The organism is Bradyrhizobium sp. USDA 3315 (assembly GCF_054056795.1).
This window is the reverse complement of sequence record NZ_JBSRYP010000001.1, coordinates 5,284,211-5,393,299: the sequence shown is the minus strand read 5'-3', so window position 1 is coordinate 5,393,299 and position 109,089 is coordinate 5,284,211. Positions and strand designations below refer to the sequence as shown.

Sequence of the window (109,089 nt, the reverse complement as noted above, 5' to 3'; positions counted from 1 at the left end):
GTCGTAGCCGAGCGTCTTGCTCAACACGTCCTTGGTATGCTGACCGAGCAGCGGGGCAGCAACAGGATCAACGGACGGCGTCAGGCTCATATTGACCGGCGACTCGATGTTCGGAACCAAGCCGGCGGTTGGATGCGCAATCCTGCTCAGGCGATGCCGGTCGCGCACCTCGGGCGCGTTGAACCCCTCCTCGACCGTCCGCAGATAGCCAACCGGAATGTTGGCCTTCTTCATCTTCGCCATCCAGTTCTCGAGCGTGTCGCCCGCAAACACGCTGGCAATGATCGCGCGCAGCTTCTCCTTGTTAGCCGTGCGCGCCTTGCGGTGAGCAAACTCGGGATCGGTGATGAGATCCGGGCGATCCAGCACGTCGGTGACGAGCCGGCGATACAGCCGGTCATTGGCGCAGGCCATGTAGAGCGGACCATCGGAGGCCCGGTAGACGCCGACGGTCGGCGAACCGTTCGGAGAGTTGCCGAAACGGCCGGGATTGTTGCCATTGATGAGATAGGCCATGCCGTAGAAGCCGGTCATAGACACCGCGGTGTCGATCAATGCGACCTCGACCTGCTGACCACGACCGAGCCGATCGCGCGCAATCAGCGCCAGCAAAATGGCGTTGCAGGCCGACATGCCCGTCGCCATGTCGACGATCGGCGGCCCGGTGCGCACCGGCTCGCCATCCGGAAAGCCGTTGAGCGACATGAAGCCGCTTTCGGCCTGCGTGATCGGGTCGAAGCCCGGGCGCAGCGCGAAATCGCCTTTGCGGCCGTAGGCGGAGATCGAGCAATAAATCAGCCGCGGGTTGGTCGGCGCCACCGACGCATAATCGAGACCGAATTTCTTCATCACGCCGCCGGAGAAATTCTCGACCACGACGTCGGCCTTGGCGATCAACGCGCGCGCGACCTCGAGCGCCGCCGGATTGTTGAAATCGAGCGCAATGCCGCGCTTGTTGCGGTTGAGGCTCAGATACGCCGCGCTCTCCCCGCCGATTTCGGCGTGCTCATAGGCGCGCGTGTCATCACCGCCGTCCGGATTCTCGATCTTGATGACTTCGGCCCCGAAGTCGGCCAGCGTTTGCGTGCAGGCCGGACCGGCCACGACGCGGGTGAAGTCGACGACCAGCAGGCCGTCGAGCGCCGTCGGAACTCCCTCCCCGCGCGGCGTGCGCCCCGGCAATTCTGGTCTGGTCATGATCTGACGCTTCCTCTTATTTTATCAGGCGAAATACGCCGGTCCGTGCCAAGACCGACACTGCTCGCCTTTTAGCGGAAGCTCTTCAGCAAAACCAAACCCGGATTTTGCAGGGCGGGACCTTCGTCAGGCATGGCTGTCGATGACCCAAAGACGACCCGGCGGCCGCCGACGTGGTCGGACGCCTCGGATGCGAAGCAAGCCTGCCGGATGCCGATTTGTGGGGCGCGGAGCCCATACGCAGGCGGGTGGCGGCACGCCGCCGCCACCCGCTTTCGTGATGGGAGCCTTCGAGCTATTCGGCGATCATTTCGCCGGAGCCGCCGAACTCAGCCGGAAAATCCTTCAACTTCGGCAGGCCGTCGCGTATCTGCAGCACTGCCTCGGAATAGTTGACGTGAACGCCTGGGCTGAATTTCAGCGTCGGGATCGTTGCGGTGAACACGTCGACGAGCCCGAGCGTCGGGTGGTTGGTCATCAGGTGACCGCCGCACTTTGTGCAATATTTGCGCTGGCTCATCGCGGTCTTCTCGAACGTCGCGATGTGGTCGGCGCCCTTGGTGACCTCGACCGCCTCGGGCTTCCAGAGGCTGAACGCATTCACCGGACCACCGGACCAGGAGCGGCATGAACGGCAGTGGCAATAGCCCATTGCCTCAGGCTCTCCGCTCACCTTGAGTTCGACGGCGCCACAAAAGCAGTTTCCAGTGTGATTCATCGGTCGGTTCTCCCTTGGGTTATTTTGATTGGGCTCAGCGTCGGCATCGATCCACGTTGCTCGTGGTGTTCGTGATGCAGAGAAGATGTAGACAGTGCGTAGCCGCGGCGAACTCCCTTGCGTGGACGTACCAGACCCTTCCCCGCGCGAGGCCTCGAATGCAGGCAGGTCGTCGACGCGACGGAAGTTACATGAGAGTCCGCGCCGCTGTCGACCATCTTCACAGCCTTGGCCGGGCCAATCCCGACCGCACACAAGGAAGGAGTTCAGTGTGAGGCAAGGCACAGTCATGCGATGAGGGCTACCGCGCCGGATTCCTGCGCGGCAAACCGGCACGTCAGCAATCACGTCAGATCAGCGTTGATGGTCCTTCAGCGGAACCCTGCTTGCCGTCGCAAGCCCGTACATCAGCGCCAGCCGATCCAAGCATTCCTTGAGACGCCGCGCAAAATAGTCCTGCCAGCGCTGCGTACACAGTCGGCGCCGCTGTCCAACCTGCTCCATGGTCATGCCGAGAATCAGGACATCGTGCAGTGGCGCCGAACCGTCGGCGCCGAGTTCATGCTCGGCGCGATTGAGGCGCAGCGTCGTCTGGCGCCGCCCCTCGGTGATCGGCTTGCATCGCAGGCCGCGATCGACGAATTCGCGCGTCGTATCCACCGCGCGCGGCCCGCGCTCGGCCTTTTGCCAGTCGTTTTGGAACGCCCGGCCACTCCGATATTGCGTATCGTCGATCTGGCGGTGCGCGTGCAACCGGCCGAGCGGATCGTTGCGGATCGAGCGAAAAGCAACGATCTTCTCGCCTGGCTCGAGCGCAAGGGGATCGTCGACGTCGACGGTCGCCACCTCGGCATTAACCGGCAGATCCTGGGCACGTCGATCGTGCGCTCCGGCGGGATCGTACGGCTTCCGGCGCTTGGCTCGCGGCATTGGTAACCTCCAAAATGTCTGATGATGGGCGCGCGGAGGCTTCCGCGCGATCGCAGTTGCGGACCAATGTCCGTCGGTCAGGTGATGAATTGCCTCAACCGGCCCCGATGGCTTGAAGCTAGTCGGCGCTCAATACCGGCCTCGTGGCCTCAGGATCGCGACTCAGGTGAAAATGCGGTGTGCAGTAGCTCAAGCCCGACCGGCACGGATGACCGCAGAAGGTAATGGTCTCGCCGTCGCTATCCCGCCATAGGGATAGCGGCAGTCTCCGGGCTTGAGGTCGAGCAGCGAAAGATGCCGCGGCACGACCGCCGCGCAACGAAGCTGCGGCATCTCCACCGTTTCAGTGAAGATCTTTGGCTCGCGAAGCAGATCCGGCGTCAGTTCGGCGCGCCCTTCACGCAGCCGCCTGATCCTTCGGAGCCCGGCAGGGACGGCTCGGGCCTTTCGAGGCCCGCCAACCCCATGCGCTGCGCTCGGCTGAGCGCCGCGTTGCGCGTATAGGCCGTATTGAAGGTAGCGTTGATCGTGTCAGCGATTTCCGAATAGGACAAGCCGCGGGCGCGGAGATCCTGCAGGGCTGCCGAATGCTCCGGCAGCCAGTTCATCATTTCCATTCCAAATTCCCATTTCTGTCATTCCGCCGGCGCCTCGCACACCTTCCGATATTCAGAAGAAAAAAAGTCAAGCTTGTTTCTGATAATCGTAACGGATATAGTGCCTTCGGGTTTGGGAAAGGATGAAACATGCTGGACGCGGCACTGATCGAACGAGCACTGGAAAAGACTGGGAAGAGCAAAGGCGGGCTTGCCCGCGCGATGGGGGTTCGGGCCGGGGCGGTCTCCGAAATCCTGTCGGGAATAAGGTTGATCAAGGCATCCGAGATTGCCCCGATCATGGAGTATTTGGAGCTGAATTCGGTGCCGATCGTGGGCCGGGTCGGCGCCGGCGCCTCGATCCAGCCGGAGCTGGAGCAGGTCCCGCCGGAGGGTCTCGGCGAAATCGAGCTTCCGTTCCCGATGACGGAGGAGACCGTCGCTTTCGAGGTCTCGGGCGATTCGATGCTGCCGAAATACGAGAACGGCGACGTCATCGTGGTGTATCGCGAGCAGCGCTATCCGCTGTCGAGCTTCTACGGAGAGGAAGCTGCGGTCCGGCTGAAGAGCGGCGAGCGATATCTGAAGACGATCGAACGCGGCAGTTCGTCGGGCACCGTCAACCTCAAGAGCTTTAATGCCAAGCCGATCAACGGCGTAAAGCTCGAATGGATCGGCGAAATCTGCGTCACCCTGCCTCGCGGCCAGATCGAAAGGCTGCGCGGCAAGTCGGGGGCGAAGAGTCGCAAATCTGCCCGGACGCAGGGCGGGCGATCGTCCGAGAAGTAACCGCGCCGCTTCAGGGACCGGCCGAACCGATTCGGACGCCTTCGGACCGAATCGGTCCGGCCATGCATGCCTGAATTTCGGTTTTCAACAATTCACCCTTGACATACTTCCGATTATCGGAAATAATGCGCAATAACAGTCAGAACATCGAACGATCAGGCAATGCAGTATTTCGTCGTGATGATCGACTATGGCCGCCGTGGCCGCGAGGCGATCGTCGATCCCGGAATGACACGACGCGACGTCGTCTCACGAATCGCCTCGGGCGAATATACGAACATCAGCTTCATTCACGAGATTGCCGAGCGTTCGGTCGAGGATGTGACGGACGACCTGCTGGCCGAGGCCGCCCTGCCGGAGCTCCCCGTGACCGGCGCGAACCTGCAAGCCAATACGCTGGATCACACCCGCGACCTGCGCAAACACGAACCGGTCTGACACCGCTCACGAGTTGATTGCGAAAACGTGATCTTTCTTGAGCCAGCCACTTGGCCGGAACCCGAAACGGACTAGATAGGGTTCACGCAAAGTCTATTCGGACCAGGCGCGGGTTCCCTCTAGATTAGCGATTCGTTTCTCGGGCCGGCAAATTTCAGCTTCAGATGACTTCGACAACAAACGCCGAGATCGCGAAAGCCGATGGCGATCTCAGGATCGCGCTGCTGCTTGGCATCGCAAACTGGTTTCTGTTTCTGGACCATATTCCGCACAACGTCGTCGGCGCGCTGACCATGCGCAACTTCGGCTTCAGCGGCGCAACCGACCTTTTTGTATTCGTCGGCGGCTACGCAGTGACGCTCATATACGCCAGGATGACGCTGGAACGCGGATTCCTGGTGGCCGCGACCCGCATCTTCAAGCGCGTATGGCAGCTCTATGCTGCCTATATCGTTCTATTCGTGATCTATGTCGAGTTCATCAGCTATGTCGCTACCCGGACCGCGGCGCCGGAGATCATCAGCGAGTTCAACATCACCGGCTTCATCGATCACCCGATCCGGACGTTGATCTACGGCCTGTTCCTGCAGGCCAAGCCGCTCAATCTCGACGTGCTGCAACTCACCATTGCCTTGATGGCGTTCCAGCCCATCATCGTGTTCGGGCTGTTGTACGTGCCGAACGCGACGGTCGTCGCATCCGTGACCCTCTATGCGGCCGGCCGGCTGCTCAACTGGAACCTGTCGTCATATCCGTATGGAGACTGGTACCTCAATCCGTTCTGCTGGCAATTGCTGTTCGTGATGGGCGGCTGGCTCGCGCTGATCGGCGCGCGATATGCGCCCGCGATCCGCGCGATGCAGGCTGCTCCCGCGCTGCGCGCCATGGCGTTGCTGTATCTGCTGTTCGCCCTGACGATCATCTCGAGCAGCGATATCCCGGCGCTCGCGCAAATGATGCCGAGCGGGCTGAGCGATATGCTGCTGCCAAACGACCGGGAGGAGATCGCGCCTCATCGCATCCTGCACTTCCTGGTCCTGACGTTCCTGTTCACGTGGCTGGTGCCGCGCGATTGGGAATACCTGCGATCTCCCGCCTTGCAGCCGATCATCAAGTGCGGCGAGGAATGGCTCGCCGTGTTCTGTGCAGGCGTCTTCCTCTCCTTCGCTGCGCACCTGATCCTGATTACGGGCCCATACTCACTGGCAAGGCAGGTCGCGGTCAGCATCGCCGGTATCGCGGCGATGACGGCCGTCGCCTACTACGTCTCGTGGTCAAAGCAGCAGGACGGCAAGTCGGCCGTCGCTCATTCCTGATTCCTGCGGTTAGTCGATCGCCAGCGACCGCCGCAGCCGCGCCTCACTATCGCGCAACATGGCGGTATCGGCCCGCCTCCCCGACTATTTCTTGCGCGACGCCAGGATCTTCTCGGCGGCGCGCAGATGCGGCTTGTCCAGCATCTTGCCATCCATCTTGGCGACCCCCGACGGGTTATTGGCGAACGCGGCGATCACCCGCTCCGACCATGCAATCTCCTCATCCGTCGGCATGAAGGCCGCGTTGACGACGTCGACATGCTTGGGATGGATCACGGCTTTGGCGAGGAAGCCATCCTGGCGTGCGGCGACCGCCTCGGCCTTCAAGGCATCGAGATCGTTGATGTCGGTCGCGATGGTGTCGATCGCGACGACGCCGGCGGCGGCCGCGCCGATCAGGCAGAGATCGCGCGCCAGGATGAAGGGCGAGTGATAGCGGCCATCGCTGCGATTGCGCGTTGCCCCGAGCGAGGCTGCGAGATCCTCCGCGCCCCACATCATGCCCCATAGCCGCGGGCTCATGTTCTCGAAATCGAGGATTTTCAGCACCGCCCGCGCCGTCTCGGTCGCGACCGTCACGATCCGGGTGGTGCCCTGCGCGATATCAGAGGCCGCCTCGAATGCGTCAAGATAGAGTGCGAGCCGGTTGACGTCGGCGGCACCGGCGCATTTCGGCAGCACGATTCCATCGGGTTTGCCGGGCATCACGGCGGCGAGATCGCCGAGCGTCAGATCGGTGTCGAGCGCGTTGACGCGGATATAAAGCTTCTGCTCCGGATTGCGCGCATCGAGCATCTGGCGCGTGATGCCCCGCGCAACCACCTTCTGGTCCGGCGCGATGGAATCCTCGAGGTCGAGGATCAGCGCATCGGCTGCGGTCTTCTTCGCGCTTTCATATTTCCGGGTGCTGTCGCCGGGAACGAACAGGAACGATCGCATCGCTTACGCCTTCGGCTTGCAGTGCATCAGGCCGGTCCGGCGGCAGCTCGCCACCACCTCGCCGCGCTGGTTGGTCATGGTGTGCTCGAACTCGACGATGCCCTGGGTCGGCCGCGACTTGCTGGCGCGCTTGCCGATGATCCTGGTGTGCGCCTTCAGCGTATCGCCATGGAACACCGGCTTCGGGAATTTGACGTCGGTCATGCCGAGATTGCCGACGGTCGTTCCCAGCGTCGTATCGTACACGCTCATGCCGATCATGATGCCGAGCGTATAGAGGCTGTTGAACAGCCGCTGGCCGAACTCGGTCTTCTCGGAGAAATGCGCGTCGATATGCAATGGCTGCGGGTTCATGGTCAGAAGGCTGAACATGGTGTTGTCCATCTCGGTCACGGTGCGGCTGAACTCGTGATGGAATTCCTGTCCGATCTCGAACTCCTCGAAATACAATCCAGCCATTTACCGTCCCTTGTAGTTGGGCGCCCGCTTCTCGACGAACGCATTGAGCCCTTCCTGGCAATCTTCCGTCGATGCGACCACAACGAAGCTTTCCGCCGTATTTTCCACCGAGCGGCGGAAATCGGCATCGACCGCGCGCATGAAGGCGTCGCGGCCGATCTTCATCACGATTGGCGATTTCGCCGCCAGCTTGCGTGCGATCTCGCGAGCCCGCGCGAGCGCGGTGCCCTTCGGCACCACCTCGCTGAGCAGCCCCATGCGAAAGGCGGTCGCGGCATCGAAGGGCTCGCCAAGGAACAGCGGGCCGAACGCCTGGTGCTTTCCGACCAGCCGCGGCAACTGCACGAAATGGATCGCCGGGATCAGGCCGACATCGATCTCGGGATAGCCGAAGGTCGAGCCGTCGCCCGCGACAATCATGTCGCAGGAGATCGCGATCGTCATGCCGCCGGCGCGCACCGCGCCATCGATCGCCGCAATCGTCGGCTTGCCCATGCGATACTGCGTATCGTTCAACGCAAAGTATAGCCGCTCGAGAAATGTCTTGGTCTCGATCGCGGGCTTGCCCCTGACGATGTCGAGATCGAGGCCGGCGCAAAACACCTTATGGGCGCTGCGGATGACGACGACGCGCACTGCGTCGTCATCGCGCGCTTTCGCCAGCGCCGCCAGCAGCGCATCGATCAGGGGAATGCTGAGTGCGTTGACCGGCGCGCGATCCAGCACGATCTCCGCAATCTGGTCGGTGACCGAGTAACGAACGAGGTCGGTGCTCATGATGTATTGCCTCCCGTTAGCTCTTGGCCTGCCGCACGGCGCCCGACAGCAGCAGGCCGTCGATCTCGGCGGAACCGAAGCCGGCCTCCGTCAGCACGGCGCGGCTATCCTGCCCGACGTCAGGCGCGGGGCAAAGGTGATCCTCGGACAGGCCCGCGATCCCCGGCGTGCGTGGCGTGTAGACCGCGCCGACGCCGGGTGTGTCCTGGCGCACCGACGCCCTGGTCGCCTCGACATGGACGTTGCGCAGCCATTCGCCGGGATCGAGGATCCGCTCGGCGATGATATCGGCCGCATGCAGACGGGTCAGCCAGGCATCCGTCGCCTGGGTCAGGAACACCTCGCGCAATTGCGGGATCAGCGCGTCGGCCGCGTCGGCGCGCCGGGCGAAGTCGGCAAAACGCGGATCGGCGGCGAGATCCTCACGGCCGATCGCACCGCACAGCCGCTTGTATTGCGGCTCGTTCACCAGGGTGACCATCATCCAGCCGTCCTGGGTCTGGTAGGTGCCGGCCGGAACGTTCAGCGCGCGCGGCGCGCCGCCCTCGAGGATGAACTCCGCCACCTTGTGGCCGAGCAGCGCCGACGTCGACTGGCAGAGATTGACGTCGATCCAGCGGCCGGTGCCGACGGTCGCACGCGCGAATAGCGTCGTGGCGATGGCCTGGAACGCATAGACGCCGGTGACGACGTCGGAAATCGTGGTGCCGACCCGATGCGGCACGCCATCGGCGCCGAGATTGACCGAGACCAGCCCCGAGAACGCCTGCGCCACCGAATCCGAGCCGGGCCGCTTGGCGTACGGGCCGCTCTGCCCGAAGCCGCTGACCGACAGATAGACCAGGGCGGGATTGTCGCGCGACAGGCCCTCGTAGCCGAGCCCGAGCCGCTCCGCGACGCCGGGACGAAATCCTTCGATGAGCACGTCGGCCTCGCGCGACAGCCGCTGCGCGATCGCGATCCCATCCTTGTGCTTCATGTCGAGGCACAGGCTGCGCTTGCCGCGGTTGTAGACCGCCGACAGCGTCGTGTGATTGCCGTAGGTCGTGCCGAGATAGCGCGACCAGTCGCCCTCCGGCGGTTCGACCTTGATGACGTCGGCGCCGTAGACCCCAAGCAGCATCGCGCAATAGGGCGAGGCAATCCCCTGCCCGAAATCGAGGACCTTCAGCCCGCGATACGGCGCTTCATGCGTCGGCGACAGCTTGCCCGCCATTTGTCCTCCCATCGCTGTCGAAAGAGCCCTGTCCTTTGGGCATGATCCCCGCGCAACCGCTACGCGCTTGTCGCTTTTTTCCGGATCATGCCCTACAGCGCCAGATAGCGCTGCCGGATGTTGTCGTTGGCCTTCAGCTCTTCGATCGAGGATGTGTAGACGATCTGTCCCTTGTCGATAACCGTCGCGTGGCTCGCAAGGCCAAGGCAAAAATGCATGTTCTGCTCGGCGATCAATACTGTGGCACCGGTGCCGCGGAGCTGCCGCAGCAGCTCGCCGATGCGCTGCACGATGATCGGCGCCAGCCCCTCGCTCGGCTCATCCAGCAGCAGCAGAACCGGATTGCCCATCAGCGTGCGGGCGATCGCCAGCATTTGCTGCTCGCCGCCGGACAGCCTTCCGGCGATCCGGTGCCGCAGCGGCTCGAGCAGCGGGAACACATCATAGACGCGGCGGATCGACCACTCGTCCTCGCCATCGGGCCCCTTCTTCTGGCCGATGACGAGATTGTCCTCGACGGTATGCTCGGGAAAGATCTGGCGGTCTTCCGGCACGAAGCCGAGCCCGGCCCGCGCGATGTGATGCGGCCGCATTCCCGAGACCACCTGGCCGCGCAGGGTCACCCTGCCGCGGTGCGCCGGCGCCAGCCCCATGATGGCCTTCATGGTGGTCGACTTGCCGGCGCCGTTGCGGCCGAGCAGCGCCATGGTCTCGCCCTGCCGCACCGACAGGCCGACGCCGAACAGGATCTGGCTGGTACCGTAATAGACGTCGAGGTCCTCGACCTGCACCACCGGCTGCGCGCTCATGCCACCGCTCCCGCGTGGTCGTCGCTGCCGAGATAGGCCTCGATCACGGCATCGTTCCTGCGGATCGCGTCCGGCGTCCCGGTCGCCAGGATCCGGCCGTAGCACAGCACGACGATTTGGGGCGCGATCTTGAACACGATGTCCATGTCGTGCTCGATGAACACGACGGTGATCTTCTGCTTCTCCCAGAGCTCGCGCACCTTGTCGATCATGCGCCAGCGCTCCTCGGTACCCATGCCCGCGGTCGGCTCGTCGAGCAGCAGCACCTTGGGCTCGAGCACCAGCGCGAGCGCGATATCGAGCAGCTTCTGGTCGCCATGCGACAGCGTCGCCGCGGTCCGGTTGCGCTTCCCGGCGAGGCCGAGCAGCTCCATCGTATGCTCGGCGCGGTCGCGCGTCTCGGCCAGCGGAAACCGGCGATGCATCACGCCGGCGCGGCGCTGATCGGCGCAGACTGCAGCGAGCATCGTCTCCTCCACCGTCAGCGACGGGAATATGCTCGCGACCTGGAAGGCGCGGCCGATGCCATGGCGCACGATCTCCGGCGGGGCCTTGCCCGCCATGTCGACGCCGTTGAGCAAGATCTGCCCGGCATCAGGCTGCAGCGCGCCCGTGATCAGGTTGAAGAATGTGCTCTTGCCGGCGCCGTTGGGGCCGATCACGGCGGTGAGCGAACCATCGGCGAAGTCGAGCGAGACGTTGTCGGTCGCCTTGACGCCGCCAAAGGATTTCGAGAGTCCGCGAATCTCCAGCATGGCTAGCCACTCGCCTCCCGTAGACCGCCGTACGTGCTCCACGATGTGCCGGCAAGCCAGCCGCAATCGACCGGCACGTTGGCGCCGGTCATCGCGGAGGCCGCGTCGGAGGCCAGGAATGCGACGACGCGGCCGATCTCCGAGGGATCGACGAGGCGGCGAAGTGCTGCATTGGCAGCCAGCGCCGAGACATCGCGCTCTCCGCGATCGATGGCATTCTTCAGCGCCGGCGTCAGCGTATAGCCGGGGGACACGGCATTGACGCGGATGCCGGACGGCCCCCATTCGGCCGCGAGGCATTCGGTGATGGCAATCACCGCCGCCTTGGCGGGCGCATAGGCATGCAACGGCATCGAGCGCATGCCGGCAATCGAGGCGATGTTGACGATGCTGCCGCGCTTGCGCGCGATCATCTGCCGCGCAAAGGCAACGCAGGCGACATAGGTGCCGCGCTGGTCGACACGCACGACGTCGTCCCAGGAGGTCATCGGCAGCTCGTGCGGCCGGGCCGGCACCTGGATGATGCCGGCGCTGTTGACCAGCACCGCGACCGGGCCGCAGTCGCGCTCGATCGCGGCCGCACAGGCCTCGACGCTGCGCTCGTCCGCCACGTCGGCCGCAAACGCCTTGCCACCGACTTCCGCCGCAACCGTCTGCGCCTTGGCGATGTCGTGGTCGAGAACGGCGACGAGATCGCCGGCCGCCGCGAGCTCACGCACGCACGCCGCGCCGATGCCGCTGGCGCCGCCGGTTACGACGCTGATCCGCGTCTGTGCACTCATGGCGCGCGCTCCCCGGCTTCTCCGCGACGCTGCGCGAACCATTCGACGACAAAGTCCATCAGGCCCTTTCGCAGGCCGATGGCAAAGAACAGGATCACAATGCCGAGCACGATGCCGTGATACTCGGTAAGGCGGGTAACGGTATCGTTGAGGATCAGCAGCAGCACCGTACCGACCATCGGTCCGAGGAAGGTTGTCACGCCCCCGAGCATGTTGATGAAGATGCCCTCGCCCGAGATCGTCCAATAGGCGAACTCGGGATAGGCGCCGGAGACGAACAGCGCCATGATGATGCCGCCGGTTGCCGCGAACAGCGCGGCGAGCACAAAGATCGTCAGCTTGGCGCGCCAGACATCGATGCCGATGAAGCTCGCCCGCGTGGCGTTGTCGCGGATCATGCGCAGCGTGTAGCCGAACGGCGATTGCGCGATCTGGCGCATGAGCAGCAGGCCGATCACCAGCAGGGCGCAGCTCGTGATGTAGAGATGTAGATGATTCGACAGATCGATGCCGAGAAACGGCGGCCTCGGGATCCCGCCGCGCAAACCCTGGTCGCCGCCGGTCAGCGACTGCCACGACAGGATGGTCGAGTGAATCAGCATCTGGAATGCCAGCGTGACGAAGGCGAAATAGATCTCCTTCAGCCGCACGCAGATCGCGCCGATGACGACGGCAACGACCAGGGTCATCGCCAGCGTGGCGACGAAGGCCACCGGGATCGGCACGCCGGTCTTCTGCATCATCAGCCCGAAACCATAGGCACCGAGGCCGAAGAACATGCCGTGGCCGAACGAGATCAAACCGGTATAGCCGACCAGAAGGTTGAGCGACGTCGCGAACAATCCGTAGGCGGCGCAGCGGATCACGAAGTCGAGCAGCTGCTTGCTGCCGAAGATAAACGGCAGCAGCGCGAGCAGGACAAAGGCCACGAGCGCGATCAGCACATCGCGGTACCGCTGCGGCCTGGCGTCGATCCGGGCAACATCGAGGGGCTGCGTGCCCTGCCCGGCCTGCAATTCGGTCATGCGACCTCCTTGCCGAACAACCCGCTCGGGACGCGAGACCAGCACGACCACCATGAACAGATACATCAAGCCCTCGGTGAACAGCGGGAAGCCGAGCGATCCGAAGGAGCGGATCAGGCCGATCAAAAGCGCGCCGATCAGCGCTCCCAGGATCGAGCCCATACCGCCGATCACGGTGACGATGAAGGACTCGATCAGCACCGAGAACCCCATGCCCGGTGTCAGCGAACGCACCGGCGCGGCAAGCGCTCCCGCCAGTCCCGCCAGCATGCCGCCGAGGGCGAATACGCCGCCATAGATCAGCCCGGTATTGATCCCGAGCGCCGAAACCATTCCGGGATTATGCGCAGCCGCACGGATTACCTTGCCGATCCTGGAGCGCGCCAGCCCCAGGCCGAGAACAACGGCCGCGGCGAGCGCCACCCCGATCAAGAGCAAATAGTATGGCGGCACCACGCCGCCGGCGATGAACAGCGGCGGCACCTGGAATGCAGCCGGCATGCCCATCGACTTGAACTCAGGCCCCCAGATCATGCGGACGACATCGTCGAAGATTAGCACGAAGGCGTAGCACACCAAAAGCTGCATCAGCACGTCGCGGCCGTAAACCCGGCTCATGAACACGCGCTCGAAGATCAGGCCGAGGATCGCGGTGCCGACGGCGCCGCTCAGCATCGCTAGCGCGAAGCTGCCGGTGAGCTGATAGGCCGTCATCGCGAAATAGGCGCCGAACATATAGAAGGCGCCGTGGCTGAAATTGACCACCTTGAGCACGCCGAAGATCAGCGTCAGCCCAACGGCGACAAGGAACAGCAGCATGCCGATGATCAGGCCGCTGGTGGTTTGCGTCACCAGACAGGCAGGGCTGGCGAGGCAACTGGCGAGCGCGTCGAGGTCCACGGAAAATCATCCATCACGGCGGGCCGCAACGTCGGCGCGCGACAAACATCAGATGCGAGGCGGAGGCAGCCGGCGGCAGCCTCCGCCGCACATGCGGATCAGGTGTAGCCCTTGCTCTTCTTCCACTCGGCTTCGAGCTCGAAGATGGTCTTCCAGTCTCCGGCCTTCACGTCAGGCACGTAGGGCTCCTGCGGGATCGTGGTGCCCCAGCCGATGGCGTAGCCGACCAGCGTGTGATCGTCGGCGCGCATGGTCACGGTGCCGTCGGCGCCGAACGGGCACTTGATGGTGAGGCCGGTGAGCGCCTCCGCGACCTTCTTGCCGTCGGTCGAGTTCGCCTTCTTGACGGCCTCGTTGAGGAACATGACCGCCGTGGCGTTCTGCCACGACCAGTTGGTCGGGTACTCGTTGTACTTGGCCTTGTAGGCATCGCCCCAGGCCGCATTTTCCGGCGTCGGCGGGAATGTCTTGATGTAGCGGTCGCCGGAGTGGATGCCCTTGGGCAAGTTCTTCACCACCGTGAGTGCGGTGTAGTCGGCCATGTTGACCGCGAACACCTCCATCTGGGTGAACATCGCGTAGATGTTGGCCTGGTCGATGTAGGAGGTGAGATCGCCACCCCACAGGCACGAATAAAGCGCCTGCGGCTTGGCCTGCAGGATCTTGGTCACCACCTCGGTGTAATCGGGCTGGAACAGCTTTGGCCAGGACTCGCTGATGATCTCGACGTCAGGCGCGAACTTCTTCAGGTAGAGCACGAACTCGCCGGTGGTGTCGCGGCCATAGGCATAGTCGGGCGAACAGGTCGCCCATTTCTTCAGGCCCTTGGCCTTGGCGATCCCTGCAGCGTAGCTGGCGCCGACGATCGAATCATGAATGCCCTGCCGCACACAACGGAAGGCGTTCGGGATGTGCTGCTTGGGATCGGCGGTCAGCGATGACGCTTCCGAGCAGGTGTGGATGCACAGCACGCCGAGATCGCGCGCCACTTCGTGAACCGCGAACGATCCCGAGGACGCTTCGCCGTCAAGCAGCATCTCGCAGCCGTCGGTGTTGACGAGCTCGCGCGCGATGCGCGCCGCTTCCTGCGGCTGTCCCTTGGAGTCGCGGATCACCATCTCGATCTGCCGCCCGGCAAGGCCGCCGGCGGCATTGACCTTCTCGACCTCCAGCAGCACTGCGTTGCGCGAGGACGTTCCGAGCTGCGCGACGCGGCCCGACAGAATGGTCGGCATGCCGATCTTGATCGTCTTGGCCTGTGCGCGCGCCACCCATGGCGCGGCAAAGCTCACCGCACCGGCGCCCATCAGCGCAAGCGTCGAGCGCCGGGTGATGCCCGGTTTCCGGGTCCTCTTCATCATTCCCCTCCCTGTCGGATTCGCGTTCCCAAAATCCCTGCCGGAGATCGTTCCGTCTCCATGACCACGATGTTTTCAGAGCAAGGGGGGTGACGTCAAGCCAAAGATGAATTACGACTCACAATTCATCCAGGGAGAAAACGGCGCCGGAATCGGCCCCGCGGGCGGCAAATGATCAACCTTTCCAGCTTCATCGCATTTCATGCCCGGCGGACTCCGGACCGCTGTGCGCTGAAATATCGCGGTGAGGACGTCTCCTACGCCGACTTTGATCTGCGGATCCGGCAGGTCGGCGGCTGGCTCGCGGCGCGCGGGATCGCGCCCGGCGACATCGTCGCCCTGCTGATGAAGAACAGCACGGCCTTTCTCGAGCTGGCGTTCGCGACCAGCCATATCGGCGCGGTGTTCCTGCCGATCAACTATCGCCTCTCGGCCGATGAGGTCGGCTACATCGTCGGCAATTCCGGCGCGCGCCTCCTCGTCGCCGACGAGGAGTTTGCCGCGATCGCAACCGGCGGCGCGCCGGTCGTGCTGCTCGATGAGGTCGCGCAGTCCAGCGTCACCAACCTCGCGCCCGACATCGCGCCGGCGCCGATCCATGTGCGCGGGCCGCGCGACCTGATGCGGCTGATGTACACCTCGGGCACGACGGATCGTCCCAAGGGGGTGATGCTCAGTTACGAGAACATCTACTGGAAGTCCGCCGACCAGACCTTGGTGCTCGGGCTCAACGCCGACACGCGGCTGCTCGTCGTCGGCCCGCTCTATCACGTCGGCGCGCTCGACCTGCCCGGCATCGCGGTGCTCTGGCATGGCGGCATGCTGTGCATTCACCGCACCTTCGAGCCTGAACCTGCGCTCGCCGCGATCGAGCGGGAGAAGCTGAACGCGGCGTGGTTCGCGCCGGTCATGACCACGGCCCTCCTCACCTGCCCGAACCGCGAGCGCTACGACGTCTCCAGCCTGCAATGGGCGATCGGCGGCGGCGAGAAGACACCGGAAGTCCGCATCCGCGCCTTCTCTGACTATTTCAAGAACGCGCGCTACATCGATGCCTACGGCCTCACCGAAAGCTGCGGCGGCGATACCTTCATGGACGCCGGCCGCGAGATCGAGAAGATCGGCTCGACCGGCCGCGCCATCGCCCATGTCGAGATCGAGATTCGCGACGATGCCGGCAAGCGCCTGCCGGCCGGCCAGAACGGCGAGATCTGCCTGCGCGGCCCGAAGGTCACGCAGGGCTACTGGAAGGATCCGGAGAAGACCGCATCCGCGTTCTTCGGCGACTGGTTCCGCACCGGCGATGTCGGCTATCTCGACGATGACGGCTTCCTGTATCTGACCGACCGCAAGAAGGACATGATCATCTCCGGCGGCGAGAACATCGCCTCCTCCGAGGTCGAGCGCGTCATCTACGAAATGCCCGAAGTGCGCGAGGTCGCGGTGATCGGCCTGCCGGACGCGCGCTGGGGCGAGAAGCCGGTCGCGATCGTGGTGCTGGCCGACGACGCCAAGCTCGACCTGCCCGGTCTCACCGACCACTGCCGGACACGGCTCGCCGGCTTCAAGGTGCCGCGGCAGCTCGTCATCCGCGACAGCCTGCCGCGCAATCCATCCGGCAAAGTGCTCAAACGCGTGCTCCGCGCCGAACTCGAGGCCACCGCATGACGCAAGCGACAACCGCCAAAGTGACAAAGCTCAACCGGGTCGAGCGCAACGCCTGGACCAAGCAGAAGATCTTCGACGCCGCGACCAAGGTCGTCGGCAAATACGGCTATGCCGAAGCCTCGGTCGCGCGCATCACCGAGGCCGCCGGCGTCGCGCAGGGCACCTTCTACAATCATTTCGAGAACCGCCAGGAGCTGCTCGACCAGCTGCTGCCGAAGATCGGCCTCGACATGGTCCGCTTCATCCATGCGCGCACCGGCACCGCAAGCGAAGCCCGGCAGGAGGTCGAGCGCTTCAGCGCCTTCTTCGATTTCATCCGCGAGGTGCCGGAATTCCTGCGCATCCTCAACGAGGCCGAATTCTTCGCGCCGATCGGCTACCAGAAGCATTTTGACAACATCTCGAGCGCCTATGTGCGGATCCTGCAACGCGCGCGGGCTGCCGGTGCGACCAACGCGTTCAGCGACGAGGAATTCGAGGCCATCGTCCAGGTGCTGATGGGCGCGCGCGGTTATCTCAGCCGCCGCTATTCCTATTCCGAGCGCGGCGTCACCGCGGTGCCCGACTATGTGATCACCGCCTATCAAAAACTGGTCACCCGCGGCCTGTTCACCACCAGCGACAAGGGAAGAAAATCATGAGCGCTGAGGGCACCATCCTCGTCACCGGCGGCAGCCGCGGCATTGGTGCGGCGACCGCGACACTGCTCGCCGATCAGGGGCATCGCGTCGTCATCGTCGACATCGCGCCCGAGCCGCTGGTTGGAACTGCCGCCGTCCTGTGGCCGGCGCCGTTCGACGTCGCGAACGAGAGCGCCGTTGTCGCGGGCATTGCCGATATCGAGACCGCGCATGGTCCGATCAGCGGCCTCGTCAACGCCGCCGGCGTGTTCGGTAAGATGCACACGATCGAACGGGTGCGGATGGAGCAATGGGACCGCGAGGTCAATATCGATCTGCGCGGCACCTTCCTGGTCGCGCGCAGCGTCGGCATCGCCATGGCGAAGCGGCGGCATGGCGCGATCGTCAACGTCGCCTCGGTGGCCGGCATGACGTCGGGCCCGATCCACGCCTATACCGCGGCGAAGGCCGGCGTCATCCAGATCACGCAGACGCTCGCCGCCGAATGGGGCCGTTCCGGCGTCCGCGTCAACGCGGTGTCGCCCGGCTTCACCCGCACGGCAGCGCTCGAGGCCGGCATCGCATCGGGCGCCCTGAACAAGGACCTGCTGGCGCGGCCGACCGCGCTGAACCGGCTGGTCGAGCCGATCGAAGTCGCGCAGGCGATCGCATGGCTGCTCTCGCCGCAGAGCAGCGGCATCACCGGCATCAACCTGCCGGTCGATGCCGGCTACATCGCAGGCACCACCTGGGCCGCCTATGGCGGCCTGCCGGAAGCCCCACGCAGCTGAGGACAACGCATGAATATCGAGCTTCCGCGCAAACACCTCGATCTGTCCTCCGCCATCGCCGAGGGTGACATCCGCGTGCTGCTGATGGTGCTGGTGCACATGACCGGCGACGAGAAGTGGCTCGAGCCGCCCTACAAGCCGAAGCGCGACGTCCGCCTGATCCCGGATCCCGACGCCGGTGTGCCTCAGGAGATCCAGGACGAGATTCGCGCGGCGGTCCTGAACCTGTTCGCGAACGGCACCCCGAAGCCCGTCATCACCGATCCCGGCAATGAGCTGATGCTGCGGATGATGCGCGCGACGCTCGGCGACAATGTCGCGCCGGAATATGCGCCGCTGATGCGGGAGGAGATGGGCTTCATCCCACGCGACGCGCGCTGGCGCGAGCGCCCTTCTGGCGAGAAGCTGGCGCAGCAGCATGTGCTGATCGTCGGCGCCGGGGTCTGCGCGATCGCGCTTGGCGTCGCGCTCGGCCGGCTCGGCATCCCCTATACGATTGTCGAGAGGCAGGACGAGATCGGCGGCACCTGGTACGTCAACCGCTATCCCGGCTGCGGCGTCGATACGCCGAACCACTCCTATTCCTTCTCGTTCGGCGCCCGCAATCCGTGGACCCGCTATTTCGCGCAGCGCCAGGAGCTGCTCGATTATCTGCTCAAGGTCGTGCGCGAATACGACATCCGCAAGCATGTCCGCCTCAATACCGAGCTCGTCGCCTCGCGCTGGGACGAAGGCAAGCGACGCTGGATCTCGACGCTGAAGACTGCCCGCGGCGAAGAAACCTTTGAATCCACCGCGCTGGTCAGCGCGATCGGCCAGCTCAATGATCCCCTGCCTGCCCGCTTTGAGGGAGACGAGGCCTTCACAGGCCTGAAGGTCCATTCGGCGCTGTGGTCCGACGACATCAAGCTCGACGACAGGCATGTCGCCGTGATCGGCACCGGCGCAACCGCGATGCAGCTGGTGCCGTCGATCGCCGACCGCGTCGCCTCGGTCACCGTCTACCAGCGCACCGCGCAATGGGCGCGGCCGGTGAAGGGCTATTCCGATCCGATCACCGAAGGTGCGCAGTGGCTGCTCGCGCATCTGCCGTTCTATGTGCAGTGGTATCGCTTCAACATGTTCTGGCGTTACGGCGACGGATTGCTGCCGTTCCTGCGCAAGGATCCGGCCTGGCCGCATCCGGACCGCGCCGTCAACAAGGGCAACGACCGGCATCGCCAGGAGCTCGCCGACTTCATCCTGTCCGAGCTGAAGGATCGCCCCGACCTGATCGAGAAATGCATGCCGACCTATCCGCCCTACGGCAAGCGCATCCTGCTCGACAACAACTGGTTCAAGACGCTGACCAAACCGAATGTCGAGCTGGTCACCGACAAGATCGACCATTTCGATCGGCACGGAATCGTCACGGCCGACGGCACGTCGCGGCAGCACGACGTCGTCGTGATCTCGACCGGCTTCAAGGTCTCCGAGATGGCGGCGCGGCTCAACATCACCGGGCGTGACGGCAAGAACCTCAAGCAGACCTGGCACGACGACAATCCGACCGCCTATCTCGGCCTCACCGTGCCTGATTTCCCCAACCTGTTTCTGATGCTTGGTCCCAACTCGGGGCCCGCGCATGGCGGCAGCGTGATCTTCCAGTCGGAATGCCAGAGCCGCTACATCTCCGCCTGCCTTGTCGAGATGATCGAGAACGACATCGCCGCGATCGACGTGCATCCCGACGCGCATGACGCGTATATCCGCAACGTCGACGCCGAGCATGAGCAACTGATCTGGACGCACCCGGGCATGACGACCTACTACCGCAACAGCGGCGGCCGCGTGTTCTCGGCGATGCCGTGGCGGTTCGTCGACTACTGGAAAATGACGCACGATCCGGACTTCACCCAATATCGAAAGACCAAGGCGCGACAGGACTCCTGACCTGAGTTCCCTCGCTCGTTAACTTGACAGAAGGCCATAACTGCCGCAGCATTTCGCTGACTGCACCTGTTGGGGTGCTGGAGCGCTTGCTCCTCGCGTCGCAGGAATTGACGGACGATTATGGGATCGGCCGCCAGGCAGCAGAAGCGGACAGATGTCCGTTGGACCACCCCTCGGAGAGGAGCATGACGCCACCGGCGAAAGCCAGCGACCTTGCTCAGCGGCAAGGTCACGGTGCACGTTGAGGCGAACAGCAGCTGCTAGCCGCGTGCACTGCCGACAATCTGAAGATATCCGCAGGACGAGAGCGCAAAGGCCACGCGCTTTTAGGTCCCGAAACACCACTGGTCTTTACCAGACATCCTTCGCTAAAACGAAGTAGCAGGGCCCCGCAAGATGCTTGAATGCACCGGGGCCCATTCGTTTGCCTGCCATCTCCCTTCATCAGGCCGCATTGCACCCCCGCGCGGGATCGGAAACAATTGTCCCGACCGGGTGAGGAACGATGATGGAAAAGCCGCGCGTACGCATCTACACCGACTACAAGTCTCCCTATGCCTACGTCGCCAACAAGCGGCTATTCGAACTCGAGGAGATCTACAGCGTCGATTTGGAATGGCTGCCCTACACGCTTCGCATTCCCGAATTCATGGGCACGGTCGAGGAACGCACGCCGCACTTCTGGCGCAAGGTGCGCTACGCCTACATGGATGCGCGGCGGTTCGCCAACGCGCAGGGATTGACCATGAAGGGCCCGCGCCGGATCTACGACGCCTTCTACGCCAGCGCCGGGATGCTGTTCGCGCAGCGTCACGGGCTGTTCCGACCCTATCACGACACGGTGTTCCGGAGATTCTGGAACCATGAGCTCGAGATCGACGAACTGCCCGAGATTGCCGACGTGATCACCGCGGTCGGCGGCTCCGCCGACGCCTTCGAGGCCTATGTTCGCGGTCCTGCCCGCGCCGAACATGATCGCATCATCGACGAGGCCGAAGCCCTCGGCGTGTTCGGCGTGCCCAGCATGGTGTTCAACGGCGAGTTGTTCTGGGGCGGCGACCGCATCGACATGCTGATCGAGCGGATCAAGCAGCCTGAGACGATTGCGATCGCGCTTGGCAGCCGGCACCGGACGTAGGCGCCGACCGTTTCGAATCGGCCTATCGTCGCTGATCGATCAGCCTCCGTTCAGGATCGCCCAGCACCTGGTGCGTTCCAGCACCGGCTTCAACGCCGCGCGCTCGCCGGCATCGAGCGCGGCAAACTTCTCGCGCAGCTGCTGCAGGCATTTGACCTGATATTTGAACGGCGCCAGCGCGTAGGGCAGTCCCCAGACGTTGATCTCGAGCCGTTCGAGGCCCTTCGCGAAGGCATCCGCGTTGGCCGCCAGGAACGGCAGATAAAGTTCGCCGGCGATCCGCAGCAGCGCCTCCGCGAATCCGCCAAGCGCCTGCTCACGAGGATACCAGTCACCCTCGACACCTGACGCATCGTCGAGCCGCCGCACCCAGTGATCGGTGAACGGCGCGCGCTCGCGCATGATCCGCATCGGGGTCGGGTCGGTCGCCATCTCGCTGAGCTGGCCGAACCAGGCAAAATCCGCCAGCGACGGCCGGCTGCCGAACAGATAGCTCCTCATGCCGACCTGAGGCTCGAACGCGGCAAGCGTACGCCGGTAGCTCTCCTCCAGCAGCGGCCTGTTCTCATCCGTTGCGCCGAGAATGACCATGCGCGAAATCTGCCGCTGCCGGAACTCCTCGATCTCCTCGCAGCTGCCGGCCTCGGCCTCCGATGACGACCACTCCTCGCCGGCCCAGCGCGAGACATAGGCCTGGTCTTCCGGATCCCACCAACGATAGAGAAACAACGGCTTCACCGCCCATTCGTCGGCGAGGTCCTCGAGCAGATCGCAGATGAAAGCGATGGCCTTGTCTTCGGGGATCACCGACCGTCCCTGATGCCGCGCTTCCAGATCATAGGCCAGCGTCGTGGTCTCGCCGCGGTAGCTGCCGTCGGGATATTGCAGCACCGGGATCAGCATCGGCTTCAGATGCGCGGTTGCCTCGCGCAAAGCCTTGGTCATGATCACCCAGTCGTGCGGGATCCGACGGTAGCGCATCAGCGCGCGCAACTTGATCGCATAGGGCGAGGCGGTCGAGCCGATCAGGCGATAGCGGTTCTCCGTCATGGCGACGCCTCCGAAAATGCCGGATTGCCGTACGGATAGAACTGCGCGAGATCGACGTTCTTGTACGGCAGCTTGTCGAGACGCGTGGTACCGAGGAACGGCTCGTCGGGTTCGACCAGGAGGATCGTCTTGGCAAATCCATTGTCGTCGAAGCCGCGCCGGAAATGGACCCGCGACTTGATCGCCATCACGTCAAAGGCGCCGATGTCGGGCACCAGCGCCTTCAGCGAAAACGGCTCCATGATCTGCACCAGATAAGTGGACAGGATCAGCACATTGTTGCGGCCGAAGCGCACGCAGACCCAGAATTGGCCGTAGCCCTCGCCCGCCGCCGAAACCGTACCCTGAATCCGAACCGGATCGCCTGCCGACTCGTCGGCGCGGCCGCCGATCTCCATGTCGAAGGTATCGCCGGCCTTGGCGCCGGCGGCCTTCAGGCTTGCGGTCGCCCTGGCGTCGGCGATGGTCGCGATCACGGTGTTGGCGAGGTCCTGCGCGATGATCTCACGCAGCAGCCAGGTCGCCGACCCCGACCGGTCGCTGTGATCGGCCAGCACCACCGGTGTATTGCCAGCGGCGACGGCCTGCTTGGCCAGCGCAACACCCTCGGTGATGCTGTACAGCCTAGTCGATTGCAGCAAGGCTTCGCGCAGCCGCCAGATCGTGCCGGCGAGATCGCGCGCGACCTGCTCGGCGAGCTTTGGATTGTCGTTGGTCAGAACCTGCACGGTCATGCCGAGATCGGGAACGTCGGCGAACGGGAAGCCGAAGAAGATGTTGACATAGACGTCGACCTCGCGCGCCTCCCAGACCAGCGCGCGCTGCACGAGGTCCATCCAAGGCCGCGCCCCGGTCCATTGCAGCACCGTGGGCAAGATCACGGGAACCTTGATCGTCCTGTGCGCCGGCTTGTAATCGCCTCGGATCGCCCGCACCAGCATACGCGCCGCGCGTTCGCCCTGCAGATGCGCGTCATAATGCGGGAAATATTTGACCGCGAATGCCATGTCCGCCTGCTCGAGGAACGCCTCGTCCTCATTGCCGTGAGGATCAAACGTCGCCGCAATGAAGGCGGAGCGGCCGGCCACTTCGCGCACCTGCCGCGCCAGATCGGCTTCGGGACGCGGCACGCCGCGCACGGCCATCGCGCCATGCAGGCACAGATAGACGCCGTCGAACGGTCCCTCCTCCTTCAATCCGGCGATCATCTTGCCGGTGAAGGTGCGATAAGCTTCCTCGGTAATCCAGCCGGATCCGGTGTAAGTCTTCGGCCACAGCGGGGATTCGATGCCGACCAGTTCGACCTCGGAGAACTCGCGCGCCACCTGCACGAAGCCGCCCATATAGTTCTTGGGATCGAACCGCAGCAGCGCCTCGCCTTTGGCCGGCGAGCCCGGATAGATGAAGTCGTCGAGCGTGGTCTCGTTCGGCAGGAACGAGACGGTTTCGTGGGAGAAATGCAGGACGGCGATACGTATCTTGCGATCGCTCATTTTGGTGCGCCTCGGCTGTTTTCCGCATTGTGGCATTGAAGGCGCTGCGCGCCAATCCGCATTCGGTTTTTGCCCGCCAGACCTGCAAATAAGCAGGCGCAGCACAGCTTGCCGCCGCGCGGATTCTGCTATGGTCGCCGCAACAATCGGGCCGCGGCCCCGCAGATATCTCAAGGAGAGAACGCCATGAATCCCCCCGTCAGTTCGCCCGCGATCAAGGTCGTCAAATCGGTTCGCGAGCAGGTGAGCGCCGAGGAGTGGCAGGCCCGCGTCGATCTTGCCGCCTGTTATCGGCTGACGGCGATGTACGGCATGACCGAGATGATCGCGAACCACATCTCCTGCCGCGTGCCCGGCACCACCGACCAGTTCCTGATCAACGCCTACGGCATGCTGTATGAGGAGATCGACGCCTCCAGCCTGATCAAGGTCGACGTCGAGGGCAACACGCTGCTCAACGCCACCGACTACGACGTCAACGTCGCCGGCTTCGTCATTCACAGCGCCATCCACATGGCCAAGCACGACATGGATTGCGTCGCGCACACCCATACCCCGGCCGGCATGGCGGTCTCGGCGATGGAATGCGGCCTGCTGCCGCTGGCGCAGACCTCGATGCGCTTCCTGCACATCGCCTATCACGACTTCGAGGGCATCGCCGACAATGTCGACGAGCGCGAACGCCTGGTCCGCGACCTCGGTGACAACGAGGCGATGATCCTGCGCAATCATGGCCTCTTGGTCGTCGGCCGTACCGTGCCCGCCGCCTTCAACGTGCTGTTCCGCCTCGAGCGCGCCTGCCAGACCCAGGTGATGGCGCTGTCCTGCAATACCAAGCTGATCTATCCGCCGCAAAACATCCTCGAAGACACTTATGAGCGGATGCTGCCGAAGCCGGGCCGCGCCGCCCGCAACGGCGAACTCGCCTGGCCCGCGCTGCTGCGCAAGCTCGACCGGGCGGATCCGTCGTATCGGGATTGAGAGCGAAAGCCGGCTTAGGCCTTCTCCATTCGTCGTCCCGGCGAAGGCCGGGACCCATAACCACAGAATAGCGTTGTTGAAAAACAGGCCGTGGCCCAGCGTCGCGCCACAATTCGCATTCGTGGCAATGGGTCCCGGCCTTCGCCGGGACGACGCTGAAATTGTTGCACGATCTGTGAGTCACACATCCCATTCTCGCGGCGCCTTTCGCCCGAGCTTTGCTGTTCGTTTCACCCTCTGAAAGAGAGGGCGCAGGGAAAGCTGGGTGCCGATCGCACCCATGGGCCCCGAGCAATGGGTAGTAAGCTCGGGGGTAGGACCACAGGTGTAACCGGAAACAACCCGGCTTTCCCAGCGCGATGGGCTACGGCTTATTTCGTGCTCTCCCCGGCGAGACTGGGCTTGCTTGTCACCGTCTTCGCAACGCGCATCGCGCAATTCGAAAAGACACCTACCGCTAGGGCGTCAGGACCACACGACTTGATGTCTAGCCACTTTTTCGACTTGTTGAAAACGGTGGAAGTGCCGGAAAATAAAGGCATTTTCCGCATTGTGTTGGGCGAGCGAGTTGCCCGTCCGGACCCGCTGGGCCCCGATAGGCCCTAGTTTCACGTATGCGCGAGCGCGGCTGGCCCGGTGCCCTGTAGCCCCCTCGCGCCGGGCCGCTGTTTGGCCTTCCTATCGCGGCCGTAAGCGCTCGGATTGCGTGTGTCCTTCTTGCTCAGGAAGCGAAGACGAAGCGTGTGCCCGTGTAGGAGCGCAGGAGCTTGTTCGGCACCTCGGCCTTGGCCATCTCGTAGAACGGCTCACCAGTGCAGTGCAGTGGAATAACGTAGTCGATATCGATACTCTTGAGCGCTGTGATCGTGTCGCGCACATAGCCTTCGTTGTAGGGCGCGAGGTGGAAGCCGCCGATCACCGCATGAACCTTGTTGACGCCCGAAGCCGCTTGGGCCTGTTTGATTGCGTTGATCACCCCGCGATGACTGCAAGAGGTCAATACGATCAACCCGCGGCCTCTTAAATTGAATGCGGTGGCGATCTCGTGCCGGAACTGGTCCGGGATGACAGCCTTCGTCCGTTCGTCCTCTGGAAGCTTGTCGGCATAGCATCCAATGCCGTGGTCCACGCCGATCCTCATGGCGCTGGGGGACAGCAGCTTCTCAAAGCTTGTCTGGTCGATGTGTCCTGTGGTGAAGCCGTGATCGGCGACCAGTGCCGGTCCTTCTACATAGGTGACTGCAACATTGGCGTCTTCCAGCGCTTTCCGATCCAAGGCTCCGAAGTCGCCGCGCACCGGCGGAGCGGTCCATTCGCGCGAGCAGAATGCTTCCTCGCCGCCGATGTAGATAGGCAGCTTGGCTTTCAGCTTGCTGCTGTTTTGCTTTAGGAAGCCAGCAAGACCGCCAAAATGATCGTAGTGACCATGGCTCAAGACAAGGGCGTCAAGCGCGGCCGGATCGATGCCGACGAGATTGGCATTGTTGACAAGCGCGTCAGGTGAGAAGCCGAAATCCACCAAGACATTACGTGCCTCGGTGCCGCGCCGCGTCTCGACGTGCATCGACAGGCCGAACTCACTGATCAGCGTTTTACCGGCGGCTTGCCTCCGCCGATGCCCCAGCCGAAGTGTTCGATCTCTACATCGGCAACCTTCCGGCTCGGTGCCACGGCGAATTGATAGCTGTCGACCACTACACGTACTGCCACGCGGTCGATCTCCGGAACCTTACCCGCCATCGCTTCTGCCCGCACCGGCTTCGCGCCGCCCATCAACGACGCCACGACGGCGCTGAACAGGGCAGCACCACCGCCGCACACCACATCGCGTCGATGAATTGCGTTGCACTGGCAAATGAACATAGTCAAATCCTCCCTTTGCGCGGCCTTTGCTGCCGCAAGGCATCGCGCGGAAACGCACTCCAACCAAGGGCGGAGGCGTTGGAGTGCCGAACACACCAGCGTCTGGCAGCCCGCACACCGAGGATCATTGCATCCTATCCCCCGTTGGACATCGTGGCGAGTGTCATTCGGCACGGGCGAGGCCGAGCCAAGTTTCGACGGCAAGGTAGAAGCTGGCCGTGCGCGCGTGTGATCGGGGATACAAGCGCAGTGCTTGGTCCGGTTCGGTCAAAAGGCGGCATACCGGAGTTACTCGCCGAAGGTCTGCTCCAGCCCTAAAAGCGGACATGGCCGCTGTTAGCAGCATGCTGTCCGCTCCCGATGCGCGCCGTCTGCCGCCGCCGTGGTGTCGCGGTCGCGTCGAGGACGACAAGGTGATCGATCTGCCCGAGATACCGTGGAGGGCGTGAACTGATCGTGCGGAGAGTTGGCCTGCAAGCCGCGCTTGACGCGCGGCGCAAGCGAACATCAATCGGATGACCGCACACGCCAAGCAGCAAACTGGCTGGCGACCGACAAGAGATGCTCCTGCGAAAAATTTGCAGCTTCTTGACCAGCATTGCGCGCTGTGCGGCGACCTGCTTCTCGGTGCCGCCGATCTCCAGCCCAGTTGTCCTGTCCGATTTGCCTTGGGCGAGACGCCGCAATAGCTGCTTCTCGCGCGGGCTCAAGATCGGCGGTCGTTCAAGCATCGGCGGCCCTAGCTGTCCGTCGAATTGGGTCAGGACACGAACAGCGCCGCAATTGCCATCGCTATCGGGAGCAACCCGAGGCCGATGACGCCCATGGTGAACGCGATTTCGCGATGAGGCAGCGGTTGGAATGGGTGATGCATGACCATGCCCTCCTCGACCCCACCAGCAGCCCCAGCGTCCGCGCGGTCGGATCGGCGCTGGAACTATGCACCCAAAGGGAGACATCCGCCAGACCTGCAACCGAGCACATCACGGTGAGCGTAACTCCGGGGTCGAGGACGATGCCGCGCTCGATCTCGACGTATTACGGCGCGACCGTCGAGCGGTGGCAGCCCCTCCGCAATCAGTCGACAGGGTCCTGTGGAGGCCGGAACTTGGCGCGGGGACCGCGCGACGGCGACGTGTGAGGATATTTGCCATCGCGCATTTTCGATTTTATTTTTGTACGAACTGGCACAAAAAGGCGGTGCGCGATGTGGCGCAATGCCGTCGTCCGACATTGTCGAAGTCCGAGCCGTCAGTGCAGCCGTCGCGCCTATCGTACTTGTCGTAACTCTTGAGCAGATCGTCTGCGAACAGGTCTTCGCCAACAACGGAGCTCGCGCATGACCATGAACAGCATCGGTATCCCCGAAGGTTTCGAGCCTCACTTCCGCAAGAGCCCTTTCACCGATCCTTGGGAACCGCTCTATTCGAAGCGCACGGACAAAGCCGTGATCATCGGATTACGGCTGGCCAAGCCGCACACCAATGCGCGTGGCAACGTTCATGGCGGGCTGATCTCCGCGCTTGCTGACAACGCGATGGGCTATAGCTGCGCACAGGCGATTGGCTGGGCATCGTCGCTGGCGACAATCACTCTTGCGGTCGACTTCACCGGCATCGCGCAGATCGGGCAATGGATCACCGTGGACAGCGAGGTGATCAAAACCGGCAGAACGATCTGCTTCGCACAAAGCCTAATCAAGGCCGACGACAGTGTAATCGCGCGTGCGAACGCCACGTTTCGCGTGGTGCCGAAGCATGAGGGTGACACTCATCCCCGTTAGCGTCTACGTCCGATCCGGGTCAAAACGCGACTTGCGTTCTACGTCGGCTCTTAGGCCGTACCGGACGTTCACCACACCGCTGTCGCGGTAGAGCACGACGGCCCGACGCCCGCGAGTAGGAAAGTGGCTCCGCTACCCAGCGACAGATTGGCCGGGCGCTCTGCCAGCTTTTAGCTGCGCATGGCGGCGCGGAAGCCGACGAAGCTCAACGCGCCCGCCACAATGACGGCAATCCAGCTCGGCCAGAACGGTACATCGACGCCATTCAACGTGATGGACCAACCCATCACAATCCGGATCAACTGCAGAAGCGCGATCAGGGCAAAGAAGGCGGCGGCAAGTGTGCAGAAGGTTCTTACGGTCATTGCCCATCTCCGATGGCACACGAGGACCTGCTCGTCCCGTACACCAAAATGGGGAGGGGCGCGGCTCGGCGGCCACTCGCCTTTAGGAGTACACGGCCCTAGATCAGCCCATTGCCGCGCTGCTTGAGCGCCCAATGCCGGTAGGCCTCGTCCTCGTAGGGATCATCCTCTGTCGGCGGCGGGATCAGCTTGGCACCTTCGCGGCGGAAGTGATCGAGGCCGCGACCCATCGCCTTGCCCTTGATCGTGTGCTGATCATGAGCCCAGTCCGGTATCGTCGGGGCGAAATCCTCCAGCGATGACCGCAAGCCGATGGCCGCCGCGAAATGGCAGCCCGCGCGCGACTTCGGTGCAGGCGCCATCATGCGGATGGCATTGCCGATCATCAGGCGCGCTTCGCCGATGCTCTTATTGTACCGTTCCTTGCTCTGCGCCACGGCGGCGGCGACGAACGGCACCACATGCGGCGCGGCCGACGTGTCGCCTACGCGATCTTGTATGCAGCAGACTTGCCGCTGGCGCGCTCGCTCGTGTGGAACATCCCGACCATCGGCATACTCATGAATGTTGCGGCGGTATTCCTGAGGTGAGCGGTCGCGCATCGGGCTCGCGTAGCCCCTACGCCGAGCGGCCTTGCTGCTCGCCCCAATTGCGCCAGTGAGTGGGATGAACCTCCACGGCGCGGTTCGTTGCCGTCTTGATCCAGCCATTGTGGTCACGACGACAGGGGAAGATCAGAGAGTATATGTCCCCCTTAGCGTCGATAACGGCCAATTCCAAGTCGCGATCGAACGGGGCGGTTTCAATCGGCATCCACATCATCACTGACTAGCCGGCGAACCGGCGCGGCTCATTGATTATTGTCAACGGCGTCCTCAATCCTTACCGCGTGACCGTCGATTTTGCGCCTGCCATTCGGCTAGCTTGGCTTCCTCCTCGGCCAAAAGCTTGTGCAAGGTCTCGATCTTCCGAGCGTTGGCTTCCGTTTCCAAAAGTTCTTTGTGTGAGCGATGTTGGCCCGAAAGATGAAATTGGCCATGGTTGCTGCCGTTATGATTGAGCTAGCTTCATCGTGCCACAACCGGCGTGTAAATTGGAAGCCGGTTGGCTCGCCCGCAGGATTGAAACCACGCCAGGACAAAATGGACGAGATCGAGAAACACGGCCTCAAATTGATCGACGTCATGAAGGCCGCCGGACTTGGCGCGGGACAGGTCATCCGCCGAGAGACGATTGATGCGGTTTGGAGCGCTGCTGGTGCAAAGCGCGATGATCTAGCTGCCGGGCTCAAGTTTGCCGAAAGCTTCGGCTGGATCGAGGACCGCGATGGCAGCGGGACTTTCGTGAGGCTGACCCCTGCCGGTGAAGCGATAGTTGCGGTTTAATGTAACGTCTGCCGTCGGTGATGCCGCGACACGTGATCAACGAGCTCCGCGTTCAAACAGTTTAGGATGTGCTCCAACTGCTCATTGACCAGCAAGAGCGCCCTGAGAGCGCTCCGCACATCGCCGTCACAGGCGGCAACGATCTCGTCTAGCTCCCGGTCATACTCGTCCAGATAATCGTTGGTCGTTGGGTGCGGCATGCGAACAACATCCAACCAGAAAATGTCTTGTCGAAACAACGAGCGCAGCATTTCTCCTCGATATTCACAGGCAGGCGCGAAAGAGCCGGTTGCATTTCTGCGGGCCGCGCTCTGCTCTGAACGGATACTTTCAGCCTTTTGGGAGACAATATGATCGAGGTGTATTTCAACGTCAGGCGCGATCTCCTCGTTGTGAAAAAAGGATTTCCAGTGCCGGACATCAGCGCTCAGGGCAAATGGCGCAAGAGCAAGAAGAGGGTCGTCAGGGTTAGCGAGGAGATCAGGCAGGCGGTTCAGAGCCACGGCTATTACATGCGCAGGCTGAGCGATCTCAAGAAGAACTAACTGCCGAAAAAACGCGTGGCGCGCATGCAAAAGCCCGGCCGTCAATGAGACGGCCGGGCGGAGAGGAAGTATGAACTCGATGAACACCGCGAATATGCTGCGGCGCGGGAAAAACTTCCATCCCGGACGAATACGGGTGGCGGCCGGTGCCTAGACGCACTCGCGTGGGGGCGGCTGTTAACCGCCAGGCCGAGGCGAGAACGCATCCACGGACGCGGCTATTCGGGTCGCCAATTCAGTGGCGGTCGGCGTGGACTGCGTTTCGAGCGGCGAGCCGACGGAATGGACCGCTGCCAATCCAGCACCAGCGGTCCAAACAGCTATCGCAATTGCAGCGAGATATTCGATCCTCATGGCGATGGTCCCTTGCATCGGCCCCATCAATTAACCCGACACTTTTGGAATTGGTTCCCGAGCGCGAGCGATTTCCTATGAGTATCGCCGGCGTTGCCCGGCGCTTTGCATGGTCGATGCTTCGGCTCTGTGCTCCGTAGGTTCCTCATTCCGTTCGCGATCAGAATTGGGGAACGAAGAGGCTAGCCAAGACTTAGAAGCCATGAGGCCGCCGCTCGCTGGTGAACAACCCGGCGCATGTCGCAGATAGCCAAAGGTCGTTACCAAAGACCCGCTGTTGTCAAAAACCAGCGCTCGCGCAAGATAGCCAAAAGCGGCGGTCTCCGGTTTAGTCACAATCGCTAGCCGCGCCCCGATGTGTTTGCGGGGGGAGCGCACTCTCGGCCTGCCGGTGCGTTGTTCATTCCGACCGGAGGCTGTGTAATGCGCAACCGCATCGACATCGACCACGTTCACAGCCGGGCCATTGTCCGGGAGATCGGCGAGACGCTGCGAGCGTCGCTGGAACCAGAGACGGAACTCTCGCCGAGGCTCAAAATGCAAATCGACCGGCTCCGCGAATTTGAAGAGCAGTCGCCCTCAATCATTCCAGCGGGTGAGCGCTGGGATAAGCCTCGTCGTTGAGCCGGGAGAAGGACTGGGTCCTCACATCGGCTGCGCCGTGCCAGTGCGCGCGTTCCTTTCAGAACAGCCCGATCACGATGAAAAAGGCGACCTCAGTCAGGAAAGTGACGCTCATAATCGCAACTATGAGGAAGGCGTTGCCCGCTGACAGTGGGATCATGATATGCCTCGCATCTTGCGAAGCCCCGAAGCCTCCAAGCGCTAATTCTCCGAGGGCCGGAATGTTTCGGTTCCCGAACGCGGGAGCGGATGTTGCGATCGGTGCTGTCGTCCTGGTTCCACTCGGGAACGCGGTTCAAATATTGAGCCTGATCTGATCTCAGCATCGAGGCCCTAACCTGAGACGGCCTTACCATGCGGATACCAAGAGGGCGACGGACGCGATCAGAGTTGCCGTGCTGAGGGCCACCACGACAAGGGCTTGTTCACTGTGCGCTTGCAGGTTTTTGTCGTCCATTGTCGCCAATGCTGGCTCGCGTATCTCGTTCCTAATTGGGATAAGGCGGTCGTTCCAGAGCGCGCGCGGGAAGACATCAACTCCCGGCGTCACCGGAACTTCCAGTGCCTTGATCGCCTGCGCCGAAATCTCGGCGGGGTCCCTGAGACCAGATTGCGCGACCTTGATAATCGTCTTCGCGATCATTTCCGTCAGCGGGTCATCGCGATCTTTGACGCTGAGCGCGTGCAGCTTTTTCAATAAGGTTGGCGTCTTTCGACGCCATGGCGTCGATTTGTAAGTGCGAATAGATGGACATATTTTGCCCTCTCAGCCCGGTGGCAGAGGTTACCACGACAACCCTGCTCCCCCGGGAAAGCTGCGCTTACGGCACTCGATGCGCGAGCAGACCTGGCTTCGGGGCATTCTTCGGCGGCGGTCCCATCGTCAGCCAAACGGCAAAACCCAACAGAACCGACGCCACCAATAGTCGGAACAATAGATGCAAAGGCCGTCCCCGTCGGCTGCGTGCTCCGACGTTGGGATAAAGCCTAGCGGGGCGCAATTCGACTTGTGGGGTGCGGCGGCGGCGTGGCCATCGCTACGATGGCAAACGAAGAGGGACAACTGAGGCGGCCCTGCCGTGTTCACGCACCGGCGCTAACGCTAGTTCTTGGTTTGGCGTTGGGGGGTATCCGGTGAGCAAGGCCCGCGAGTTTATCGATTTCTGGGTCGAGAATAGCATTCACGCTGTCGAGCAGTTTCGCACTGTCGGCGCGTCGCAGGATATCGCCGAACTGACCCGCCGTCTTGTCGCGGCTGCCAAGGAGCAGGGTTTCTCGGCGGCCGACTTGCAAGCTGAGATCGGCGACATCTCCGACTACATCGGAGACCTGCTCAAAGCAGCGAACAGGGCTGAGCGCGAACGGCGTAAGCCTACGTAGGCATCGCAATGCGGGCGCCTTACTTTGTCAGTCTGCAAACAGCGCCAGGCTTGAGGTTGAGTTCCTCGAACGTACTTTGCTGCTTATCCGTCAAGTTGATGTTGAGGGCAAAGTAGACACGCATAGACATCTCGGCGATCTCGGCCTCGACACGAAACGGAAGCGCAAAATGCGGAGGCCTGCGCGGCTTATAGCGGAGGAACAATACGACGCAAGCGCTCGGGATACTATTTGCTCGCGGCGAAAAGGTCCCATTTCCCGGGCAGCCCCTTTAATTCGTATGAGCCTCGCTCGGAGAACTTCAGATCGGTGCCTGCTACGAGGTCGGTGACCACCCGCGAGACAAATACCTCATTGCTTCCCGACTGCGACATCACCCGCGCGGCTGCGTGGACGGCAATGCCACCGATGTCGTTGCCTCTGATTTCGACCTCGCCGCAATGAAGACCTGCGCGTACGGGCAGGCCAATACTCTTGCTCTCTTCACTGAGCGCCAAGGCGCATCGCACAGCCCGCCCCGGCCCGTCAAAGGTCGCCAGAACGCCATCGCCTGTGCTCTTCACCAAAGTGCCGCGATGCTTGCTGACAATCCGGCCGGAAAGATCGTCGTGATTGTCCAAGAGGTCGCGCCAACGGTGATCGCCGAGTTGCAAAGCGAGATTGGTCGATCCAACGATATCAGTAAAGAGAACGGTAGCGAGTATGCGCTCCAGATCAATTCCCTCGCTGGCGCGTTGTCCAGTGATGAATTCTTCGATGTCTCCGGTAACGCGCTCAATGTCTCCCGTCCAGAACGCGTGATCGCCCGACGGATATTCAATGTATTTCGCTCCCGGGATACCGGCGGCGAGCTTGCGGCCTAACGTTACAGGCACCTGCGCGTCGGTTGTTCGGTGCAGCACTAGAGTTGGCGTGCGGACGACTGGGAGGATGGGGTTGATGTCTATCCGTCGGTTCGAAAGTATGTAGGATTTTAGTGCGCCAGGACTGCTGCCCAACTTTTCGAATTTTGCGATGCGAGCGAGTATCTCCGAATTGCCAGCATCACTCGCGAAAACTCGCTTGAGGAAGTCCCCGTTTCCCCAACTCTTTACGACGTAAGCTAACCGTTCCTGAACCTCGGATGGCGTGAGGTTGGGCGGGAGCAGGTCTGATATCCGCGCCAGCCCTCCGAATAAGACCAAGTGGGAAACGCGCTCTGGGTAGGTCGTTGCGAATAGAACGCTCATCGACGCGCCTTCAGAGAAGCCAACTAGCGCAGCACGCTTGGAGTTGATTGCGTCCATGATCGTGCGGACATCGTCGATACGTTCCTCAAGAGACGGTACGTCGGCCAACCGATCTGATAGTCCTTGACCTCTCTTGTCGAACGTGACGACCCTTGAGAACTTCGCCAAGCGACGAAGAAAGCGCGTATAGCCCGGGAGTTCGTGCTGAAAATCGATGTGGGATATAATGCCCGGAACTAGGATAATGTCGGTAGGCCCGTCGCCCATGACTTGATAGGCGATGTTGAAGTCGCCGCTCTGCGCATACTGCGTCTCGGGCAACGCTACTTCCGTCATCGCGGCCCCCACCATTTGTTCGCGTTTCCAACTATCTTCCAGATCAGGCCGGACATCAACGGACGTCATCCACCGTAGATACCCGGTATTGCCCGTCACGCGATGGGCCGAAGCTGTGGTCTGGCACCTGAAGGTGAACGCTCTAAGGGCCTATTGGGGCCCAGCTCAATCGGCTGGACCTTTCTGCTGACCCAGAATGGCTGCTCAAACCATTAACAGATATGGCTTTTATTCGTTCTTTGGATAACGAAAAAAGAGCTTGCGTCAGGACCACACGACTTCACCGTCCACGTCATGCGCACTCGTCAGTTGCGCAATCGGCGTCCACCGCATCTCGACCCACGTTCGTGACGACCGCGAAGCGCCCCTCAATCGGGTGAGACGGGCGGAATTGGATCACTGATTTGCCCGACGACGGAAGCGGGATTTTGCCCGTCGGGGTGATTTGTCGCAGCCATCGTGCGGTGGGCGCGGAACGTTGTGCCGCTCAGCTTCCGAGCTGAATGGTGCGCTCCAGCGCCGCGGCGAAGCCTTTGAGGGGGACGTTAAAGACAACAGCCTGCCCGTTGCTGATGCTCTGTGCGGCAACGGTGAGCATTTTGGCCCTGCTGATGGTGTCGGTCACGACCGTGGGAAAGGATACCGGCAGCAAGCAGCCTTGCGCCGTGCAGGTGGAGAAGCGCGTCTGTTCGAGATCCTTGCCGTCAAGCTTGAGGACGGCCCCGGCGTCGAACTTCAGCCCGAACGGCATCAAGATGTTGCCTTCGGCCTTTCCGTCCCTGGGAATCAGTTCGATGGCGAAGATTTGCTGATTGGTTTCCTTGGCGAGCTGTGTCTGCCCGAGGGTACACAGCTTGGCCCCGCCGTCGAGCTGGCATTTGACGATCCAGTCTCCGTAGGTCTCGCTGATCGCGGAAGCGCCCTTGGGAAGCTGGACGGCGCGGACCACGCCATCCATCGCGGACGTCTGGCTCCGTGTGTCGATCGGCATGGAGACGGCGCTCCCACTGGCATCCGACACATTGGGTGTTCGGGCGGCTTGCGCCGAACCGACGCCGGCCATGACGACGAGAGCGACGATCGCCCGAAGACGCCTGTCTGCTGCGCTGACCGTCACCATCGCATTCGCTCCGCCTCGTTACGTCCCGAAACCGATCTGCCTTTTCGTCGGCGTATTCGTGGGCATAATTCCCACCTGAACGAGATGCACCTACTTGGAGAACCGCTGATATGCAAGAGCTGATCGCCGCCGGCGTGATTGTCGCGATTGTTGCATTCTGCGGCGGGTATTTCTGGGCAATTGCACGTGAAGCCAGGACCTCGAACAAGGCCGCGAACAAGCAACAACGCAAATAGTAGTCCGGCGCCTCGACCTTGCTCCCGTGATTTGCCCGCGGGATGCGTTTTCAACTAAGCTCACCGGATGGACATGCTCGTCAAGCTCTACGCCCTGCCCGATTCCCGGCCCGCCTACGATCGATTGCTCAAGGCCGGAATTATCATGCGCCGCGCGCTCGCCCCGGAAAAGCACAAGGTTGTCGCCTGGGTGCGGGAGACATTCAGCGAGGCGTGGGCCAGCGAAACCGAGGTCGCGTTCAGCCGCCAACCAGTCTCCTGCTTCATCGCGATCCAGCAAAAGAAGATCCTCGGATTCGCCTGCCATGACGCGGCCTGTCGCAACTTCTTCGGTCCGACCGGCGTCGCGCCGAAGGCGCAGCAAGGCGGAATCGGCAAGGCGCTGCTGTTCGCCTGCCTCGAGGACATGAAGCACCAGGGGTTCGGCTACGCCATCATCGGCGGCGTCGGGCCGGCGGATTTCTATACGAAAGCTGTCGGCGCGGTGGCCATCGAAGGTTCCGCGCCGGGGATCTATCGAGGATTGCTGTAGCTGCGCCGCAGGTCCATTTCCGGTCTTGTCGCGCTACGAGACAGACTGGCAATGTCTGCGTTCACGGAGATCGGGTAACCCAAGGATGGCTGGCGGGTTGAAGATCACGACCGGCATCATCGCCGCGGTGCTGGTCATTGCGGCGGTGGCTCAGGCGCGCAGCGTGCTCGCCCCGCTTGCGGCCGCCCTGTTTATCATCGCGATCGTCTGGCCCGTTCAGCAACGGCTGCAGTCGTGGCTGCCGAAACTCCTCGCGCTCGCCATTACCGTCGTTGTTACGGTTGCCACCTGCATCGCGTTTGCCTCGCTGGCAGCATGGGGGTTCGGCCGCGTCGGGCGCTCCTTGATTGCGGATGCGGCGCGGTATCAGGCCTTCTACGATGCCGCGGTGATCTGGCTCGACGGCCATGGCGTCTCGTTCGCCGGCGTCTGGGCGGAGCATTTCAATGTCGGCTGGCTGCTGCGTACCACGCAATACGTCACGGGCCGCGTCAACACCACATTGAGTTTCTGGCTCATCGCGCTGGTCTATGTCGTGCTGGGACTTCTCGAGGTCGAAGACGCTGGTCGACGAATCCAGCGGCTGGAGAATCGCACAGCTGCGCGCGTCCTGCTCAAGGGCAGCAAAGCGACGGCCGCCAAGTTTCGTAAATATATGCTGGTGCGGACGCAGATGAGCGCGGTGACGGGTCTCTTAGTCGGCCTGTTCGCCGCTGTGACCGGGCTGCCATTCGCATTCGAATGGGGCGTGATCGCCTTTGTCCTCAACTACATTCCTTTCGTCGGTCCTTTCATCGCGACGCTGTTCCCCACGCTGCTGGCCATGACACAGTTCGAGAGCTGGCCCGCGGTGTTCGGCGTGTTCGCCTGTCTCAACGTCATCCAGTTCGTGGTCGGCAGCTATATCGAACCGCGGGTGGCCGGTTCGACGTTGTCGATCTCGCCGTTTCTGGTGCTGTTTGCGATCTTCTTCTGGAGCTCGCTTTGGGGCCTGTTCGGGACCTTCATCGGCGTACCGATCACGCTCGCTATTCTGACCTTCTGTGCCGAGAGTCCGTCGGCCGCATGGATAGCCGATCTGTGTGGCGGATCGCACGAAGATAAGCTGGAAGCGTCCTAGCTTGCGGCAATCTCAACCCGCTCGGGCTCGGTGAGGCAAAGCTTCCGGTCCGGGCCGACCATCATTTTGTGGATATAGAAATAGCTGACTTCATCGTCGGCCCCCATCACCGGCGACGGGGCCGAGACGATCCTCGACGCACCACATGTACCGATCCAATCGATATGCCGGTGACCGTGCATCACCACTGAGCGATCGGAAAACCGTTGCAACCTGCGTACAAACCAGCTGCCGTTGATCAAGGCTGTCCCAATGCGCTCGGCAAATGTCTTCACTGGCATGGGATATTCCATCACGTGATGATGTAACGCGATGGTCCAGCATGCCGTCGGAAAATGACGGATCGCAGCCTCCAACCGCCGCGTTTGCGCTTCCGAAACCAAACCGAGCGCGTTGGTGAAGGAGAAGTGGGTTTCGGCGTTGGAGTTGAGAATGGCGATCCCGAGGCCACCGTCCTGGTCCGGCGGCAGGATCATTGGGAATTGATCATCGAACAGGCCACGGAGCGCGGCTGCGCGGCGCACGCCTCCGTGCTGCGCAAATTGCGTTATCCGATCATGATAAGGGGCCAGCGCCTGGTTCAGCGTCGCCGACGGTTTGCCGGAACCGTCGATGACGCGCACGCGATCGCCCTGGACGGCCGCGATCGCCGACAGGGTACGCATCTGCCGTAGCCGCTTGCCTGGGCTGAACGGCAGGTCGAGGCGCGCAGGATTGGCACGATCCACGACGTTAACGTCATGATTGCCCGGAAGCATGATGATGCGTGCTGCAAGCTCGGGATGACCTGCCAATGCATCGAGAAATTCCGCCCATTCGCCGGGCCGGCCGGCGTCCGTCATATCGCCGCTGATCAGCACGTGGTCGAGCGGATCAACGCTGTGAATTTCGGCAAGGCGAGCCAACACGCGATTGAAGTGCTCGTTTCCCCGCGGACCGGCGGTCCCGCTTTCAATGCGGAAACCGTACCGCTCGCCGACCACGTGAAGATCGGACAGATGCGCAAGGCGCCAGCAGCGGCCTCCGGACGGAGTCGCGTCGAATCCGGCCAGGTCGGCCGGTTGTTCCATACTGGCGTCGGCCACGCTCCAGGCCAGTGACGCGACCGCAAGATAGCAGGACACCAGCACCGCGGCGTTCGCGAACGTCGGCAACACCAGACGATGGATCAGAACAAGGTCATTGACGGTCGCAGTCCATTGCGAGGCAGGCCAGGCCAGGGCCGCGATCAATGCCGCCCCCGCGGAGAGCAGTATGCCGGCGCCGACCGAGCAACCGCGGCGCAGCCTCGTGCGAGAGGCAGGAGTCGCGCCGGTGCGCCAAAGCAGCTCCGCCAGATGGCCCAGCGCCTCGCGTGTGAAGGCATAACTCGGTTGGACCGCGAGCGCGTTCAGCGACCAGAAGCTTGTTTCCGCGATTTGAAGCAGCGGTCGTCCGCCGAGCCATCCCAACGCTGCGATCACAACCAGCGCCAGCACGGCGCCCACTTCGGACAGGGCAAGAGCGTGTTGCGAAAGGCTCGAAATCCAGGCGGATGCGACCAGTGGCGCAAGGCCGAGCAGTACGCCCGGAAGCAGAAGCGAGACCGTCCAGGCGAACAACAGTTTCGCCGGGCTTATCTCAACCAGAAGGCTACCCACGATCGCGAACAACGAACGCTGTTCCGGGCTGGCGGCATTGTCCTCAAAGTCGCCGCGGCGGGGATCAAGCAGCACGCCGACGTCCTCCGTTGCACGGCGCATTCTGTCACAAACCGCTTCAGACCAACATACGCGTCAGGCTTAGCGCAGCTTCCCGAAGAACTCGCGCACCTCGCCGACGAACAGCTCGGGCTGCTCGAATGCCGAGAAATGTCCCCCTTTCGGCATCTCGCTCCAGTGCTGGATGTTGGTGAAGTTTGTCTCCATCCATTTGCGAACCGGCGTGACGATCTCCTTGGGAAACACGGCAACGCCGGTCGGCACACCCACCTTGTGCGGGGTTCGCTTGCCCGGCCCAAAGCTTTCCCAATAGAGCCGCGCCGATGACGCAGCCGTCGCGGTGACCCAGTACAGCATGACGTTGTCGAGCAGTTCGTCGCGGCTGAGGATGTTTTCCGGATGGCCGTCGCAATCGGTCCAGGCCCAGAACTTTTCGAGAATCCAGGCCGCCTGCCCGCAGGGCGAATCCGTCAGGCCATAGCCGAGCGTCTGCGGCCGGGTGGACTGCTGCTTGGAATAGCCGGAATCCCAGTCGGCATAATATTTGATGCCGTTGAGCGCCCTCGTCTCCTCCGGCGTCGGCTGCCCCTCGACATTGGGCCAGGTCGACATCGCAAGCGTGATGTGGATGCCGGCGCAATGTGCAGCATCCTGCCCGCCGATCGCGGTCGTGACCGCGGAGCCCCAGTCGCCGCCTTGCGCGAAATAGCTGGCGTAGCCGAGCCGCAGCATCAGGACGGCCCAGGCCGTCGCGATCCGGTCGACGCCCCAGCCCGTCGCTATAGGCTTGGCCGAGAAGCCGAAGCCCGGCAATGACGGGCACACCACGTGGAAGGCATCGGCGGCGCGGCCGCCATGCGCGGTCGGATCGGTCAGCGGCTCGATCACCTTGTGGAATTCGACCACCGATCCCGGCCAGCCATGGGTGATGATCAAGGGCCGCGCCTCCGGATGCTTCGAGCGGACATGAATGAAGTGGATGTCGAGCCCGTCGATTTCGGTGGTGAACTGGCTGAAGCGGTTGAGCCGCGCCTCGCGCTGCCGCCAATCATAGGTCTCGGTCCAATAGTGGCAGACGTCCTTGATCCATTGCAGCGGCGCGCCCTGGCTCCAGTCGTCGACCAGTTCGGCTTCCGGCCATCGGCTCCGGCGCAGCCGGCTGCGCAGATCCTCGAGGACATCGTCGCTGACGGCGATGCGGAACGGGCTGATGGCGGTCATGGCGTCTCCCCGGGATGCTGAACTTTCGGGGAAAGATAGGCTGGCGCGGGTCGCCGATCAAACCTCGCGCCGCAAACCTCGCCTGCACGGACCCTGCACGACTAGCCGCGAAATCTGACGACAAGAACCATTATCGGCACCGCGATCTTGCTAAGACATCGGCCACAATAGATCGACATCACGCGCAGGCGATCGAAGCGCTGATGTCACAGAGGACGGAGCTTGTTGTGGCAATCTATCTGAGATTAGCATCCGTGACAGACAAGATGCCGTGCTGAAGTTGGGATTGCCGCTGGTCAATAGCTCGCTGAGCTATTTGCCGATCGCCGCCTCGAGTAGCGCCTGGGCCTGCTTGGTGGCCGCGGCGAAGGCCGGCTGTTGCGGTGCGCGCTCGGTGAAGCAGCGCTTGAACGCATCCTCGCCCTGCTGGCGCAGGTCGCCGAGCTTGTCATAGGCCTGCCGGGTGATCTGCTTGCGCTCGAGCCTCTCGGCCGCCGCATCGGCCTTCTTGTTGTAGTCGGCGCGGATCGCGGTGCAGGTCGGCACTTCCACCGCCGGCTCGATCTCGCCATAGGCGACATACATCTTGCCACCAGCGAGCGCCGCCACGAACACCTCGTCGGCCTTGTCGGGGAACGAATCCTGGGTACGGCCGGCCAGGAAGCCGTAAGCCAGGGTGGCCGACGCCGGCTTGGCGATCGGCAGGTCGTCGAAATTGACCACCGCGGCATCGGTCGAGATCGCCTGGGTGTAGAGGCCCTCGAACTTCAGGGCGGCATCGATCTGCTGCGGCACGTTCTTGCTGCCCTTGTCCCACCAGGTCTTGTGTTCGTGCAGCCAGCGCGTGAATAGAGGCTCGGTGGTGACGATGATATGGGCTTTCGGCTCGACGAAGCTGCCGTCGGCACGCTTTTCTCCGATCTTTGCCCCGTCCCTGCCGGTGTCGGCATCGAAGCGCAGGCCGTCCAGCATGCCGAACCCCATATCGCCCTTGTATAGAGTGTCGAGGTTGAGCTGGGCGGGAGCAAAGCCCGGCCGGGCGGGCTGTGACAGGATGGCCGTCAGCTGCCCCTTCAGCTCGTCGCGCGCGGCTGCCTCGGCCTTGTCGACGACCTCATTGATCTTGTTGTCGTTCGACAGCTTGGCGAATTTGGCGATCGCGGCGTCACGCGCGGCGATATAGCGGTCTTCCGGCGACGCGGCGCGGGTCGGCGAAAGCAGCAGGATCGGGGAAAGGACGAGGGCAAAGCGGAAAATAAAATGCATGCCCTGTGGTCGTCCGCAGGGCATGCAAGGTTCAAGGTCACGGTACTACCAGCATATCCCTCGCCGGCAGACCCTCTGCCGACGCAGGATCTCGTCAAGGCGAGCCGGTCAGGCCGCCTTTGTCACGGTGCCGTCGTCAGGCCGCCTTGGACTTCGCCACGTGGGTGGCGATCGCATCCATCAGCGGCGGCGACAAGCAGTCGTAAGGCTCGAGCCCAAGCTCCTTGAGCCGCGACCTGATCTCGGCCATATCGGACGGCTTGACGCCGGACTCGATCACCGACGACACGAAGGCGGCAAATCCGGGCGCCGCCGAGCCGGACTCCTGGAACAGCTCGGGATGGATGAAATCGAGGCCATAGAACGGATGGCCCTTGTTCTCGATCCGGCCGTACATGTGGGTGCCGCATCCCGTGCAGGCATGGCGCTGGATCACCGCCGCCGCATCGACGATCTTCAGCTTGTCGCCGTTCTCCAGCACGGTGACATTCTCGCGCGGCACCACCGCAACCACCGAGAAGGTGGCGCCCGAAGGCTTCCAGCACTTGGTGCAGCCGCAGGCATGGTTGTGGGCGACGTCGCCCTTGATGCCGACCTTGACCGGCTTGTCCGCGCATTTGCAGACCAGCGTGCCGCCGGCAAAACTGCCGGAGCCTTGCTTGACGCCATTGTCGACCGACGGGTGGATATGAACAGTCATTGACCTATCCTCCTAGTGCTTGGTGTTTTGATTTCAGAATACGACGACCGAACGGATCGATTTTCCCTCGTGCATCAGGTCGAAGCCCTTGTTGATCTCGTCGAGTTTCAGCACGTGGGTGATCATCGGATCGATCTGGATCTTTCCGCCCATGTACCAGTCGACGATCTTCGGCACGTCGGTTCGGCCGCGCGCGCCGCCGAAGGCCGTGCCCTTCCAGACCCGTCCGGTGACGAGCTGGAACGGCCGGGTCGCGATCTCCTTGCCGGATTCCGCGACACCGATCACCACCGAGACGCCCCAGCCGCGATGGCAGGCTTCCAGCGCCTGCCGCATCACGTTGGTGTTGCCGGTGCAGTCGAAGGTGTAGTCGGCGCCGCCGTCGGTCAGGCCCACCAGGTGCTGGACGATGTCGCCGCCCACCTTGGTCGGGTTGACGAAATGCGTCATGCCGAACTGCTTGCCCCAGGCTTCCTTGGAGTCATTGATATCGACGCCGATGATCTTGTCGGCGCCGACCATCTTGGCGCCCTGGATCACGTTGAGGCCGATGCCGCCGAGGCCGAACACCACCACGTTGGAGCCCGGCGTCACCTTGGCGGTGTTGACGACCGCGCCGACACCGGTGGTGACGCCGCAGCCGATGTAGCAGCTCTTGTCGAACGGCGCGTCCTCGCGAATCTTGGCCACCGCGATCTCGGGCAGCACGGTGAAGTTCGAGAAGGTCGAGCAGCCCATATAGTGGAAGACCGTCTTGCCCTTGTAGCTGAAGCGCGAGGTGCCGTCGGGCATCACGCCCTTGCCCTGGGTGGCGCGGATCGCGGTGCAGAGATTGGTCTTCTGGCTCAGGCAGCTTTTGCACTGCCGGCATTCCGGCGTGTAGAGCGGGATCACATGATCGCCCGGCTTGACCGACGTCACGCCGGCGCCGACCTCGCGAACGATGCCCGCACCTTCGTGCCCGAGGATCGAGGGAAAGATGCCCTCGCTGTCGAAGCCGTCGAGCGTGTAGGCATCGGTGTGACAGATGCCCGTCGCCTTGATCTCGACCAGGACCTCGCCGGCCTTGGGACCCTCCAGATCGAGCTCGACGATCTCAAGCGGCTTCTTTGCTTCAAATGCGACTGCGGCGCGGGTCTTCATCTTGGTCTCCACAAAACGTCAAACAGGTTTCTCGTTCGCACCGGACGGGCTCACTTCTTGTCGTTGTTGCCCATGCAGGCGTCTTCCGCCTTGCCGTAGGCTTCCGACTTGTCTTCGTGCTTGGCCGGCCGAACACGCCCAACCGCGTCATTGGCGCGGGCGCGCAGGTAGACATAGAGGTCGTCCATGTAGCAGGCAACGTTCGGGTTATCGCCGAACGCCGGCATGACATTTTCCTGCGCCGTCGAGACGTTCTTGCGTCCGCTCGCGACCACGCCCATGAAATCCGGATAGCTCATGGTCTTCAGCGAGTCCTTCAACGCCGGCGCGTAGGTCGAGCCCATGCCATCGGGTCCGTGGCAGACGTGGCACTCCGAATGATAGCGGCGGTATCCGGAGTAGGTGTACCAGTCCACCGTGCCGTCGGATGTCACCTTGAACGTCGGGTTGCCATCCTTGTCGAGATACTTGCCGTCCTCGTTCTTGACGGCGGTTGGATCACCCACGTCCTCGGCGGAGGCAACTCCACCCATTGCCACGACGAAAATCGCGGCAGTCACAAACCAGATCTTACGCAAAAGCATATCCTCGCGTGCAGATTGAAGACGGACCGGCGCATGGAGATCGCCCCATGCGCCGGAACGAGGTTGCTCAGCTCACTGCTGCGGCAGCGAGAACACGGTGAGCGTTCCGCCGAGCGCGGTGTAGTTGCTCAGCGCGGCATAGCCGCCGACTGCGCCGAGACCGGCCGTCGGATCAGTCAGACCGGCCGCGAGGCCGATGCCTGCCCAACCGCCAACACCCGACAGAATGGCGACGTACTGCTTGCCGGCATGCTCATAGGTGGTGACGTTGCCGATGATGCCGGACGGGGTCTTGAACTTGTAGAGCTCCTTGCCCGTCTTGGCGTCGACAGCCTTCAGGTAACCTTCCAGCGTGCCGTAGAACACCACGCCGCCGGCGGTCGCGAGCGCACCCGACCAGACCGAGAACTGCTCCTTGTTGGACCAGACGATCTTGCCGGTCTTGCCGTCCCAGGCGATGAAGTTGCCCATGTTGGTCTCACCGGGAGGCGGATACATCGACAGCGTCGCGCCGACATAGGGCTGACCTGCGGTGTAGCTCACCTTGAACGGCTCGTAGTCCATGCAGACGTGGTTGGTCGGCACGTAGAACAGTTGCGTGTCCGGCGAGTAGGCTGCCGGCTGCTCGTCCTTCGAGCCGAGCGCGGCCGGGCAGATGCCCTTCACGTTGACGTCCTCGCCGGCCTTGTCAGTCGACGCTGCGTCAAGAACCTTCGGACGACCATAGGTCGGCGAGTCCTTCTTCATGTCGACGCCGGAGGTCCAGTTCACCTTCGGATCGTACTTCTCGGCGACCAGCAGTTCGCCGGTGGCGCGATCAAGGGTGTAGCCGAGCCCGTTACGATCGAAGTGGGTCAGCAGCTTGCGCGCCTTGCCGTCGATCGTCTGATCCGAGAGGATCATCTCGTTGACGCCGTCATAGTCCCATTCGTCATGGGGCGTCATCTGGTAGACCCACTTGGCGACGCCGGTATCCGGGTTACGCGCCCAGATCGTCATCGACCACTTGTTGTCGCCGGGACGCTGCTTCGGATTCCAGGTCGAGGGATTGCCCGACCCGTAATAGACGAGGTTCAGTTCGGGATCATAGGAGATCCAGCCCCAGGTCGCGCCGCCGCCGATCTTCCACTGATCGCCTTGCCAGGTCTTCAGGCTCGAATCCTTGCCGATCGGCTTGCCGAGCTCGGTGGTCTTGTCGTCGACCAGAAGCTGGTCATCGGGACCTTCCGAGAAGCCGCGCCAGACCAGCTTGCCGGTCTTGATGTCATAGGCGCTCATGTGCGCCTGAACACCGAACTCGCCGCCGGAGATGCCGATCAGGACCTTGTCCTTGATCACCATCGGCGCGGAGGTGCCGGTCGCACCCTTGGCGGGATCGCCGTTCTTCACCGTCCATTCGACCTTGCCGGTCTTGGCGTCGAGCGCGACCAGCGTGGTGTCGGCCTGGTGCAGGAAGATCTTCCCGTCGCCATAGGCAACGCCGCGGTTGACCGTGTCGCAGCACATCACCGGAATGACGTTCGGATCCTGCTTCGGCTCGTACTTCCAGACGATCTTGTTGTCCTGCGAAAGGTCAAGAGCATAGACCTTGTTCGGGAACGGGGTGTGGACGTACATGATGTTGCCGATGATCAGCGGGCCCCCCTCGTGGCCGCGCAGCACGCCGGTCGAAAACGTCCAGGCGACCTGCAACTTTCCGACGTTCGAGGCGTTGATTTGATTCAGCTTGGAGTAACGCGTGTTCGCGTAGTCTCCGGTCGGCATCACCCAGTCTTTCGGGTTCTGCGTCATCTTGTGGAGTTCGTCACTGGCGTTGGCCGCTCCGACGGCAAATACCGCCATTGCCCCAAGACCGGTCGCGTAAAGCATCTTGCGCATCGTGGATTTCCTCTCCCAGGTTCAAGAGCTCAAGGGTTTCCGCCGAAACGGCCCCACTTCTTCCATTTTGGTGCCCCAGTCGTAGTCCTCTCGAAGCACGCTGACTTGCCCAAAAGAGAAGAGCCGTTTGCTCAAAAGCGAAGCTTCGTCAGATTTTTGTCGCCCGGCCCTCAATTAGCTGGAAAGCTTGCTTCATGTTGCAGGGCATCAATCGCGGCCGGCGCAATCCGGATGCCAGATTGACGCGTGCTAAGGTTGCGCTTGACGAGCCCAGAACTAAGTCGGAGGATCACCCGACATTAACCGGGAAGAAATCCCGCCGCCTCCCTAAGCTATTCAGAATCAGGGAGAAGGCGCATCATCCCGGGCCAGACTTAAGCTCGGTGAGCAGTCACGTGGGGATCGAATCGGTGGCTGGAAAGATGCCCGATACAGTCCATTCTCTCAGCACGAACGGATTGACGCCCAAGCGGCAGATTCAGCGCTGGTCGGATGCGCTCACTGACCTTTGCGGCCAGTTCGACGTCGATGCGCTGGAAGGATCCTCGCTCGAAGCCCGGGTCAATTTCACGACGGTATCGCGCCTGAAGCTGTGTCAGATCGAGGCAAGCCAGCACCGGATCGCGCATACCATCTCGCGCATCAAGCTGAGCGAGCACCCCTATATCAAGATCGTGTTCCAGACCCACGGCGTCTCGCATTTCGAGCAAGACGGCCTGCACTTCGACATCATGCCGGGCGACTGCTTCGCCTACGACGTGTCGTGTCCGCACACCATCATCAGCCCGTCGCTGACGCGGCACGAGGTCGTCATCGTTCCAAAGGACCTGCTCAAAGAGCGCGGCTTCCAGCTCTCCAAGATGGCGCCGTGCAAGCTGTCGGCGCGCAACGGCACCGGCCGCATCGCTTATGATTTCGTCCATGCCGCCTTCGGCGAGGCACCGACGCTGACGCCGGTCAACGCCGTCGGCGTGGCTGATGCGCTGATCGACTTGCTGCTGTTGCCGCTGCGCGAGACCGGCGCCATGTTCGACCGCGGCAGCGCCGAGGCCACCTATGTGCGGGCCCAGGGCTTCATCCGCGAGCATCTGCGCGATCCGGATCTCTGCATCGACCGCATTTCCGCGGCGCTCGGCTGCTCGAAGCGCTATCTGCACATGCTGTTCAGCGATCGCGGCATGACGGTCAGCGACTACATCTGGAAGGCCCGGCTGCAGAACTGCCGGCAGGAGCTGGAGTCCCAGAACGGCAAGACCATCACCGACGTCGCGTTCTCCTGGGGCTTCTCGAGCTCGTCGCATTTCAGCCGCGTCTTCCGGAAGTATTTCGGCATCGCGCCCTCCTCGGTCCACAAGGGCCTGCACGGCGGTATGCCGGCCGATGTGGTGCTGGAATAGCGGTTCCATCCGACGTGCAGGCGTTGCGCCATGCCGTCCGCCGACAGACTTTCTCCAACCAAGTTGTCCTCAATCAAGCTGTCCTCGATCAAGGTTTGGGCGCGCAACCTCAAGCGGGACAGCGTTGCGCTGTATCTCGCATCGCGTGATCCGCGCGTGCCCTGGTATGCCAAGGCCCTTGCCGTCGCCGTCGTGGCCTATGCGCTGTCTCCCATCGATCTGATCCCGGATTTCATTCCGGTGATCGGCTATCTCGACGATCTGATCCTGCTGCCGCTCGGCATCTGGCTTGCGATCTCGCTCGTGCCGGACGAGGTGATGGCGGAATGCCGTGCCAAGGCCGGCGCCGTCTTGCAGCGTCCGACCAGCCGGGCGGGAATGATCGCGATCGTCGTGCTCTGGATCGCCGGCGCGGCGGCGCTGGCTTGGGCGGCTTTCAGATATTGGCGACAGCCAATCGTCTAGGACCGTGCGGCCTTTGGCACGAGCGCCTCGACCGTCACGCCATCATCGCTGGAATTGATGTTAAGCGTGCCGCCAAGCGCGAGGATCCGCTCCTGCATCCCGGTCAAACCGCGGCCAAGCCTGTGATCCCTCAGCAGGCCGCGGCCATTGTCGCGAACCCGCACGAGCGCGCAGTCGCGGCTGCCGCGCAGGCCGGCCTGGCATTCCGCCGGTTCGACCGTGATATCGACCGCGGTCGCGCCGGCATGGCGGAACACGTTGGTGAGCGCCTCCTGGACGATGCGATAGATCGTGAGGTCGGCCATCTCGCCGGTATCGCCGAGCGCCGGCGAGATGCGGCTCTCGATCTTCACCTCCGGGTGCGTTTCGCTCCATAGCCGCACCAGCGCGCCGAGCGCTTCCGCAAGCCCGAGCTCGGCCAGGCCGACCGGCCGCAATCGCTCAAGAATCCGGCGCGTGAACTGCTGGAGCGCGTTGACCTGCTCGAGGATGGCGTTGCCGTGCTTGCGCAATGCCGCAGGGTCCGGCTTTTCGACTTCCGCCAGCCGGGTCAGCGCGCCGGCATGCGCGCGCAAGGCAAACAGATAGGGCCCGAACTCATCGTGCAATTCGCGCGCGATCTCCTTGCGCTCGGAATCCTGCAGCGAGACCGCGCGCTCGGCGAGCTGCCGCTTGCCCTCGACGGCATCGCCAAGGGTCGCCGCCAGATGGTTCAGTTTGGCACAGATGGCGGCCAATTCCGGCGATCCGCCGGGCTCGACGCGGGCATCGTAATCCCCGGCCTCGATGCCGGTCATGGCCTGCGACAGTGCCTCCAGTGGCGCCAGCGCGCGGCCGACCACCAGCATGGTGACCAGAAGCAGCGCGACCGTGATCGCGGAGCCGACCTCGATCTGGGTGACGATGCCGTCCCAGATCTCGGCGACTTCGTCGTCGGGATGCGAGGTGATGACCAGCGATTGCGGCTTGCCGTGCACCGAGATCGGCACCCGCACCGAGGTCTGCTCGGGATGAACCAGCGCGACGAACCACTGCGGCGGAGCGCGTTGATCGCCGGCGTCCTCGGGGCGATCAGGAGATTTTGCGGTCGCGCCATCCTGCCGCGTGATGCTGACGTGACGCAGCCGGCTCAGGTCCTGGACGATCTGATCGAGCCGCGCATCGGGATCCGGCGCCTCGTCGAGACCGGCCACGATCGTCGCAACGAATTCACGCGCCAGACGGATCACGCTCCGGTCCTCGGCCTGGACACGCGGCCCCGCTTCCAGCACGAGCCGCGCAATATTGATGCCGAGGCCAAGCGCCAGGATCAGCGCCAGCAGCAGGTTGATCCGCGCGCGCAAAGATAGCTTTTGCCACATGACGTTGCCCCCGACCGCGATCCCTCCTCCGAGAGGATCGTTGACAGCCAAATTTGCCCGGCTATCTAATCGCACCCTATCGCAATCCCGCACGAGGTGCACAACCGGTCGGAACCGACCTGTCCTTCGCGCAAACCGACGTGATGATGAGTGAATCGAAGCAGGTCGCCGGAACAACGCCATGCGCATTCTGATCGTTGATGATCATCCCATCGTTGCCTCCGGTTGCCGCACCGTGTTCGCCGACGATCCCGAGATCACGCTGCTGGAAGCGGCGGATGCCGAAAGCGGCGAACGGGCGTTCGTCGCGGAGAAGCCCGATCTCTGCGTGATCGACATCAACCTGCCGACGGTCTCCGGCTTCGAGCTGGCGCGCCGCATCCTGACGCATGATGCGTCTGCGCGCCTCATCATGTTCAGCATGAACGATGACCCGGTGTTCGCCGCCCGCGCCATCGACATCGGCGCCAAGGGTTACGTTTCGAAGACCGGCGATCCCAACGATCTGGTGGAAGCAGTGCGCGAGGTCGGCAATGGCGGCGTCTATCTGCCGCCAGCGATCGCGCGCAACGTGGCGTTTGCGCGGCCGGGCTTTGCGCAAAATCCGCTCTCCAAGCTCACTTCACGCGAGATGGAGATCCTGCGCCTGCTCAGCTCCGGCAAGAGCCTGTCGGAGATCGCCTGGCTGGTGCATTCATCATACAAGACGGTCGCAAACACGTCATCGATCATGCGCCAGAAGCTTGGCGTGCGCACTTCGGCAGAGCTGGTGCGGCTGGCGATCGAGAGCGGCGTCGCCTGACGCAGCGCTCCAACCAAGAGGAATACGACAATGCAGACGGTTTCCCAGAACAAGTCGCATGGCGGCACGCAAGGCGTCTATCGGCATCCAAGCCGCGAGACCAAGACCGACATGACCTTTTCGGTGTTCGTCCCTGAGCATGCGGCCGGCGCCAAGCTGCCCGTCGTCACCTATCTGTCGGGCCTGACTTGCACCCACGCCAACGTCACCGAGAAGGGCGAATTCCGCCAGGCATGCGCCGAGCTCGGCCTGATCTTCGTCGCGCCCGACACCAGCCCGCGCGGCGAAGGCGTCCCCGGCGATCCCGCCAACTCATACGATTTCGGGCTAGGCGCCGGCTTCTACGTCGATGCGACGGAGCAGCCGTTCGCGACCAATTACCGGATGTGGAGCTACGTCACCGAGGAATTGCCGAAGCTGATCGCCGAGCAGTTCCCGGTCGACACAACGCGGCAGTCGATCCTCGGTCATTCCATGGGCGGCCATGGCGCGCTGACGGTCGCGCTGCGCTATCCCGATCGTTATCGCGCGGCGAGCGCGTTTGCGCCGATCGTGGCGCCGTCGCAGGTGCCATGGGGCAACAAGGCGCTCGGCGGCTATCTCGGCAGCAACAAGCAGGCGTGGCGCAAGCATGACGCCGTCGCCCTGATCGAGGACGGTGCCCGCTTCTCCGATCTGCTGGTCGACTACGGCGATGCCGACGGCTTTCTCACCGAGCAGCTGCGGCCCGAACTCCTGAAGGCCGCCTGCGAGAAGGCCAACATCCCCCTCACCCTGCGGCGTCAGCCGGGCTATGACCACAGCTACTACTTCATCTCGACCTTCATGGCCTATCATCTGCGCTGGCACGCCGCGCGGCTGAAGGCCTGAGCGTCACGCAGTCCGTCATCCTGAGGAGGCCGCGAAGCGGCCGTCTCGAAGGATGCACGTCCCGAATTTCTACGTGTGGCTGTAACCGGGCCGATTCATCCTTCGAAGTTCGCCCAGCGGCGCAATTGCGCCGCAAGGCTCGCACCTCAGGATGACTGCAGTCCATTCGTGAGCGCAGGCTACCGCGCTTGCGGCGCGCCGTAGTTCGGCGCGAGCAGGCGGTTGCGCACGAGGTAGTCGGTGGCGCGCGACCAGGATTCGTCGGTGTTGCCGCGCATGTCGGCGCTCGCCGCCGCCAGCAATTGCCCGCTGTGGACGTCGCGCAAATAGAGATTGATGTTGAGGATGAGGTTGGAGACCTTCTGCACCACGCCCGTCATCACGAGATCAGCGCCCAGTTCGCCGGCCAGCTTCACATCGCAGCCGCCGCAGGCCTGAAGATTGCTGCCATGCGCCGCAGCATTGACCGGCGCGATGTCGAGCACGCGGAACTTGCCGGAGTCCGCGAGCTCCTTGCGCACCTGATCGCCGGCCCGGAGCAGCCGCGCCTGCTCATCACTGCGTGGCCCGCTCACTTCCCCCTGCAGGCTCGTGTCGATCATCTCGAGGTCGAACACCGCGAGCTTGGGCGGCTCCGCGCGCGCTGCCGCCGAAGACACCACCAGCAAAGAAACGGCGAAGGCAAACGCTGATCTCATGATTGTGAACCAATCGTAGTTTGTAACGTCGCAACGACAAAAAGCGGGGTTGCAAGCTAGGCCAATTCCGGCATCTTGCAAGTCAACAGCATGGAAGCCGGATTTCCGAACGCCATGCCGAGTGAAAAAAGACTGCGGGAGGAGTTATGTTGCGATGGCTGATCGGCACGATCGCGCTCAGCATGGTGGCGACCGGCGCGCTGGCGGCTGATCCCGTCGAGGTTCATATCGGCTATCTCGGTCATGCCGGCGTCAAATCGACGCTCTCGCTGGTCGAGCAGCCCGCCGACAATGACGGCATCGCAGGCGCGCGCCTTGCGATCGAGGACAACAACACGACCGGCAAATTCCTCAACCAGCGCTTCGTGCTCGACGAGGTCAAGGTCAAGGATAGCGACGATGTCGCCAAGGTCGCGACCGACCTCGCCGGACGCAACGACTATATCATCACCGACCTGCCCGCCGACGCCTTGCTCAAGGTCGCCGACGCGCTGCGCGACCGCGGCACCGTGCTGCTCAATGCCGGCGCGATCGACGATCGGCTGCGCGAGCAGGACTGCCGCGCCAATGTCATCCACATCGCACCCACCCGCTCGATGCTGGCGGATGCGCTTGGCCAATATCTGGTGTGGAAGCAGTGGAAACGCTGGCTGCTGGTGGTCGGCTCGCATGATCAGGACAAGCTTTACGCCGACGCGCTGCGCCGCGCCGCGACCCGCTTCGGCGCCAAGATCGTCCAGGAACGGACCTTCGAGGACACTGGCGGCGCGCGCCGCACCGACAGCGGCGTGACCTTGATCCAGCGCCAGATGCCGGTGTTCACCCAGCAGGCGCCGGCTTACGACGTGCTGGTCGCCGCCGACGAGAGCGAGGTGTTCGCGAACTATCTGCCGTACCGCACCTGGGACCCGCGTCCGGTGGCGGGCTCGGCGGGTCTCGTGCCGACCAGCTGGGACGCGGCGCATGACCAGTGGGGCGCGGTCCAGATCCAGAACCGCTTCGTCAAGCTGAACATGCGCCGCATGACGGCGCTCGACATGCAGGCCTGGACCGCCGCGCGCATGATCGGGGAAGCCACATCCCGCACCAATTCGGGGGACCCCAAGAAGGTTATCGCCTTCCTCAAGGGCAAGGATTTCTCGATTGCCGCCTTCAAGGGCACGCGATTGACCCTGCGAGACTGGAATCTGCAGCTCCGCCAGCCGATCCTGCTGGCCGATGGTCGTATGGTCGTTTCGGTCTCGCCGCAGGAAGGTTTCCTGCATCAGGTCTCCGAACTCGACACGCTCGGAGTTGACCGGCCTGAAACGAAGTGCAAGCTGCAGTGAGGGAGATGATACGCATGTGGCGCCGCTGTCTGTTGACCGGGATGCTCGTTTGGCTTGCCGCGACACCGGCGTCCGCCTTCGTTGCCTACGTCTCCAACGAGAAGGGCAACACCGTCACGGTGATCGACACCAACAGCTGGACGGTGACCAAAACCATCAAGGTCGGCCAGCGGCCGCGCGGCATCGAGTTCTCGCGTGACGGCAAGTTCGTGATGGTTGCGGTCGGCGACGACGACACGATCCAGGTGATCGATACCAAGACCCAGGAGATCGTCGACACCCTGCCCTCCGGTCCCGACCCCGAATTGTTCACCCAGGATGCCGCCGGCAAGACCATGTATGTCGCCAACGAGAACGACAACACGGTCACCGTGATCGATCTCGAAAAGCGCGCCCGGATCGGCGACATCCAGGTCGGCGTCGAGCCTGAGGGCATGACGATCAGCCCGGACGGCAAGATCCTGATCAACACGTCCGAGACCACCAACATGGCGCATTTCATCGATACGTCGACGCGCCAGATCGTCGCCAATGTGCTGGTCGATTCGCGGCCGCGTTTCGCCCAGTTCAAGCGCGACGGTTCCGAATTGTGGGTCTCCTCCGAGATCGGCGGCACGGTGTCGATCATCGATCCGGTCAAGCGCGAGGTGACCGGCAAGATCACCTTCGAAATTCCGGGCTTGCGCAACGAGGCGATCCAGCCAGTCGGCATCGGCATGACCAAGGACGGCAAGACCGCATTCGTTGCGCTCGGCCCCGCCAACCGCGTTGCCGTGGTCGACGGCACGAGCCACAAGGTCCTCAAATATCTGCTGGTCGGCCAGCGGGTCTGGCACATGGATTTCACCCCGGACGAAAAATATCTGCTGGTCACCAACGGCGTCTCGAACGACGTCTCCGTGATCGACGTCGCGGCCCAGAAGGTGATCAAGACCATTCAGGTCGGCGAACTGCCCTGGGGGATCACGATCGCGCAGCCATGACCGCAACCGACGCCCATATCGCGAACCAGCCTTCGCCGGATGCAAGCCCTGGAACAGCCGCGGCCGTGCAGCCGGCGCTGTCGATCGGCAATGTGAGCCACAGCTACGGTCCGCGCCGCGCTTTGATCGACGTCAGTTTCACGGTTCAGCCTGCGAGCTTCACCGCGCTGCTGGGCCTCAATGGCGCCGGCAAGAGCACGCTGTTCTCGCTGGTGACGCGGTTGTTCGGCATCCAGAACGGCCAGATCAAGATCTTCGGCCACGACATCAGCCGGACGCCGGGTGAAGCGCTGCGGCTGATGGGCGTGGTGTTCCAGCCGCGCACGCTCGATCTCGACCTCTCGCTGACGCAGAACCTGCTGTATCACGCCGCGCTGCACGGCATCTCGCGGCGCGAGGCGCGGCTGCGCAGCGCCGAGGTGCTCGGCCGCATCGGGCTTGCCGACCGCGCCGCCAGCAAGGTGCGCGATCTCTCGGGCGGCCAGATGCGAAGGCTTGAGATCGCCCGCGCGCTGCTGCACCGGCCCCGGCTGCTGCTGCTCGACGAGGCCACGGTCGGGCTCGACGTCAAGGCGCGCGCCGACATTCTCGACCATGTCCGGCAGCTCGTCACCGAACAGGGCATCGGCGTGCTCTGGGCGACGCATCTGTTCGACGAGATCATGCCAAATGACGACCTCGTCGTGCTGCATCAGGGCCGAATGCTGGCGCACGGCCCGATGTCACGGGTGATCGCGGACGCAGGCGCCCAGGACGTCAACACCGCGTTCATGCGCCTGACCGGAACGGCAACACTCGCGGGGAGACCGCCGTCATGACCAGCACGACGGTTACGCCTGAGCGAAGCGGCTTCTCGCTGTCGGAATACATCGTCTGCCTGAACGGCATCGTGTGGCGCGAGGCGCTGCGCTTCCTGCATCAGCGCGAGCGCTTCGTGTCGGCGCTGGTCAGGCCGCTGGTCTGGCTGTTCATCTTCGCGGCCGGCTTCCGGCAGGTGCTCGGTATCTCGATCATCCCGCCCTACGAGACCTACATCCTCTACGAGGTCTATATCGCGCCCGGGCTGATGGCGATGATCCAGCTGTTCAACGGCATGCAATCCTCGCTGTCGATGGTCTACGACCGCGAGATGGGCAACATGCGCACGCTGCTGGTCAGCCCGCTGCCGCGCAGCTATCTCTTGTTCTGCAAGCTGCTTGCCGGCACGGCGGTGTCGCTGCTCCAGGTCTATGCCTTCCTTGTCATCGCGTGGTTCTGGGACATCGCGCCGCCGACCATCGGCTACCTCACCGTACTTCCGGCGCTGGTGCTGTCGGGCCTGATGCTCGGCGCGCTGGGCATGCTGATCTCGGCCAGCATCAAGCAGCTGGAAAATTTCGCCGGCGTGATGAACTTTGTGATCTTCCCGATGTTCTTCGCATCGTCGGCCCTCTACCCGCTGTGGCGCGTGCAGGAAGGCAGCCCGATGCTGTATTATATCTGCCAGTGCAATCCGTTCACGCATGCGGTGGAGCTGATCCGGTTTGCACTGTACGGCAAGATGAACTGGGTTTCGCTCGCGGTGGTCGGCGGCTGCACCGTCGTCTTCATGATCGGCGCGATCCTGGCTTACGATCCATCGCGCGGCCTGGTGCGCCGCGGACCCGGCGGAGGCGAGGCATGACAGGCTGGCGAACAGGACTGGGCGCGCTGCTCGCGATGGTTCTGTCGAACCAGGCCGCATCGGCTGCCGACCCGCGCTATCCGGACTGGCCCTGCCAACAGGCCAAGGTGCCCGAGATCTCGCTCGCCGCAGTCTGGGCCGGGCCGCCGCTCGGCGATGCCGAGACCAAGTGGAAGGACGACCCGAAAGTCAGCGCGCTCGCGATCAAGCTCGCGGCGCGCCGCGTTCCGCTCGAAGAAGCGCAGAAGGAAATCACCGAATTCCTTTCAGCTGCCGCGGCCGACAAGGCGAATGCGGGAAAACTGCTGTTTGCCGGTCTGTTCGATACGCTGAACGGACAGCGCGCCTCGGTCATGAACGGGCTCGAGCGCGTGATGCGCAAGCAGCGCGAAGCCGCGGAGAAGATCCGCGACGACACGCTCAAGCTGCAGGCGCTGCAGGACGCGACACCGCCGGACCAGGCCAAGGTCGACGAGCTCGGCAACCAGCTGGTCTGGGAGACCCGCATCTTCGAGGACCGCGGGCGCGTGGTGAAATTCGTCTGCGAGGTGCCGACCGCCATCGATCAGCGCCTGTTCGCGCTCGGCCGCACCATCCAGCAGGAGCTCGATTGAGGCCTGCGACCGAACGCCCCGGGATCGTCAACGCGCCGTTTTGACGGTCTTTTGGGTAACAGTCTGTTGGGCCACGCCGATCCGGAACAAACTGCACTGCCCGCTCGTTGTCTCCAACTATATCTGAACTTGGGAGACCTCCATGAAAGCAGCCAAGATCGTCATGACCAGCCTTGCCGCCGCGAGCCTGGTCACCACAGCGGCTTTGGCCCAGCAATCCATGTCGGGAATGGTCACCAAGATTGACCGACTGAGTGGAACCATCTCGATCCAGCAGACGCAAGGCGGCACAGTGGGCGCGTCCGGCGGCGCGATCCAGGAATACAAGGTGCCGAAGGGACAATCGCTGGAGGCCTTCCACGCCGGTGACAAGGTCTCGTTCACCACAACGGACAGCGACGGCGGCAAGACCATCAACAAGCTCGACAAGCAGAAGTAACGGCCCACGTGGCGCGCGAGGCTGGGCTTACTGCTCTCCCTCGCGCGGCTCGGGCTCGGCATCCGCCAGCGGCAATTTGGCACGCTCCCATCCGTCAGTTCCCTCCGGATACCACGCCACGTTGCGGTAGCCGTAGGACAGCACGCGCTTGGCCGCGTTCCACGACATCCAGCAATTCTCCTGGCAGTAGATCACGAGCAATCTGGTGGCGTCGCCGCCTGAGGCGCGGACCAGCCCGCGCCGCAGATAATCCTCCGTCGGCGCGGCGACCTTGCCGTAGCCGGTGTCAGGCAGCCAGATGCTGCCGGGAATGTTGAGGTGCGGCCGTTCGCGCCACACCGTGCCGGCGGGCAGATTTGGCTTCGGCGCACGCGGCAGCACGTCGACGAAGGCGGCGGACTTGTCGCGCCAGATCGCTTCCGCTTCCGCGGTGGTGAGCACCCGTGCGCCGGCAAGCGTCACCGGCACCGGAGCGCGGTAGTCCTCGGTGCGATAGCCCTCCGGCTCTGCGGGTGGGTCTTGCGCGCGGACAGGCGAAGCGGCGACGAGCATCACCGCAAGCATGGCCGCGAGCCTGATCATGGTGATTTGGTCGCGGTCTCCGGCCCGATTGGACGGTCGTTCTCGTCGAGCAGCGGGACGCCGTAGTCGAGCAGGATCTTGTTGATCTCGGGCTGGTTCTCCTGGATCAGGCGATTGAGCTGGCGCTTCCAGTTCTGGTCGGACGCCCGCACGCCCATGCCGATGCGATAGATCAGCTTCGGTCCCGTGGTCTCCTTGACCAGCGGGGTGATGTGCAGCGGCGGGTTGGCCTTCTTGGCGTAAAAGCCCGCCATCGGTCCCCACAGGATGCCGGCGTCGATCTCACCCTTGGCGAGATCGTTCATCATCGCCTCGGCCGACGAATCGTAGCGCGTATCGATCATCAGCGGATAAGGCTTCGCATTGGTCATCAGACCGTTGATGGCCATGTTGGTCGCGGGCGGCGTTCCCGCCACGATGCCAATATGCTTGCCTTTCAGCCGCTGGTCCTCGAGCGTCGTGACCTCATCGAGCCCACTGCCCGGCTTCGCGACGATCGCATAGGCTGTGCGGTAATAGGGATTGGTGCCCTGCGCGAGGTCATCGCCTTGCGGAAAGCCCATGATCACGTCGCAGCGATGCGCACCGAGCGTCATCCGCACGAAGCCGGTCGCCTGCGGAAAGAACATGTAGTCGAGCTTCTTTTGCAGCTTCCCGGCCAGCAGTTCGCCGATCTTGTTCTCAAACCCCTCGCCCTTGTCGTTCGAGAACGGCAGGTTGCGGGGATCGGCACAGATGCGCAGCACGCGGGCATCGATGAGCTCGATGGAAAGCTCGCCCTGATCATTGACCTGCGCGCGCGCGATGTCGCGGCCGGCCAGACAGGCGATGAAGCCGACAAGCGCGAGCAGAACAGGACGGCATCCGACAATTCTCATTACGCGGTCTCCTCTTGATCGGATCGATCGCCGCCATCCAGCAATTGCCCGGCGCACCATGACGTGCAACAGGAATAATGATCGCGACCACGCCGCGCTGCTTGCTGCAGCGCAAACTGGAACGCGACGACATCGATCGCGCGTCGCGGAGTAACTGAGGCGGAAACATGGCTCATGGCGGTTCGGTGCTTGCGCTGCTCCTGATGCTTTGGGCGCCGACCATAGCGCGGGCGCAAGAGGTGGAATTGCCTGTAAGCGAAGTCGCTCCCGGAATATTCGTTCACACCGGGGTCACCGCGTTGATGACGCGCGAGAACGAAGGCGCCATCGCCAATGTGGGGTTCGTGATCGGCGACAGTGCCGTTGCGGTCATCGACACCGGCGGCAGCGTCCGCGAAGGACGACAGCTGCTCGCCGCGGTCCGCAGCCGTACCGACAAGCCGATCCGCTACGTGATCAACACCCACGCCCATCCAGATCACAGCTTCGGCAATGCGGCTTTCGTCGGTGACGGGACCAGCTTCGTCGGCCATAAGTCTCTGCCACGCGCGCTGGCCGCGCGCGGACAATTCTACCTCGACGGGTTTCGCCGGACCATGGGCGATGAGCTGATCGACGAAGTGAAGATCATCCCCCCGACCGTGCTGGTCGCGGACACGCTGAAGCTCGACCTCGGCGGCCGGGCCCTCACCCTGAAAGCGTGGCCGCCCGCCCATAGCGACAACGACCTCACGGTCCTCGACGGGCAAACCAGGACCCTGTTCTCCGGCGATATGGTGTTTCTCATCCATATTCCCGTGGTCGACGGCAGCCTCAAGGGCTGGCTGCGTGCGCTCGACGAGCTCGCGGCGATCTCCGCCGAGCGTGTTGTTCCCGGTCACGGACCCGTGAGCGCGTGGCCGGCTGCGCTTGCCGACGAGCGCCGTTATCTTGGGGTGCTGGCCGCGGATGTGCGCGCACTGGTCGCAAGCGGCAAGCCGATCACGGCCGCGGCGGAGCACGCCGCAGCCGCCGAGCGGCCGCGCTGGCAATTGTTCGACGATTACAACGCCCGCAACGCAACTGCAGCATTCTCGGAAATTGAATGGGAATAGCTGTTCGTCCTATACTTACGCGGCTGCATAGGATTTCGCGAACATGACCGGACATCGCGCCCGCCTGCTTTGCATCGCAAGCCTGCTCACGATCGCGCTGGGCACACCGGCTGCGCCCGCCGCGGAGGCCTATGATCCCTGGCCGGGTCTTGTCCAGGACATCTTCAGCAACCGCCCGATGAATGACGGCAATGATGTCATCGGCATCGAGATGCCGATGCGCGCGGAAGACGCCGCGATCGTGCCAGTGACGCTGCGCACCAAGCTGCAGCCGAGCGACAGCCGCCGCGTCGTCGCGATCACGCTTGTGATCGACGAGAATCCGGCGCCGATGGCCGCGAAGTTCACGCTGGGGCCGGCCGCCAACGTCACCGAGATCTCGACCCGTGTCCGCGTCAACAACTACACCAATGTGCACGCCGTCGCGGAGCTCAGCGACGGCAAGCTCTATGTGAGCAAGATCTATGTCAAAGCCTCCGGCGGCTGCTCGGCGCCGGCCGGCAAGAACGTCGAGGAAGCCAGGAACCGCCTCGGCCAGATGCGCTACCGGCAATTCACCAAGTCCGAACAGGGACCTGCGACCAGCACGCGGGAAGCCCAGATCATGATCGGGCATCCGAATAATTCAGGCCTGCAGATGGACCAGGTCACGCAGCTCTATATCCCGGCCTTCTTCGTCAACGAGCTGCACATCTGGCAGGACGACAGTCCGGTGCTGGCGATGGAGGGCGGAATCTCGATTTCCGAGGATCCCAATATCCGCTTCACCTACGTCTCGAATGGCGCCAAGCGCTTCCGTGCCGAAGCCAAGGACACCGAAGGGCATATCTTCGAGCACGAATGGAAGGTCGAGAATCCCGGCACCTGACGCCTCGCGATCTCACGACGGACGCAAAATGCAATGAGATCAGGTTGGATCGCTATCGCGCCTTAGCCCGGTATTTAAGCATGATCTTTCCGGAAAACCGCTTCGCACTTTTTCGGATCATGCTCTAGAAGCACCTGACTTCGGCTTCGGCCTGGGCGCGCCTGAGGTCGTTGAGCGCGTTCGCGGCCTGCTCGGACGAGCGGAACTGGCCGCCCAGATTGCCCCGCACCTGCGCCATGCTCAGCACGGTCTCGGCGGTGACATAGCGATCATAGGGGATGATCGAGGCGACGACGTCGATCGAGCAGGAACATTGCTCGATCGACTGCCGGGATTCGCCATTGGCCTTCATGCAGCCGAACACATATTCCGCCCGCGCCGAGGTCGGATAGTCGTTGATCTCCTGGGCCCGCACGCTGACGGCCGTCCCGGCAAGCACCAGGATGGCGACAATCGGTCGTAGCATGCCAGCTCCTGCCATGGTCCTGCTTCCTCTTCTCTTTCCGCAAGCTATGCTATGGATGTTGATCAGAAAAGAAAACATTCGGGGAAGTGGCTCAAGAAACGATGATCATCTCTGTACGCACGGTGTTGGCTGCGGCAGTTCTGGCGGTCATGCAGTTCGGCACCTCGTGCTACGCGCAGACCATCCGCGTTGCAGCGCAGAAGACCGGAACGCTGGCCTGGGAACTGGCCGTCATTCGCTCCCATGGTCTCGACAAGAAGGCCAATCTGTCGATCGACGTCGTCGAGTTGGCCAGCCCCGAGGCCGGCAAGATCGCGCTGCGCGCCGGCACGGCCGACGTGATGGTATCGGACTGGCCCTGGGTGTCGCGCGAGCGGTCGCTCGGCGCCAAGCTGCAATTCTATCCCTATTCGAGCGCGCTGGGCGCCGTGATGGTCCCGGCCTCCTCGCCGGTCAAAACGCTCGCGGACCTCAAGGGGCGGAAGCTTGCTATTGCCGGCGGGGCGATCGACAAGAACTGGCTGTTGCTGCAAGCCGCATCGAAGCAGGACGGCATCGACCTGAAGTCGCAGGCGACCATCGTCTACGGCGCGCCGCCGCTGCTCGCCGCCAAGACGCTCGGCGGCGAGATGGACGCGACGCTCAATTACTGGAATTTCTGCGCCGCGCTCGAAGCCAAGGGCTTTCGCCGGCTCGCCGGGATGGAAGAGATCCTGCAAAAGCTCGGCAGCAAGGGCCGCATCGCCATGATCGGCTACGTGTTCGACGAAGCCTGGGCCAATGCCAACAAGGATCTGGTGGCCCGCTTCATCGCGGTGACCCGCGCGGCGAAAGAGATTCTGGCGACCTCGGATTCCGAATGGGACGCGATCGCGCCGCTCACCGGCGCGCAGGATCCCGCAACCCTGCATGCCTATCGTGAGCGCTACCGCGAAGGCATCCCGCGCCGTCCGATCGCGGACGAAGAGGCCGATGCGCGCGTGCTCTACCGGGTGCTGGCGCAGCTCGGCGGCCGCGATCTGGTCGGCACCGCAACCGAGCTCGATCCCGGCACCTTCTACCAAGCGATCCCGGGAGACTAGCGGTGCTGCGTCTCCTCTCATTCACGCTGTTCATCGCGACCTGGTGGATTGCCTCTCTCCTGATCGGCGATGCGAAGCTGCCGGCGCCGCCGGCGGTGCTGTCGGTGCTCGTCGCCGAAGCCCGATCGGGCGCGCTGTTCGTCAATCTCGGCGCAACCCTGGCCCGGGTCGCGCTGGCCTTCACCCTTGCCATGGCGCTCGGCTCGGCGATCGGCTATTTGATGGGCCGCGTCTCGCTTGCCAATCGCCTTGGCGATCCCTGGCTGATCCTGCTGCTCAACCTGCCCGCGCTCGTCGTCATCGTGCTCGCTTACATCTGGGCCGGGCTGACCGAGGTCGCCGCGATCGCCGCCATCGCCATCAACAAGCTGCCGACCGCCGTCGTCACCCTGCGCGAAGGCGCCCGCGCGCTCGATCCTGCGCTCGACGAAATGGCGACAGCGTTTTCTTTTCCGCGCGGCCGCGCCTTCCGTCATGTGATCCTGCCGCAGCTTGCGCCCTACATCGCGGCCGCTGCGCGCTCCGGGCTCTCGCTGGTCTGGAAGATCGTGCTGGTCGCCGAATATCTCGGCCGGCCGAACGGCGTCGGCTTCGAGATCGGGGTTGCCTTCCAGCTGTTCGACATCCCCTTGCTGCTTGCCTATTCGCTGAGCTTTGCGGGTGTCGTGCTCATCATCGAAACCCTGCTGGTGCAGCCGTTTGAAACCAGGCTAACGCGGTGGCGGCTCCGTGCAGCTTGAAGTCAATATCACCGGCAAGAGTTTTGAGAGCGCGGCCGGGAAGCGGCACGACGTGCTCGACAACGTCACCTTCACGCTGAACGCTGGCGAGGTCGGCGTGCTGTTCGGCCCGTCAGGCTGCGGCAAGAGCACCTTGCTCCGGATCCTCGCCGGGCTCGACGCCAACTACCGGGGCCATGTCGCGCGGTCGCCGGGCATGCGCCTTGGCATGGTCTTCCAGGAGCCGCGGCTGTTGCCCTGGCGCACGGTCGAGGAAAATGTGCGGCTGGCCGCGCCGCATGTCGACGACAGCACGCTCTCTGCGCTGTTCGAGGTGCTCGAACTGGGCGCGCACCGCAACCATTTTCCCGCGGAGCTGTCGCTCGGCCTCGCCCGCCGCGTCGCGCTGGCCCGCGCCTTCGCCATCGAGCCCGATTTCCTGATCCTCGATGAGCCGCTGGCCTCGCTCGACAATGCGCTCGCGGGGCGGCTGCGCGACCAGGTCGCGACGCTGGTGGCGAGCCGGAAAATGATGACCTTGCTCGTCACCCACGATCTCGACGACGCCGTTCGCCTCGGCGATCGCCTGTTCTTCCTGTCATCGCGGCCGGCCCGAATCCTCCACGTCGAGACCATTGCCGCACCACGCGCGACGCGCGGCGAACCCGAGATCGACGAAATCAAGCGGCAACTCTCACAGTTGGACCTTGCAAATATGTGAGACGCCGTCATCCTTGGACGAAGCATAAAGGAGAGGCTGGATGTCGCGCGCGTTGATCGCTGTTGGTGTTGCGTCGCTTGTGCTGCCGGCGACGGTGCTCGCCCAAAGCAAGGGCAAAGGCATTCGGCTGTGGAATCTGACCAGCGCCACGATTTCGAGCTTCGCGCTGTCGCCGGCAGGCAAGAACGAGTGGGGTCCGAACCAGACGCTCAACGACAAGGACAAGGAAGTCGACCATGACGAGCGCCTGCGGATCACCGGCGTCGAGCCCGGCCGCTACGACGCCAAGGTCGGCTACAGCGGCGCCAAACAGTGCTTCGTTCGCGACATCGAGATCAAGGCCGACGCCGTGTTTTCGGTATCCGACAAGGACTTGAAGGACTGCAACAAATAGGAAGGCTAACCCGCCGGCAGCTCGCCGCCCGTGCCGGCCCGATCGTTGCTGTGCGGATATTCGCAACGCCAGCGCACCGCGGTCCATTTCGGATGTTCGCCGACCCACCGCGCGATGTAAGGCGGCGCGGCCATGGCGCATTGCTGCAGCGAGCCGTTCCAGTTGAACACCAGATGCTGCTCCTCGCAGGTGGCGGGCGACAGCACGGCACATACCGTGACGATCAGATCAATCGGGTTCATGCGCGATCCCTAAGCGTGCTCATGCAATAGATAACACGGCGAAATACGTAATCAGCCACGTCCGGGTTTCACAGCCCCGTGAGAGGTTGGGGAACCCGGTCCGGGAGGCTTCACGCTCTAGAAGTTCAAACCGTACACCAGCCGCGCCTGATGGCGCTCGAAATTGACGAGGTCGAGGGCGGCATTGCTTCCGGCCCGCTGCCCCCAGGCCTGGACGCTCCATGTCGCGGTCAGGCGTGAACGTTCGGAGAGCTGGAAATAGGCGGTCGGTCCGATGAACAGCGCCTGCCCGGACAGTTCATCCAGGCCGATTCCCTCGTACTTCCTGAAATAGCGCGCTTCGCCGCCGATCAGGATATCCGGCTTCACCCTGGCCATGAGGCCGAATGCGGCACCGATGGTGGCATCCTGATCCGCAGCGCCGGTGCGCGGCGTGCGCGTCCATTCCGGCTCATAGCTTAGGTTGAGGGCCGCGATGACAAAATTCGGGATCACCTCGCGGTCGAACGCGACCGTGAGTTCGGTGCCATAACTACGGACGGCTGCGGCCGTCGTCTCGTCGACGCGATCGGCACGCGTCTCCAGCGCGACCGTCATGCCAAAGGGCGCCGTCTCGCGATTCAGAAAGCGATAGCGGAAATCGACCGAGACGCTCTGCCACGACAGCTGGCGCCGATCGTCAAGACCCGGAACGCGGTTGATGTCGTATGCGCCGAATGACGTTCCGAGCTCGACACGAAAATTCTGCGCGGGCACGAGCTCGAGCTCCATTTCCTGATTGAGCGTGCGATACCGGCCGCCGTCCTTGGCGAAGCGCCCTGTGGTCTGGCTCTGGAATTCGCGCTCACCGACATTGCCCACGTCGGAGCCGATCATGAAGCCGAAGATGTGCTCGGTATCAAAGTCCTCGGCATATGCGCCAGGCGGCAACACCGCCGCGATGCCGGCAATCGCCGCGCACAGCATCCCCGCCCAACGCCCGGTCTTGAGTTTTGGATTCATCGTCCCCGCACCACCGCCTCAGGCCACACTGTAGGACAAAGCAGCTAGGCCCGCCAATCGCGCAGGTGGTGTCGGTCTCAAGGTCTTGTGGGAAGGGTATGAAGGAAGCTGTCCGAGCGGCCGCAGCGCCCGAGAAAGACACGTTCGACAAAAGACGCCTGCCCGGCTCGATGCAGCGCGCTGCACGAGCCGGGCAGGCTGTCTCGCGTTACTTGTCTTAAGATTACTTGCGCGCTGCGCAGGCGTACATGTTGATTTCCATGCCCACCGGCACTTCGACGATCTTCGGTGTTTTCCAGGCCATTTCCTTCTCCCAAGTCATAAGTTGTTGGCGCAAACCTCGCGCCGCGCGGCAAGCTAGGGCTGCCTTTTCCAGGGCGCAAGCCGGCCGGGTAAGGACCCGACTTCGCTGCTGGACATGCCGAGGCGGACGACGGCTCGCTGACATCTGCCCGGCGTTGGGAACTCCGACACTGATCTGTCGGGCATTTTCCGGCTGCCGGGCGGCGACGCGGGGGTAAGGAGACCCGATTCATCCAGCCGCGTCTTGCCCAAGAGCGAACTCGCAACTTTTTTGTTATGCGCGGATTCCTGCGTCAATATCCGGCAATCCGCCTAGCAAGATGCGCCGGAAAGGCAAGCTATTTGAGCAGGCGCAGCAAGGCCCGGCCGGCGCGCGAGTTCAACTCCTTCGCATCCAGCGTTCCGTCATTGTCGGGATCGGCGGCCTTGAAGCGCTGCTCGACGACCGCAAGGTATTCGTCGAGCGTCAGGGTGCCGTCGTGATCCGGATCGGCCGCGGCCAGTTCTTTCGCGGTCAGCCGTCCGCGCAATTCGCGCGCGTCGAGCGTGCCGTCATGGTCGGGATCGAGCTTCGCGAACAGGTCGGCAGCAGCCTTCTTGGCTTCGGCGAGATCGACCGTACCGTCATTATCAGGATCAAGCATCTTCAGCGCGCCCTTGCGGCTGGATGCCGCCAGGGCGGGCCCCGACAGGATGGCAATGGCCAAACTCAGCGCAAGCGATCGGCGCGAAATCATCGTTCGTCTCCCGTAAGTGCCGCTCCGGCGAAGACACGGAGCGCCTGCGATCGGACCCTACCATAGCAGCTTCAGCGGAGCTTCCCACGGTTCGTGTACGCGGCGAAATCCTGTCGGGTTTCGGGTGGAAAGCGATTGCCTCACGGGTCATCTGTGGCGCTCGCGATTGCATCACAACGAGCGAGGTGACCCATGACCAGCATTTGCAAGAACGCATTGGGCTGCCTTGTTGCATTCGGTCTTATCGCGCCCGTGTCCGCGCAGACCCGGCACCCTGCCCCATCGGCGGAGGCGGTCCAGCAGCGCGTGCTCACCGGCAAGGAGCGGCTCGGCCGCAAATGGACCGACGAGCAGCGTATCGATAATTGCAATGTGCCGCCGGACAAGCGGGGCGCGAAACCGCGGCCGAGTGTCTGTCCCCCGACGCCGTCCAGCTGACCGTTCGTGCCGCGGCATCACGGCGGGCCGCGCTGGTGTAGCGTATTCCACGCGACGGCAAGCCACGAACGCATCTGCGAAAGACCTGACGCTTTCGATCAGTCTCTTGCGGTTAGCGGGCGCTCGTTCACGTTTTCGTATTGACCCGTTTTGGTTTCAGGCGGATGGTTCCGTCCGCAACGTCAGGAATAGGCGTGCGGAAAAAAGATTCATTGGGAGGATAGGATGAGACGCATTGCGCTGGCCGCAAGCCTCGTGATTCTTGCATCGTATGGTGCAAGCGCCCAGACCAACGAGCAGTTGGTCAAGGGGGCGACTGATACTTCGAACGTTCTCAATTACGGCATGGGTTACAATCTTCAACGCTTCTCGACGCTGAACCAGATCAACAAGGACACCGTCAAAAATCTGGTGCCGGTCTGGAATTACAGTTTGAACGACGATCGCAGCGAGGAATCGCAGCCGCTCGTCTACCAGGGCGTCATTTACGTCACCACGCACAACGCCACGATCGCGATCGACGCCAAATCCGGCAAGCAGATCTGGAAGACCAAGGTCGAGTATCCCGCCGAGACGCCGCGTATCGTCTGCTGCGGCATCATCAATCGCGGTGCTGCGCTGTATGACGGCAAGGTGTTCCGCACCACGCTCGACGCCAATGTGATCGCGCTCGATGCCAAGACCGGCAAGGAGCTGTGGCGCCAGAAGGCCGCGGATATCAAGGAAGGCTACTCGATGACGGTGGCCCCGCTGGTTGCCGACGGCGTCGTGATCACGGGCATCTCGGGCGCCGAGTTCGGCACCCGCGGCTTCATCGACGGCTGGGATCCCGCCACCGGCAAGAAGCTCTGGCGTACCTACTCGATCCCGACCCCGGACGAACCCGGTGGCGACACCTGGAAGGGCGACACCTGGAAGCTCGGTGGCGGCTCGACCTGGATCACCGGCTCCTACGATCCCGAATTGAACACGGTGTATTGGGGCATCGGCAATCCTGGACCGTTCAACTCGGCGGTGCGTCCCGGCGACAACCTCTACACCTGCTCAGTGCTGGCGCTCGATCCGAAGACCGGCAAGATCAAGTGGCACTACCAGTTCTCGCCGAACAATCCGTTCGACTATGACTCGGTGGCCGAGATGGTGCTCGCCGACATGAATGTCGAGGGCAAGCCGACCAAGGTGCTGATGGACGCCAACCGCAATGGCTTCTTCTACGTGCTCGATCGCACCAACGGGAAGCTGCTCGCGGCCAATCCTTATGTGAACGTCAACTGGGCCACCGGCATCGACATGAAGACCGGACGGCCGATCGAGACCGACATCACCAAGGATGCGCGTGAAGGCAAGAAGGTCACCGTCTACCCGTCGATCCTCGGCGGCAAGAACTGGGAGCCGATGTCGTTCAATCCGCAGACCGGCCTCGCCTACGCCAACACGCTCGCGTTCGGCGGCAAGTACAAGGCCGAGCCGGTGACGTTCAAGCAGGGCGAATGGTATCTCGGCATGGATCTCACCGATCCCTGGGAATGGGGCACCGGACCGCGCGGCCATCTGAAGGCGATCGATCCGATGACCGGCAAGGCGAAGTGGGAAGCGCCGAGCGATATTCCGCGCTTCTCCGGCGTGCTCTCCACCGGTGGCGGCGTGGTGTTCTCCGGTCAGCTGACCGGTGAATTCGAGGCGTTCGACGCCGATACCGGCAAGAAGCTCTGGCAGTTCCAGACCGGCTCGGGCATCGAAGGACAACCCGTCACGTGGCAGCAGGACGGCGTGCAGTATGTCGCCGTCACCTCCGGCTATGGCGGCGTCTATTCGCTGTTCTCGGGCGACGAGCGGCTTGCCAAGGTCCCACCCGGCGGCTCGCTATGGGTTTTCGCGGTCAAGAACTGAGCGCGGAGCACACGTGACTGAACGAGTAACCCTGTTGACGGCGGCGATCTTCGCCGCCGTCGCGGCGGCGGTGATCATGCTGATTCCGGCCGCCGCACAGCAAACCACCGCAATCGACCTTGAGGGTCAGGCCGACCAGGGCAAGGTCACCTACGCCAAGAACTGCTCGCATTGCCATGGGCCCAACATGGTCAATTCCGGCACCATCACGCCGGACTTGCGCGCGTTTCCCGACGACAAGACGCGCTTCGTGACCACCGTGAAGCAAGGCAAGAACGGCAAGATGCCGCCCTGGGTCGACATCCTGAACGAGCAGGAGATCGCCGACGTCTGGGCCTTCGTGTCGAGCCGGAGGACCCAATGAGGGCTCTTCTTGCGGGCGCCGCGACAGCCCTGCTTCTCGCTTTGTCGTCGGCAGCGCATGCCGCCGACGAACCGCTCAAGGTATGCCTCGACGAGGATCTGCCGCCGCTATCGGCGCATCATCGCGGCAAGCCCGATGCCGGCTTCGACGTCGCGCTCGCGCAGGCCATTGCCGAGCGACTTGGACGGCCGCTCAAGATCCAGTGGTTCGAGAGCAAGCTCGACGAAGATTCGAGCCCGGCGCTCGAAGCCAATGCGCTGCTGTCGGACGGGCGCTGCTCGCTGGTCGGCGGCTACGCGCTTACCACGGACTCGCTGAAGGCACCCGGCGTCACGACAGCCAAGCTGCCGGACTTCGACGGCGCCACCCGCGAGGATCGCCGCCGGCGGATCCCGATCGGCGTGCTGGCGCCAAGCCAGCCCTACATCTATTCGCCGATGACCATCGTCCTCGGTCCCAAGGCCAAGGACAAGCTCAAGGAGCGCAAGATCACCGGCATCGGCGATCTCGCCGGCCTTCGCCTGACGATCGAAAGCGGCACGCTGGGCGACGCCATCCTGATGACCTTTGACAAGGGTAAGCTGATCGACGACATCACGCACCTCGTTCCGGGGCGCAGCGACCTGCTCGGAGAACTGGAACGCGGCGAATTCGACGCCACGCTGCTCGACCTGCGCCGCTTCGACGCCTACCGCGCTGAACATCCGGACACCAGGATCACGGCCTCGGGCTACTATTATCCGATCGGCGCCAACCGCGGTTACGTTGCGCTCGAAACCGACAAGGCGCTGCTGGAAGCCGTCAACAAGGTCCTCGCCGATCTGCAGGCCAAGGGCACCATCGCGGAGCTCGGCAAGGCCGCCGGCCTCACCTGGCTTCCGCCGCGTGAGCCGATCATCCTCGGCGATGTCTGGCTGAAGATCCTGAACCGGTGATGCCGGCGATAGCTATCGCAAATAGCTCGCCAGATTCATGCTCTGGATCTTGGAGATCGCCGAATAGGACGCCGTCAGCTGCGCCTGATAGGTCGAAAGCTGTGCCGTCACGGCCGCGACATCGACGCTGGTGAGGTCCGTCGACAGCGTCTTCGCAAAATTCTGATAGTCACTCTGGTTTGTGCTGGCGGTCTCGATCTGCGACGCCGCGGCCGACAACTTTGCCTGCACGGTGGATGTGGCATCCAGCGCATTGCTCGCGAGGTCGAGCGCCTGCGTGATGTCGCTCGACGACAGCGTCGTGCTGTTGCCGACGAATTTCAAGAGCCGCATGACCTGCTCGAACGCCGGATTGTCGGCGGTGACGCCGTAGGAAATCGACTGGCTGTCCGACACGCGTACGGACGCGATCTCGCTGTCGCCCTTGTAATAGCTGGCGTCTGATGTCGTCAGCGATCCGGTGCCGGTGTCGAAGCTCGACAAATCCGCCGGCGCGGTGTCGGTGCGGGCGCCGCTGAAGACATATTCGCCGTCATACTGGGTGTTGAGCAGCCCCTGCATCTGCGCCATGGCCTGCTGGGCATAGTTGATCACCGATGCCGTCGCCGTGCCGCTGCCGGTGGTGGCCGCGCTGAGCTGGGTCCGCAGCTGCGTGATGATGTCGGTCACCGAACCGACCGCCGAATACATCACCTGCACCTTGTTACCGGCCAGTTGGCCGGCATCGATATAGGACTGCGCGCGCGTCACCGACACCTGCAAATTGATGACGCGCCCGGCGCCGGAACCATAGCCGCCGAAATCCTCGGATTGCAGCCCGGAGGACTCCTGCACCTGCTCGTTGGCCATGACCGCCTGCACCCGCAGCGCGTTTGATATCATCTGGTCCGACTGAGCAAAGGTGGCAACACGCATCATCATGACGACGGCCTCGGGCTCAGCTGGCGCTCATCGCAGTCATCAGCGCCGAGAACATGGCGTTGATGGCCGTAATGATCTGGGACGCGGCGGCGTATTTGTTCTGCAACGCACTCAGATTTGCGGATTCCTCGTCAATGTTGACGCCGGACTGCGACGACAGCGAATTCGCATATGTCGACTGCGCGGTTTGCTTGGCGGTGTAGGCCGCCGACGCCTGGGTCGCCTTGCCGGCGACGTTGGCGACGATGGCGGCCGCGTAGTCCGTGAAAGAGCCGGTGGTCGCCCCGAGGCCGCCGGCCATGCCGAAATTGGTCGACCCCGTCAGCGCGCTCGAGAGCGCGTTCACCACCGTCGCCGAGCCCGGTGACAGCACCGAGTTTCCGGCCGTCATCGTGGACGACGCATCGAGCGTCGCCGTCGGCAGCGCCGCCGTGCCGTTGAGGATGTCGCTGCGAACGGCGATGTCGGACGCGCCGGTCCCGGTGATCAGGTCGTTGAACCCGAAGTAATCCGAAAAGCCCTCGCCCGAACTGCCGACGGAGCTCGTCATCTCGTTGATCGCAACGCCGTTGCCGGATGTGGTCGTCGAGATCGACAAGTGTCCGTTGGCATCGACCGAAGCTGACAGCCCCGAGATACCGTTGATCGCGGTGGCGAGATCACCGACCGTTGCGTAGGACGACAGATCGAGGTCCTGGTAGGACACCAGATTGCCGCTCTTGTCCGCAACCGCGATGCGCACCGTGCCGGTCGCCGACAGCGGCGTCGTGCTGCTCACGGTGCCGGTCCCGGTCAGGCTCGCCGGCGGCGGCACCGACGTGCCCTGGTTCGATACCGCGTTGACGGTCGCGGTCAGCTGCCGGGCCAGCTCGTCGAGCTGCGACTGCGCCGCCGGCAGCGTCTGGTCACGCAAGGTAATCAGCGCGCTGACCTTGCCCGAGGAGATCTGCGAGGTGACGTCGACCCCATTGACGGTGATGCCGCTGAAACCGCTCAACGATCCCGCGCTATATGTCGTGGACGCCGTGACGCTGGGCAGCGCCGTATAGCTCAGCGGATGCGCCGTGCTATCGACCAGCGCCTGCCCCGATCCGGTATAGACCTGCAGATCGCCGCTCGACGTGGTAAAATAGCTCACATTCATCATCGACGCGAGATCCTGCAGCGCGCTGTTGCGCTGGTCCTCCAGATCGGCGGTCGACTGGCCGGCGGCCGCTTCCTGCTTGATCTGCTTGTTGAGGTCGGAGATCTGCTGCAGATCGGAATTGATGTCGCTGACCGACGAGGCGATGTCCTGGTCGGCATTGGAGCGCAGCTTCTGGATGCCGCTCGAGGTCTGCTGCAGCTGCGTCGTCACGGCCGCAAGCGCGCTGCCGGCGTTCGACTGCAGCGACGCGCTGCTCGGCGTGCTCGCCAACGACGACAGCGCCGACTCGAATGCCGCGATCGTATTCGCCAGCGAGGTGCCTGTCGTGGAGCTGTCGCTGCTCGAGGTGCTGCCATAGAGCTGCTGGAGCTCGGTCAGATAGTTGTTGTTGGTGTCGGCGGCGCCGAGATCGGAATCGGCTCCGACCAGCGACTTCAGCAGCAGCTTGTCGACCGCGCTGCTGATCCCCGTGATCGTGACGCCGGTCCCGACACCAGAGGTGACGCTGCTGCTCTGGTTGGCGGTCTTCGCGGTATAGCCCTTGGTGTCGGCATTGGAGATGTTGGCCGAGGCTACGCTGATCTGCACCTGCGTGGCTGACAGCCCGCTGAATGCGATGCTCCGTGCAATATCGAGCGACGACACGACAACCTCCCTCCGGCGCCGGCCCGATCACGCCCGCACGTTGGTGCCATAGGACATCGCGGGCGTGACGCGACGGCCGCCGGCACCATAGGGCGATACGTTGGCGATCTGCTCGCGGATTGCCTGCATGATCGCCTCGATCCTGCGGTTGCTCGCATCGATCGCCGCCCGCAACCGCATCACGTTCTCGTCCATCGCCATCCGAAGCTTCAGGATCCGATCCATCAGCTGCTCCCGCAGCACACGATCCTGGACGTTGAGGTTTGCGGTCTTGCCGACCGCCTCCGCCACACACTGCTCGAACAGGGTGGCGAGGCGGTGCTTCTCGTCGACCTGCTTCAGCCGCGAGGCCGGCAGCCCCTTGGCGAGCTCGACATTCTCCTCGTTCACGATCGCGATCAGATTGTCGATCAGCGCGATCAACGACCTGGCGCGCTCGTCATTGCCCGCGGGATTGATCTTGATGTTGCGTTCCGGTGTCATGTCATCGCTCCCGTTCAAGCTAGTGTCCGCGACGCAGGGCGCGAACTGATTGTGCGCTGCGCCCGTACGCGGTGATCGCCGTTACCCGGACCGTGGCCCGGTTGAGTTCATGGTCGAGCCGAGCGCATTCGCGCATCAGCTGGTCCCGCAACGTTCCCACATCGTCGAGCAACGCACGGAGCTGCGCCCGGTCGTCCGGCCGAACCGCAGCGGCCTTCGCCTTCAGCCGCTGAAGCCTGACCAGCAAGCGGTCATTCCGCTTGTCGGTCATCATCGCGACACCGCCGAGATCAGCGTATCGAACATCTTGTCGACTGTGGTGATCACCTGCGAGGCCGCCGAATAGGCCTGCTGCGCCGAGATCATGTTGGAGAACTGGCCGCTGGTATCGGTGGTGCTCGACTCCAGCTCGCTGCCGTAGATCGTGCCGGCGCCGTTGGTGCCCGAGGTCTGCAGCGTGGCGTTGCCGGAAGCTGCCGTCGCGGAGTACATGCCGTCGCTGGCCGCGCTCAATCCGTTGGGATCGCTGAAGGTCGCGACCGCAATCTTGTAGATCGCGATCGTCTGCCCGTTGGAGTAGGTGGCGTCGACCACGCCTCCCTTGCCGATCGAAATGCTGCTCAGCTTGCCATAGGGCAGACCGTCCGACGTGATGCTCGTAAGGTCGACGGCCGGCGTGGTCTCGCCTGACGAATACTGCGTGAGGCCGTCGGTTTTGCCAGCCGTGCCGAGATTGAGCGTGATGGCCGTGCCATTGGCGGCAGAACTGTCGGCCGCCCCATCCTTCCAACCCGTCACCGATATGACGGGAGGGCTCGGGCTGGTCGAGGCGAGCGAGCCGTCGCTGTTGAAGGTGATATCCACCGTATCGGTGATCGCGTTGGCGCTGTCTGTCGTGGAGTCCGAGGCGAGCTTTGGCGTCTCGAAACTGGCCTGCCAGCTGTTGTCGGCGGTCTTCTTCCAATCGATCTGGATCGTGCTTGCCGTGCCAAGCGAATCGTAGACCGTCATCGAGCTATTGAAGGTCGCACCGACCGCGGCATCGGCCGGCAGGTTCGCCGCGACCGTGGTCTTGGTGGTGGCGCTGCCGCTGGTGGAAGCCACCTGCGTATTGATCGGACCAAGGCTCGCGGCGGAGGCATTGCCGATGATGTTGCCGTCAGCGTCGGTGCGCCAGCCCTCGAGGTAATTGCCGTTGTTGACGAGGTAGCCCAGATTGTCGGTGGTGAACGCACCGTTGCGCGTATAGGAGGTGGTGCCGCCGGACGTCGCGTTGGTGGTGACGAAGAAGCCGCTGCCCTGGATCGCGACGTCGGTGGCGTTGGTGGTCGCGGACAGCAAGCCCTGCTGGGTGATGTTGGCGCGGCCGGACACCGTGACGCCGCCGGACGTATATGAGGTGGCGCTGTTCGACGCGGTCACCAGATCCTGGAACATCGCCGACGTGGTCTTGTAGCCCGTGGTATCGGCGTTGGAAATGTTGTCGGAGATCATTGCCAACGACTGGCTCTGCGCATTGAGCGCCGAGATCGCCGAGGAAAGAGCACCAGTGAGACTCATGATATGACTCCGGAAGCAATCAGGACGTGACGCCGATGATGTTGGCGGCGCTGACGGGGACGCCGTTCACGAGCAGCGACGGCGTCGAGCCGGAGGCATCGATGCCGGTCACCGTTCCCGTCATCGTGGTGTAGCTGAGCAGCGAGTTTCCGGCGGAGTCGGTCGCGGTCACCTGAATCGTATACTGGCCGCCGTCCTTGAGCTGGGTCCCGTCGGAGGTCTGGCCGTTCCAGGTGAAGGTGTTGGAGCCGGCGGTTCCGGTTCCCTTGCCGCTCCACACCGTGTTGCCCGAGGAGTCCTGGATCGTGATCGCGACGTTGGACGCGGCCGATGTGAGCGAGTAGCCGAAGGTCGCCGAGCCGTTGGTCAGTTCCGCCGTGTTCGTCTTCGCCTCGACGGTGTGGCCGATATAGTTGACCGAGTTGAGCGTCACGAGGCTCGAGAACGAGCTCGCCAGCGATGTCATGCTGGCGTTGGTCGACTGCTGCTCGGTGAAGTTGGCGTAGGAGGTGAGCTGGTTGATGAAGTCGGTCGTGCTGGTGGCGTTCAGCGGATCCTGGTTTTGCAGCTCGCTGACGAGAAGGTTGAGGAAATCGGTCGAGCTCATCCCCATCGACGCACTCGACGACGAGCTCGACGTGGTGGAAGTTGCAGCAGAGGTTGCCGAGGAAACGGTCATGACAAGGCTCTCTTCGCCGCGGGATGCGCGACGGAACGCGGTGGAACATTGGGGTCGTGATGTCGTTCGCAGATAAAACGGATGACGCGCCGATTTCAGGCGCGGATTCATCCGCCCGGAATCACTTGATGAATCGGCAGAATTTGCCGTGTCCGTTGCGGGCTCATGGCTCGCAGGCGTGCGCAAGCATCTCGCCGCGAAGGCACGCGGACAGCTGCAATGGCAATGCGGAACGTCTTAGAGCGAGAGGCTGATCGGCAGATCCGGCTCGCCGAGCATCAACGCCGGCGGCGTCAATGCGGGCAGCAGGCAGAGGGCCAGCAGCAGCGCCGGCAGCACCTTGCCTTGCTGTGCGGATCGGCCCGGTGCTTGTGCATCGTTCGGCTGATCGTCAGCCGGGGCTGGCCCCGAAGCGGGCTTCTGGGGCAATTTCGCCGCCGCGGTCACGATGCTGTCGGCAAGACCCTTTGGTGCGCGAACCGGCGGCGCCGCGAGCGCGCGGCGTACCGCACTCGCCTCCTCGTAGAGCGTCCGCGCCTCGGCCGAAGATGCCAGGAGCTGGACGGCGGCAAGACGTTGATCGTCGGGCCAGCGGGACAGATCCTCCCCCAGCCGGTCGATCAGGTCTTCGAATGTCGCAACGTCCATCGCGCGCGCAGATCCAGCCTCGTCGCCAAGGCTGTCATAAAGCATTCGCAGGACGGCGGAAATCAATTTCCGCCGCTGCCGCATCAGGTCCAGCATGGCGCTCGCCGGGCGGCTATTTTCCCCAACCAGGGCGCCCGCTCAGGCCCTTTGCTGCGCCGGCTAAGCGCCCTCGTCGGGTGATTCGCGGCCCTCTCCAAGCTCAGCGGCCGGCGGCTGATTCGAGCGTCTTGTCGAGTGCCCTGGCCTTGGCGGCCTTGCCGGCGGTCGCCTCGACGAACTTCCAGGCGTCGCGCAGTTCCGCCAGGCTCGCGATGATGCGCCGGAAATTCTCCCTGGCCTGCGGCCGGCCATAGGAGCGCAGGCACGCCATGATCAGGGCGCTATAGGTGCGGTAGAGACGATCGGCCATCGCGCCGCCACGGGTGAAATCGAGATTGTGGCTCAGCCCGCGCAGGATCGCGGTCGCCCGCGTCAGATAGATGTGCCCTTCCTCGAAGCGCTTCGCCTCGTGCGCTTCCAGCGCCTTCTGCAACAGCGTGATCGCGCCGTCGCACAGCATCACCACCGCCTTCAGCGGCGGCACCGCCACCGCGGCGGATCGATAGGCATTGTTGGCGTGGTAGGCGGTCGCGTTCTGGGTCATTAGTTACTCGATGATGCGTCTAGGAGTGCTTTCAGGTAGCCCAGCGTGTTGTTCGCGCTTTCGATGGCCGCCTGGTAATTGGCGTATTGAACCTGCAGCTGAGCCTTGAACGTCGCCGCATTGCTCTGAATGTCGCTGACCTGGGACTGCAGGTCGGTGTCGCGCGACTGCAAGTTGGTGATCATGGTCTGGAGTTGACCGCTGGTTCCGGAACTGGTGTGCGCGAGCTGGTAGAGCTGCGTCGCCAAACCGGACGACGATGTCACCGTGATCGACTGCGAGGTCGAGCCCGTATAGGTGAAGGCCATACCGGCGTAGATCGTTCCTGAATTGCCGATGATGGTGTTGCCGACCACCGAAAAGCCGGAGCTGTCGCCGCCGACCGAGGCTCCGGTCAGCGTACCGGTGGAGTCCACCGTGAGGTCGAGCGTGAAGGATTGCGGCGATGTGCCGGTATTGACCACACTGAGCTGGCTGGACGAAGTGGCGGTCTGCGCCGACAGCAGCTGGGTGACGCCGGCGAGATTTTGCGTCAGCACCGTCGACAGCGTTCCGGTATCGAGCTGGAGCTCGTTGTTTTCATTGAAGGACAGGCCGAGATCGGCCATCGTCATGCCGCCGACCGTCCCGCTGAGCACCTGCTGCAGCTGGGTCATGAGATCGCGCATCGTGCTGTCGCCGAACAGCACCGCGCTCGACGCGGCCGTGCCGTCGGAATTCTGCGCCGACTGCGCAATCACCTGGTCGCGCAATGCGTTGTAGTTGGTGACGAAGGTCTGCAGCGCTGACGTGATCTGGCTGGTGTCGGTCTCGATGCTGATGTTGAGGCTGGTGCCGCTCGGCGTCGGCTGCAGCAGGTTGAACGTGACGCCGGACAAGACGTCGGAAATGTCGTTGGTGTTACGCGTGAGCGCGATGCCGTCGAGGGTGAACTCCGCGGACTGCGACTTCTGCAGCACGTCGGTGAACGCCCCGGACGTGTCGGTGACGCCGAGCTTGTTCAGGATGTCATCGCCCGACGTCGACGAATAGGCGATGTCAGCGGCGTCCTGTGTCCCCGTCAGCACCATCTCGTAGGACCCGCTCGACACCTGGACGATGGAGGCCTGGACATTGGTGGTCGAGGTCTGGGCGTTGATGGTGTCGACGATATCCTGCATCGACATGCCGCTGGTGATCGAGATCGCCGTGCCGGTGCCGCCGGACAGGCCGAGCGAGAAAGTGCCGGAGAGACCCAGCGCCGTCGAGCTGCTCGACCGCGAGGAGCCGATCACCTTCTGCGCGGTCGCGAGCTGAGTGATCTGAAGCGTGTGATCGCCGGTCGCCGACCCGCTGTTGACGCTCATGTTGAGCGCCGACGAGGCGCTGACGTCACCGGTGGACGAGATCGTCGCCGCCCGGGTAGCGAACGCGTTGGTGGCAATCGAATTAATGATCGACGTGCTGAGCGACGACAACCCGGTCGCCAGCGTCGACAGCTCGGTCTGCAGCGATTGATAGGCCGTGATCTTGGCCTGGTTCCCGGTGATCGTCGTGGTGATCGAGGTCGCCGCTGCGAGCTTGGCGTTGACCTCGGCCTCGATCAGGGCATCCCAATCGATGCTGGTCGAATTGGTCGTGCCGGTCGTTGTCACCGTGCTGGCGGAACTGGTCGACGTCGTGCCTGATGTGCTCGAGGTGGCGCTGCTAACCGTCATGTCGACACTTCCGCCGCGATAAGAATCGGGCCGGCATCATGCCGGCCCGATCGGTCTTTCGAATTAGCCGAGCAGCTTCAGCAGGTACTGCGGCATCTGGTTCGCCGCGGTTTCAGCCGAGACCGCGGCCTGGGTCTTCACCTCGGCCGAGGACAGCGTCGCCTGCTCGGAAGCGATATCGACGTCCTTGATCGCCGAGTTCGCCGACTGCAGGTTCTGGGTCTGGGTCGAGATCGAGTCAGCGCTGAAGTTGAAGCGGGATTCCTGAGCACCGATCTCGGCGCGTGCGGACGAAACCTTGTCGATCGCGGTGTCGAGAGCCGTCATCGCGCTGGTGGCGCTCGACAGACTGGACACATCGAGCGACGTCACGGACAGCGACGAGGCCGTGAGGCTCGTCAGCGTGATCGTGATGGTGTCGGCCGAGGTCGAACCGACCAGCACCGAGACGCCCGAGGAGAACACGCTCGAACCGTCGAGCAAGCTCTGGCTGCTGTAGCGGGTTCCGCTGGCGATCGAGTCGATTTCGCCCTTGAGCTGCGTGAATTCCGAGTTGATGTAGGCGCGGCTGGAATCGGCCACGGTGCCCGAGGCGGACTCGGAAGCCAGCGACTTCATGCGGGCCAGGATGTCCGAGATGTTGGAGGCGCCGCCGTCGGCGGTCTGCAGGATCGAGGTCGCCTGCGCCGCGTTGGTGGCGGCCTGCTGCAGCGTCGTGATGTCGGAGGAGATGCGGGTCGAGATCGCAAGACCGGCCGCGTCGTCGGAAGCCGAGGTGATGCGCGAGCCGCTCGACAGCTTCGACAGCGCGCTGGTTTCCTGCTGCGAGTTGATGTTGAGGTAACGGACCGCGGAGTTCGCGGCGGTGTTGGTGGAGATTGCCGGCATGAGTAGCTCCTGTGCTGATGGGCATGGCATGCCGCATCGTGAAAAATGAGAGGTGACGCGGATCCAGCCCCCGTCCGCCCGATCAAACGGGTCGGCCGCCGGTGGTCAGGCGCAAAATCTTCAGAAGCCGGAATTTATGGTTAGCAGTCGGTAAACGCGCCGCGCAGGTCGCGCTCGTGCCGCTTCAGCATCTCGCGCAGCTGCTGCCGTCCTCGCTTCAACAGCGACTCCACCGCGGCCACGGTCGTATCCATGACCTCGGCGATCTCGCCGTTGCTCATGTTCTCGTGATAGGAGAGGATCACCGCGACGCGCTGCTGCTCGGGCAGCCGCTGCATCGCGACCTCCAGCAGATTGCCGATCTCGTTGCGCTCGATCACGGCGGAGGCATCGAGCTGGGTGTCGGCGACCTCGGGCACGACATCGACATTCTCGGTGCGCGGCTTGCGGCGCAGATCGATGCAGCGGTTGCTGACGACACGATAGAGCCAGGTCGAGAACTTGGCGCGGCCATGCTGCCAGCGGCCGCGATGCGTCCACACCTTCAGCATCGTGTCCTGCACCACGTCCTCGGCGTCGGCGGCGTTGCCGACGATGCGCAGCGCGATCGCGTAGGCGCGATCGACGTGACGTTCGACCAGAGCACGGAACGCCGTCTCGTCGCCGGCGGCGAGACGGTCGAGCAATTCCTTGTCTTCGTCGTGGATCTCGACGGTGTCGAGCGGACCCGCATCGGCAACGGTCCGAACGTTGCTCCACGGAGCAGCCGCTTCGGCAGGTGCAACCGCGGCCGGCGTGGCCTCCACTTCGGCCGGTGCCCTCATATCAAGCGCGTAACTCATCCGCCGCTCTCCAACCAACGCCGCTGGCACACATTCCATGCGGCTTCTGAGCGTTGAACGGAGAGCGTCAGCAAACCAGGCGAACTTTTTTTGTTATTTTTCAAATGCTTAGCCGGATGTTTTTGCCGACCGCCCGGCAAAAGCTGCCGCTGCGCTTTGGCGCAGGGAAAAATGCGACGGAGTTTGGAGCAGTCGTTCAGCATCGCCTCGCATTTCCGCGGAAGAGATCGTCGCGTCGGAAAACGCTGTTGTCACACCAACTAACGCCACGCGAACCCATGCATGCGCGGAGCATGCGAGCGATTCATCGCCGTTGGTCGCCATCTTGCATTCGACGATTGCGACTAGGCAATTTTTTCCGAATCACTGTTTCGACGTTATCGGATTTTTTGAATCTGTCAGTCGCGAAGCGCGCGTTTTCGAATCCCGCATCAACTTTTTTGAACTGTCGCGCCTGATTTGTCTCACGCGCGCGTTCAACGCATGAGGACTGGCGGGAATGTTGCGCATGACAATCATGACGGTCGACGCGACGCGTCGAGCGCAGAATGTTTCTGCATGTTCATTCGATGTTTTCGATACATTTCTGTTGCGCGCCTGCACGACGGCGGATGGCGTATTTGAAGGGGTTTTTCAGCGTTCCTGCATTGCTGAAAAATTTCCGAACATGTCCGTCAGTTTCGTTCAGCATCGAATCCAGGCGGAGGCGCGGGCGCGCAAAGTATCGCAGGAGCGGTGCGGCTCAACTGAAGTGCGCATCGCCGACATCTACAAATACTTTCCGTTCAGGCTGTTCGGCCTGACCCGCGATGCGTTGCAGGATCTTGCGCAGATCGAGTTCGAGACCGAGCTCGAGCTGTGCCGCGCCAATCCCGAAATGCTCGAGCAATATCTGGACATGAAGCGCGGCGGTTTTCGCGTCGGTTTCATTTCCGACACCTACTGGAGCACAGACCAACTCGCGCAGCTGCTGCGTTGCTGCAGTCCCGGGCTGAGCTGGGATTTCCTCTATGCGTCCTGCGATCACGGCAGCAGCAAGAGCGAGGCACTGTTTGAAGCCTATCTCGCCGAGCAAGGCATCGACGCGGCAAGCTCGTTCCATGTCGGCGACAACCACACCGCGGATGTCAACGGCGCGCGCCGTCACGGCATCCGTCCGCGCTACTACCCGCAGGCCGGCGCGGCGCTGGCTTCCAAGTTTCAACGCGAAGCATCGATCTTCGAATTGCTGTGTCCCGATCAGCCGTCGCGGCTCGATTGCGGCGCCCGCACGCTGCGGCGCGCGGTGACGGCGAAGAGCGCGGAGCATTCTCCCGCCTTCAACCTCGGCGTGACCGTGCTCGGCCCCGTGATGGCGGCGTTCGACGCATTCATTGCCGCGCGGCGCAGCGCGCTTGCTCGCGAGGGCGCGCGCGTTGCGGTCTGCTTCCTCGGCCGCGACGGCCTGCTGCCGCATCGCGTCTGGCAGGCAAACCACGGCGAGACCGGCGCCTATATCGAGATCAATCGTCGCGTCAGCCTGGTCGGGTCTGCCGATACGCTCGAACCACTCTGTGAGCTGCTGAGCCGGGTCGTCAAGATCGACGCGGCGACCTTTATCGACATCGTCAAGGTGCAGCCGCCCGCCGTGATGAAGTTCTTCGCGCAGTATCCCGACGGCATTGCCAGCGGCCGCGAACTCGCCGACGCCCTGCCCGATCTGATGGACCCGCGCGAGATCACCGATATCGCTGCCGGTGTCCGGACCCGTTTGCTGACCTATCTTCGCGCGCATATCCGGGATTTCGACGGCTGCACCGATCTGATCCTGGTCGACCTCGGCTATTCCGCAAGCGTGCAGAAGTCGTTGCGGCGAATTTTCGATCGCGAGGGCATCCGCATCCGCCTGCACGGCGCCTATCTGCTGACGCTTGACGATGCCTTCGACGGCATCTCCGATGACGACACCGCGGAGGGCCTGGTCTCTGATCGCGTCGTCACGCCGCACGTCAAGCGCATGCTGATCCGCAACGTCGCATTGCTGGAGCAGCTGTGCTGTTCCACGGAAGGATCGGCGCGGGATTATCGCGACGGTGAGGTATTGCGCGAGGGTGATCAGCGCCCGGCCGCCCAACTGGCGCTGGCGACCGAGGTGCAATCCGGAACGCTGGCCTATGTTTCGCGCGCCCGCGAGCTGGCACCACGCTACGGATTGCAGCCCGATGCCGCCCCCGCGGTCGCGGCGCGCTGGACGGCCGCCGTGCTCGGCCGCCTCCTGCTGCTGCCGGACGATGATGAGCTCGCGCTGCTCGGCGGCATCAAGCATGACGTCAATCTCGGCACCCCGGCGCTGGCGCCATTGCTCGATGCCGACTTCGTCAATGATAGCATCATCGCCCGCGGCCTCATGACCGCCTGCACGGCTCCGGCGCCCCCGATGTGGCTGGCGGGCAGCTTTGCCGCCCTGTCGCCGTCGCATGCCTATCTCTACACGCTGTTCGGCGCCAATCGCCTGCCCGCTAGCGTGTTCGGCGAAGCGCTGTGCGGGACGCTGCAGGTCGGTCTGTTCGAGCGGAACGGCCAGGCGTCGCTGGAGGCGATCAGCGTCTATCACACCGGGCTCGGCGATCTTCGCCTGCGGATCCCGCTGTCGCGCCGGATGGCAATCGCGACCATCGCATTGCCGCTGGCCAAGCTCACCCGCGACGGGATGCTCCACGGCATCACGGTCCAATATGGCGAGAGCGCCGCGAAAGCCGCCGAGGGTTCGAACGTGACAGCGATCGCCGAGGGACGGCTCATCGATGTCGGCCTCAAACGGCGCGGCCGTCACTTCCGCGCCACCAGTGACGACGGCATGCTGCTCATCCCCGTCGACGGCTTCGAAGACGACGTCGCCATCTACACGGTCGCACTGACCGCCCTCGACCATGACCGCATCCTTGCGGTCGCGGACCGCGACGGCAACGGCGCCGCTTCGGCCACACTGACCTGGCGCAGCGCCAGAGGCATGCCGACAACGAACAACAACAGCTGATTTGTCCGCCTGATCCGGCCGCCCCGCACGTAGAAGGTTAACGAGGGGTAGTGCGGGCATGATGTCGGCTGACACGGCGCAAGCGGACGGCTTGCAGACGAACTTCGACCAATTGCTGGCGGCGAACGGCATCCGGATGAGCGCGGCGCAGCGCCGGCGGCTCGCCTGGCTGTCGGAGCGGCTCGGACCCGCGGTCGTCCATCAGGCCGGCTCAGTGCCGGCGAGGGACCATGGCGTCATCATCCTCGTCGAGCCGCCGAGCGGCCCCGCCGCCGAGATGCTTTGCCGCTCGCTTCGCGCCGACTGCGCGGTCGTCGTCCCGTTCGGCGAGAACCCGGCGTTCGATTTCCTGAAGTCCAAGCTGACCGACTTCGGCACGATCGGGCCGAGCTTCGATGGCCCGCACGAGATGTGGTGGGGCGGCCTCAATTGGCGCCCGATCGCGCCCGAGCAAGGCTCAAGGTCCGAGGCATCGCTGCGCGTGGTCTCCTGCTATCCCCGCGCTTGCGGCGACGACCATGCCCGCGCTCTCCGCGACAAGCTGGCCGAATTTCGGATCCCCTGCGATATCGCACCGATCGACACCGCAGACGGCGAGCACATGCGCGCAGCAGAGAAATCCGCCTTCTTGCTGCGGATGTGGGAGCAGCATCGTGAGCCGCTGCTGTTCATCGAGGCCGACGCAGTCCTCAGCGAGCCGCCAATGCTGCCGTCGTCCATCGCATGCGACATCGCGCTTCACAAATGGAACCGGTGGGAAATGTCGGCGCGCACCCTCTATCTCGCCCGTTCGCCCGCCGCCGAAGCGGTGCTGCGCAACTGGCATCACATCGCGAGCGCCTATCCCGCGGTCTGGGAAGGCTATCTGCTCGACCAGGCCTGGAGCCTGACATCGTCACAGATGGCGCTCGACACCGTCTGGCTGCCGCGCTCATACCACGCTCCGGCCGAAGACGCCGGCACGCCCCGCCACACCACGGTCGTTCACGACCTGCCCACCGACAGCAGCGATCTTGGACCGGATGCCGAATTCGGCGTCGCGATGCGGGCCGCGCGGCGCGCCAGCCGCAGCGGCGGCCGTGACGCCATGATCGTGATCCGGTCGCAGGCGGCCTCGAATGATGCGATCACCGTGATCATGCGCGATATCGCGGCCAGCGACGCGCGCGAAATGGCTGCCAGCATCGAGGCGGTCACCGGCGCGTTCGCAGCCGATTGCGGCGGGTTCGGCCGGCTCGAGCTCGCACTCTGCCCCTGGCAGGACGATATCCGCGCGGCGAAATCGGCCGCGAAAAGCGCGAACAACCGCATCATCGAGATCGCGCCGTGGCAGGCGCTGCCGGCCGATCTGTTCCGCACCGTGGGCCAGTCCCGCGATGCCGGCAGCGTCGTCGTGATGGCCGGGCAGCACGGCTGATGAACGCCGGAAAGACAGAGCAAGGGAAGGACATCGACATCATGAAGACAATCATCCTTCTTACCGGTGCCGCCAACCAGCAATTCGCGCTCACCGAACTATTGAAGGCGCACAATCCGGCGCTGTCGTTCAGCTGCGCGGTAACGGCCGACGAGCTCGCCGCGATCGAGCCGGAGGTCTTGCGCGAGGCCCGGCTGTTGGCCTTCACCACCAGCGTCATCGTGCCGGAGCACATTCTGGCGGCGCTCGGCCACTGCGCCTACAATTTCCATCCCGGCCCGCCGCAATATCCCGGCTGGGCGCCGGCGCATTTCGCGCTCTATGACGGTGCCCGCACCTTCGGCGCGACGGCCCATGTGATGGCCGCGCGCGTCGATTCCGGCCCGATCGTCGGGGTCGAGTCCTTCATCATTCCCGACAAGATCAGCGTGCGCGGTCTCGAACAGATCGCCTATGTGCGGCTTGCCCATCTGTTCTGGCGGATGTCACGCGATCTCGCCTGCGATCCCACGCCGTTGGCGGAATTGGAGATCGCCTGGTGCGGAATCAAGAGCACGCGGTGGATGTACCGCGAGATGTGCGAGCTCCCCACCGACATCAGCGCCGGCGAGCTGGCGCGCCGGATCCGTGCCTTCCACGACGACTTTCGCGGCATCCCGCTGACCTGCTCGTTGCACGGCATCCGCTTCCAGCTGGCAACGACTGCCATGCAGGTGCCCGAGGCACCACAGGTGGTCTCGCCGCCGCTCGCCGCGGCCTCCTGAGAAACGGCCTCAACCGCGCGTCGCACGGCCCCGGACCTCGCGGTGCCGCTGCAAATGCGCCCTCACCGCGCGCTCCGCGGCGCGCGCGGAGCCGAAATAGCCACCGTCGAGGCCGTCAAAGGCGCGATCCGAGGAGAAGAAGCAGAAGCCGCTTTTGTCGCTGACGACGATACCAGCGGTCCGATCCGATACTTCGATGACATAGGCTTGAGACATTTGGGCTTGGGACATGCGTGTTCGATCGCCGGACGACGGCGCTCCTGTCTGATTGTCGGGTGCTTGACTTGTTGGAGCGATCAACAACAGACGCCGGTCGCCGCCGAGACGCAGCGATGCTGCATGCGGTTTCGCATGTCGCACATCAAGCTGCGGTGGTCGTGTCTCATTGCGGTGGCCTTGAACAACGCGGGGTATCGCGCAGCAATATCCGGCCGAACCGCGCGGCGGTCAATGAAATGGCTGACCAAAGATAAGAGCCCGGCGCGACGCCTCATTCGCGGCCAGCGGAAAAACAGCACAGTTTTGGTGGTGACGGTCGTGGAGCGCTGAATTGGCCGGACACCGTGCATCCCGGTGCCTGGCCAAGGTCGCTCAGGGCAGGATCGGCGGGTGATAGGTGAAGGTCGCCATCAGGATCGCCGCCAACAGCATCACGATCGGGAAATGGATGAAGAACTGCACCGAGGTGTAGCCGATCAGATCCTTCGACTTCAGGCCGAGGATGCCGAGCAGCGGCAGCATCCAGAACGGGTTGATGAAGTTCGGCAGCGTCTCGGCGATGTTGTAGACCATCACCGTCCAGCCGAGATGCGCGCCGATGTCGTTGGCCGCCTTCATGATGTAGGGCGCCTCGATGATCCACTTTCCGCCGGCCGATGGCACGAAGAAGCCGAGCAGCGCCGAATAGATTCCGACCAGGAACGAAAACACGGTGGAATTGCTGGAGGCACCGACGAACCAGTGTGCGATCGTGTCCGACAGCGTCGTGCCGCTGCTGTTCGGGACCTTGGTCAAAATCTGCGCAATGCCGGCGTAGAACGGAAACTGCAACAGCACGCCGGAGACACTCGGCATCGCCTTCGAGAACGACTCGATGAGGCTGCGCGGTCGCCAGTGCAGCACGATGCCGAGGATGAGGAAGACGAAATTATAGGTGTTGAGGCCCGACAGCGTGATCAACGGATTGCCCGACTGGAATGTCTGCCACAACCAGCCGGCGGCAAGCACGGCGATCAGGATCGTCAGCAGCGGGCTGAACTCGAGCCAGTCGCCCGGACGCGCCGGCTTCCTGGCCTCGATGCGATCATTGCCGAGCGCAACGCCGAGGTCTTCTGCCGTCCTGGCCTGCTCGGGCGCCGGCGTCGTGAAATAGCAGATCGCAGCAGAGACCACGGTCACCATCGCGACGGTGATCATGTTCTGCCAGGTCAGGATGGTTTCCGAGAAGCCGATCACGCCGGTGATCGGCAGGAGCGACGCCGGAATGCTGCCGGCATTGGCCTGCAGCTGCGCGGCCGAGGAGGTGATACCGAGGGTGAAGCCGCAGCCGAGCCCGAGATAGCCGGCGGCGCCGGCCGCCCGGTAGTCGAGCCTGATGTCGGTGCGCCGTGCGATCTCGCGCAGCAGAAGACCCGAGAAGATCAGGCTCAGGCCCCAGTTCAGCAGCGACAGGAAGATGCTGAGCACGCCGACGAAGACCACGGCGCCGCGCCCGGTCTTCGGCACGCTGGCGAGCCGTGCCAGCACCGCCGCCACCGGCGGCGACATCGCCACGACATAGCCGCCGATCGCGACCAGCGCCATCTGCATCGTGAAGGGAATCAGGTTCCAGAACCCGTCACCAAACGCGCGGCTGACGGCGAGCGGCGAACCGCCATGCAGGATCGCGCCGATCGCGACCGCAATCACCGCGATCAGGACGAAAACGTAGGCATCCGGAAACCAGCGCTCCGCAAACGCCACCAGGGCTTGCGAAAATCGCGCTATGATGTTGTCCGCGACAGGTTTTCGCAAGCTCACGGTTTGATCGTGCGTTGCATTCGTCATCAATCTGATCCCCTTCCGGTAATGCGGTTACAGCCTTCAATCGTGTTTGGTCATCAAAGCGCGAGCGTCAGATCGGTCAGCGGCACGGCCTGGCAGGCGAGGCACTGTCCCTCGCTGCCATCGACAGCGCCAAGATGGGTGAACTCCCCATCGACGACCTGAACCGCGCAGCTTTCGCATTGCCCGACACGGCAGCCGCTCGGCAGCGCGACGCCCGCCGCACTGGCCGCATCAAGCAGCGTCCCCTGCTCCGGCCGCCAGGAAAAATTCTGCTTGCTGCCCAGAAGGCGGACGGTGCGCGGCGCAAGATTGCTCGGTACCGACGGCGGCGACACGAAGCTTTCGGCGAAAATGTCGAAGCGCGGCACGCCGAGCGCCGTCACGGCCTCGATCTGTGCCGCAACGAATTCCGGCGAGCCGCAGATGTAGACCAGCGGCCGGCGCGGCAACAGCGGCTTGACCTGTCCGAGATCAACCCTCCCCTTGCGCAACGCATGCGAGTCGATCGGGTCCTGCGCGAACGGCGCGGAATAGAACGTCACACGCTTCAGCCCTGGGGTGCCGGCTTCCAGCTCCGCAAGCCGCTCGGCAAACGGATGCTCCCGGCTGCTGCGGCAGCCATGCAGCAGCAGGATTTCGCCAACGCGATCTTGTGGTGCAATCCGTTGCAGCGTTTCGAGATGGCTGATGAACGGCGTGATGCCGATGCCGGCGGCGAGGAAGATCAGCGGCCGCGGCCCCTTCAGCGGCGGCGTGAAGATGCCGCCCGGCGGCTCCAGCACAACCTCGTCTCCGACGGCAAGACGGTGCAGACGATCCGGCATGAAGAACGGCGCGTCGCCGCTCGGTGCCTCATTGAAGAAACGTCCCTTCACCGCAATCGACAGCGTATGCGGAAGATTACCCGTTCCGGTCAACGAGTAGGCCCGCGCCTCCGTTGCGCCGGGCAGCGAGACCATCACGTGCTGGCCCGGCAGGAAGTCGGGCAGCGGACCACCGTCAAGCGGCAGCAGGTTGAGCGCGATGACATTATCTGCCTCGGCGCGGCGCGCACCGAGCGTGAACCGCCGCTGACCGGTCCACAGGCCACGACTGGCAACGCCGTCGCGCCTGATGTCGCAGACGATCGCGCGCAGCGGGACGGAGCCGCTGACCGGATCGCGCGCATCGTCGTGCAGCACGGCGTTGATGTTGCGGGTGTGGATGCCAGCCGTCGCGGAACGCTCGCGGCCGAGCGGCGGACAGTCTTCCCACCAGCCGAATTCGGCGACGACGACCCGATCGTCGAGAGCCGCATTGAGGCGCACCTTCAGGCGCACGTCACCGCCATGCGTCTCCACCACGGCCCAGTCGCCTTCGGCAAGGCCGCGCCGCGCGGCGAGCTGCGGACTGATCTCGACGGCCGAATCGGGCGACTTGCGCCGCAGCGAGGCGACGTGCCGATAAGAGGAGTGAACGAACCAGCCGCTCTTGGCGGTGGAAAGCACAAGCGGAAAGCGTGCGTCCGGCGCTGCCGTGAGCGGGCTGCCGACCGGCTCGACGTGGTCGGGCAAGGGATCATACCCGTGTCCCAGCATCAGCTCAGAATAAAGCTCGACGCGGCGCGTCGGCGTTGAGAATCCGGCAACCGTTCGGTCCTCGCGCGCCACGGCGTATTTTTCGTCGCGGAAGATCTGCGGGAAGCGGCGGCCTTCAGGATGTCCGCGCAAATCCTCGACACCGATGCCGAGCGGCGCCAACTGGTAGTTCCAGCCGGCCGTGATATCGCCGCCGAAGAACAATTCGCCCATCCCGAGCTTGAGCGCAAGCGCGGCGGCGATCTCGTAATCGGCCTTGACCTCACCGACCGGCTCGACCATGCGCGGGCGAAATTGCACGGTCTCGACAGCTTCCTGCGTGATCTCGAATCCGATCTTGAGCGCATCGCGCTCCCACGGCGTGCTGGCGGGCAGCACGAAATCGGCGCTCTCCGCGGTCGGATTCATGAACATGTCGATATGGACCTGGAATTCCAGCGCGTTCAGCGCGGCGCGGTTGCGCTCGGAATGGCCCTGCGAGACGACGAAGTTGGTGCCGAAGGCGACCAGCGCGCGCACCCGGTAGGGCTCGCCGTCAAGCACGGCCCGGCTGAAGTCGCGCGCCGTGATCCAGCCCTTGGCCGGCGGGCCGAGCGGCAGCTCAGTAATGCCCAGCGCCTTGGCCTGCTGCTCCGGCGACAGGATGTTGTAGTCGTTGAGGGCACGGGTCGGCGGCGGCACCGGCCAGCGATTGCCGCCGGGCCGATCGCAAGCGCCGGTCAGCGCATACAACGTTGCAATCGTGCGCTCGATCGCGGTCGCGTTGGTGTGCTGGCCGACGCCGGTCCAGGAATGGTAGGCGAGCCGCGGCCGGCGAGCGAGCAGCGTGTTGAACGCGTCGACGTCCTCGACAGGAAGCCAGGTCAGCTCCGCGACGCGCGCCGGCGTGTATGGCGCGGCTCGCTCGACGAGCAGTTCGAACGCGGTAGCCGCCGCCATCAGCCGGCCGTCGCGTGTGCGGACCTGCAGCGCGCCACGCAGCTGGCCACAGCTCTCCGGCGCGTAGCGGGTGTCGCAAGGCACGGGCGCGCCCGACGCATCGAGACGAACGAAAGCCTCCGGCGCGCCATCCGGCCACAATGCGTCGGCGCGCAGGAAGCGTCCGGTCGCACGATCGACCAGCAGCGATCCATTGGTCCATGCGCCGACGAAATCCGCATCGAAGCTGCCGGTAGCGATGAGGTGACGGATCGCGCCCATCGCGAGCGCGCCGTCGGCGCCCGGACGAACGCGCAGCCACAGATCGGCCTGCTGCCCCGAGCCGTTCGGCTTGGGATCGATCACCACGACCTTGGCGCCGCGCCGCCGCGCATCGGCGATCCGCGTTGCCTGGGCAAGCCAGGTCCGCGCCGGATTGTGGCCCCACAGGATAATCGCATCGGCATTGTCGTAATCGGGAAAGCCGATGCCGCGGCCGAAGGTCAGCGCGTGCGCATAGTCCTTGTGCCAGCCGCAGATCTCGACCGCATAGATCAGATTGGGGCTGCCGAAGCCGCGGATGAAGCGCTCGACCCACTCGAAACTGTCGACCATCGGCGTGCCGCTCGGCGTAGTGACGCCGAACGCCACCGCTTCGGCGCCGCTCTCGGCGCGGATCGTGCCGAGCCGAGCAGCGATCTCGGTCAAGGCCTCGTCCCACGACACCTCGACCCAGCCCGGATCGGCGGCGCCGCGCGGCTGGGTCCGCTTCAGCGGGACGGTCAGACGGCGCGGGCTGGCGACGATTTCGGGCGCCGCCCTGCCCTTGGCGCAAAGCGCGCCGCCGGTCGGGTGGTTATTCAATACCTCTACACCGACAAGACGCCCATCCTCGACCACGGTGACGGCACCGCAGCGCGAGCGACAAAGCGTGCAATAGCCGGGCAGCCGCTGTTTCACCGCCGTCTCACCTATCCCAGTCAATCCATGTGACGCATTTTTGTAATGCGTTACATATTTACGTCATACGCTACCGGCCGCGTCAAGGCTAAGTAATAATCAGCGACGAATCGGAGTTCCCAGCGAGAGGCGGCCACGACCACCGATGGACCAGAATTTGCGAGAACAGGTGCTGCAGCGGGTGCGGGCCGAGATCATTTCCGGGCAGAGCCTTCCGGGCACGATGTATTCGGTGCCGAGTCTCGCGGCGAGCCTCGGCGTCTCCTCGACGCCGGTGCGCGAGGCGCTGCTCGAGCTCAGCCGCGGCGGTCTGGTCGAGCCGATGCGCAACCGCGGCTTCAAGGTGGTCGAGCCGACGCTGACCGAACTGCGCAACCTGTTCGACATGCGCGAAGTGCTCGAGCTGCACGCCGCCGTGCTGGTCGCCACCAATCCGCCGAAGGATCTAACAATCGTGCGCGGCTGGGCCGACCAGATCGCCAGGGCCGTCGAGACCGACGACGTCCAGCTCTATCTGGAAGCCGACCGCAACTATCATCGCGAGTTCATCGCCGCCGCCGGCAACGACCTGCTGACCGACACGGTGATGGGGCTGCGCGACAAGATGCGGCTCTACGGCATCAGCTCCCGCGCGGGCCACGAGCGGCAGCAAGCGTCAGTGCCCGAACATTACCGGTTGATCGAGCTCGCGCTCGCCGGCGAGACCGAGGCGCTGACCGCCCTGCTCCGCACTCACATCCGCTCCTGGGAGCCGATCTTCGTCGATGCATTGCTGCGCTCGAAGGAGCATGCGCGCGAGCCGCTGCGGCAGGCCCGCGGCTGATGCGGAACGGAGGCAGTTAGCCGGTCGTGCTGACCGGCTAGTCCAGAATGCTCTTGTAGTGCTCCGAGAAGACATCGCGGCCGATGATCAGCCGCATCACTTCAGAGCTTCCAGCGAGGATTCGATTGACGCGCGCGTCGGTAAACATGCGACTGATCGGATATTCATCCATGTAACCTGCGCCGCCGTGCAACTGGACGCCAAGATCGAGCATCTTCCACTCGACCTCCGACGACATCATCTTGGCCTTGGCGCCCATATTGCTGGTCAGGCGTCCGGCATTGTGCTCGGCCACGCAGTGATCGACATAGACCTGCACGAGATCGATTTCGGCATCCATCTCCGCCATGCGGAACTGGGTGTTCTGCTGTTCGGCAAGCGGCCGGCCAAACAATTTGCGGTCCATCACGTAAGTGCGCGTGATGTCGAACGCCTTGCGGCCATTGGCGATCGATCCGACCGCGGAGATTAGCCGCTCCTCGGCAAGGCCTTCCATGAGATAGTAAAAGCCCTTGCCGGGTTCTCCCAGCACGTTGGCCTTGGGCACCTTCACATTGTTGAAGAAGAGTTCGGCAGTGTCCTGCGCCGGCATGCCCATCTTCTTGAGATTGCGGCCGCGCTCAAAACCTTCCATGCCGCGCTCGACGATCAGGAGCACCATGGCATGCTTCTTCTCGGCGCCCGCGAGCTTGGCCGCCACGATCACCACGTCGGAATTGATGCCGTTGGAAATATAGGTCTTCGAGCCATTGAGCAGGAAATGATCGCCCTTGTCTTCCGCGGTCGACCGCATGCCGGCGAGGTCTGAGCCCGCGCCGGGCTCGGTCATCGCGATGGCCAGGATGGTCTCGCCGTTGACGCATTTCGGCAGGAATCGGTCGCGCTGCTCCTCGGTGCCGAAGCGCTTGAAGTAGGATCCGACCAGTCGGCTGTGCAGCGTGTTGAACCAGCCCTTGCAGCCCGAGCGCGCGGTCTCCTCGATGATGATCTGCTCGTAACGGAAGTCCTCGTCGCCCATTCCGCCGTATTTTTCCTCGGGCCAGATCATCAGGAAGCCGAGGTCACCGGCCTTCTTGAACGCGCTGCGGTCGACGATGCCGGCTTCCCGCCACTCCTCCATGTGAGGCGTGATCTCGCTGGCGAGGAACTTGCGGTAGGAGTCGCGGAAAATGACCTGGTCTTCGGTAAAGCTGCGCATCAATCACCCAATAGCGCTCTCGTGGAAGCCCACCGACGTACGGCGAGGCATCGTAAAAAGTTTAGAGCGCCGGTTCTGCTGCAATCAAAACCGACGCCCCGTCATCGAAACAGGCGATGCCCTACTTGCCCTTCCAGTTCGGCGCGCGCTTTTCGGCAAAGGCAGCCGCGCCCTCGCGGGCATCCTCGGATACGAAGACAGGACCGACGATCTCCTGCTGCCTCTTCCACATCTCATCTTCCGGCCAGAGCCGGGATTCGACGATCACCTGCTTGGATGCCTTGACGGCGAGCGGGCCGTTGGCGCCGATCGCTGCCGCGAGCTCAAGCGCGGCGTCGAGCGCCGGGCCATCGGTTACGCGATTGATGATGCCGAGTTGATGGGCGCGCTCGGCGCCGAAGAACTCGCCCGTCAATGCGAACTCCATCGCCACACGGAACGGCATCTGGCGCGGCATGCGGATTAGCCCGCCGGCCGCTGCCGCAAGTCCGCGCTTCACCTCGGGGATCCCGAACTTCGCGTTGCGGTTGGCGACGATCATGTCGCACGACAGCGCGATCTCCATCCCGCCGGCGAGCGCGTAGCCGTCGACAGCCGCAATCAGCGGCTTCTTCGGCGGGGCCTCGGTGAGGCCGGCGAAGCCGCGGCCGGGGATCGACGGCCGCTCGCCTTTCAGGAACCCCTTGAGGTCCATGCCCGAGCAGAATGTGCCGCCGGCGCCGGTGATGATGCCGACGCTCAGGGAATCGTCGGCGTCGAGCCGGTCGATCGCCGCGGCCACGCCCTTGGAGAGGGCGAGGTTGGCCGCGTTCTTGGCTTCCGGCCGGTTCAGGGTGATGATCAGTATCGGTCCGCGGACTTCAGTGAGGACCGGGGTTTCTTCGGACATCGCTTTGGTCTCCTGATCGCTTAACGCGGAGCCATGCGGATGGCGCCGTCGAGACGGACGTCTTCACCGTTGAAGTAGCCATTGGTGATCATGGTCAGCGCCAGATGCGCATATTCCTCCGGCATGCCGAGACGCTTGGGGAACGGCACCGACGCGCTGAGCGCGGCCTTGACGTTTTCCGGGGCGCCCTGCAGCAGCGGGGTGTTGAAGATGCCCGGCAGGATGGTGTTGACGCGGATGCCTTCGGCCATCAGGTCGCGCGCGATCGGCAGGGTCATGCCGACCACGCCGGCCTTCGAGGCAGAATAAGCCGCCTGCCCCATCTGGCCATCCTCGGCCGCGACGGAGGCTGTATTGACGACCGCACCACGCTCGCCGTGCTCCAGCGGAGCCAGCGACAGCATGCCCTGCGCCGACTTGGCGATGCAACGGAAGGTGCCGACGAGGTTGATCTGGATGATGCGGTTGAAGGCGTCGATCGGGAAGTGGGTGGGCTCGCCGGTCTTCTTGTCGCGGCCCGCGGTCTTCACCGCATTGCCGGTGCCTGCGCAGTTCACCAGGATGCGCTCCTGGCCATGCGCCGCGCGGGCCTTGGCAAAGCCCGCATCGACCTGCTCGTCCGAGGTGACATCGACCTTGCAGAACACACCGCCGATTTCCTTGGCGATTGCTTCACCCTTCTCTTCGTTGAAGTCGAAGATCGCGACTTTCACGCCTTGCGCAGCCAGCGCGCGCGAGGTGGCAGCACCAAGGCCGGAAGCCCCACCGGTGACGACGGCGGCGACCGATGAATCGAGTTTCATGGCAATATCCTTTCGCGATCACATGCGTTCGATGATGATGGCCGGTGCCATGCCGCCGGCGGCACACATGGTGACCAGGCCATAGCGTCCGCCGCTGCGCTCGAGCTCGTCGAGCGCCGTGCCGATCAGGATCGATCCGGTCGCGCCGATCGGGTGGCCGAGCGCGATCGAGCCGCCATTGATGTTGACCTTCTCGCGGTCCAGCTCGAGGTCGCGGATGAACTTCTCGGCGACGACCGCGAAAGCCTCGTTGATCTCCCAGACGTCGATGTCGTTCTTGGTCAGGCCGGCCTTGGCCAGAACCTTCTTGGCCGCCGGAACCGGCGCGTTGAGCATCAGGGTCGGATCGTCACCCTGGTTGGCATAGGCCACGATGCGGCCGCGCGGCTTGAGGCCGTGCTTCTCGGCATATTCCTTCGACGTGATCAGCACCGCGGCGGCGCCGTCCACCACGCCCGAGCTGTTGCCGGCATGGTGCACGCCCTTCCAGTCGAGGTCCGGATAGCGGCGCTGGATCTGCTTCTTGAACGTCGTGCCGTTGCCGAGGTCGAAATCGGCAAGCTGCTCGAAGCTCGGCTTCAGCGAAGCAAGGCCTTCAGCCGTGGTCTCCGGACGCGGGAATTCTTCACGATTGAGCGCGACGCTGCCGTCGTCGTTGAGGACGGGGATCACCGACTTGGCGAAGCGGCCTTCATCGATGGCCCGCTTGGCGCGCTGCTGGCTCGTCAGCGCCAGGGCATCGCAGGCCTCGCGGCTGATCCCCTCGCGCGTCGCGATGGCGTCGCCGCACACGCCCTGGTGCGACTGCGGGTGAATCTCGTCGAGCGCCGGATTGCCCGAACCCATCATCCGCGCCGGCTGCCCGGCCTTGGAGCGCTCGGCTGCCAAGGTCTGTTGGTAGCTCATCATCTCGGTGCCGCCGGCGATGACGCAATCTTCCATCCCCGACATCACCGACGCTGCCGCGAGGTTCACCGACGTGATGCCGCCGCCGCAGAAACGATCCAGCGTCGTGCCGCTGGCGTTGATGTCGTAGCCTGCCGCGAGCGCCGACATGCGTCCGAGATCGCCGCCCTGCTTGCCTTCCTGAGTCGATGTCGACCAGATGATGTCATCGACGGTCGACGTGTCGAGCTTGTTGCGCTCCTTGAGCGCGCCGAGCACCGTCGCGGCCAGATGCTGCGGATGCAGGTGCGACAGCGCCCCCTTGCCCGGCTTGCCGATGCCCCGCGGCGTGCGAACAGCGTCAATGATGTATGCTTCAGACATGCGTTTCCCTTTGCTTCGAATGTATCGTTAGTTGCGCTCGTGCCGGTGGTCCCAGCCGTTTCCGCGAGGCATCAACGGTGTGGCGTCACCGCAAGCGGCTCGGCAATCGAGTTGCGCTGATCTTCGAAGTACCCGAAGCGCGGCACCTGGCGGAGTTGCGGCTCGTCGGCGCAGGCAGGCTTGTCGCAACCCTGCGCAAACAACGGCGCACCGGCCGGGGCGGCGTGGGGACCGAGAGCATATTTCTGCTCTTGCGGCAGATAGATCAGCTGCCCGATCTGGGTAAGCGTCAAGGTGAGACGCGAGACCGTCGATCGCGGAAGACCGCAGCGATCGGCGATTTCGCGATTTCCCAGGCGTATGCTTCGACCTTCGAAGCAACGCACGATGTCGAATGCGCGCGACACCACCTGGATCACGCGCCGGTTGTCCGTGCCGGCGGTCTCTTGCGCCATCAGTACCTCAGATCGACGTCCCATCGTTTACGCCTCACTCCTCATTTTCCATACGGGTGAACGAAGCCCACTCTGCTTCGGGCGGCAGACGCCGATCCGCGACATCACTGCCGGGGCGCGCATCGCTCGCGCGCCCGAACTGATGTGCGGGATTCGGCGGCAGTGATCGGCGGCGTGCACCGCGTGGGCGATTGCAGCGGTGCTGCACGGGTTTTTCCGGGATCGACGGTTTGACGCGATGGCCGGTCGCTCCGGCGTTCGGTCTGCCCGCGGTGATCACCCTGACGTTGCGCTCGGCAAAGCGTGCGGCGGGCTCGGCAAGGTCATTCTCAGCCTGTTCGAGGCCGCTGCGCACGGAATGCACGAGCACCTTGTTTTCCAGCCAAGTGAGGCTGCGGCCGCGCGGGGCAAGCAGCTTCGGATGTCTCTGGCCGGCCAGCATCAGGCGGATTCTTTCCCTAGGGTTTTGGGCTTTAATTAATTGATTAATTAGTCACGTGATTAAAGTGGGCGCTCTCCCCTGTCAACCGCCCTCGCTGCAGGGCGCCCCGCGCTCAGCCCGCACCTTCACCCCAACGCCTGTCAGCGCAGTGATCGCGGACCTGTCGTGATGAACTTCGTCAGATTCAGACCGCTGCCGAACGGCGATCGAAATTCCGCGCGCGATAGCGGACATGCCCCGACGATTTGCCGGCCGGTGCGAAACGCAGGCGCAAGCAATTGAGGGCGGAGATCAGGAAGCGGCGTGAGGAAGCAGGCGATAGCGGTTGCCGGAACAGACGCGACCGCTGGCCGGGATGACCGTTACGAGGGCGGACTTAAGCTATGAAAGCTTGGTGGGCGCACCAGGGCTCGCGTGCATTGAACCTCCAGTTTGATTTCCTCTTGTCGGAATGGGGCAAGGCAAATTTCGAGCGAGCCCGGACCAACTAACGATAAGGCGTCGGGAATTCGAGGCACTGGTCCGCTGCATCGCTAAGCCCACTATTCTCGAAGCCCTCTTTTCTACCTACGGGCAGGCAAACTCGCGAGGTCGCCTCCTGATACCCCGTCAAAGGCCTCCTTTCGCCCGCAATTCCACTGCGAGAGGGTTGGAACCAGTTAGGTGCCGGCCTCGGGAGGCTCGCGTCGCGAAATGTCGGTTGCGGAAAGTGCCGAGAAGGTCGGAGCGGATCGCTCGATGTCGTCGGATTCCTCCTCCATCCAATTGAAGCGATCTTTTTGCCATGCCCGGACAAGCTCCGCCTATCGCCGGCTGAGCAGGATGTTGCGGTACTGCAGATCCTTGATCCTCTCGGGCGCAAAGTCGAGCTGGCCAAGGACGTCTTCATTGTGTTCGCCCTGATAGGCCGGCGTGCCGGGCGACGGCAGTTCCGAGCGGCTGAAGATCCAGGGATTGCCCGGCATTCGGACCAATCCGCCGGCCCGGTCATCGACCTCGACCACGGCATTCCACTCCTTGGCCCAATCGGTCTCCACGAACTCGTTGACGGTGCGCACGCGCCCAACCGCGAGCCCGGCTTCACTGACTTGCGCCTGCAACTGCTCGAGATTCTCGAACGTCGTAATCCAGGCGCGGATTTCGGCGAGCAACGGCGCGAGGTTCTGCCGGCGCAGGCTGGCGGTGGCGTAGCGGGCATCGGCCAGCAAATCGCTTCGCCGCATCATCGCGCAGTAGCGCGTGAACATCGGCGAATAGATCGGGCTGGCGGCGATCGTCAGGCGGGTGCCGTCGGACATCTCGAAGATGTGCGACTCATTAGCCGACAGCGCGATAGGCTCGCCGTCGGTGTCGATCCCCGACATCATCGCGCCGGCGCGCTCGTTGACCGACAGCATCGTCGCAGCCATCGACACGTCAACGTGCTGTCCCTCGCCGGTGCGGTTGCGATGCTGGAGCGCGGCGAGCACGGCGATCACGCCCTGCAGCCCGGTATAGACATCGGCATGGCTGCATGAATCGCCGCGTGGCTCCGACAATGCCGCACCGAAATGGTCCTGCACGATCGAGGTCAGGCCGGTCTCGGCCTGCACCGTAGGCGCAAAGGCCGGCCGGTTGCGCCAGGAGGTCGACTGCCCGTAGCCGCTCAGCGAGACATAGATGATGCCGGGGTTGAAGGCTCGGACGTCGTCGTAGCTGAAGCCGAACCGCGCCAAGGTGCCGGGACGGAAATTCTCGACGATGACGTCGGCCCCCCTACACAGGCGGGTGACTATCTCGCGTCCCTCAACATAGTTCAGATCGATGCTGAGATTCCGCTTGCCGGCGTTCTGCTGCACGAAATAGAGACCCATACCACCGACGTAAGGCAGTCCGGCGCGGCCAATGTCGCCGGACGGCGGCTCGATCTTGGTGACCTCGGCGCCGAGGTCGCGCAGCGCCTTGGTGCAATGCGGACCGGCCAGCACGCGAGTGAAATCGACCACCCGCAATCCCTGAAGAGGCGCAGCCGACATCGTCAGTCTCCCTCGAAGACAGCTGTTGCCGGGCCCGACGCGAAGAAGGCGTCGGCGCCGCGCTGGCGGTCCCTAGCCTTCCAGATCATGTCGTTGATCTCGACCTGTCGCGCGTCGGCAGCGGCGACGCCGCCGCGCGCCTGCAGGTTCGCCTGCATCTTGATGCCCGCGATGACCTTGGTCGGGCCGGCGGCGAGCTGTCGGGCCATGGTCATCGATGAAGCGCCCAATTCGGCTTCCGGGACGACGAGGTTGATGATGCCCCAGCGTTCGAACGCCTCGGGAGTGTGACGGCGGCCGAGCATCGCGATCTCCTTGGCGCGCGCGATGCCGGCGCGTTGCGCGATGCGCTGCGTGCCGCCGAGCAGCGGCAGCAACCCGACCGCAACCTCGACCTGGCCGAGGAACGCGGTGTTCGCTGCGATAATCATGTCGCAGGTCAGCGCGAGCTCAAGCCCGCCGCCAAGCACGCCGCCATTGACGGCGGCAACCGTGGGAACCGGTACATCCTCGAGACTACGCCAGATTTTTTCGAGACCGGCCTGATCGGTGTGCAGCTTGGTGCCGATTCCCCAGGACGCCATCTCCGCGCCGGCGCAGAAGTGCCGCATCGAGCTACGCAGCAGGATAGCGCGGCAGCCGGCCGCAACCACCGCGTGGTAGGCGCCGACCACATCGTTGATGAGCTGGTCGTCGAGCAAATTGTGCGGCGGCTTCGCCAGCGTCACCACGCCAACCTTGCCGTCCATCTCGTGAAGTACTGTCGTCATCAGGTTCCCTCCGCTCGATGCAAAAGCCGGCCGGCAGCGCTTTCGACGCAGCGTCACGGCGGTCAGACGTCTCCTCGCTGCGGGCCTGCCCGGCGCAGATCCCGCTGTTCTGATGATTTGAATGTCGTCCGTCATAACAAACGTGACAACGTCAAGCTCTGCCAATTATGATGTCGAAGATTGCCAAACGGCCGGAAGAGCCGTTCGTCGGCCTGTCAATCTGTGCCAGCCGGACGTGGAGGAAGTGCCATGAAGCCGATCAAGATCGTGATGCCGATCTCGAGCGACCCCGATGCGCCGACGCAGAGCCTGCTCGGACTCGGCGCGCTGGCCGCCGAGCTGGCGGCGCAGGGCCTGTCGGTTCGGGAGCTGTTTGCACGGACCGGTCTCGATGCCTCCCAGCTCGAGGATCCCCACGCTCGCATCTCGCACCGCCAGCGGCTGGCGATCTACCGCAACGCGATGCGATTGGCGAAGCGCTCCGATATAGGGTTGCTCGCAGGCGCTCGGCAGCGCATCAGCGATTACGGCATTTACGGCTATGCGCTGGTGTCGAGCCGGACATTCGGCGAAGCGCTGATGTTCTCGCTCGATCACATCACCATGGCCGGGCCGGCGGTAAGGCAGATCAGCTTCCGGATCGAGCACGGGACGACCGCGATCCTTCGCAGCCATGGGCTCGACCCGCTCGGCGAGCTGCTGCCGTTCGCCGCGGAATTCTGGCGCAGCTCGATGACCGCGGTGTTCAGCCGCATCCTCGAGTCGCCGTTCCCGAGCAAGAGGATGATCTTTCCGTTTGCCGCACCCGTGCACTGGCGCAACTACGAGCGGATGTTCAACTGCCCGATCGACTTCGGCGCCGATCGCATGGAATGGCATTTCGATGCCAAGGTGCTCGATCTACCCTGCCCCAATGCAAACCCGATCACCGCGAAGATCTGCCAGCAGCTCTGTGACGTCGTCTTGACCGAGCATCCCGGCGAATCCGAGCTAGTAAGGCGGATCAGAGCCGCCTGCCTCAACAGCCCCAGCCGATTTGCGGGCGCGCCGGAGATCGCATCCAAGCTCGGGCTGTCGCTGCGAACGTTCCACCGCAGGCTGGCGGAGGACGGGCAGTCGTTCCAGTCGATCGTCGACGGGATGCGGCAGTCGATTGCGACGGAGTTGCTCGAGAACACCCATCTGGCAATCGATCAGGTCGCCGAGCGTGTCGGCTTTGCCGACGCTACCAGCTTCCGCAAGGCGTTCAAGAAGTGGACCAACCGCTCGCCGTCGGACTTCCGTCACCCTACAGCGCAGCGGCCAGCAGTGTCGCCAGACGCGTGATCAGCAGCAGCGCTAACCCGACCGCCAATGTCAGGAGCTGTCCGAAGCGGAAGTCGTCTGGATCGAGCGCCGCGTTCTGGAGCTGTGCGTAGGTTAGCAGCGATTGACACTCCATATCACCCTCCCGCCATCAGGCATGGTTGTTTCCGGCAATGACGGCGTCCGCCGGCCCGATCCTGCCGACGCATGAGCCGAAGCCGATGCTCGCAAAACCTTCTAGGCTGCAGCGGCCGCGGAAGGTGACTTCATCGCCATCCTCGAGGAAACTGCGGCTATCGCCGCTCGGAAGCACGGCCGGCCGTGATCCGGCGGCGGTGAACTCGAGCATGCTCGAAAGCTGCGCCGGGCTAGGCCCCGAAATGGTGCCAGTGCCGATCAGGTCGCCCGGCAGCAGATTGCAGCCATTGATGCTGTGATGCGCGATCATCTGCGCCGGGGTCCAGTACAGGTATTTGGCATTGGATGTGAGAATCGCCGCGGCGGGCTGGTTCGCGGCGCGCATCTGCGCGGTCGAGAGCAGGACCTCGAGGTGGACATCGAGTCCGCCGTGCGATTGATCGGCCGCGTCGAACAGATAGTCGAGCGGACGCGGATCGCCGTCCGGCCGCGCCAGCGCCGCGACGCGGAACGGCGCCAGCGCATCCGACGTGACGACCCACGGTGACACCGAGGTAGCAAAACTCTTGCTGAGGAACGGTCCGAGCGGAAACATCTCCCAGCGCTGGATGTCGCGCGCCGACCAGTCGTTCAGCAGCGAATAGCCGACGATCTGCTGCGATGCTTCGGCGATCGGGACGGGATTGCCGAGCCGGTTGCCGGCAGCGAGGTAGAAGCCCATCTCGAGCTCGAAATCCAGCCGTTCGCACGGGCCAAAGCCCGGCGCTGCGCCCGCCACCGTGGGCGGGCGTTGCCCGAGTGGCCGTCGCACCATCCCGCGCCCCACTTGCACCGACGAGGCACGGCCGTGATAGGCGATGGGCACCCATTTGTAGTTCGCGGGAAGCGGATTTTCCGGCGTCAGCAGCGCGCCCGCCGCCCGCGCATGATAGATGCCGGCGTAGAAGTCCGTGTAGTTCGAGATGCGTGTGGGCAGATGCAGCGTCGCATCCGCGATCGACGTCAGCAATTCGGAGGCGCGGCGCCTGGTGTCATTGGCCGTGCTGCCCTGCCCCAGCAGATCGGCGGCGCGGCGGCGCAGCTCCCGCATCGCCATAGGTCCGAGCGCGAACAGCGCATTGAGCGTGCCTTGCTGGAGCGCCTGGCGGATCGGCGCCGCGAGGTGCTCATCGGAACCGAGCGCTCGCTTCAGGTCGAAGACGAAATCTCCGATCGCGGTGCCGATCCGCGGCTGCGTATCGGCCGCGGTGCTGAAGATGCCAAGCGGCAGATTCTGGATCGGGAAGTCGGTCGCGCCGCCGTTTGCCGTCTCGACAAAACTCCGCCGGGCCGGGTCGTGGGTCTCGTCGAGTTGAACTGCGTTGGTCATGCTGTTTTCCAGGTTCCTCGATGTCACGAGGCTGCGGCTGCGAGAGCCGGCCGCTCGCTGGCCAAAGCCGCTCCGATCTCGGATTGGATGAACTGCGCCGCAAACGCCTCGCGTTCGCGCGCAGCGCGCTCGCTGCGATCCGTTACCGAGAACAGCCAGACGAACAGGAAGGCGAGCGGCATCGAGACCAGAGCCGGATTGTCGTAGGGGAACAGCGCCGTCGGAAAGCCGAGGACGGCGACCCAGACCGTCTTGCTCAGCACGACCAGCACGACCGACGCGACGAGGCCCGCGAGACCGCCGGCGACGGCGCCGCGCGTCGTGGTGCCACGCCAGAACATCGCCATCGCCAGCACCGGAAAATTGCAGCTCGCGGCCACCGACAACGCAAGTCCGGCCATGAACGCCACGTTCTGGTTCTCGAAGGCGTAGGCCAGCAGAACCGCAACGACGCCGATGGCCACAGCCGAGACCTTCGAGACCAGCAGTTCGCGCGCTTCGGATGCCTTGCCGCCGGCCAGCACCTGGCCGTAGATGTCATGACTGACGGCGGAGGCGCCGGCGAGCGTCAGGCCGGCGACGACGGCAAGGATGGTCGCGAATGCCACCGCGGAGATGAATCCGAGCAGCAGCGGACCGCCCATCGCGTGGGCGAGATGGATCGACGCCATGTTCGGCCCGCCGACCAGATCGGCGATCTTGTTGAACTGCCCGGATGCCGCGACATTGAAATAGCTCGGATCCGTCATAAGGATCGCTGCGGCGGCAAAGCCCAGCACCGGAATGATCCAGCAGAAATACGCGACGCAGGCCGTCGCATAGAACACCGATTTGCGGGCCGCGGCGGCGTCCTTCACCGTGAAGAACCGCATAAGGATATGCGGCAGGCCGGCGGTGCCGAACACCAGCGCGAGGCCGAGCGAGATGGCGGACACCGGTTCGGCGAACAGTCCGCCGGGGACCAGAATAGCGGCTCCCTTGGGATGGACGTGGCTTGCGGCCTCCAGCAGCCGTCCGAGGCTGAACTCGAAATGCCACAGGGCAGCCAGCGCGAGCAGCGTTCCGCCGCACAGCAGCAGCACCGCCTTGGTGATCTGAACCCAAGTGGTCGCCTGCATGCCGCCCACGATCACATAAAGGATCATCAGCACGCCGACGCCGAGCACGGCGAAGATGTAGTTGATGCCGAAAAGCAGCTGGATCACCTTGCCCGCGCCGATCAGCTGCGCGATCAGGTAGAACAGCACAACGACGAGACTTCCGGTCGCGGCGACGAGCCGGACCGGCGTCCGCTGCAGGCGAAACGCGGCGGCATCCGCGAAGGTGTAGCTGCCCAGATTGCGCATGCGCTCCGACATCAGGAACAGCACTATCGGCCATCCCGTGAGAAAGCCGAGCGCGTAAATGAAGCCGTCGAAGCCGTTGGCGTAGACCAGCGCGGATATGCCGAGAAATGCGGCCGCCGACAGGAAATCGCCAGCGGTCGCCAGACCGTTCTGCACCGGCGTGATCGCGTGTCCGGCGGTGTAGAAGCCCGCCTTCGATCCGGTGCTGCCGGCCGAGCGCCAGGTGATGACGAGCGTGACGGCGACGATAATCAGGAACATTCCGATCGCGATCCAGTCGGGCCCACGCGCCGCCGCGGCGGGCGCGCCCTGGGCCATCGCCGCGAATGGAAACACCACGCAAAGTGCGATCAGCAGCCATCTGGCGATCATCGGCCGAGCTCCCGATTGACTCTGCGCGCGAGTTCGTCGAAGCGCGTGTTCGAGCGCTGAACATAGAAAGCGGTGAAAGCGATGATCGCCGCAACCATGAGAAGGGCGAGCGCGAAGCCGAGCGGCATCGCGCTGCCGGCGAAACTCGCGCCGAGCGCGGCTTTCGCGGTCGAGATCAGCGCGATGAAGCCGAAGAACATGACTAGCGTCAGGATGGAGAGCCACCATCGCAACCTCGCGCGGCCTGAGACGAGCTCTCTGAACGCGCTATCGGCAAGGATTTTTCGCGTGCGCTCGGGCGACAGTTGTGGCATCCGATTCCTCCCTCAGAGACATTTTCCGACCGTCGCGTCCTTCCGCGTGCGTTGCGCCGCAGGGATTCGGGGCTCAGGGCGTCTCTGTTCCGAGGCTCCGAGCATTAGAATCCGGACCACATCCGGCAAGGTGATATCCTGCCAAACTCCGGGTGATTTCATGCCATGCTGGGTGCGCCGCGATTGTCGCGCCATCGCCTGTCTCGACATCCCGGGACGATGCACAAGCCGGAGAGTCGTAATTCGCCTGTCAGCCGACCTACGGGCCGTCGTCGATGCCTGGGCGGCAAAGCAGGACGATACTCCGGGCCGCTCTGAGGACGTCCGCCGGCTCATCGAGTTCGAGCTAACTGTATCGCCCACGGCGCTGCGCGCTGAACGGCACAGCCCCAGGGAGCGCGCCCGCGAATTGGCAGGCGACGCAATCCACAAGGTGACCGACAGTACAGCCAGCCAAGACGATCAGGCCAGCCGCAAGCGCAAGCTGATCAAAGGGCCGGAGGAGTTTCACAAGGTGCGCCGCGACAGAAATCTAAAATGATCACACCCTCAAGATCATTGCCCCATAATAGGATCGAAAGCTTGCTTCGCGCGTTGAATTAGTCAGCCCAAATGGGAGGTCAACAATGATTAAAGAGCGAGACCGACGGGCGCCGACGGCTGCGGAACGCGAAGCAAACAAGGCATTCAAAACTGTCAGGCCGAAGGATGCTATGACGGATTACGCCAAAGCGCAAAAAGCGGTCCACGATAATCGAGAGCGCCTAAAGGCCGAACGGCTGGCGCGGGAGGCAGAAGCGGCCAACCGCACAAAAGTAGACTAAGCGTCCCATGTGGATGATCACGGAGGACCAAAGTTTGTGAGGGTGAAATGGCCCTGCACTTCCGCCGAGTCGATACTGAACTGGAGATATGGATCGCAAGCAGCGACGACTATTCATTCGTCATCAGCAACGAGAGCCGGAGTGGACCTGGATTGCATGGAGAGCCGGGCTTTGTTGCATCATATCGCCCTGACTTTCTGAATATGCCAGCGGCTCACGTATCCGGGTCTCCCTTCAGTTCGTTCGCTGAAGCCGAGCGGGCCTGCAATGCGTTCCTAGGGCGCCTCATCATTAAGGGATGACTACCGTTATCCGCCCGCCGCGGCTATGGCTTCTTCTGCGGCATCGCCGCGGCCGGCCGTTGCAGTCTACGCCGGCGAAGCCAAAGAGCAGACCATCGCCGAATTCCTGCTCAACATCATCCCGAAATAATCCTTCGTGCCCGAAGCGTTTATCGGCTCGTTCAAAAGAAAGGCTTGCAGAGCAAATCGAAGTTTATCGATTGCGATACTGGTTCCGTAACTGGGCTCAATGCGCACGAGGTCCGTCATATGGGTCCAAGCCGACCTCGGCGGTCCGCTTCGCCTTGGTCGGCTTTCCTCCCGAAGGCGGACATTGCAACCTTCTGCAAAGTTCGGCTTTGGGCCGATTTCGTTGCAGAAGTCGAAAGTTGCAGGCCTCAAGATTTTTCGCGAAAACACTGAGCAGCGAGCGATCGATGACCTCAATCGCGTTACCGAAGTCGCCTGTGAATTTTGCGTGAGGCCGTAAGGTCCCTCACATCTTGTACGCGAAAGCCGCGCCCACGGCCCGCAGAATTTTGGTCATCGGCGAAAATCGACTTTTGCAACACAATCGGCCAGAAGCGGAAATCAGCTAACGGTCTACTTTGATATGCGGCAGACGAGCTTCGAACGCGATCGTCGCTCATACGGTCTGGTTGCAGATTCGAGTCCCGCCGGACCCACCAGCAAATCAATTACTTGTCGGGTGGTGTCCCTTCATCGCCCATTTAGGATCATCCACCCGAAATGCCTCACGCCTTCGCGGTAACCATTCTCCACAGCACCTCGGTCAGCACCGCGTAGCCCTTGTCGAGGGCCGCGGGCGCCGTGAACTCGCGCGGATTGTGGCTGAGCCCGCCCTGGCTCGGGACGAAGATCAGCGAGGACGGAACAGATTTCTGGATCGCCAGCGCGTCGTGGCCAGTGATGGTCTTGAACGTCATGGCCTTGAAACCGAGATCCGCGGCGGCAGAAAGAACCAGTGTCACGCCGCCGGGATCAAGCACGGTCCCCGCTCGCCTCTCGTCGGCAGCGATCGAGATACCAACGCCGATCTCGCCCGACTCACGCGCGATTCGCTTCAGAAAGCGATCGCTGATCGCCGAGACCACGGCTTCGGCCTCATGCCGGATCTCGAACCAGACCCGAACACGGCCCGCCACGACATTCGGCGAGTTGGGATAAACGCTGATGCGCCCCGCGGAGGCATGGGCGCCCGCAGTCTCCCTCGCGACCTCCTGGTACAGCGCCTCGATCGCCCGGGCCGCTGCGCGCAGGGCGTCGCGGCGGAACGCCATCGGCATCGGTCCGGTGTGCGAGTAGTCGCCTTCGAACATCACCGATATCTTGCGCGTCATCCACGCGCCGGACACTGCGGCAATGTCGCCAGCCGCCTGCTCCAGGCGATCGCCCTGCTCCACATGCAACTCGACATAGCGCACCGGATTGTGTTCGAGCGGCGTCGTCCCGCAATAGCCGATCGCGGCCAGCGCCTCGCCCAGGGTGACGCCCTCTGCGTCGCTGCACGCATATGCATCCTTCAGGCTCAGGGCGCCGGCGAAAACCGAGCTGCCGGTCAGGCTGGGCTGGAAGCGGGCACCCTCCTCATTGGTCCAGTTCACGACGGCGAGGTTGCGTCGCGCGGCGCCGGGATTGGCACGGCAACGCTCCCTGACGGCCTCGACCGCGAGGATCCCGGCGAGCACGCCGAAGACCCCATCATATCGCCCTCCCGTCGGCTGGGAATCGAGGTGCGAGCCGGTCATGACGACGTCCGTAGACGCCGGTGCCAGCATCGCCACGCCAAACAGATTGCCGATCGCATCGATCCTCGGAACAAGGCCGCGATCGGCGATCTCGTGCAAGAAGAGGTCCCTCGCCTCCTTGTCGCGCGCCGTTCCAGCCAGCCGACACACGCCACCGTCGTCGGTCGCACCGATCCTGGCAAAGCGCGCGATGAGGTCATGCAATGCGGTCATGTCTGCTCCAGCGATGCGATCCAGTTCCTCAGCTCGGTCTGCCGGCAATCATGGCTCAGAATGTCGCGGTGAAGTGCCAGTTTCCAGGCGAGATCGCCACGCCGTTCGTCCGCCTCGAGCGCCGAGAGGTCGCCGGCATAACGCGCGAGCGCGTCCAGATCGGCAAAGAAACCCTCGTCAACCAGGAGCTGTCCGTAGCGCCGGATGACGGCGACGACGTCGTGCAGGCGATATTCGGGATGATACTGCACGCCCCAGAATAGCCCGCGACCGAAACGGATCTCCGCCGCCTGAACCTCGCACATGGTATTCCAGGCGGTGACGGTTGCGGACTGCGGAAGGCGGGTGACAATATCGCTGTGGATGGCCGGCGCGTCGAACACCGCCGCACGGCCAGCATGCATGGGATGAGCGCGGCCTTCAGCCGTCAGCATGATCCTTCGCGCGAACCCGACCTCGCGCCCCGCCGGGTTGAGACCGACCTCGCCGCCCGCTGCGACCGTGGCGAGCTGCAAGCCCCAGCACGAGCCGAACATTGGCACTCCGCGAACGAAGATCTCGCGCACGAGGTCGATCTGCCGCAGCGCTTCGACCTCTCGCTGGTAGATATTGAGGGCCGACCCCGTGATCGCGATGCCGTGGTAAGCTTCGAGCGGTTGCGGCAGCGCGAAGCTCGCATCCGCCGGTGTCGCGATGTCGACGACGACGCGAGGTGCAAGCGACCGCAGGACCGCCGCATAGCTCTCCGCAGGCATTGCGCCCGCCGTCTCGGCGATCCGTCGCCGGCCGGCCAGCGTGTTGCCCTCGAGAACGAGCAGCCTCAGCACGGCTCAGCTTCCAAGATCGCCTCGAATGGCGGCCAGCGTCAGCTGCTTGAACTCCGGCTCGGTCAACGGCCGCGGATTGGCACCCGCAGTCGGATCCTTGACGGCATCGGCCGCGATCGTTCCGGCGTCGGTCTCCTTCACCCCGAGCTCGGCGAGCGTATGCGGCACGCCGAGCTTCTTGCGGAAGGCCAGCAGCCAGGACAGCACGGCATCGAAGTCTTGGCTCGGCAGGTTGAGCGCGCGGGCAATGTGCGGAATCTTGTCGGCGATCGCAGCCTTGTTGCAGACCAGGACATAAGGGAAGACCACACCATTGGTCAGCCCGTGATGGGTATCGTATCGGGCGCCGACCGGATGGGATATCGAGTGGATCGCGCCCAACCCCTTCTGGAACGCGGTGGCTCCCATCGAGGCCGCGGCGAACATGTAGGCGCGCGCTTCGAGGTCGCGACCGTTCTCGACCGCGCGCGGCAGATAGTTATCGACGATCTTCATCCCCTCCAGTGCGATGCCGTCGGCAAGCGGGTGAAATGCCTTGACGCAGTAGGCCTCGAAGCAGTGCGACAGCGCATCCATGCCGGTTGCCATGGTGAGAAACGGCGAGAGACCGACCGCGAGCTCGGGATCCTCGATTGCGATCCTGGGCATCATCATGGGATGGAAGATGATCTTCTTCTCATGGGTATCCTCACGAGTGATCACACCGGCGCGGCCGACCTCGGACCCCGTGCCTGCCGTCGTCGGCACCGCAATGATCGGCGCGATGCCCTTGGTGTTGGCGCGCGTCCACCAATCGCCGACGTCCTCGAAATCCCAGACCGGGCGCGACTGCGCCACCATGAACGCCACGCATTTGCCGACGTCCAGCGCCGAACCTCCGCCCACCGCAATCACGCCGTCATGACCGCCGGCCTTGAAGGCTTCGACGCCGGCCGTCAGGTTGGTTTCGGTCGGATTGGTCTTCACGTCGGAAAACACGGCGAGCGGAATGCCCGCCTCGCGCACACGGTCGACGATGCTGGCGATGAGATCGGTCTTGGCAAGCCCGTGATCGGTGACCAGCAATGGCCTGGTGAGGCCGTTGGTCTGGCACGCCTCGGGAAGCTCGGCAATGCGGCCCGCGCCGGTGACGACGCGCGTCGGAAAATTCCAGGCGCCGGTGATCTGAACGTCCATGTGCTGCTCTCAATGCTCAATGCTCGATGCGAAGGTGGAATGATCTTGGGCGGGTCAGCGCCTCGAAGCCGAGGCGCGACATGCCGACACCACGTCCGGTGTCCTTGAGGCCGGTCCACGCCAGGGCGGGATCGACATAATCGCAGCGGTTCATGAATACGGTGCCCGTTGCGATGCCGTCACCGATACGTTCGGCTGCGGCGGCGTCCTCGGTCCAGACCGATGCAGTCAGGCCATAGGGGCTGTCGTTCATTAGGCCAACCG

The 109,089-nt window shown here is 63.5% G+C and carries 112 protein-coding genes and 3 pseudogenes (2 of these 115 only partly in view); 44 read left to right on the top strand and 71 right to left on the bottom strand.

Annotated elements, in window-relative coordinates:
- The 4 genes from ACVIYL_RS25005 to ACVIYL_RS24990 all read right to left on the bottom strand — a co-directional run.
- A protein-coding gene (locus ACVIYL_RS25005) for a CaiB/BaiF CoA transferase family protein (protein ID WP_253609938.1) crosses the window boundary here: on the bottom strand, positions 1-1,200 show its 5' portion. 63 nt of this gene lie to the left of the window's left edge; only the first 1,200 of its 1,263 coding nucleotides appear in the window; it begins with the start codon at positions 1,198-1,200; its stop codon lies off the left edge, out of view.
- 292 nt (positions 1,201-1,492) lie between these two features.
- The gene (locus tag ACVIYL_RS25000) at positions 1,493-1,915 is read right to left on the bottom strand and encodes a GFA family protein (RefSeq protein WP_026193083.1); all 423 of its coding nucleotides are present in this window, start codon (positions 1,913-1,915) and stop codon (positions 1,493-1,495) included.
- 354 nt (positions 1,916-2,269) lie between these two features.
- Positions 2,270-2,845 carry a hypothetical protein gene (locus ACVIYL_RS24995; RefSeq protein WP_253607725.1) on the bottom strand — a complete coding sequence of 192 codons (576 nt, stop codon included), beginning with the start codon at positions 2,843-2,845 and terminating at the stop codon, positions 2,270-2,272.
- A 380-nt stretch (positions 2,846-3,225) separates the two neighbouring features.
- Positions 3,226-3,462, bottom strand: coding sequence for a GcrA family cell cycle regulator (locus ACVIYL_RS24990; RefSeq protein ID WP_456780113.1), 237 nt, complete (start codon positions 3,460-3,462; stop codon positions 3,226-3,228).
- Between the two features lie 129 nt (positions 3,463-3,591).
- On the opposite strand from ACVIYL_RS24990, the gene ACVIYL_RS24985 reads away from it, so the two are divergent.
- The 3 genes from ACVIYL_RS24985 (at position 3,592) to ACVIYL_RS24975 (ending at position 5,984) form a co-directional block, all read left to right on the top strand.
- A complete protein-coding gene (locus tag ACVIYL_RS24985) occupies positions 3,592-4,230 on the top strand; it encodes a LexA family transcriptional regulator (RefSeq protein WP_141339796.1) in 639 nt (212 codons plus the stop codon).
- A gap of 162 nt (positions 4,231-4,392) precedes the next feature.
- Positions 4,393-4,668 (top strand): hypothetical protein, encoded by a 276-nt coding sequence (locus tag ACVIYL_RS24980; RefSeq protein WP_076834102.1) that lies wholly within the window; start codon positions 4,393-4,395, stop codon positions 4,666-4,668.
- A gap of 164 nt (positions 4,669-4,832) precedes the next feature.
- Positions 4,833-5,984, top strand: a complete 1,152-nt coding sequence (locus ACVIYL_RS24975) for an OpgC domain-containing protein (protein WP_253607723.1) — start codon at positions 4,833-4,835, stop codon at positions 5,982-5,984.
- A gap of 84 nt (positions 5,985-6,068) precedes the next feature.
- Here the strand turns inward: ACVIYL_RS24975 and ACVIYL_RS24970 are convergent, their stop codons facing one another.
- From ACVIYL_RS24970 to ACVIYL_RS24925, 10 genes and pseudogenes are all read right to left on the bottom strand, one after another.
- Entirely contained in the window at positions 6,069-6,923 is an 855-nt protein-coding gene (locus ACVIYL_RS24970) for an HpcH/HpaI aldolase/citrate lyase family protein (RefSeq protein WP_028336895.1), read from the bottom strand.
- 3 nt (positions 6,924-6,926) lie between these two features.
- Positions 6,927-7,382 (bottom strand): MaoC family dehydratase, encoded by a 456-nt coding sequence (locus tag ACVIYL_RS24965; RefSeq protein ID WP_016847346.1) that lies wholly within the window; start codon positions 7,380-7,382, stop codon positions 6,927-6,929.
- Complete coding sequence (locus ACVIYL_RS24960; RefSeq protein WP_456780112.1) at positions 7,383-8,159, bottom strand: enoyl-CoA hydratase/isomerase family protein; 777 nt, start codon at positions 8,157-8,159, stop codon at positions 7,383-7,385. It lies immediately after the preceding gene.
- Positions 8,160-8,175: 16 nt separating this feature from the next.
- A complete protein-coding gene (locus tag ACVIYL_RS24955; RefSeq protein ID WP_456780111.1) occupies positions 8,176-9,375 on the bottom strand; it encodes a CaiB/BaiF CoA transferase family protein in 1,200 nt (399 codons plus the stop codon).
- Positions 9,376-9,467: 92 nt separating this feature from the next.
- Complete coding sequence (locus tag ACVIYL_RS24950) at positions 9,468-10,184, bottom strand: ABC transporter ATP-binding protein (RefSeq protein WP_075968245.1); 717 nt, start codon at positions 10,182-10,184, stop codon at positions 9,468-9,470.
- Complete coding sequence (locus ACVIYL_RS24945) at positions 10,181-10,939, bottom strand: ABC transporter ATP-binding protein (protein WP_076834112.1); 759 nt, start codon at positions 10,937-10,939, stop codon at positions 10,181-10,183. The genes ACVIYL_RS24950 and ACVIYL_RS24945 overlap by 4 nt, the downstream gene beginning before the upstream one ends.
- A 2-nt stretch (positions 10,940-10,941) precedes the next feature.
- Positions 10,942-11,721 (bottom strand): SDR family NAD(P)-dependent oxidoreductase, encoded by a 780-nt coding sequence (locus ACVIYL_RS24940; RefSeq protein WP_456780110.1) that lies wholly within the window; start codon positions 11,719-11,721, stop codon positions 10,942-10,944.
- Positions 11,718-12,587: pseudogene (locus ACVIYL_RS24935) on the bottom strand (branched-chain amino acid ABC transporter permease); the annotation flags it as partial. The gene ACVIYL_RS24940 and the pseudogene ACVIYL_RS24935, both read right to left, overlap by 4 nt.
- 155 nt (positions 12,588-12,742) lie before the next feature.
- Positions 12,743-13,646, bottom strand: a pseudogene (locus tag ACVIYL_RS24930) (branched-chain amino acid ABC transporter permease).
- 98 nt (positions 13,647-13,744) lie between these two features.
- Entirely contained in the window at positions 13,745-15,004 is a 1,260-nt protein-coding gene (locus ACVIYL_RS24925) for an ABC transporter substrate-binding protein (RefSeq protein ID WP_038383532.1), read from the bottom strand.
- A gap of 171 nt (positions 15,005-15,175) precedes the next feature.
- Between ACVIYL_RS24925 and ACVIYL_RS24920 the strand changes: the two genes are divergently transcribed.
- The 5 genes from ACVIYL_RS24920 (at position 15,176) to ACVIYL_RS24900 (ending at position 21,153) form a co-directional block, all read left to right on the top strand.
- Positions 15,176-16,672 (top strand): AMP-binding protein, encoded by a 1,497-nt coding sequence (locus ACVIYL_RS24920; protein WP_456780109.1) that lies wholly within the window; start codon positions 15,176-15,178, stop codon positions 16,670-16,672.
- On the top strand, positions 16,669-17,313 hold the full coding sequence (locus ACVIYL_RS24915) for a TetR/AcrR family transcriptional regulator (RefSeq protein ID WP_157345231.1): 645 nt from the start codon (positions 16,669-16,671) through the stop codon (positions 17,311-17,313). The genes ACVIYL_RS24920 and ACVIYL_RS24915 overlap by 4 nt, the downstream gene beginning before the upstream one ends.
- Positions 17,310-18,083, top strand: coding sequence for an SDR family NAD(P)-dependent oxidoreductase (locus ACVIYL_RS24910; RefSeq protein ID WP_225645907.1), 774 nt, complete (start codon positions 17,310-17,312; stop codon positions 18,081-18,083). Before ACVIYL_RS24915 ends, ACVIYL_RS24910 begins: the two co-directional genes overlap by 4 nt.
- A gap of 9 nt (positions 18,084-18,092) precedes the next feature.
- Positions 18,093-20,015, top strand: a complete 1,923-nt coding sequence (locus tag ACVIYL_RS24905) for a flavin-containing monooxygenase (protein ID WP_253607718.1) — start codon at positions 18,093-18,095, stop codon at positions 20,013-20,015.
- A 508-nt stretch (positions 20,016-20,523) separates the two neighbouring features.
- A complete protein-coding gene (locus tag ACVIYL_RS24900) occupies positions 20,524-21,153 on the top strand; it encodes a DsbA family protein (protein ID WP_456780108.1) in 630 nt (209 codons plus the stop codon).
- A 39-nt stretch (positions 21,154-21,192) separates the two neighbouring features.
- Here ACVIYL_RS24900 and ACVIYL_RS24895 read toward each other — a convergent pair whose 3' ends face one another.
- Both ACVIYL_RS24895 and ACVIYL_RS24890 read right to left on the bottom strand, forming a co-directional pair.
- Positions 21,193-22,203 carry a glutathione S-transferase N-terminal domain-containing protein gene (locus tag ACVIYL_RS24895; RefSeq protein WP_456780107.1) on the bottom strand — a complete coding sequence of 337 codons (1,011 nt, stop codon included), beginning with the start codon at positions 22,201-22,203 and terminating at the stop codon, positions 21,193-21,195.
- On the bottom strand, positions 22,200-23,696 hold the full coding sequence (locus ACVIYL_RS24890) for a M81 family metallopeptidase (protein WP_456780106.1): 1,497 nt from the start codon (positions 23,694-23,696) through the stop codon (positions 22,200-22,202). The genes ACVIYL_RS24895 and ACVIYL_RS24890 overlap by 4 nt, the downstream gene beginning before the upstream one ends.
- 186 nt (positions 23,697-23,882) lie before the next feature.
- On the opposite strand from ACVIYL_RS24890, the gene ACVIYL_RS24885 reads away from it, so the two are divergent.
- Positions 23,883-24,677 (top strand): class II aldolase/adducin family protein, encoded by a 795-nt coding sequence (locus tag ACVIYL_RS24885; protein WP_021080321.1) that lies wholly within the window; start codon positions 23,883-23,885, stop codon positions 24,675-24,677.
- Between the two features lie 721 nt (positions 24,678-25,398).
- On the opposite strand, the gene ACVIYL_RS24880 is transcribed toward ACVIYL_RS24885, so the two are convergent.
- Both ACVIYL_RS24880 and ACVIYL_RS24875 read right to left on the bottom strand, forming a co-directional pair.
- Positions 25,399-26,241, bottom strand: coding sequence for an MBL fold metallo-hydrolase (locus ACVIYL_RS24880; protein ID WP_456780105.1), 843 nt, complete (start codon positions 26,239-26,241; stop codon positions 25,399-25,401).
- 20 nt (positions 26,242-26,261) lie between these two features.
- Positions 26,262-26,540: a hypothetical protein gene (locus ACVIYL_RS24875; protein WP_456780104.1), complete on the bottom strand. Its 279-nt coding sequence runs from the start codon at positions 26,538-26,540 to the stop codon at positions 26,262-26,264.
- 326 nt (positions 26,541-26,866) lie between these two features.
- Here ACVIYL_RS24875 and ACVIYL_RS24870 point away from each other — a divergent pair, with 326 nt between their 5' ends.
- Together ACVIYL_RS24870 and ACVIYL_RS24865 are read left to right on the top strand one after the other, a co-directional pair.
- On the top strand, positions 26,867-26,989 hold the full coding sequence (locus tag ACVIYL_RS24870) for a hypothetical protein (RefSeq protein WP_456780103.1): 123 nt from the start codon (positions 26,867-26,869) through the stop codon (positions 26,987-26,989).
- Positions 26,990-27,885: 896 nt separating this feature from the next.
- The gene (locus ACVIYL_RS24865; RefSeq protein ID WP_229163160.1) at positions 27,886-28,323 is read left to right on the top strand and encodes a PaaI family thioesterase; all 438 of its coding nucleotides are present in this window, start codon (positions 27,886-27,888) and stop codon (positions 28,321-28,323) included.
- Positions 28,324-28,493: 170 nt separating this feature from the next.
- On the opposite strand, the gene ACVIYL_RS24860 is transcribed toward ACVIYL_RS24865, so the two are convergent.
- Together ACVIYL_RS24860 and ACVIYL_RS24855 are read right to left on the bottom strand one after the other, a co-directional pair.
- Positions 28,494-28,688, bottom strand: a complete 195-nt coding sequence (locus ACVIYL_RS24860) for a hypothetical protein (protein ID WP_229158033.1) — start codon at positions 28,686-28,688, stop codon at positions 28,494-28,496.
- A gap of 98 nt (positions 28,689-28,786) precedes the next feature.
- Positions 28,787-29,290: a hypothetical protein gene (locus tag ACVIYL_RS24855; protein ID WP_253607714.1), complete on the bottom strand. Its 504-nt coding sequence runs from the start codon at positions 29,288-29,290 to the stop codon at positions 28,787-28,789.
- Between the two features lie 435 nt (positions 29,291-29,725).
- Between ACVIYL_RS24855 and ACVIYL_RS24850 the strand changes: the two genes are divergently transcribed.
- Positions 29,726-30,073, top strand: coding sequence for a hypothetical protein (locus tag ACVIYL_RS24850; RefSeq protein WP_253636027.1), 348 nt, complete (start codon positions 29,726-29,728; stop codon positions 30,071-30,073).
- On the opposite strand, the gene ACVIYL_RS24845 is transcribed toward ACVIYL_RS24850, so the two are convergent.
- Complete coding sequence (locus ACVIYL_RS24845; RefSeq protein WP_456780102.1) at positions 30,070-30,705, bottom strand: hypothetical protein; 636 nt, start codon at positions 30,703-30,705, stop codon at positions 30,070-30,072. The two genes, ACVIYL_RS24850 and ACVIYL_RS24845, sit on opposite strands and share 4 nt — an antisense overlap.
- Before the next feature lie 690 nt (positions 30,706-31,395).
- Here ACVIYL_RS24845 and ACVIYL_RS24840 point away from each other — a divergent pair.
- A complete protein-coding gene (locus tag ACVIYL_RS24840; protein WP_225645917.1) occupies positions 31,396-31,596 on the top strand; it encodes a hypothetical protein in 201 nt (66 codons plus the stop codon).
- A gap of 349 nt (positions 31,597-31,945) precedes the next feature.
- Here ACVIYL_RS24840 and ACVIYL_RS24835 read toward each other — a convergent pair whose 3' ends face one another.
- Entirely contained in the window at positions 31,946-32,293 is a 348-nt protein-coding gene (locus ACVIYL_RS24835; protein ID WP_253607711.1) for a hypothetical protein, read from the bottom strand.
- Between the two features lie 437 nt (positions 32,294-32,730).
- On the opposite strand from ACVIYL_RS24835, the gene ACVIYL_RS24830 reads away from it, so the two are divergent.
- A complete protein-coding gene (locus ACVIYL_RS24830) occupies positions 32,731-32,976 on the top strand; it encodes a hypothetical protein (RefSeq protein WP_253607710.1) in 246 nt (81 codons plus the stop codon).
- Between the two features lie 227 nt (positions 32,977-33,203).
- On the opposite strand, the gene ACVIYL_RS24825 is transcribed toward ACVIYL_RS24830, so the two are convergent.
- Together ACVIYL_RS24825 and ACVIYL_RS24820 are read right to left on the bottom strand one after the other, a co-directional pair.
- Positions 33,204-34,610 (bottom strand): adenylate/guanylate cyclase domain-containing protein, encoded by a 1,407-nt coding sequence (locus ACVIYL_RS24825; protein WP_253607709.1) that lies wholly within the window; start codon positions 34,608-34,610, stop codon positions 33,204-33,206.
- A gap of 418 nt (positions 34,611-35,028) precedes the next feature.
- Positions 35,029-35,661: an invasion associated locus B family protein gene (locus tag ACVIYL_RS24820; RefSeq protein WP_253607708.1), complete on the bottom strand. Its 633-nt coding sequence runs from the start codon at positions 35,659-35,661 to the stop codon at positions 35,029-35,031.
- A 110-nt stretch (positions 35,662-35,771) separates the two neighbouring features.
- Between ACVIYL_RS24820 and ACVIYL_RS24815 the strand changes: the two genes are divergently transcribed.
- From ACVIYL_RS24815 to ACVIYL_RS24805, 3 genes are all read left to right on the top strand, one after another.
- A complete protein-coding gene (locus ACVIYL_RS24815; protein WP_256558678.1) occupies positions 35,772-35,897 on the top strand; it encodes a hypothetical protein in 126 nt (41 codons plus the stop codon).
- A gap of 67 nt (positions 35,898-35,964) precedes the next feature.
- Entirely contained in the window at positions 35,965-36,429 is a 465-nt protein-coding gene (locus tag ACVIYL_RS24810; RefSeq protein WP_253607707.1) for a GNAT family N-acetyltransferase, read from the top strand.
- 85 nt (positions 36,430-36,514) lie between these two features.
- A complete protein-coding gene (locus tag ACVIYL_RS24805) occupies positions 36,515-37,549 on the top strand; it encodes an AI-2E family transporter (RefSeq protein WP_253609936.1) in 1,035 nt (344 codons plus the stop codon).
- Here ACVIYL_RS24805 and ACVIYL_RS24800 read toward each other — a convergent pair.
- From ACVIYL_RS24800 to xoxF5, 7 genes are all read right to left on the bottom strand, one after another.
- Complete coding sequence (locus ACVIYL_RS24800) at positions 37,546-39,264, bottom strand: metallophosphoesterase family protein (protein ID WP_309145020.1); 1,719 nt, start codon at positions 39,262-39,264, stop codon at positions 37,546-37,548. The genes ACVIYL_RS24805 and ACVIYL_RS24800 overlap by 4 nt on opposite strands.
- Positions 39,265-39,330: 66 nt before the next feature.
- Positions 39,331-40,470 (bottom strand): epoxide hydrolase family protein, encoded by a 1,140-nt coding sequence (locus ACVIYL_RS24795; RefSeq protein WP_456780101.1) that lies wholly within the window; start codon positions 40,468-40,470, stop codon positions 39,331-39,333.
- 312 nt (positions 40,471-40,782) lie between these two features.
- Complete coding sequence (locus tag ACVIYL_RS24790; RefSeq protein ID WP_456780100.1) at positions 40,783-41,736, bottom strand: hypothetical protein; 954 nt, start codon at positions 41,734-41,736, stop codon at positions 40,783-40,785.
- 136 nt (positions 41,737-41,872) lie between these two features.
- Positions 41,873-42,436: an S-(hydroxymethyl)glutathione synthase gene (gfa, locus tag ACVIYL_RS24785; protein WP_456780099.1), complete on the bottom strand. Its 564-nt coding sequence runs from the start codon at positions 42,434-42,436 to the stop codon at positions 41,873-41,875.
- Between the two features lie 33 nt (positions 42,437-42,469).
- The gene (locus ACVIYL_RS24780; protein WP_024580243.1) at positions 42,470-43,579 is read right to left on the bottom strand and encodes an S-(hydroxymethyl)glutathione dehydrogenase/class III alcohol dehydrogenase; all 1,110 of its coding nucleotides are present in this window, start codon (positions 43,577-43,579) and stop codon (positions 42,470-42,472) included.
- Between the two features lie 50 nt (positions 43,580-43,629).
- Positions 43,630-44,112 carry a c-type cytochrome, methanol metabolism-related gene (locus tag ACVIYL_RS24775; protein ID WP_253609935.1) on the bottom strand — a complete coding sequence of 161 codons (483 nt, stop codon included), beginning with the start codon at positions 44,110-44,112 and terminating at the stop codon, positions 43,630-43,632.
- 123 nt (positions 44,113-44,235) lie between these two features.
- Positions 44,236-46,041, bottom strand: coding sequence for a lanthanide-dependent methanol dehydrogenase XoxF5 (gene xoxF5 / locus ACVIYL_RS24770; RefSeq protein ID WP_456780098.1), 1,806 nt, complete (start codon positions 46,039-46,041; stop codon positions 44,236-44,238).
- A gap of 422 nt (positions 46,042-46,463) precedes the next feature.
- Here xoxF5 and ACVIYL_RS24765 point away from each other — a divergent pair, with 422 nt between their 5' ends.
- Together ACVIYL_RS24765 and ACVIYL_RS24760 are read left to right on the top strand one after the other, a co-directional pair.
- A complete protein-coding gene (locus ACVIYL_RS24765) occupies positions 46,464-47,438 on the top strand; it encodes a helix-turn-helix domain-containing protein (protein WP_456780097.1) in 975 nt (324 codons plus the stop codon).
- Between the two features lie 30 nt (positions 47,439-47,468).
- Complete coding sequence (locus ACVIYL_RS24760; protein WP_456780096.1) at positions 47,469-47,903, top strand: YkvA family protein; 435 nt, start codon at positions 47,469-47,471, stop codon at positions 47,901-47,903.
- Here ACVIYL_RS24760 and ACVIYL_RS24755 read toward each other — a convergent pair.
- Positions 47,900-49,264 carry a histidine kinase gene (locus ACVIYL_RS24755; RefSeq protein WP_456780095.1) on the bottom strand — a complete coding sequence of 455 codons (1,365 nt, stop codon included), beginning with the start codon at positions 49,262-49,264 and terminating at the stop codon, positions 47,900-47,902. The two genes, ACVIYL_RS24760 and ACVIYL_RS24755, sit on opposite strands and share 4 nt — an antisense overlap.
- A 181-nt stretch (positions 49,265-49,445) precedes the next feature.
- Between ACVIYL_RS24755 and ACVIYL_RS24750 the strand changes: the two genes are divergently transcribed.
- Positions 49,446-50,066: a response regulator transcription factor gene (locus tag ACVIYL_RS24750; RefSeq protein WP_016847801.1), complete on the top strand. Its 621-nt coding sequence runs from the start codon at positions 49,446-49,448 to the stop codon at positions 50,064-50,066.
- A gap of 30 nt (positions 50,067-50,096) precedes the next feature.
- On the top strand, positions 50,097-50,936 hold the full coding sequence (gene fghA, locus ACVIYL_RS24745; RefSeq protein WP_456780094.1) for an S-formylglutathione hydrolase: 840 nt from the start codon (positions 50,097-50,099) through the stop codon (positions 50,934-50,936).
- A gap of 179 nt (positions 50,937-51,115) precedes the next feature.
- Here fghA and ACVIYL_RS24740 read toward each other — a convergent pair whose 3' ends face one another.
- The gene (locus ACVIYL_RS24740) at positions 51,116-51,634 is read right to left on the bottom strand and encodes a DUF3280 domain-containing protein (protein WP_456780093.1); all 519 of its coding nucleotides are present in this window, start codon (positions 51,632-51,634) and stop codon (positions 51,116-51,118) included.
- A 146-nt stretch (positions 51,635-51,780) separates the two neighbouring features.
- On the opposite strand from ACVIYL_RS24740, the gene ACVIYL_RS24735 reads away from it, so the two are divergent.
- The 6 genes from ACVIYL_RS24735 (at position 51,781) to ACVIYL_RS24710 (ending at position 56,661) form a co-directional block, all read left to right on the top strand.
- On the top strand, positions 51,781-52,962 hold the full coding sequence (locus ACVIYL_RS24735) for an ABC transporter substrate-binding protein (RefSeq protein ID WP_168856063.1): 1,182 nt from the start codon (positions 51,781-51,783) through the stop codon (positions 52,960-52,962).
- 5 nt (positions 52,963-52,967) lie between these two features.
- A complete protein-coding gene (locus ACVIYL_RS24730; protein ID WP_253607699.1) occupies positions 52,968-53,945 on the top strand; it encodes a YVTN family beta-propeller repeat protein in 978 nt (325 codons plus the stop codon).
- The gene (locus ACVIYL_RS24725; protein WP_456780092.1) at positions 53,942-54,763 is read left to right on the top strand and encodes an ABC transporter ATP-binding protein; all 822 of its coding nucleotides are present in this window, start codon (positions 53,942-53,944) and stop codon (positions 54,761-54,763) included. The genes ACVIYL_RS24730 and ACVIYL_RS24725 overlap by 4 nt, the downstream gene beginning before the upstream one ends.
- A complete protein-coding gene (locus ACVIYL_RS24720; RefSeq protein ID WP_057020563.1) occupies positions 54,760-55,608 on the top strand; it encodes an ABC transporter permease in 849 nt (282 codons plus the stop codon). Before ACVIYL_RS24725 ends, ACVIYL_RS24720 begins: the two co-directional genes overlap by 4 nt.
- On the top strand, positions 55,605-56,222 hold the full coding sequence (locus tag ACVIYL_RS24715; RefSeq protein WP_076834158.1) for a hypothetical protein: 618 nt from the start codon (positions 55,605-55,607) through the stop codon (positions 56,220-56,222). The genes ACVIYL_RS24720 and ACVIYL_RS24715 overlap by 4 nt, the downstream gene beginning before the upstream one ends.
- 142 nt (positions 56,223-56,364) lie before the next feature.
- On the top strand, positions 56,365-56,661 hold the full coding sequence (locus ACVIYL_RS24710) for a copper-binding protein (RefSeq protein WP_016847793.1): 297 nt from the start codon (positions 56,365-56,367) through the stop codon (positions 56,659-56,661).
- 27 nt (positions 56,662-56,688) lie between these two features.
- On the opposite strand, the gene ACVIYL_RS24705 is transcribed toward ACVIYL_RS24710, so the two are convergent.
- The gene (locus ACVIYL_RS24705) at positions 56,689-57,243 is read right to left on the bottom strand and encodes a PQQ-dependent catabolism-associated CXXCW motif protein (RefSeq protein ID WP_253607696.1); all 555 of its coding nucleotides are present in this window, start codon (positions 57,241-57,243) and stop codon (positions 56,689-56,691) included.
- The gene (locus ACVIYL_RS24700; protein WP_076834162.1) at positions 57,240-58,121 is read right to left on the bottom strand and encodes a substrate-binding domain-containing protein; all 882 of its coding nucleotides are present in this window, start codon (positions 58,119-58,121) and stop codon (positions 57,240-57,242) included. The genes ACVIYL_RS24705 and ACVIYL_RS24700 overlap by 4 nt, the downstream gene beginning before the upstream one ends.
- Before the next feature lie 167 nt (positions 58,122-58,288).
- On the opposite strand from ACVIYL_RS24700, the gene ACVIYL_RS24695 reads away from it, so the two are divergent.
- Positions 58,289-59,215, top strand: coding sequence for a quinoprotein relay system zinc metallohydrolase 2 (locus tag ACVIYL_RS24695; RefSeq protein WP_456780091.1), 927 nt, complete (start codon positions 58,289-58,291; stop codon positions 59,213-59,215).
- Positions 59,216-59,258: 43 nt separating this feature from the next.
- Entirely contained in the window at positions 59,259-60,083 is an 825-nt protein-coding gene (locus ACVIYL_RS24690) for a quinoprotein dehydrogenase-associated SoxYZ-like carrier (protein WP_456780090.1), read from the top strand.
- Between the two features lie 124 nt (positions 60,084-60,207).
- Here the strand turns inward: ACVIYL_RS24690 and ACVIYL_RS24685 are convergent, their stop codons facing one another.
- Positions 60,208-60,549, bottom strand: coding sequence for a hypothetical protein (locus tag ACVIYL_RS24685; RefSeq protein ID WP_371852187.1), 342 nt, complete (start codon positions 60,547-60,549; stop codon positions 60,208-60,210).
- A 149-nt stretch (positions 60,550-60,698) separates the two neighbouring features.
- Between ACVIYL_RS24685 and ACVIYL_RS24680 the strand changes: the two genes are divergently transcribed.
- The 4 genes from ACVIYL_RS24680 to ACVIYL_RS24665 are packed head-to-tail and all read left to right on the top strand — an operon-like array spanning position 60,699 to position 63,465.
- The gene (locus ACVIYL_RS24680; RefSeq protein ID WP_456781885.1) at positions 60,699-61,631 is read left to right on the top strand and encodes an ABC transporter substrate-binding protein; all 933 of its coding nucleotides are present in this window, start codon (positions 60,699-60,701) and stop codon (positions 61,629-61,631) included.
- 2 nt (positions 61,632-61,633) lie between these two features.
- Positions 61,634-62,371, top strand: a complete 738-nt coding sequence (locus ACVIYL_RS24675; RefSeq protein WP_057020570.1) for an ABC transporter permease — start codon at positions 61,634-61,636, stop codon at positions 62,369-62,371.
- The gene (locus tag ACVIYL_RS24670; protein ID WP_016847784.1) at positions 62,361-63,071 is read left to right on the top strand and encodes an ABC transporter ATP-binding protein; all 711 of its coding nucleotides are present in this window, start codon (positions 62,361-62,363) and stop codon (positions 63,069-63,071) included. Before ACVIYL_RS24675 ends, ACVIYL_RS24670 begins: the two co-directional genes overlap by 11 nt.
- Before the next feature lie 40 nt (positions 63,072-63,111).
- Positions 63,112-63,465, top strand: a complete 354-nt coding sequence (locus ACVIYL_RS24665) for a hypothetical protein (RefSeq protein WP_456780089.1) — start codon at positions 63,112-63,114, stop codon at positions 63,463-63,465.
- A gap of 5 nt (positions 63,466-63,470) precedes the next feature.
- Here the strand turns inward: ACVIYL_RS24665 and ACVIYL_RS24660 are convergent, their stop codons facing one another.
- The 4 genes from ACVIYL_RS24660 to ACVIYL_RS24645 form a co-directional block, all read right to left on the bottom strand.
- Positions 63,471-63,707 (bottom strand): hypothetical protein, encoded by a 237-nt coding sequence (locus ACVIYL_RS24660; RefSeq protein WP_168856069.1) that lies wholly within the window; start codon positions 63,705-63,707, stop codon positions 63,471-63,473.
- 117 nt (positions 63,708-63,824) lie between these two features.
- The gene (locus tag ACVIYL_RS24655) at positions 63,825-64,709 is read right to left on the bottom strand and encodes a hypothetical protein (RefSeq protein ID WP_375167067.1); all 885 of its coding nucleotides are present in this window, start codon (positions 64,707-64,709) and stop codon (positions 63,825-63,827) included.
- A gap of 223 nt (positions 64,710-64,932) precedes the next feature.
- A complete protein-coding gene (pqqA, locus tag ACVIYL_RS24650; RefSeq protein WP_009031067.1) occupies positions 64,933-65,013 on the bottom strand; it encodes a pyrroloquinoline quinone precursor peptide PqqA in 81 nt (26 codons plus the stop codon).
- A 337-nt stretch (positions 65,014-65,350) separates the two neighbouring features.
- Positions 65,351-65,749 carry an EF-hand domain-containing protein gene (locus ACVIYL_RS24645; protein WP_253607693.1) on the bottom strand — a complete coding sequence of 133 codons (399 nt, stop codon included), beginning with the start codon at positions 65,747-65,749 and terminating at the stop codon, positions 65,351-65,353.
- Positions 65,750-65,941: 192 nt separating this feature from the next.
- Here ACVIYL_RS24645 and ACVIYL_RS24640 point away from each other — a divergent pair, with 192 nt between their 5' ends.
- The 4 genes from ACVIYL_RS24640 (at position 65,942) to ACVIYL_RS24625 (ending at position 69,376) form a co-directional block, all read left to right on the top strand.
- A complete protein-coding gene (locus ACVIYL_RS24640) occupies positions 65,942-66,187 on the top strand; it encodes a hypothetical protein (protein WP_225647641.1) in 246 nt (81 codons plus the stop codon).
- Between the two features lie 225 nt (positions 66,188-66,412).
- A complete protein-coding gene (locus ACVIYL_RS24635) occupies positions 66,413-68,077 on the top strand; it encodes a methanol/ethanol family PQQ-dependent dehydrogenase (RefSeq protein ID WP_018272901.1) in 1,665 nt (554 codons plus the stop codon).
- Between the two features lie 76 nt (positions 68,078-68,153).
- Positions 68,154-68,441, top strand: a complete 288-nt coding sequence (locus tag ACVIYL_RS24630) for a c-type cytochrome (RefSeq protein WP_253609934.1) — start codon at positions 68,154-68,156, stop codon at positions 68,439-68,441.
- The gene (locus ACVIYL_RS24625) at positions 68,438-69,376 is read left to right on the top strand and encodes a substrate-binding periplasmic protein (protein ID WP_253607692.1); all 939 of its coding nucleotides are present in this window, start codon (positions 68,438-68,440) and stop codon (positions 69,374-69,376) included. Before ACVIYL_RS24630 ends, ACVIYL_RS24625 begins: the two co-directional genes overlap by 4 nt.
- Before the next feature lie 12 nt (positions 69,377-69,388).
- On the opposite strand, the gene ACVIYL_RS24620 is transcribed toward ACVIYL_RS24625, so the two are convergent.
- From ACVIYL_RS24620 to ACVIYL_RS24565, 12 genes are all read right to left on the bottom strand, one after another.
- The gene (locus ACVIYL_RS24620; RefSeq protein WP_456780088.1) at positions 69,389-70,297 is read right to left on the bottom strand and encodes a flagellin; all 909 of its coding nucleotides are present in this window, start codon (positions 70,295-70,297) and stop codon (positions 69,389-69,391) included.
- A gap of 16 nt (positions 70,298-70,313) precedes the next feature.
- A complete protein-coding gene (flgK, locus tag ACVIYL_RS24615) occupies positions 70,314-72,089 on the bottom strand; it encodes a flagellar hook-associated protein FlgK (protein WP_456780087.1) in 1,776 nt (591 codons plus the stop codon).
- 27 nt (positions 72,090-72,116) lie between these two features.
- Positions 72,117-72,572 (bottom strand): hypothetical protein, encoded by a 456-nt coding sequence (locus tag ACVIYL_RS24610; RefSeq protein ID WP_038379117.1) that lies wholly within the window; start codon positions 72,570-72,572, stop codon positions 72,117-72,119.
- 19 nt (positions 72,573-72,591) lie between these two features.
- The gene (locus tag ACVIYL_RS24605; RefSeq protein ID WP_456780086.1) at positions 72,592-72,846 is read right to left on the bottom strand and encodes a hypothetical protein; all 255 of its coding nucleotides are present in this window, start codon (positions 72,844-72,846) and stop codon (positions 72,592-72,594) included.
- On the bottom strand, positions 72,843-74,132 hold the full coding sequence (gene flgE / locus ACVIYL_RS24600; protein WP_028340077.1) for a flagellar hook protein FlgE: 1,290 nt from the start codon (positions 74,130-74,132) through the stop codon (positions 72,843-72,845). The genes ACVIYL_RS24605 and flgE overlap by 4 nt, the downstream gene beginning before the upstream one ends.
- A 19-nt stretch (positions 74,133-74,151) precedes the next feature.
- The gene (locus tag ACVIYL_RS24595; RefSeq protein ID WP_225647635.1) at positions 74,152-74,811 is read right to left on the bottom strand and encodes a flagellar hook assembly protein FlgD; all 660 of its coding nucleotides are present in this window, start codon (positions 74,809-74,811) and stop codon (positions 74,152-74,154) included.
- Between the two features lie 237 nt (positions 74,812-75,048).
- The gene (locus ACVIYL_RS24590; protein ID WP_456780085.1) at positions 75,049-75,555 is read right to left on the bottom strand and encodes a hypothetical protein; all 507 of its coding nucleotides are present in this window, start codon (positions 75,553-75,555) and stop codon (positions 75,049-75,051) included.
- Positions 75,556-75,658: 103 nt separating this feature from the next.
- The gene (locus ACVIYL_RS24585) at positions 75,659-76,102 is read right to left on the bottom strand and encodes a flagellar export chaperone FliS (protein WP_253607687.1); all 444 of its coding nucleotides are present in this window, start codon (positions 76,100-76,102) and stop codon (positions 75,659-75,661) included.
- On the bottom strand, positions 76,102-77,799 hold the full coding sequence (fliD, locus tag ACVIYL_RS24580; protein WP_456780084.1) for a flagellar filament capping protein FliD: 1,698 nt from the start codon (positions 77,797-77,799) through the stop codon (positions 76,102-76,104). Before fliD ends, ACVIYL_RS24585 begins: the two co-directional genes overlap by 1 nt.
- A 63-nt stretch (positions 77,800-77,862) precedes the next feature.
- Complete coding sequence (locus ACVIYL_RS24575) at positions 77,863-78,687, bottom strand: flagellin (protein ID WP_028336954.1); 825 nt, start codon at positions 78,685-78,687, stop codon at positions 77,863-77,865.
- Between the two features lie 140 nt (positions 78,688-78,827).
- Positions 78,828-79,529, bottom strand: coding sequence for an RNA polymerase sigma factor (locus tag ACVIYL_RS24570; protein WP_253607685.1), 702 nt, complete (start codon positions 79,527-79,529; stop codon positions 78,828-78,830).
- Positions 79,526-79,732, bottom strand: a complete 207-nt coding sequence (locus ACVIYL_RS24565) for a hypothetical protein (protein WP_253607684.1) — start codon at positions 79,730-79,732, stop codon at positions 79,526-79,528. The genes ACVIYL_RS24570 and ACVIYL_RS24565 overlap by 4 nt, the downstream gene beginning before the upstream one ends.
- Before the next feature lie 464 nt (positions 79,733-80,196).
- Between ACVIYL_RS24565 and ACVIYL_RS24560 the strand changes: the two genes are divergently transcribed.
- The 3 genes from ACVIYL_RS24560 to ACVIYL_RS24550 are packed head-to-tail and all read left to right on the top strand — an operon-like array spanning position 80,197 to position 84,726.
- Positions 80,197-82,545 carry a hypothetical protein gene (locus ACVIYL_RS24560; protein ID WP_456780083.1) on the top strand — a complete coding sequence of 783 codons (2,349 nt, stop codon included), beginning with the start codon at positions 80,197-80,199 and terminating at the stop codon, positions 82,543-82,545.
- A 58-nt stretch (positions 82,546-82,603) separates the two neighbouring features.
- A complete protein-coding gene (locus ACVIYL_RS24555; protein WP_456780082.1) occupies positions 82,604-83,962 on the top strand; it encodes a hypothetical protein in 1,359 nt (452 codons plus the stop codon).
- A gap of 38 nt (positions 83,963-84,000) precedes the next feature.
- Positions 84,001-84,726 carry a formyltransferase family protein gene (locus ACVIYL_RS24550; RefSeq protein ID WP_456781884.1) on the top strand — a complete coding sequence of 242 codons (726 nt, stop codon included), beginning with the start codon at positions 84,001-84,003 and terminating at the stop codon, positions 84,724-84,726.
- A gap of 9 nt (positions 84,727-84,735) precedes the next feature.
- Here the strand turns inward: ACVIYL_RS24550 and ACVIYL_RS24545 are convergent, their stop codons facing one another.
- The 3 genes from ACVIYL_RS24545 to ACVIYL_RS24535 all read right to left on the bottom strand — a co-directional run bounded on the left by ACVIYL_RS24545 (position 84,736) and on the right by ACVIYL_RS24535 (position 90,227).
- Positions 84,736-84,957, bottom strand: a complete 222-nt coding sequence (locus ACVIYL_RS24545; RefSeq protein WP_253607681.1) for a hypothetical protein — start codon at positions 84,955-84,957, stop codon at positions 84,736-84,738.
- 360 nt (positions 84,958-85,317) lie between these two features.
- On the bottom strand, positions 85,318-86,772 hold the full coding sequence (locus ACVIYL_RS24540; RefSeq protein WP_456780081.1) for a short-chain fatty acid transporter: 1,455 nt from the start codon (positions 86,770-86,772) through the stop codon (positions 85,318-85,320).
- A gap of 53 nt (positions 86,773-86,825) precedes the next feature.
- Positions 86,826-90,227, bottom strand: coding sequence for a molybdopterin-dependent oxidoreductase (locus ACVIYL_RS24535; RefSeq protein WP_456780080.1), 3,402 nt, complete (start codon positions 90,225-90,227; stop codon positions 86,826-86,828).
- Positions 90,228-90,372: 145 nt separating this feature from the next.
- On the opposite strand from ACVIYL_RS24535, the gene ACVIYL_RS24530 reads away from it, so the two are divergent.
- The gene (locus ACVIYL_RS24530; protein ID WP_456780079.1) at positions 90,373-91,050 is read left to right on the top strand and encodes a GntR family transcriptional regulator; all 678 of its coding nucleotides are present in this window, start codon (positions 90,373-90,375) and stop codon (positions 91,048-91,050) included.
- 37 nt (positions 91,051-91,087) lie between these two features.
- Here ACVIYL_RS24530 and ACVIYL_RS24525 read toward each other — a convergent pair whose 3' ends face one another.
- The 8 genes and pseudogenes from ACVIYL_RS24525 to ACVIYL_RS24490 all read right to left on the bottom strand — a co-directional run bounded on the left by ACVIYL_RS24525 (position 91,088) and on the right by ACVIYL_RS24490 (position 98,891).
- Complete coding sequence (locus tag ACVIYL_RS24525; RefSeq protein WP_253607676.1) at positions 91,088-92,248, bottom strand: acyl-CoA dehydrogenase family protein; 1,161 nt, start codon at positions 92,246-92,248, stop codon at positions 91,088-91,090.
- A 121-nt stretch (positions 92,249-92,369) separates the two neighbouring features.
- The gene (locus ACVIYL_RS24520; RefSeq protein ID WP_057020591.1) at positions 92,370-93,137 is read right to left on the bottom strand and encodes a crotonase/enoyl-CoA hydratase family protein; all 768 of its coding nucleotides are present in this window, start codon (positions 93,135-93,137) and stop codon (positions 92,370-92,372) included.
- Between the two features lie 20 nt (positions 93,138-93,157).
- A complete protein-coding gene (locus ACVIYL_RS24515; RefSeq protein ID WP_028336964.1) occupies positions 93,158-93,940 on the bottom strand; it encodes an SDR family NAD(P)-dependent oxidoreductase in 783 nt (260 codons plus the stop codon).
- Between the two features lie 18 nt (positions 93,941-93,958).
- Positions 93,959-95,209, bottom strand: coding sequence for an acetyl-CoA C-acetyltransferase (locus ACVIYL_RS24510; protein ID WP_456780078.1), 1,251 nt, complete (start codon positions 95,207-95,209; stop codon positions 93,959-93,961).
- A gap of 221 nt (positions 95,210-95,430) precedes the next feature.
- Positions 95,431-95,688: pseudogene (locus tag ACVIYL_RS24505) on the bottom strand (helix-turn-helix domain-containing protein); the annotation flags it as partial.
- Positions 95,689-95,698: 10 nt separating this feature from the next.
- Complete coding sequence (locus tag ACVIYL_RS24500) at positions 95,699-96,106, bottom strand: hypothetical protein (RefSeq protein ID WP_253607675.1); 408 nt, start codon at positions 96,104-96,106, stop codon at positions 95,699-95,701.
- Positions 96,107-96,909: 803 nt separating this feature from the next.
- The gene (locus ACVIYL_RS24495; protein WP_225159570.1) at positions 96,910-98,121 is read right to left on the bottom strand and encodes a CaiB/BaiF CoA transferase family protein; all 1,212 of its coding nucleotides are present in this window, start codon (positions 98,119-98,121) and stop codon (positions 96,910-96,912) included.
- Positions 98,122-98,123: 2 nt separating this feature from the next.
- Positions 98,124-98,891: an enoyl-CoA hydratase/isomerase family protein gene (locus ACVIYL_RS24490; protein WP_092083035.1), complete on the bottom strand. Its 768-nt coding sequence runs from the start codon at positions 98,889-98,891 to the stop codon at positions 98,124-98,126.
- A 249-nt stretch (positions 98,892-99,140) separates the two neighbouring features.
- On the opposite strand from ACVIYL_RS24490, the gene ACVIYL_RS24485 reads away from it, so the two are divergent.
- The gene (locus tag ACVIYL_RS24485; protein ID WP_253607674.1) at positions 99,141-100,217 is read left to right on the top strand and encodes an AraC family transcriptional regulator; all 1,077 of its coding nucleotides are present in this window, start codon (positions 99,141-99,143) and stop codon (positions 100,215-100,217) included.
- On the opposite strand, the gene ACVIYL_RS24480 is transcribed toward ACVIYL_RS24485, so the two are convergent.
- The 4 genes from ACVIYL_RS24480 to ACVIYL_RS24465 are packed head-to-tail and all read right to left on the bottom strand — an operon-like array spanning position 100,180 to position 103,735.
- Entirely contained in the window at positions 100,180-100,332 is a 153-nt protein-coding gene (locus ACVIYL_RS24480) for a hypothetical protein (protein WP_456780077.1), read from the bottom strand. The genes ACVIYL_RS24485 and ACVIYL_RS24480 overlap by 38 nt on opposite strands.
- Before the next feature lie 15 nt (positions 100,333-100,347).
- On the bottom strand, positions 100,348-101,703 hold the full coding sequence (fahA, locus tag ACVIYL_RS24475; protein WP_456780076.1) for a fumarylacetoacetase: 1,356 nt from the start codon (positions 101,701-101,703) through the stop codon (positions 100,348-100,350).
- Positions 101,704-101,726: 23 nt separating this feature from the next.
- The gene (actP, locus tag ACVIYL_RS24470) at positions 101,727-103,421 is read right to left on the bottom strand and encodes a cation/acetate symporter ActP (RefSeq protein ID WP_256558674.1); all 1,695 of its coding nucleotides are present in this window, start codon (positions 103,419-103,421) and stop codon (positions 101,727-101,729) included.
- Positions 103,418-103,735, bottom strand: coding sequence for a DUF485 domain-containing protein (locus ACVIYL_RS24465; protein ID WP_083715219.1), 318 nt, complete (start codon positions 103,733-103,735; stop codon positions 103,418-103,420). Before ACVIYL_RS24465 ends, actP begins: the two co-directional genes overlap by 4 nt.
- Positions 103,736-103,895: 160 nt before the next feature.
- Here ACVIYL_RS24465 and ACVIYL_RS24460 point away from each other — a divergent pair, with 160 nt between their 5' ends.
- Complete coding sequence (locus ACVIYL_RS24460) at positions 103,896-104,276, top strand: hypothetical protein (protein WP_253607672.1); 381 nt, start codon at positions 103,896-103,898, stop codon at positions 104,274-104,276.
- Positions 104,277-104,361: 85 nt separating this feature from the next.
- Positions 104,362-104,559 carry a hypothetical protein gene (locus tag ACVIYL_RS24455; RefSeq protein WP_253607671.1) on the top strand — a complete coding sequence of 66 codons (198 nt, stop codon included), beginning with the start codon at positions 104,362-104,364 and terminating at the stop codon, positions 104,557-104,559.
- A gap of 1,036 nt (positions 104,560-105,595) precedes the next feature.
- On the opposite strand, the gene ACVIYL_RS24450 is transcribed toward ACVIYL_RS24455, so the two are convergent.
- The 4 genes in view from ACVIYL_RS24450 to ACVIYL_RS24435 are tightly spaced (at most 16 nt apart) and all read right to left on the bottom strand, a layout consistent with a single transcriptional unit that may run on beyond the window.
- Entirely contained in the window at positions 105,596-106,822 is a 1,227-nt protein-coding gene (locus tag ACVIYL_RS24450; RefSeq protein WP_456780075.1) for an allantoate amidohydrolase, read from the bottom strand.
- Entirely contained in the window at positions 106,819-107,649 is an 831-nt protein-coding gene (locus ACVIYL_RS24445; RefSeq protein WP_168856092.1) for a glutamine amidotransferase-related protein, read from the bottom strand. Before ACVIYL_RS24445 ends, ACVIYL_RS24450 begins: the two co-directional genes overlap by 4 nt.
- 3 nt (positions 107,650-107,652) lie before the next feature.
- Positions 107,653-108,825 (bottom strand): iron-containing alcohol dehydrogenase, encoded by a 1,173-nt coding sequence (locus tag ACVIYL_RS24440; RefSeq protein WP_168856093.1) that lies wholly within the window; start codon positions 108,823-108,825, stop codon positions 107,653-107,655.
- Positions 108,826-108,841: 16 nt separating this feature from the next.
- A protein-coding gene (locus ACVIYL_RS24435) for an aldehyde dehydrogenase family protein (protein WP_456780074.1) crosses the window boundary here: on the bottom strand, positions 108,842-109,089 show its final stretch. The gene runs 1,138 nt beyond the window's last position; 248 of the gene's 1,386 nt are visible here — the last part of the coding sequence; its start codon lies beyond the right edge, outside the window — the gene reads right to left on this strand; its stop codon occupies positions 108,842-108,844.

What these genes read in the sequence shown, in the direction of transcription:
- ACVIYL_RS25000 (WP_026193083.1), bottom strand. Translation starts at nt 1,915, where the DNA reads ATGAATCACACTGGAAACTGCTTTTGTGGCGCCGTCGAACTCAAGGTG.
- ACVIYL_RS24995 (WP_253607725.1), bottom strand. Translation starts at nt 2,845, where the DNA reads ATGCCGCGAGCCAAGCGCCGGAAGCCGTACGATCCCGCCGGAGCGCAC.
- ACVIYL_RS24990 (WP_456780113.1), bottom strand. Translation starts at nt 3,462, where the DNA reads ATGGAAATGATGAACTGGCTGCCGGAGCATTCGGCAGCCCTGCAGGAT.
- ACVIYL_RS24985 (WP_141339796.1), top strand. Translation starts at nt 3,592, where the DNA reads ATGCTGGACGCGGCACTGATCGAACGAGCACTGGAAAAGACTGGGAAG.
- ACVIYL_RS24980 (WP_076834102.1), top strand. Translation starts at nt 4,393, where the DNA reads ATGCAGTATTTCGTCGTGATGATCGACTATGGCCGCCGTGGCCGCGAG.
- ACVIYL_RS24975 (WP_253607723.1), top strand. Translation starts at nt 4,833, where the DNA reads ATGACTTCGACAACAAACGCCGAGATCGCGAAAGCCGATGGCGATCTC.
- ACVIYL_RS24970 (WP_028336895.1), bottom strand. Translation starts at nt 6,923, where the DNA reads ATGCGATCGTTCCTGTTCGTTCCCGGCGACAGCACCCGGAAATATGAA.
- ACVIYL_RS24965 (WP_016847346.1), bottom strand. Translation starts at nt 7,382, where the DNA reads ATGGCTGGATTGTATTTCGAGGAGTTCGAGATCGGACAGGAATTCCAT.
- ACVIYL_RS24960 (WP_456780112.1), bottom strand. Translation starts at nt 8,159, where the DNA reads ATGAGCACCGACCTCGTTCGTTACTCGGTCACCGACCAGATTGCGGAG.
- ACVIYL_RS24955 (WP_456780111.1), bottom strand. Translation starts at nt 9,375, where the DNA reads ATGGCGGGCAAGCTGTCGCCGACGCATGAAGCGCCGTATCGCGGGCTG.
- ACVIYL_RS24950 (WP_075968245.1), bottom strand. Translation starts at nt 10,184, where the DNA reads ATGAGCGCGCAGCCGGTGGTGCAGGTCGAGGACCTCGACGTCTATTAC.
- ACVIYL_RS24945 (WP_076834112.1), bottom strand. Translation starts at nt 10,939, where the DNA reads ATGCTGGAGATTCGCGGACTCTCGAAATCCTTTGGCGGCGTCAAGGCG.
- ACVIYL_RS24940 (WP_456780110.1), bottom strand. Translation starts at nt 11,721, where the DNA reads ATGAGTGCACAGACGCGGATCAGCGTCGTAACCGGCGGCGCCAGCGGC.
- ACVIYL_RS24925 (WP_038383532.1), bottom strand. Translation starts at nt 15,004, where the DNA reads ATGAAGAGGACCCGGAAACCGGGCATCACCCGGCGCTCGACGCTTGCG.
- ACVIYL_RS24920 (WP_456780109.1), top strand. Translation starts at nt 15,176, where the DNA reads ATGATCAACCTTTCCAGCTTCATCGCATTTCATGCCCGGCGGACTCCG.
- ACVIYL_RS24915 (WP_157345231.1), top strand. Translation starts at nt 16,669, where the DNA reads ATGACGCAAGCGACAACCGCCAAAGTGACAAAGCTCAACCGGGTCGAG.
- ACVIYL_RS24910 (WP_225645907.1), top strand. Translation starts at nt 17,310, where the DNA reads ATGAGCGCTGAGGGCACCATCCTCGTCACCGGCGGCAGCCGCGGCATT.
- ACVIYL_RS24905 (WP_253607718.1), top strand. Translation starts at nt 18,093, where the DNA reads ATGAATATCGAGCTTCCGCGCAAACACCTCGATCTGTCCTCCGCCATC.
- ACVIYL_RS24900 (WP_456780108.1), top strand. Translation starts at nt 20,524, where the DNA reads ATGGAAAAGCCGCGCGTACGCATCTACACCGACTACAAGTCTCCCTAT.
- ACVIYL_RS24895 (WP_456780107.1), bottom strand. Translation starts at nt 22,203, where the DNA reads ATGACGGAGAACCGCTATCGCCTGATCGGCTCGACCGCCTCGCCCTAT.
- ACVIYL_RS24890 (WP_456780106.1), bottom strand. Translation starts at nt 23,696, where the DNA reads ATGAGCGATCGCAAGATACGTATCGCCGTCCTGCATTTCTCCCACGAA.
- ACVIYL_RS24885 (WP_021080321.1), top strand. Translation starts at nt 23,883, where the DNA reads ATGAATCCCCCCGTCAGTTCGCCCGCGATCAAGGTCGTCAAATCGGTT.
- ACVIYL_RS24880 (WP_456780105.1), bottom strand. Translation starts at nt 26,241, where the DNA reads ATGCACGTCGAGACGCGGCGCGGCACCGAGGCACGTAATGTCTTGGTG.
- ACVIYL_RS24875 (WP_456780104.1), bottom strand. Translation starts at nt 26,540, where the DNA reads ATGTTCATTTGCCAGTGCAACGCAATTCATCGACGCGATGTGGTGTGC.
- ACVIYL_RS24870 (WP_456780103.1), top strand. Translation starts at nt 26,867, where the DNA reads ATGGCCGCTGTTAGCAGCATGCTGTCCGCTCCCGATGCGCGCCGTCTG.
- ACVIYL_RS24865 (WP_229163160.1), top strand. Translation starts at nt 27,886, where the DNA reads ATGAACAGCATCGGTATCCCCGAAGGTTTCGAGCCTCACTTCCGCAAG.
- ACVIYL_RS24860 (WP_229158033.1), bottom strand. Translation starts at nt 28,688, where the DNA reads ATGACCGTAAGAACCTTCTGCACACTTGCCGCCGCCTTCTTTGCCCTG.
- ACVIYL_RS24855 (WP_253607714.1), bottom strand. Translation starts at nt 29,290, where the DNA reads ATGCGCGACCGCTCACCTCAGGAATACCGCCGCAACATTCATGAGTAT.
- ACVIYL_RS24850 (WP_253636027.1), top strand. Translation starts at nt 29,726, where the DNA reads ATGGTTGCTGCCGTTATGATTGAGCTAGCTTCATCGTGCCACAACCGG.
- ACVIYL_RS24840 (WP_225645917.1), top strand. Translation starts at nt 31,396, where the DNA reads ATGCGCAACCGCATCGACATCGACCACGTTCACAGCCGGGCCATTGTC.
- ACVIYL_RS24825 (WP_253607709.1), bottom strand. Translation starts at nt 34,610, where the DNA reads ATGACGTCCGTTGATGTCCGGCCTGATCTGGAAGATAGTTGGAAACGC.
- ACVIYL_RS24820 (WP_253607708.1), bottom strand. Translation starts at nt 35,661, where the DNA reads ATGGTGACGGTCAGCGCAGCAGACAGGCGTCTTCGGGCGATCGTCGCT.
- ACVIYL_RS24815 (WP_256558678.1), top strand. Translation starts at nt 35,772, where the DNA reads ATGCAAGAGCTGATCGCCGCCGGCGTGATTGTCGCGATTGTTGCATTC.
- ACVIYL_RS24810 (WP_253607707.1), top strand. Translation starts at nt 35,965, where the DNA reads ATGGACATGCTCGTCAAGCTCTACGCCCTGCCCGATTCCCGGCCCGCC.
- ACVIYL_RS24805 (WP_253609936.1), top strand. Translation starts at nt 36,515, where the DNA reads ATGGCTGGCGGGTTGAAGATCACGACCGGCATCATCGCCGCGGTGCTG.
- ACVIYL_RS24795 (WP_456780101.1), bottom strand. Translation starts at nt 40,470, where the DNA reads ATGACCGCCATCAGCCCGTTCCGCATCGCCGTCAGCGACGATGTCCTC.
- ACVIYL_RS24790 (WP_456780100.1), bottom strand. Translation starts at nt 41,736, where the DNA reads ATGCATTTTATTTTCCGCTTTGCCCTCGTCCTTTCCCCGATCCTGCTG.
- gfa (WP_456780099.1), bottom strand. Translation starts at nt 42,436, where the DNA reads ATGACTGTTCATATCCACCCGTCGGTCGACAATGGCGTCAAGCAAGGC.
- ACVIYL_RS24780 (WP_024580243.1), bottom strand. Translation starts at nt 43,579, where the DNA reads ATGAAGACCCGCGCCGCAGTCGCATTTGAAGCAAAGAAGCCGCTTGAG.
- ACVIYL_RS24775 (WP_253609935.1), bottom strand. Translation starts at nt 44,112, where the DNA reads ATGGGTGGAGTTGCCTCCGCCGAGGACGTGGGTGATCCAACCGCCGTC.
- xoxF5 (WP_456780098.1), bottom strand. Translation starts at nt 46,041, where the DNA reads ATGCGCAAGATGCTTTACGCGACCGGTCTTGGGGCAATGGCGGTATTT.
- ACVIYL_RS24765 (WP_456780097.1), top strand. Translation starts at nt 46,464, where the DNA reads ATGCCCGATACAGTCCATTCTCTCAGCACGAACGGATTGACGCCCAAG.
- ACVIYL_RS24760 (WP_456780096.1), top strand. Translation starts at nt 47,469, where the DNA reads ATGCCGTCCGCCGACAGACTTTCTCCAACCAAGTTGTCCTCAATCAAG.
- ACVIYL_RS24755 (WP_456780095.1), bottom strand. Translation starts at nt 49,264, where the DNA reads ATGTGGCAAAAGCTATCTTTGCGCGCGCGGATCAACCTGCTGCTGGCG.
- ACVIYL_RS24750 (WP_016847801.1), top strand. Translation starts at nt 49,446, where the DNA reads ATGCGCATTCTGATCGTTGATGATCATCCCATCGTTGCCTCCGGTTGC.
- fghA (WP_456780094.1), top strand. Translation starts at nt 50,097, where the DNA reads ATGCAGACGGTTTCCCAGAACAAGTCGCATGGCGGCACGCAAGGCGTC.
- ACVIYL_RS24740 (WP_456780093.1), bottom strand. Translation starts at nt 51,634, where the DNA reads ATGAGATCAGCGTTTGCCTTCGCCGTTTCTTTGCTGGTGGTGTCTTCG.
- ACVIYL_RS24735 (WP_168856063.1), top strand. Translation starts at nt 51,781, where the DNA reads ATGTTGCGATGGCTGATCGGCACGATCGCGCTCAGCATGGTGGCGACC.
- ACVIYL_RS24730 (WP_253607699.1), top strand. Translation starts at nt 52,968, where the DNA reads ATGATACGCATGTGGCGCCGCTGTCTGTTGACCGGGATGCTCGTTTGG.
- ACVIYL_RS24725 (WP_456780092.1), top strand. Translation starts at nt 53,942, where the DNA reads ATGACCGCAACCGACGCCCATATCGCGAACCAGCCTTCGCCGGATGCA.
- ACVIYL_RS24720 (WP_057020563.1), top strand. Translation starts at nt 54,760, where the DNA reads ATGACCAGCACGACGGTTACGCCTGAGCGAAGCGGCTTCTCGCTGTCG.
- ACVIYL_RS24715 (WP_076834158.1), top strand. Translation starts at nt 55,605, where the DNA reads ATGACAGGCTGGCGAACAGGACTGGGCGCGCTGCTCGCGATGGTTCTG.
- ACVIYL_RS24710 (WP_016847793.1), top strand. Translation starts at nt 56,365, where the DNA reads ATGAAAGCAGCCAAGATCGTCATGACCAGCCTTGCCGCCGCGAGCCTG.
- ACVIYL_RS24705 (WP_253607696.1), bottom strand. Translation starts at nt 57,243, where the DNA reads ATGATCAGGCTCGCGGCCATGCTTGCGGTGATGCTCGTCGCCGCTTCG.
- ACVIYL_RS24700 (WP_076834162.1), bottom strand. Translation starts at nt 58,121, where the DNA reads ATGAGAATTGTCGGATGCCGTCCTGTTCTGCTCGCGCTTGTCGGCTTC.
- ACVIYL_RS24695 (WP_456780091.1), top strand. Translation starts at nt 58,289, where the DNA reads ATGGCTCATGGCGGTTCGGTGCTTGCGCTGCTCCTGATGCTTTGGGCG.
- ACVIYL_RS24690 (WP_456780090.1), top strand. Translation starts at nt 59,259, where the DNA reads ATGACCGGACATCGCGCCCGCCTGCTTTGCATCGCAAGCCTGCTCACG.
- ACVIYL_RS24685 (WP_371852187.1), bottom strand. Translation starts at nt 60,549, where the DNA reads ATGCTACGACCGATTGTCGCCATCCTGGTGCTTGCCGGGACGGCCGTC.
- ACVIYL_RS24680 (WP_456781885.1), top strand. Translation starts at nt 60,699, where the DNA reads ATGCAGTTCGGCACCTCGTGCTACGCGCAGACCATCCGCGTTGCAGCG.
- ACVIYL_RS24665 (WP_456780089.1), top strand. Translation starts at nt 63,112, where the DNA reads ATGTCGCGCGCGTTGATCGCTGTTGGTGTTGCGTCGCTTGTGCTGCCG.
- ACVIYL_RS24660 (WP_168856069.1), bottom strand. Translation starts at nt 63,707, where the DNA reads ATGAACCCGATTGATCTGATCGTCACGGTATGTGCCGTGCTGTCGCCC.
- ACVIYL_RS24655 (WP_375167067.1), bottom strand. Translation starts at nt 64,709, where the DNA reads ATGAATCCAAAACTCAAGACCGGGCGTTGGGCGGGGATGCTGTGCGCG.
- pqqA (WP_009031067.1), bottom strand. Translation starts at nt 65,013, where the DNA reads ATGGCCTGGAAAACACCGAAGATCGTCGAAGTGCCGGTGGGCATGGAA.
- ACVIYL_RS24645 (WP_253607693.1), bottom strand. Translation starts at nt 65,749, where the DNA reads ATGATTTCGCGCCGATCGCTTGCGCTGAGTTTGGCCATTGCCATCCTG.
- ACVIYL_RS24640 (WP_225647641.1), top strand. Translation starts at nt 65,942, where the DNA reads ATGACCAGCATTTGCAAGAACGCATTGGGCTGCCTTGTTGCATTCGGT.
- ACVIYL_RS24635 (WP_018272901.1), top strand. Translation starts at nt 66,413, where the DNA reads ATGAGACGCATTGCGCTGGCCGCAAGCCTCGTGATTCTTGCATCGTAT.
- ACVIYL_RS24630 (WP_253609934.1), top strand. Translation starts at nt 68,154, where the DNA reads ATGCTGATTCCGGCCGCCGCACAGCAAACCACCGCAATCGACCTTGAG.
- ACVIYL_RS24625 (WP_253607692.1), top strand. Translation starts at nt 68,438, where the DNA reads ATGAGGGCTCTTCTTGCGGGCGCCGCGACAGCCCTGCTTCTCGCTTTG.
- ACVIYL_RS24620 (WP_456780088.1), bottom strand. Translation starts at nt 70,297, where the DNA reads ATGATGATGCGTGTTGCCACCTTTGCTCAGTCGGACCAGATGATATCA.
- ACVIYL_RS24610 (WP_038379117.1), bottom strand. Translation starts at nt 72,572, where the DNA reads ATGACACCGGAACGCAACATCAAGATCAATCCCGCGGGCAATGACGAG.
- ACVIYL_RS24605 (WP_456780086.1), bottom strand. Translation starts at nt 72,846, where the DNA reads ATGATGACCGACAAGCGGAATGACCGCTTGCTGGTCAGGCTTCAGCGG.
- flgE (WP_028340077.1), bottom strand. Translation starts at nt 74,132, where the DNA reads ATGAGTCTCACTGGTGCTCTTTCCTCGGCGATCTCGGCGCTCAATGCG.
- ACVIYL_RS24595 (WP_225647635.1), bottom strand. Translation starts at nt 74,811, where the DNA reads ATGACCGTTTCCTCGGCAACCTCTGCTGCAACTTCCACCACGTCGAGC.
- ACVIYL_RS24590 (WP_456780085.1), bottom strand. Translation starts at nt 75,555, where the DNA reads ATGCTGGACCTGATGCGGCAGCGGCGGAAATTGATTTCCGCCGTCCTG.
- ACVIYL_RS24585 (WP_253607687.1), bottom strand. Translation starts at nt 76,102, where the DNA reads ATGACCCAGAACGCGACCGCCTACCACGCCAACAATGCCTATCGATCC.
- fliD (WP_456780084.1), bottom strand. Translation starts at nt 77,799, where the DNA reads ATGACGGTTAGCAGCGCCACCTCGAGCACATCAGGCACGACGTCGACC.
- ACVIYL_RS24575 (WP_028336954.1), bottom strand. Translation starts at nt 78,687, where the DNA reads ATGCCGGCAATCTCCACCAACACCGCCGCGAACTCCGCGGTCCGTTAC.
- ACVIYL_RS24570 (WP_253607685.1), bottom strand. Translation starts at nt 79,529, where the DNA reads ATGAGTTACGCGCTTGATATGAGGGCACCGGCCGAAGTGGAGGCCACG.
- ACVIYL_RS24565 (WP_253607684.1), bottom strand. Translation starts at nt 79,732, where the DNA reads ATGCTGAACGACTGCTCCAAACTCCGTCGCATTTTTCCCTGCGCCAAA.
- ACVIYL_RS24560 (WP_456780083.1), top strand. Translation starts at nt 80,197, where the DNA reads ATGTCCGTCAGTTTCGTTCAGCATCGAATCCAGGCGGAGGCGCGGGCG.
- ACVIYL_RS24555 (WP_456780082.1), top strand. Translation starts at nt 82,604, where the DNA reads ATGATGTCGGCTGACACGGCGCAAGCGGACGGCTTGCAGACGAACTTC.
- ACVIYL_RS24545 (WP_253607681.1), bottom strand. Translation starts at nt 84,957, where the DNA reads ATGTCCCAAGCCCAAATGTCTCAAGCCTATGTCATCGAAGTATCGGAT.
- ACVIYL_RS24540 (WP_456780081.1), bottom strand. Translation starts at nt 86,772, where the DNA reads ATGACGAATGCAACGCACGATCAAACCGTGAGCTTGCGAAAACCTGTC.
- ACVIYL_RS24530 (WP_456780079.1), top strand. Translation starts at nt 90,373, where the DNA reads ATGGACCAGAATTTGCGAGAACAGGTGCTGCAGCGGGTGCGGGCCGAG.
- ACVIYL_RS24525 (WP_253607676.1), bottom strand. Translation starts at nt 92,248, where the DNA reads ATGCGCAGCTTTACCGAAGACCAGGTCATTTTCCGCGACTCCTACCGC.
- ACVIYL_RS24520 (WP_057020591.1), bottom strand. Translation starts at nt 93,137, where the DNA reads ATGTCCGAAGAAACCCCGGTCCTCACTGAAGTCCGCGGACCGATACTG.
- ACVIYL_RS24515 (WP_028336964.1), bottom strand. Translation starts at nt 93,940, where the DNA reads ATGAAACTCGATTCATCGGTCGCCGCCGTCGTCACCGGTGGGGCTTCC.
- ACVIYL_RS24510 (WP_456780078.1), bottom strand. Translation starts at nt 95,209, where the DNA reads ATGTCTGAAGCATACATCATTGACGCTGTTCGCACGCCGCGGGGCATC.
- ACVIYL_RS24500 (WP_253607675.1), bottom strand. Translation starts at nt 96,106, where the DNA reads ATGCTGGCCGGCCAGAGACATCCGAAGCTGCTTGCCCCGCGCGGCCGC.
- ACVIYL_RS24495 (WP_225159570.1), bottom strand. Translation starts at nt 98,121, where the DNA reads ATGTCGGCTGCGCCTCTTCAGGGATTGCGGGTGGTCGATTTCACTCGC.
- ACVIYL_RS24490 (WP_092083035.1), bottom strand. Translation starts at nt 98,891, where the DNA reads ATGACGACAGTACTTCACGAGATGGACGGCAAGGTTGGCGTGGTGACG.
- ACVIYL_RS24485 (WP_253607674.1), top strand. Translation starts at nt 99,141, where the DNA reads ATGAAGCCGATCAAGATCGTGATGCCGATCTCGAGCGACCCCGATGCG.
- ACVIYL_RS24480 (WP_456780077.1), bottom strand. Translation starts at nt 100,332, where the DNA reads ATGGAGTGTCAATCGCTGCTAACCTACGCACAGCTCCAGAACGCGGCG.
- fahA (WP_456780076.1), bottom strand. Translation starts at nt 101,703, where the DNA reads ATGACCAACGCAGTTCAACTCGACGAGACCCACGACCCGGCCCGGCGG.
- actP (WP_256558674.1), bottom strand. Translation starts at nt 103,421, where the DNA reads ATGATCGCCAGATGGCTGCTGATCGCACTTTGCGTGGTGTTTCCATTC.
- ACVIYL_RS24465 (WP_083715219.1), bottom strand. Translation starts at nt 103,735, where the DNA reads ATGCCACAACTGTCGCCCGAGCGCACGCGAAAAATCCTTGCCGATAGC.
- ACVIYL_RS24460 (WP_253607672.1), top strand. Translation starts at nt 103,896, where the DNA reads ATGCCATGCTGGGTGCGCCGCGATTGTCGCGCCATCGCCTGTCTCGAC.
- ACVIYL_RS24455 (WP_253607671.1), top strand. Translation starts at nt 104,362, where the DNA reads ATGATTAAAGAGCGAGACCGACGGGCGCCGACGGCTGCGGAACGCGAA.
- ACVIYL_RS24450 (WP_456780075.1), bottom strand. Translation starts at nt 106,822, where the DNA reads ATGACCGCATTGCATGACCTCATCGCGCGCTTTGCCAGGATCGGTGCG.
- ACVIYL_RS24440 (WP_168856093.1), bottom strand. Translation starts at nt 108,825, where the DNA reads ATGGACGTTCAGATCACCGGCGCCTGGAATTTTCCGACGCGCGTCGTC.